Source organism: Psychrobacillus sp. INOP01, from assembly GCF_018140925.1.
Lineage (GTDB): Bacteria > Bacillota > Bacilli > Bacillales_A > Planococcaceae > Psychrobacillus.
The window spans coordinates 634,385-749,727 of record NZ_CP073315.1 but is presented as its reverse complement, the minus strand read 5'-3'; the positions used below and the strand labels follow the sequence as shown (position 1 = coordinate 749,727).

Annotated in this window: 106 protein-coding genes, 1 pseudogene, 1 riboswitch and 1 other annotated feature (2 of these 109 running past the window's edge); of the genes and pseudogenes, 85 read left to right on the top strand and 22 right to left on the bottom strand. The window is 35.9% G+C overall.

From position 1 onward, the window contains the following. The 5 genes from thpR to KD050_RS03730 all read left to right on the top strand — a co-directional run. Positions 1-551, top strand: the 3' portion of a protein-coding gene (gene thpR / locus KD050_RS03750) for an RNA 2',3'-cyclic phosphodiesterase (protein ID WP_211894920.1). It extends 13 nt beyond the left edge of the window; the window shows 551 of its 564 coding nt (coding positions 14-564); the start codon falls outside the window, past its left edge; it ends in the stop codon at positions 549-551. Beyond that, on the top strand, positions 535-1,518 hold the full coding sequence (locus tag KD050_RS03745; RefSeq protein ID WP_211894919.1) for a nuclease-related domain-containing protein: 984 nt from the start codon (positions 535-537) through the stop codon (positions 1,516-1,518). Before thpR ends, KD050_RS03745 begins: the two co-directional genes overlap by 17 nt. Next, entirely contained in the window at positions 1,511-2,428 is a 918-nt protein-coding gene (locus KD050_RS03740) for a diacylglycerol/lipid kinase family protein (protein ID WP_211894918.1), read from the top strand. Before KD050_RS03745 ends, KD050_RS03740 begins: the two co-directional genes overlap by 8 nt. 19 nt (positions 2,429-2,447) lie before the next feature. Then, positions 2,448-3,089, top strand: a complete 642-nt coding sequence (trmB, locus tag KD050_RS03735) for a tRNA (guanosine(46)-N7)-methyltransferase TrmB (RefSeq protein WP_211894917.1) — start codon at positions 2,448-2,450, stop codon at positions 3,087-3,089. Positions 3,090-3,341: 252 nt separating this feature from the next. Next, complete coding sequence (locus KD050_RS03730) at positions 3,342-4,187, top strand: YtnP family quorum-quenching lactonase (RefSeq protein WP_211894916.1); 846 nt, start codon at positions 3,342-3,344, stop codon at positions 4,185-4,187. 214 nt (positions 4,188-4,401) lie between these two features. Here KD050_RS03730 and KD050_RS03725 read toward each other — a convergent pair whose 3' ends face one another. Beyond that, positions 4,402-4,716 carry a hypothetical protein gene (locus tag KD050_RS03725; RefSeq protein WP_211894915.1) on the bottom strand — a complete coding sequence of 105 codons (315 nt, stop codon included), beginning with the start codon at positions 4,714-4,716 and terminating at the stop codon, positions 4,402-4,404. A 158-nt stretch (positions 4,717-4,874) separates the two neighbouring features. On the opposite strand from KD050_RS03725, the gene KD050_RS03720 reads away from it, so the two are divergent. From KD050_RS03720 to KD050_RS03645, 16 genes are all read left to right on the top strand, one after another. After that, positions 4,875-5,948, top strand: a complete 1,074-nt coding sequence (locus KD050_RS03720; RefSeq protein WP_211894914.1) for a M42 family metallopeptidase — start codon at positions 4,875-4,877, stop codon at positions 5,946-5,948. Positions 5,949-6,042: 94 nt separating this feature from the next. Beyond that, positions 6,043-6,561: a DUF84 family protein gene (locus tag KD050_RS03715; RefSeq protein ID WP_211894913.1), complete on the top strand. Its 519-nt coding sequence runs from the start codon at positions 6,043-6,045 to the stop codon at positions 6,559-6,561. A gap of 66 nt (positions 6,562-6,627) precedes the next feature. Next, a complete protein-coding gene (locus KD050_RS03710; RefSeq protein WP_211894912.1) occupies positions 6,628-7,140 on the top strand; it encodes a hypothetical protein in 513 nt (170 codons plus the stop codon). 13 nt (positions 7,141-7,153) lie between these two features. Next, positions 7,154-7,465 (top strand): thioredoxin family protein, encoded by a 312-nt coding sequence (locus KD050_RS03705; RefSeq protein ID WP_211894911.1) that lies wholly within the window; start codon positions 7,154-7,156, stop codon positions 7,463-7,465. A 57-nt stretch (positions 7,466-7,522) separates the two neighbouring features. Next, positions 7,523-8,338: a DUF1444 family protein gene (locus tag KD050_RS03700; RefSeq protein WP_211894910.1), complete on the top strand. Its 816-nt coding sequence runs from the start codon at positions 7,523-7,525 to the stop codon at positions 8,336-8,338. Beyond that, positions 8,335-8,940, top strand: coding sequence for a YtpR family tRNA-binding protein (ytpR, locus tag KD050_RS03695; RefSeq protein WP_211894909.1), 606 nt, complete (start codon positions 8,335-8,337; stop codon positions 8,938-8,940). Before KD050_RS03700 ends, ytpR begins: the two co-directional genes overlap by 4 nt. 300 nt (positions 8,941-9,240) lie before the next feature. Next, positions 9,241-11,802 carry a DNA translocase FtsK gene (locus KD050_RS03690; RefSeq protein ID WP_211894908.1) on the top strand — a complete coding sequence of 854 codons (2,562 nt, stop codon included), beginning with the start codon at positions 9,241-9,243 and terminating at the stop codon, positions 11,800-11,802. A gap of 388 nt (positions 11,803-12,190) precedes the next feature. Next, positions 12,191-13,492 carry a UDP-N-acetylmuramate--L-alanine ligase gene (gene murC, locus KD050_RS03685; protein ID WP_211894907.1) on the top strand — a complete coding sequence of 434 codons (1,302 nt, stop codon included), beginning with the start codon at positions 12,191-12,193 and terminating at the stop codon, positions 13,490-13,492. A gap of 141 nt (positions 13,493-13,633) precedes the next feature. Beyond that, positions 13,634-14,098: a DUF948 domain-containing protein gene (locus KD050_RS03680; protein ID WP_211894906.1), complete on the top strand. Its 465-nt coding sequence runs from the start codon at positions 13,634-13,636 to the stop codon at positions 14,096-14,098. Between the two features lie 14 nt (positions 14,099-14,112). Beyond that, positions 14,113-14,688, top strand: coding sequence for a YtxH domain-containing protein (locus tag KD050_RS03675; protein ID WP_211894905.1), 576 nt, complete (start codon positions 14,113-14,115; stop codon positions 14,686-14,688). 349 nt (positions 14,689-15,037) lie between these two features. Then, entirely contained in the window at positions 15,038-15,175 is a 138-nt protein-coding gene (locus tag KD050_RS21480; protein WP_370627171.1) for an NUDIX hydrolase, read from the top strand. A gap of 222 nt (positions 15,176-15,397) precedes the next feature. Next, the gene (locus tag KD050_RS03665; protein WP_211894904.1) at positions 15,398-15,670 is read left to right on the top strand and encodes a hypothetical protein; all 273 of its coding nucleotides are present in this window, start codon (positions 15,398-15,400) and stop codon (positions 15,668-15,670) included. 102 nt (positions 15,671-15,772) lie between these two features. Further along, the gene (locus tag KD050_RS03660; RefSeq protein ID WP_211894903.1) at positions 15,773-16,414 is read left to right on the top strand and encodes an HAD family hydrolase; all 642 of its coding nucleotides are present in this window, start codon (positions 15,773-15,775) and stop codon (positions 16,412-16,414) included. After that, positions 16,414-17,031, top strand: coding sequence for an NUDIX hydrolase (locus KD050_RS03655; RefSeq protein WP_211894902.1), 618 nt, complete (start codon positions 16,414-16,416; stop codon positions 17,029-17,031). The genes KD050_RS03660 and KD050_RS03655 overlap by 1 nt, the downstream gene beginning before the upstream one ends. Before the next feature lie 38 nt (positions 17,032-17,069). Then, entirely contained in the window at positions 17,070-17,345 is a 276-nt protein-coding gene (locus KD050_RS03650) for a histidine kinase (protein ID WP_211894901.1), read from the top strand. An 84-nt stretch (positions 17,346-17,429) separates the two neighbouring features. Next, the gene (locus tag KD050_RS03645) at positions 17,430-18,095 is read left to right on the top strand and encodes a uridine kinase family protein (protein ID WP_211894900.1); all 666 of its coding nucleotides are present in this window, start codon (positions 17,430-17,432) and stop codon (positions 18,093-18,095) included. Positions 18,096-18,288: 193 nt separating this feature from the next. Here KD050_RS03645 and KD050_RS03640 read toward each other — a convergent pair whose 3' ends face one another. After that, entirely contained in the window at positions 18,289-20,424 is a 2,136-nt protein-coding gene (locus KD050_RS03640; protein ID WP_211894899.1) for a cell division protein FtsA, read from the bottom strand. Positions 20,425-20,589: 165 nt separating this feature from the next. Between KD050_RS03640 and KD050_RS03635 the strand changes: the two genes are divergently transcribed. Further along, entirely contained in the window at positions 20,590-21,675 is a 1,086-nt protein-coding gene (locus KD050_RS03635; protein ID WP_093496219.1) for a bifunctional 3-deoxy-7-phosphoheptulonate synthase/chorismate mutase, read from the top strand. 135 nt (positions 21,676-21,810) lie between these two features. Continuing rightward, positions 21,811-22,809, top strand: coding sequence for a catabolite control protein A (gene ccpA / locus KD050_RS03630; RefSeq protein WP_211894898.1), 999 nt, complete (start codon positions 21,811-21,813; stop codon positions 22,807-22,809). A gap of 748 nt (positions 22,810-23,557) precedes the next feature. Here ccpA and KD050_RS03625 read toward each other — a convergent pair. From KD050_RS03625 to KD050_RS03615, 3 genes are read right to left on the bottom strand one after another with little or no spacing between them, the layout of a single operon-like run. Continuing rightward, complete coding sequence (locus tag KD050_RS03625; RefSeq protein WP_211896197.1) at positions 23,558-24,730, bottom strand: acetoin utilization protein AcuC; 1,173 nt, start codon at positions 24,728-24,730, stop codon at positions 23,558-23,560. Then, positions 24,727-25,374, bottom strand: a complete 648-nt coding sequence (locus tag KD050_RS03620; RefSeq protein WP_211894897.1) for an acetoin utilization AcuB family protein — start codon at positions 25,372-25,374, stop codon at positions 24,727-24,729. Before KD050_RS03620 ends, KD050_RS03625 begins: the two co-directional genes overlap by 4 nt. A gap of 37 nt (positions 25,375-25,411) precedes the next feature. Then, a complete protein-coding gene (locus tag KD050_RS03615) occupies positions 25,412-26,044 on the bottom strand; it encodes a GNAT family N-acetyltransferase (RefSeq protein ID WP_211894896.1) in 633 nt (210 codons plus the stop codon). Between the two features lie 173 nt (positions 26,045-26,217). Here KD050_RS03615 and acsA point away from each other — a divergent pair, with 173 nt between their 5' ends. The 6 genes and pseudogenes from acsA to KD050_RS21225 all read left to right on the top strand — a co-directional run. After that, positions 26,218-27,936: an acetate--CoA ligase gene (acsA, locus tag KD050_RS03610; RefSeq protein WP_211894895.1), complete on the top strand. Its 1,719-nt coding sequence runs from the start codon at positions 26,218-26,220 to the stop codon at positions 27,934-27,936. A gap of 394 nt (positions 27,937-28,330) precedes the next feature. Further along, positions 28,331-28,747 carry a flavoprotein gene (locus KD050_RS03605; protein WP_211894894.1) on the top strand — a complete coding sequence of 139 codons (417 nt, stop codon included), beginning with the start codon at positions 28,331-28,333 and terminating at the stop codon, positions 28,745-28,747. Between the two features lie 55 nt (positions 28,748-28,802). Continuing rightward, complete coding sequence (locus KD050_RS21475; RefSeq protein WP_370627169.1) at positions 28,803-28,970, top strand: hypothetical protein; 168 nt, start codon at positions 28,803-28,805, stop codon at positions 28,968-28,970. Then, positions 28,960-29,682, top strand: coding sequence for a phosphotransferase family protein (locus tag KD050_RS03600; protein WP_370627168.1), 723 nt, complete (start codon positions 28,960-28,962; stop codon positions 29,680-29,682). Before KD050_RS21475 ends, KD050_RS03600 begins: the two co-directional genes overlap by 11 nt. Before the next feature lie 451 nt (positions 29,683-30,133). Continuing rightward, complete coding sequence (locus KD050_RS03595; protein ID WP_211894893.1) at positions 30,134-31,315, top strand: amidohydrolase; 1,182 nt, start codon at positions 30,134-30,136, stop codon at positions 31,313-31,315. Between the two features lie 99 nt (positions 31,316-31,414). Next, a pseudogene (locus KD050_RS21225) lies at positions 31,415-31,633 on the top strand (trimeric intracellular cation channel family protein); the annotation flags it as partial. A gap of 159 nt (positions 31,634-31,792) precedes the next feature. On the opposite strand, the gene KD050_RS03585 reads toward KD050_RS21225, so the two are convergent. Both KD050_RS03585 and KD050_RS03580 read right to left on the bottom strand, forming a co-directional pair. After that, on the bottom strand, positions 31,793-32,170 hold the full coding sequence (locus KD050_RS03585; protein WP_211894892.1) for an SET domain-containing protein: 378 nt from the start codon (positions 32,168-32,170) through the stop codon (positions 31,793-31,795). A gap of 177 nt (positions 32,171-32,347) precedes the next feature. After that, positions 32,348-35,278 (bottom strand): transglycosylase domain-containing protein, encoded by a 2,931-nt coding sequence (locus KD050_RS03580; RefSeq protein WP_211894891.1) that lies wholly within the window; start codon positions 35,276-35,278, stop codon positions 32,348-32,350. Positions 35,279-35,378: 100 nt separating this feature from the next. Further along, positions 35,379-35,576: a binding site (T-box leader), on the top strand. 48 nt (positions 35,577-35,624) lie between these two features. Between KD050_RS03580 and tyrS the strand changes: the two genes are divergently transcribed. Beyond that, positions 35,625-36,887, top strand: coding sequence for a tyrosine--tRNA ligase (gene tyrS / locus KD050_RS03575; protein ID WP_211894890.1), 1,263 nt, complete (start codon positions 35,625-35,627; stop codon positions 36,885-36,887). Positions 36,888-36,937: 50 nt separating this feature from the next. Here the strand turns inward: tyrS and KD050_RS03570 are convergent, their stop codons facing one another. After that, positions 36,938-37,102, bottom strand: a complete 165-nt coding sequence (locus tag KD050_RS03570) for a hypothetical protein (protein ID WP_211894889.1) — start codon at positions 37,100-37,102, stop codon at positions 36,938-36,940. A gap of 197 nt (positions 37,103-37,299) precedes the next feature. On the opposite strand from KD050_RS03570, the gene KD050_RS03565 reads away from it, so the two are divergent. Then, the gene (locus KD050_RS03565) at positions 37,300-37,548 is read left to right on the top strand and encodes a hypothetical protein (protein ID WP_211894888.1); all 249 of its coding nucleotides are present in this window, start codon (positions 37,300-37,302) and stop codon (positions 37,546-37,548) included. A 672-nt stretch (positions 37,549-38,220) separates the two neighbouring features. On the opposite strand, the gene KD050_RS03560 is transcribed toward KD050_RS03565, so the two are convergent. From KD050_RS03560 to rpsD, 7 genes are all read right to left on the bottom strand, one after another. Next, the gene (locus KD050_RS03560) at positions 38,221-38,916 is read right to left on the bottom strand and encodes an ECF transporter S component (RefSeq protein ID WP_211894887.1); all 696 of its coding nucleotides are present in this window, start codon (positions 38,914-38,916) and stop codon (positions 38,221-38,223) included. After that, a complete protein-coding gene (locus KD050_RS03555) occupies positions 38,895-40,547 on the bottom strand; it encodes an ABC transporter ATP-binding protein (RefSeq protein ID WP_211894886.1) in 1,653 nt (550 codons plus the stop codon). Before KD050_RS03555 ends, KD050_RS03560 begins: the two co-directional genes overlap by 22 nt. After that, positions 40,520-41,401: an energy-coupling factor transporter transmembrane component T gene (locus tag KD050_RS03550; RefSeq protein WP_211894885.1), complete on the bottom strand. Its 882-nt coding sequence runs from the start codon at positions 41,399-41,401 to the stop codon at positions 40,520-40,522. Before KD050_RS03550 ends, KD050_RS03555 begins: the two co-directional genes overlap by 28 nt. Next, positions 41,401-42,276: a DUF4430 domain-containing protein gene (locus KD050_RS03545; RefSeq protein WP_211894884.1), complete on the bottom strand. Its 876-nt coding sequence runs from the start codon at positions 42,274-42,276 to the stop codon at positions 41,401-41,403. The genes KD050_RS03550 and KD050_RS03545 overlap by 1 nt, the downstream gene beginning before the upstream one ends. A 1-nt stretch (position 42,277) precedes the next feature. Then, positions 42,278-43,795 carry an S-layer homology domain-containing protein gene (locus KD050_RS03540; RefSeq protein ID WP_211894883.1) on the bottom strand — a complete coding sequence of 506 codons (1,518 nt, stop codon included), beginning with the start codon at positions 43,793-43,795 and terminating at the stop codon, positions 42,278-42,280. 69 nt (positions 43,796-43,864) lie between these two features. Beyond that, entirely contained in the window at positions 43,865-49,678 is a 5,814-nt protein-coding gene (locus KD050_RS03535; RefSeq protein WP_211894882.1) for an S-layer homology domain-containing protein, read from the bottom strand. Between the two features lie 175 nt (positions 49,679-49,853). Then, positions 49,854-50,051, bottom strand: a riboswitch (cobalamin riboswitch). Positions 50,052-50,621: 570 nt separating this feature from the next. Next, positions 50,622-51,224 (bottom strand): 30S ribosomal protein S4, encoded by a 603-nt coding sequence (gene rpsD / locus KD050_RS03530; protein ID WP_211894881.1) that lies wholly within the window; start codon positions 51,222-51,224, stop codon positions 50,622-50,624. Between the two features lie 363 nt (positions 51,225-51,587). Between rpsD and KD050_RS03525 the strand changes: the two genes are divergently transcribed. From KD050_RS03525 to KD050_RS03485, 9 genes are all read left to right on the top strand, one after another. Next, positions 51,588-53,450: a sensor domain-containing diguanylate cyclase gene (locus tag KD050_RS03525; protein WP_211894880.1), complete on the top strand. Its 1,863-nt coding sequence runs from the start codon at positions 51,588-51,590 to the stop codon at positions 53,448-53,450. A gap of 71 nt (positions 53,451-53,521) precedes the next feature. Continuing rightward, entirely contained in the window at positions 53,522-54,709 is a 1,188-nt protein-coding gene (gene megL, locus KD050_RS03520; protein WP_211894879.1) for a methionine gamma-lyase, read from the top strand. A gap of 181 nt (positions 54,710-54,890) precedes the next feature. Next, on the top strand, positions 54,891-55,337 hold the full coding sequence (locus KD050_RS03515) for a GNAT family N-acetyltransferase (protein ID WP_370627166.1): 447 nt from the start codon (positions 54,891-54,893) through the stop codon (positions 55,335-55,337). Positions 55,338-55,433: 96 nt separating this feature from the next. Then, positions 55,434-56,009 carry an SMI1/KNR4 family protein gene (locus KD050_RS03510; protein ID WP_211894878.1) on the top strand — a complete coding sequence of 192 codons (576 nt, stop codon included), beginning with the start codon at positions 55,434-55,436 and terminating at the stop codon, positions 56,007-56,009. Between the two features lie 125 nt (positions 56,010-56,134). Beyond that, positions 56,135-57,130: a zinc-dependent alcohol dehydrogenase family protein gene (locus tag KD050_RS03505; protein WP_370627218.1), complete on the top strand. Its 996-nt coding sequence runs from the start codon at positions 56,135-56,137 to the stop codon at positions 57,128-57,130. Between the two features lie 110 nt (positions 57,131-57,240). Further along, positions 57,241-57,522 (top strand): hypothetical protein, encoded by a 282-nt coding sequence (locus KD050_RS03500; RefSeq protein WP_211894876.1) that lies wholly within the window; start codon positions 57,241-57,243, stop codon positions 57,520-57,522. Between the two features lie 120 nt (positions 57,523-57,642). Further along, positions 57,643-58,203 (top strand): AAA family ATPase, encoded by a 561-nt coding sequence (locus KD050_RS03495; RefSeq protein WP_211894875.1) that lies wholly within the window; start codon positions 57,643-57,645, stop codon positions 58,201-58,203. 71 nt (positions 58,204-58,274) lie between these two features. Further along, positions 58,275-58,814 carry a cysteine hydrolase family protein gene (locus KD050_RS03490; RefSeq protein ID WP_211894874.1) on the top strand — a complete coding sequence of 180 codons (540 nt, stop codon included), beginning with the start codon at positions 58,275-58,277 and terminating at the stop codon, positions 58,812-58,814. 114 nt (positions 58,815-58,928) lie between these two features. Beyond that, complete coding sequence (locus tag KD050_RS03485) at positions 58,929-59,582, top strand: HAD hydrolase-like protein (protein WP_211894873.1); 654 nt, start codon at positions 58,929-58,931, stop codon at positions 59,580-59,582. Positions 59,583-59,949: 367 nt separating this feature from the next. Here the strand turns inward: KD050_RS03485 and KD050_RS03480 are convergent, their stop codons facing one another. Continuing rightward, positions 59,950-60,429 (bottom strand): GAF domain-containing protein, encoded by a 480-nt coding sequence (locus KD050_RS03480; RefSeq protein WP_211894872.1) that lies wholly within the window; start codon positions 60,427-60,429, stop codon positions 59,950-59,952. Between the two features lie 16 nt (positions 60,430-60,445). Then, a complete protein-coding gene (gene hisJ, locus KD050_RS03475; protein WP_211894871.1) occupies positions 60,446-61,243 on the bottom strand; it encodes a histidinol-phosphatase HisJ in 798 nt (265 codons plus the stop codon). A 151-nt stretch (positions 61,244-61,394) separates the two neighbouring features. On the opposite strand from hisJ, the gene ezrA reads away from it, so the two are divergent. The 6 genes from ezrA to rarD all read left to right on the top strand — a co-directional run bounded on the left by ezrA (position 61,395) and on the right by rarD (position 68,845). Further along, positions 61,395-63,095: a septation ring formation regulator EzrA gene (gene ezrA / locus KD050_RS03470; protein ID WP_211894870.1), complete on the top strand. Its 1,701-nt coding sequence runs from the start codon at positions 61,395-61,397 to the stop codon at positions 63,093-63,095. A 118-nt stretch (positions 63,096-63,213) separates the two neighbouring features. Next, positions 63,214-64,347: a cysteine desulfurase family protein gene (locus KD050_RS03465; RefSeq protein WP_211894869.1), complete on the top strand. Its 1,134-nt coding sequence runs from the start codon at positions 63,214-63,216 to the stop codon at positions 64,345-64,347. A 6-nt stretch (positions 64,348-64,353) separates the two neighbouring features. Continuing rightward, complete coding sequence (gene thiI, locus KD050_RS03460; RefSeq protein ID WP_211894868.1) at positions 64,354-65,556, top strand: tRNA uracil 4-sulfurtransferase ThiI; 1,203 nt, start codon at positions 64,354-64,356, stop codon at positions 65,554-65,556. An 82-nt stretch (positions 65,557-65,638) separates the two neighbouring features. After that, positions 65,639-65,842 carry an alpha/beta-type small acid-soluble spore protein gene (locus KD050_RS03455; RefSeq protein WP_211894867.1) on the top strand — a complete coding sequence of 68 codons (204 nt, stop codon included), beginning with the start codon at positions 65,639-65,641 and terminating at the stop codon, positions 65,840-65,842. Between the two features lie 386 nt (positions 65,843-66,228). After that, a complete protein-coding gene (gene mbcS, locus KD050_RS03450; protein ID WP_211894866.1) occupies positions 66,229-67,806 on the top strand; it encodes an acyl-CoA synthetase MbcS in 1,578 nt (525 codons plus the stop codon). A gap of 130 nt (positions 67,807-67,936) precedes the next feature. Further along, complete coding sequence (gene rarD / locus KD050_RS03445) at positions 67,937-68,845, top strand: EamA family transporter RarD (RefSeq protein WP_211894865.1); 909 nt, start codon at positions 67,937-67,939, stop codon at positions 68,843-68,845. 210 nt (positions 68,846-69,055) lie between these two features. Here the strand turns inward: rarD and KD050_RS03440 are convergent, their stop codons facing one another. Next, positions 69,056-69,856, bottom strand: coding sequence for an NAD kinase (locus KD050_RS03440; protein WP_211894864.1), 801 nt, complete (start codon positions 69,854-69,856; stop codon positions 69,056-69,058). Between the two features lie 104 nt (positions 69,857-69,960). Between KD050_RS03440 and sppA the strand changes: the two genes are divergently transcribed. The 7 genes from sppA (at position 69,961) to KD050_RS03405 (ending at position 75,503) form a co-directional block, all read left to right on the top strand. Further along, a complete protein-coding gene (gene sppA / locus KD050_RS03435) occupies positions 69,961-70,974 on the top strand; it encodes a signal peptide peptidase SppA (protein WP_211894863.1) in 1,014 nt (337 codons plus the stop codon). Between the two features lie 12 nt (positions 70,975-70,986). Beyond that, positions 70,987-71,565 (top strand): RDD family protein, encoded by a 579-nt coding sequence (locus KD050_RS03430; RefSeq protein WP_211894862.1) that lies wholly within the window; start codon positions 70,987-70,989, stop codon positions 71,563-71,565. Between the two features lie 34 nt (positions 71,566-71,599). Beyond that, on the top strand, positions 71,600-72,106 hold the full coding sequence (tpx, locus tag KD050_RS03425; RefSeq protein WP_211894861.1) for a thiol peroxidase: 507 nt from the start codon (positions 71,600-71,602) through the stop codon (positions 72,104-72,106). 48 nt (positions 72,107-72,154) lie between these two features. Continuing rightward, the gene (locus tag KD050_RS03420) at positions 72,155-73,096 is read left to right on the top strand and encodes a class I SAM-dependent methyltransferase (protein WP_235753911.1); all 942 of its coding nucleotides are present in this window, start codon (positions 72,155-72,157) and stop codon (positions 73,094-73,096) included. Between the two features lie 62 nt (positions 73,097-73,158). Beyond that, positions 73,159-74,349 (top strand): acetate/propionate family kinase, encoded by a 1,191-nt coding sequence (locus KD050_RS03415; protein WP_211894860.1) that lies wholly within the window; start codon positions 73,159-73,161, stop codon positions 74,347-74,349. 126 nt (positions 74,350-74,475) lie between these two features. Next, a complete protein-coding gene (locus KD050_RS03410) occupies positions 74,476-74,934 on the top strand; it encodes an SAM-dependent methyltransferase (protein ID WP_211894859.1) in 459 nt (152 codons plus the stop codon). A 242-nt stretch (positions 74,935-75,176) separates the two neighbouring features. Then, complete coding sequence (locus tag KD050_RS03405; RefSeq protein ID WP_235753910.1) at positions 75,177-75,503, top strand: hypothetical protein; 327 nt, start codon at positions 75,177-75,179, stop codon at positions 75,501-75,503. 140 nt (positions 75,504-75,643) lie between these two features. Here KD050_RS03405 and KD050_RS03400 read toward each other — a convergent pair whose 3' ends face one another. Further along, positions 75,644-76,099: a universal stress protein gene (locus tag KD050_RS03400; protein ID WP_211894858.1), complete on the bottom strand. Its 456-nt coding sequence runs from the start codon at positions 76,097-76,099 to the stop codon at positions 75,644-75,646. Between the two features lie 227 nt (positions 76,100-76,326). Between KD050_RS03400 and ald the strand changes: the two genes are divergently transcribed. The 4 genes from ald to KD050_RS03380 all read left to right on the top strand — a co-directional run bounded on the left by ald (position 76,327) and on the right by KD050_RS03380 (position 79,036). After that, positions 76,327-77,442 carry an alanine dehydrogenase gene (gene ald, locus KD050_RS03395; protein WP_211894857.1) on the top strand — a complete coding sequence of 372 codons (1,116 nt, stop codon included), beginning with the start codon at positions 76,327-76,329 and terminating at the stop codon, positions 77,440-77,442. 66 nt (positions 77,443-77,508) lie between these two features. Next, positions 77,509-77,865, top strand: a complete 357-nt coding sequence (gene crcB / locus KD050_RS03390; RefSeq protein WP_211894856.1) for a fluoride efflux transporter CrcB — start codon at positions 77,509-77,511, stop codon at positions 77,863-77,865. Then, on the top strand, positions 77,862-78,203 hold the full coding sequence (locus KD050_RS03385) for a fluoride efflux transporter FluC (protein WP_211894855.1): 342 nt from the start codon (positions 77,862-77,864) through the stop codon (positions 78,201-78,203). Before crcB ends, KD050_RS03385 begins: the two co-directional genes overlap by 4 nt. Positions 78,204-78,274: 71 nt before the next feature. After that, entirely contained in the window at positions 78,275-79,036 is a 762-nt protein-coding gene (locus tag KD050_RS03380; RefSeq protein WP_211894854.1) for a YqjF family protein, read from the top strand. A gap of 40 nt (positions 79,037-79,076) precedes the next feature. Here KD050_RS03380 and KD050_RS03375 read toward each other — a convergent pair whose 3' ends face one another. Next, entirely contained in the window at positions 79,077-80,168 is a 1,092-nt protein-coding gene (locus KD050_RS03375; protein WP_211894853.1) for a M24 family metallopeptidase, read from the bottom strand. 123 nt (positions 80,169-80,291) lie between these two features. Here KD050_RS03375 and KD050_RS03370 point away from each other — a divergent pair, with 123 nt between their 5' ends. Next, a complete protein-coding gene (locus KD050_RS03370) occupies positions 80,292-80,981 on the top strand; it encodes a metal-dependent hydrolase (RefSeq protein ID WP_211894852.1) in 690 nt (229 codons plus the stop codon). Positions 80,982-81,036: 55 nt separating this feature from the next. Continuing rightward, positions 81,037-82,344, top strand: a complete 1,308-nt coding sequence (locus KD050_RS03365; protein ID WP_211894851.1) for a DRTGG domain-containing protein — start codon at positions 81,037-81,039, stop codon at positions 82,342-82,344. A 232-nt stretch (positions 82,345-82,576) separates the two neighbouring features. Here the strand turns inward: KD050_RS03365 and KD050_RS03360 are convergent, their stop codons facing one another. Next, positions 82,577-82,882, bottom strand: a complete 306-nt coding sequence (locus tag KD050_RS03360; protein WP_211894850.1) for a YtpI family protein — start codon at positions 82,880-82,882, stop codon at positions 82,577-82,579. Between the two features lie 95 nt (positions 82,883-82,977). On the opposite strand from KD050_RS03360, the gene KD050_RS03355 reads away from it, so the two are divergent. The 8 genes from KD050_RS03355 (at position 82,978) to KD050_RS03320 (ending at position 93,493) form a co-directional block, all read left to right on the top strand. Then, positions 82,978-83,907 carry a DHH family phosphoesterase gene (locus tag KD050_RS03355; RefSeq protein WP_211894849.1) on the top strand — a complete coding sequence of 310 codons (930 nt, stop codon included), beginning with the start codon at positions 82,978-82,980 and terminating at the stop codon, positions 83,905-83,907. A gap of 14 nt (positions 83,908-83,921) precedes the next feature. Further along, on the top strand, positions 83,922-86,981 hold the full coding sequence (gene dnaE, locus KD050_RS03350) for a DNA polymerase III subunit alpha (RefSeq protein ID WP_211894848.1): 3,060 nt from the start codon (positions 83,922-83,924) through the stop codon (positions 86,979-86,981). Between the two features lie 108 nt (positions 86,982-87,089). Then, positions 87,090-87,734, top strand: coding sequence for a FadR/GntR family transcriptional regulator (locus KD050_RS03345; protein WP_211894847.1), 645 nt, complete (start codon positions 87,090-87,092; stop codon positions 87,732-87,734). After that, a complete protein-coding gene (gene accD / locus KD050_RS03340; RefSeq protein WP_211894846.1) occupies positions 87,735-88,607 on the top strand; it encodes an acetyl-CoA carboxylase, carboxyltransferase subunit beta in 873 nt (290 codons plus the stop codon). Then, the gene (locus tag KD050_RS03335) at positions 88,601-89,554 is read left to right on the top strand and encodes an acetyl-CoA carboxylase carboxyltransferase subunit alpha (RefSeq protein WP_211894845.1); all 954 of its coding nucleotides are present in this window, start codon (positions 88,601-88,603) and stop codon (positions 89,552-89,554) included. The genes accD and KD050_RS03335 overlap by 7 nt, the downstream gene beginning before the upstream one ends. An 84-nt stretch (positions 89,555-89,638) precedes the next feature. Beyond that, positions 89,639-90,598, top strand: coding sequence for a 6-phosphofructokinase (gene pfkA / locus KD050_RS03330; RefSeq protein WP_211894844.1), 960 nt, complete (start codon positions 89,639-89,641; stop codon positions 90,596-90,598). Positions 90,599-90,635: 37 nt separating this feature from the next. Continuing rightward, positions 90,636-92,396 carry a pyruvate kinase gene (gene pyk, locus KD050_RS03325; RefSeq protein WP_211894843.1) on the top strand — a complete coding sequence of 587 codons (1,761 nt, stop codon included), beginning with the start codon at positions 90,636-90,638 and terminating at the stop codon, positions 92,394-92,396. A 701-nt stretch (positions 92,397-93,097) separates the two neighbouring features. Then, the gene (locus tag KD050_RS03320) at positions 93,098-93,493 is read left to right on the top strand and encodes an FxsA family protein (RefSeq protein WP_235753909.1); all 396 of its coding nucleotides are present in this window, start codon (positions 93,098-93,100) and stop codon (positions 93,491-93,493) included. Here the strand turns inward: KD050_RS03320 and KD050_RS03315 are convergent. Continuing rightward, entirely contained in the window at positions 93,471-94,445 is a 975-nt protein-coding gene (locus KD050_RS03315) for an AI-2E family transporter (RefSeq protein ID WP_211894842.1), read from the bottom strand. The genes KD050_RS03320 and KD050_RS03315 overlap by 23 nt on opposite strands. A 192-nt stretch (positions 94,446-94,637) precedes the next feature. Between KD050_RS03315 and citZ the strand changes: the two genes are divergently transcribed. The 18 genes from citZ to thrS all read left to right on the top strand — a co-directional run. Next, on the top strand, positions 94,638-95,753 hold the full coding sequence (gene citZ / locus KD050_RS03310; protein WP_211894841.1) for a citrate synthase: 1,116 nt from the start codon (positions 94,638-94,640) through the stop codon (positions 95,751-95,753). An 83-nt stretch (positions 95,754-95,836) separates the two neighbouring features. Beyond that, positions 95,837-97,102 carry an NADP-dependent isocitrate dehydrogenase gene (gene icd, locus KD050_RS03305; RefSeq protein WP_211894840.1) on the top strand — a complete coding sequence of 422 codons (1,266 nt, stop codon included), beginning with the start codon at positions 95,837-95,839 and terminating at the stop codon, positions 97,100-97,102. 77 nt (positions 97,103-97,179) lie between these two features. Further along, positions 97,180-98,118, top strand: a complete 939-nt coding sequence (gene mdh / locus KD050_RS03300; protein ID WP_211894839.1) for a malate dehydrogenase — start codon at positions 97,180-97,182, stop codon at positions 98,116-98,118. A gap of 741 nt (positions 98,119-98,859) precedes the next feature. Further along, complete coding sequence (locus KD050_RS03295; protein ID WP_211894838.1) at positions 98,860-99,306, top strand: MaoC/PaaZ C-terminal domain-containing protein; 447 nt, start codon at positions 98,860-98,862, stop codon at positions 99,304-99,306. 62 nt (positions 99,307-99,368) lie between these two features. After that, entirely contained in the window at positions 99,369-100,076 is a 708-nt protein-coding gene (locus KD050_RS03290; RefSeq protein WP_211894837.1) for a response regulator transcription factor, read from the top strand. After that, positions 100,076-101,608: a two-component system histidine kinase PnpS gene (gene pnpS, locus KD050_RS03285; RefSeq protein ID WP_211894836.1), complete on the top strand. Its 1,533-nt coding sequence runs from the start codon at positions 100,076-100,078 to the stop codon at positions 101,606-101,608. The genes KD050_RS03290 and pnpS overlap by 1 nt, the downstream gene beginning before the upstream one ends. Positions 101,609-101,619: 11 nt before the next feature. Continuing rightward, complete coding sequence (locus tag KD050_RS03280) at positions 101,620-102,834, top strand: carboxylate--amine ligase (RefSeq protein WP_211894835.1); 1,215 nt, start codon at positions 101,620-101,622, stop codon at positions 102,832-102,834. 454 nt (positions 102,835-103,288) lie between these two features. Continuing rightward, on the top strand, positions 103,289-104,275 hold the full coding sequence (gene hflK / locus KD050_RS03275) for an FtsH protease activity modulator HflK (RefSeq protein ID WP_211894834.1): 987 nt from the start codon (positions 103,289-103,291) through the stop codon (positions 104,273-104,275). Beyond that, positions 104,275-105,255 (top strand): protease modulator HflC, encoded by a 981-nt coding sequence (gene hflC, locus KD050_RS03270; protein ID WP_211894833.1) that lies wholly within the window; start codon positions 104,275-104,277, stop codon positions 105,253-105,255. Before hflK ends, hflC begins: the two co-directional genes overlap by 1 nt. A gap of 77 nt (positions 105,256-105,332) precedes the next feature. Then, positions 105,333-107,960 carry a DNA polymerase I gene (gene polA / locus KD050_RS03265; protein ID WP_211894832.1) on the top strand — a complete coding sequence of 876 codons (2,628 nt, stop codon included), beginning with the start codon at positions 105,333-105,335 and terminating at the stop codon, positions 107,958-107,960. A gap of 12 nt (positions 107,961-107,972) precedes the next feature. Continuing rightward, positions 107,973-108,845, top strand: coding sequence for a bifunctional DNA-formamidopyrimidine glycosylase/DNA-(apurinic or apyrimidinic site) lyase (gene mutM, locus KD050_RS03260; protein ID WP_211894831.1), 873 nt, complete (start codon positions 107,973-107,975; stop codon positions 108,843-108,845). A 12-nt stretch (positions 108,846-108,857) separates the two neighbouring features. After that, entirely contained in the window at positions 108,858-109,454 is a 597-nt protein-coding gene (coaE, locus tag KD050_RS03255) for a dephospho-CoA kinase (RefSeq protein WP_211894830.1), read from the top strand. A 616-nt stretch (positions 109,455-110,070) separates the two neighbouring features. Continuing rightward, a complete protein-coding gene (locus KD050_RS03250) occupies positions 110,071-111,075 on the top strand; it encodes a glyceraldehyde-3-phosphate dehydrogenase (RefSeq protein WP_211894829.1) in 1,005 nt (334 codons plus the stop codon). Positions 111,076-111,274: 199 nt separating this feature from the next. Beyond that, complete coding sequence (gene speD, locus KD050_RS03245; RefSeq protein ID WP_093060429.1) at positions 111,275-111,658, top strand: adenosylmethionine decarboxylase; 384 nt, start codon at positions 111,275-111,277, stop codon at positions 111,656-111,658. 118 nt (positions 111,659-111,776) lie between these two features. Next, complete coding sequence (gene nrdR / locus KD050_RS03240) at positions 111,777-112,241, top strand: transcriptional regulator NrdR (protein WP_090564205.1); 465 nt, start codon at positions 111,777-111,779, stop codon at positions 112,239-112,241. A gap of 51 nt (positions 112,242-112,292) precedes the next feature. Beyond that, entirely contained in the window at positions 112,293-113,645 is a 1,353-nt protein-coding gene (locus KD050_RS03235; protein WP_235753967.1) for a replication initiation and membrane attachment family protein, read from the top strand. 9 nt (positions 113,646-113,654) lie between these two features. Next, positions 113,655-114,593 (top strand): primosomal protein DnaI, encoded by a 939-nt coding sequence (gene dnaI, locus KD050_RS03230; protein ID WP_211894827.1) that lies wholly within the window; start codon positions 113,655-113,657, stop codon positions 114,591-114,593. A gap of 500 nt (positions 114,594-115,093) precedes the next feature. Beyond that, positions 115,094-115,343: the 5' portion of a threonine--tRNA ligase gene (gene thrS / locus KD050_RS03225; RefSeq protein ID WP_211894826.1), read on the top strand. 1,676 nt of this gene lie beyond the right edge of the window; only the first 250 of its 1,926 coding nucleotides appear in the window; the start codon lies at positions 115,094-115,096; the stop codon falls past the right edge of the window.

Sequence of the window (115,343 nt, the reverse complement as noted above, 5' to 3'; positions counted from 1 at the left end):
ATTTTATCGCTATAAAGATTCCGGAGCAGGTAGCATCTGCAATTATTCAGGAACGTGATAAAACAAATTTACACGCGACACATAAAACATTACCAGTAGCAGAGGATCTTCATATAACACTCTATTATCTAGGGCATGTAGAAGAAAGTACATTAGAACAAATAATTCATTCTCTTCACCTGTTAGAGTGGGATTCATTTGAACTGAAAACACGAGGAGTGGCCCATTTTGGAAATGAAACTACTCCTCGAGTTGTGTATACTGCCTTGGAAAAAAGTAATCCTTTGCAATTATTACAGCAAAAAATTGTGCGGCAGTTGGAGGATTTTATCGAAGTACAGAAAAAAAACGAATTTACTGCCCATATTACAATCGCAAAAAAATGGGCTACTAAAGAATCGTTAAATTTAATTGAGTTTACGCTACCTGATTTGGTATTTAATGTTTTAAGCTTTTCTATTTATACGATTAATCCGAATCGTTCTCCGCGTTATGAAGAAATAAGTACAGTTCAGTGGAGGAGGGGAGAAAAGAATGGCCCAACTAGTTAAACTACAAGATTATGTTTCGCGTTATCAAATTGATTTAAAAAGATACCCAACTCAGTTTGTGAGATTAAAGAAACAACAATGGGATCGAACAAAGGAAGAGTGGGAACGAGGTTCTTTTAATGCGGATTGGATCGAGAAAGAAGAGGAAGTTGTTGTAGAATACGAGAAAAAGTCAATTTTCTCTATTCTTTTTCCAAAGCATAAAAAAGAAATAGCAGAAGATATAGATTGGCAAAATGATGAACTGACCGAAGAGGTACCGATCCCAGAAGAATCTAGTACTTTACTTTTTGAACCCAAACTAGTATATAAGCCTCAAACAATAGAAGAGTTAAAGCGAATGTATTTAGATCAGTTATTTCATTTTCAATTAAAATGGGCAAGCTCCACTTTACGTGAAAAGTCTTATGTAGATCCAAAATATATGCGTGATTCACTGCTGAGAGATTTTACTCAGAAACTACCGGATAATTATTTTTTATTTTATTATCCTATTTTAAAGCTTAAAAAAGCACCAATTGAGTTAGATATTATACTAATACTTCCTACTGAAGTTGTGTGTATTGTAGTTCTTGAGGACAAAACTTCCGATGCGTTTATAGGAAGTGGGGAACGATTTTGGCTAAAGAAAAGTGGAAAAGAAGAAAAGAAAATATTAAATCCTACAATTAATCTAAATCGAATGGAATCTATTTTGGGGCAGATTTTCGAAAAACAAGAAATAGAGTTACCGATAAAAAAAGTAATTCTTTCAAGGAATGGTTATATTGATTATCCAGGAAACTCGTTTCATACTGAATTTATCGATACTAGAAAATTTCCAGAATGGTTTTTATCTTTGAAATCATCCCATTCTCCGATGAAGCATATGCAATTTAAAGCAGCGCAAGCCATTTTGGACCTAGTACAAACCACTTCGTATTCAAGATCTAGTTGGGATATAGGTAGTGAGGAATCCAATGAGTAATGTAGTCTTTATCGTAAATGAGTATGCAGGTAATGGGTTAGGTAAGAAGGTGTGGAAAAGATGGAAAGAAGCTATCGATTTTCCTCACTCGGTTTATATAACAGAACGAAAAGACCATGCCACGGAAATAGCAAAAAAATGCGCGGAATCTACAGATGATTTGCTAATAGTCGGTGTTGGTGGTGATGGTACTATTCATGAAATAATCGTCGGTGTAGTTGGTTTTGAGCATGTTCGAATTGGTATTATTGCTGCAGGAAGTGGAAATGACTTTGGCCGAACATTTTCTGTTTTCCGTACCTTGGAGGAGCTACAGGCGTTTGCTGTTAGCAATTTTCACACAAAAATGGATATTGGGACCGTACAAACTCCAAGTTCAGCATACCAATTTGTTAATAATGCAGGATTTGGATTTGATGCAAAAGTTGCTTATCTGGCGAATTATTCTGCGTGGAAAAGTAGGTTAAACCTATTAAAACTAGGTAAACTTGCATACATATTATATCTTATTAAAGAGTTATTTACATTTAAAAAATTCTCTTACACCCTACATATTCAAGATGAAGTTATCCGATTTGATGATGTGTGGTTTTTTGTTATTTGCAATCAGCCATTTTTTGGAGGGGGAATGAAAATTTCACCAACGTCTATCCCTAATGATCAATTACTAGAAATAACGGTCGTAAACAAATTATCAAGATGGAAATTATTATTTATTTTTGGTACAGTATACTTTGGAAAACATACTAAATTTAAAGAAGTTACACAGTTTCAAGCATCTGATTTTAATATAGTTATCCATGATGAAGTATTTGGCCATGTAGATGGTGAGTTTTCTTGCGTAACCGATAAAGATACAACTTATACATGTTCTGTAGTAGCAAATGCGTGGAATATAGCAAACCGTTAAAGAAAAGGGAGTTTAAAGAATGAGGTTAAGAAATAAACCATGGGCAGAGGAATTTATCAATGCTCATCCAGAAATAGTTATCCCGAATCCAGAAGAGATTAAAGGGAAATGGGATGTCGAATTTAAGAATGATCATCCATTACACATCGAAGTAGGTTCAGGAAAAGGGCAGTTTGTAACAGGAATGGCCAAGCAAAATCCTGAAATCAATTATATCGGCATCGAGCTGTATGACAGTGTGATTGTGTCTGCATTGGAAAATGCTATTGCAGCTCAGCCATTACCAAATTTACGATTATTGAAAGTTAACGGAGCAGATCTAGCGAAGTATTTTGAAAAAAATGACGTAGATCGTGTGTATCTAAATTTCTCTGATCCTTGGCCGAAAACTAGACATGCTAAACGACGTTTAACACACGAAGAGTTTTTAGAGCTTTACAAATCAATCTTAGTGGACAATGCTGAAATTCATTTCAAAACAGATAATCGTGGACTATTTGAATATTCCTTAACGAGCATGTCAGCTTTTGGTATGCTTATCAAAGATGTATCACTCGATTTACATGTTAATATGCCTGAGGATAATATAATGACGGAATATGAAGAGAAGTTTTCCGCAAAAGGACAACCGATATACCGAGTAGAAGCAAAATACGTTTAACTTCTTCATCAATGTTTATTGCGACGAGCTTGCGCAGGAGCAGGTTGTTTATTGCGACGAGCTTGCGCAGGAGCAGAAGTCTCCCATTTCTATAAGTGATGAGATGAATGCAAAGTATTTATCCAAATCAGGGGGGCACAACTCCTGCTGATTAAAGTGAAAGCCTCCGGCGGATGCCACAGATTTTTATCGAGCTCGATAAAAATCTAGGCTTAAATATGTCGAGGCATATTTGATAAGGGGCGTGGGAGAATGGACACATTTAAATTTCATGAAATGTCATTCACATGGTTAAAGGGAGGAACAACTTTTATGGACGGGGGTGCCATGTTTGGAGTTGTCCCAAAACCATTATGGGAAAAGAAATATCCTGTCAATGAGAAAAACCAAATTGAATTACCATCAGATCCATTACTGATCCAATATAAGGGGCAAAATATTTTATTGGAATCAGGCCTGGGTTATCGAAAAATGACCGAGAAACAATTACGAAACTATGGTGTTTCCGATCAATCACAAGTAGAAGATAATCTTGTAGAACTAGGATTATTACCAGAGGACATCCATATTGTCATGATGACTCATCTCCATTTCGATCACGCCTGTGGTCTGACAAAATGGGAAGGAAACCAAATTGTTTCCACTTTTCCAAATGCTAAAATATATGTATCCGATATTGAATGGCATGAGATGAAAAATCCCAATATTCGCTCCAAAAATACATACTGGAAAGAAAATTGGGAAACAATTGAGAACCAGGTAATTCCGTTCACTAATTCTTTCGAGGTAATAGAAGGAATCGAAATGATTCATACTGGAGGTCATAGTGACGGTCATAGTATTGTTCTATTCAAGCAGGCGGAGGATACTGTAATACATATGGCAGATCTTATGCCTACCCATGCACACCAAAATCCACTTTGGGTGCTTGCGTATGATGATTATCCAATGACATCTGTGTATGCGAAAGAAAAATGGGTTAAACAAGCACTTCAACACAATTACTGGTTCAGTTTCTACCACGATGCCTTCTATCGAATGATTAAATGGTCCGAAGATGGAAAAGAAATAATGGATTTAGTTGAAAGAAGTCGGTAAATAGAAGCGAGTGGTGACATTGTCATCGCTCGTTTTTTATTATATTTGAATGTTATAAATCCAGCGTTCCTGATGCCTTAAGAATTAAGCAATACAGCTGATTTCCGTTTCATTTGGACGCTTTCTGCGTCCGCCTGGAGCGGAAATCAACTTTGTTCGGATTTCACAAATCAATACTCCTCTATGAAATATGAAATTGATTCTTTTCCAAAACTTAGATCTTCACCAAGTCCACCACGGATCCTGTTTTTGCATCTGCGGCAAACTCATATTGCTCGAGTTCACCGTTCTTTACCCGGGAAATGCCACCTTTGTAAACTTTCATGTTAATAGCTGCTTTTTGAAATTTTTCAGGTGTCATATATATCCATGATCCGTCAATAGGACCCTCTTTTTTGAAAGAATTTTTAATTTCATTTAATACTAACTCTGCTGAACGATTGAAATCCATCTTATTTGTAGCTTGACTGGCAATAACCCCAATAACAATTCCAGTTCCAAGTCCCATCATATAATCCTTTATTTTCATTAGTATTCCTCCCTATCCCATTTTTTTTAGTGTATCATACATCCACGTTACGATTAAATTTTTCGGTTCACGAAGTTTTAATGTAGTAAACGAACCGATCTTTTATTACAATAGAAGGTGAAGATAATTTTCTACATAGCTTTAGGAGGCTTTTTTATATGAATGAAGAGACGCGCTCACTATTTAAAACGTTGACAGAACTACCAGGAGCTCCTGGTAATGAGTATGCTGTTCGTGCCTTTATGCGCAACGAACTGACTAAATATTCAGATGAAATTGTTCAGGATAATTTAGGTGGCATATTTGGGCTTAAAAAAGGAGACGAAAATGGTCCGAAAATTTTAGTTGCAGGTCATATGGATGAAGTTGGGTTTATGGTTTCTGGAATCACGGATAATGGAATGGTTCGTTTTCAACCCTTAGGTGGTTGGTGGAGCCAGGTTCTTCTTGCGCAACGAGTAGAAATTGTCACTAAAGATCAAACAATTCCTGGAGTAATCGGTTCTATTCCTCCACACTTGTTAAGCGATGAACTTCGAAACAAACCGATGGATATAAAAAATATGTTAATTGATGTTGGAGCAGATGATAAAGAGGATGCTCTACGAATGGGTATTAAACCAGGAGATCAAATCTTACCGGTTTGTTCATTTACACCAATGGCAAATGATAAAAAAATTATGGCAAAGGCTTGGGACAATCGTTATGGTTGTGGATTAGCAATTGAGCTTTTAAAAGAAGTACAAAACGAGCAATTACCGAATATGCTTTATTCTGGTGCAAACGTAATGGAAGAAGTTGGCCTTAGAGGAGCACAGGCATCTGCGAACATGATTAATCCTGACTTATTCTTTGCCCTAGATGCAAGTCCTGCAAATGATGCTTCAGGTAACAAAAATGAATTTGGACAACTAGGAAAAGGGGCACTTCTACGAATTTTCGACCGTACAATGGTGACGCACCGTGGAATGCGTGAATTCGTTTTAGATACTGCAGAAACACATAAAATTCCATATCAGTATTTCATTTCACAGGGCGGAACAGACGCTGGGCGTGTTCATACATCGAATGAAGGTATCCCAAGTGCAGTAATTGGGATTTGCTCGCGATATATTCATACATCAGCTTCTATTATTCATACAGATGATTACACCGCAGCGAAAGAGCTTATTGTAAAACTAGTTAAAGCATGCGATCGTACAACTTTGGAGACGATTAAAGCGAACGTTTAATGAACAAATTTTCAATGGAAAATATAATTTAACTTCGACAATTTTGAAAGATGCCTCTCAAGGCATCTTTTTATCTAGAAGGGAGGATTAATGTATGAAAATATTAATAGGTACACATAATAGAGCTAAAACAAAAGCCGTTCAAACGATTTCAAGCATTTATTATCCAAATGCTAAATTTGAGAATAGAGAAGTTCCTTCCCTAGTTTCCGATCAACCTATGAGTCAGGAAGAGACAAGGCAAGGTGCTATTAACCGTGCCAAGCATCTTATGGAAGATACAGATGCATTGTTTGGAATAGGTTTAGAAGGTGGAGTTCAAGAAATAGAAGGTCAGATGTACATTTGTAATTGGGGTGCACTGGTAACACAAAAGGGAGATGTGTTTACGGCTACTGGAGCTGGAGTTCCGCTGCCTATGGAAGTAGCTGAACAATTACTAGCAGGTGCGGAACTTGGACCTGTAATGGACGTCTATACTAATAAGAACGATATTCGACATGATGAAGGTGCAATTGGTGTATTTTCAAATGGACTTGTTAATAGAAGTACTATGTTTGAGCATATAATGCTTTTACTGATAGGGCAATTTGAATTTTCCAATAAGCCCTAGTAGTTGCAACTGTAGATAATCATCGTTAAAATATATAGCAGTTATGCGCTGAATGGAGGAAAGGGAATGGCTCGAAAATGGATGCGATTATTGATCGCGTCACTAGCTGTCATTTTATTAGCTGGATGTTCTTCATTAGAAGAACAGACTATAGATGGGCTTGAAAATGCAAAAGTAGCGTTTCAAGACGATGCAGAAAAACCAAATGAAAAAGTGAATGATATGAACATATTTTTACCTAGTGGTTTTTCAATAGAGGAAGAATCGGATGAGACGAATATTATTCTATCAAAAGGAAAAGATTCATTTATTCTCTTTATTAATCCTAATGAATTACCGAGCAGTCAACTATACTATGATTTGATGACTTCAGATAGTAATCTAGAAGTATTAGATGAAAAAACATTTGAGCAAAATGGTCGTTTTGGATTTGCTGCAATTATTGAAAACAGCGAAGAAAAGTATGAGCTTATAACGAGTATTGGTGGTATTAAACTAACAACTATTTCAGAGCAACAAGATATTGCCAATAACTTAGAGAACATGATGCTAATTGTGCGGTCAATTTCAACAAACTAGAGGAGTGGTACATATGGAAAACCTAGTTTCAATAGAACAATTCGAACAGTTAAAGCAGCGAGAAAAAGTTGTGTTTAAATTCACGGCCGATTGGTGTCCAGATTGTCATTTCATCGATCCATTCATGGGAGAGATAGAAGAAAAATTTACGAGTATCACTTTTATTTCTGTAGACCGTGATCAGTTTATCGATTTATGTATTGAGCTTGATATATTTGGTATTCCTAGTTTCCTAGCATTTGAAAATGGCGAAGAAAAAGGTCGATTTGTTAGTAAGGACCGTAAAACTAGGGAAGAAATTGAATCATTTCTTCAATCGATTTAGTCCATCAAAACGGTTCACCTAGTGGACCGTTTTGCTTATGAAAGGAAAAGATAACATATGAAAGCACTTGAACTAGTAAGACTCTTAAAAACAAAGCTTTCCGAAGATATATATACGTATGATTATAATAGAGAAACAAATAAGCTTCGATTGACTCATAAAGCAACAGGAAAAGGAATTGAAATTTCGGTTCCTCCAATTTTAGCTAAATATGAAACGAAAAAAGATGTGGCAATTAATGAGGTAGTGTATACGATACACGAAACATTTAAAGCAATGGAAAAAGAGATGGCCGGTGAAATAGATCCATCATTCTCGGTATACCCAGTTATCCGTTCCACTTCTTTTCCACTTAAGTCTAATGAAGGTAATCGTTTTATCACGAAGGATCATACAGCAGAAACCCGTATTTATTATGCTGTTGATCTAGGTAGCACTTACCGTTTACTAGATGAAAAAATGTTGGCGGATTGGAAAGTGAGAGAGACAGAAGTACGTGAACGAGCACTCTTCCAAGTAAGAAATTTAGAAAATCACTTTAAAACGGATGAGGTAGCAGGCAATATTTTTTATTTCTTTAATAATAAAGATGGATATGATGCAAGTCGTATACTCAACGAATCGCTATTAAAAGATATGAAAAAGAAAATTACTGGAGATATGACTATTTCTGTACCCCATCAAGATGTTATGATAATTGGTGATATAAGAAATGAAACAGGTTACGACGTACTTGCGCAAATGACAATGCATTTCTTCACCGTAGGAACCGTACCTATTACTTCATTATCTTTCATCTATGACAATGGAGATTTAGAACCAATATTTATCATGGCGAAAAATCGCGTATCAAAGGAGAACGAAGACAAATGAATATTTTTTACAACAAACCTGGAGTTGGAGATGTATTATTAATCCAATTAACACCTGAAAAAACACAAAACGTTATTACGGAAACAAATGGCGATGTTACACAAGTAAAAGATGCACAAACAAATAAAGTTTTGGCTATCAACATTTTTGAATTTAGTAAATATAAAGAACTGGAAGTACAAGGTAATGTTCCTTTAACTGCTGAAATAGTAGAATCTGTACAACAAATCTTAGTGAATAATGACGTTTCTTTTACCCTAGAAGTGGATCTATCACCTAAATTTGTAGTCGGTCACGTGGACTCATTAGAACAGCATCCAAATGCCGATAAATTAAAAGTATGCCAAGTAAACGTTGGGGAATCGACTTTACAAATCGTATGTGGTGCTCCCAATGTAGAAGCAGGACAAAAAGTAGTAGTAGCTAAAGTAGGTGCAGTAATGCCTTCAGGAATGGTTATTAAAGACGCTGAACTTAGAGGTGTTGCATCAAGTGGGATGCTATGCTCCGCAAGAGAATTGGCGATTCCAAACGCACCAGAAGTAAAAGGAATACTTATTATAGATGAGCAAAAAGAAGTTGGAAGTGAATTTTTAGTTTAATGAGTAAAAAGCATGCCTTATAGGTGTGCTTTTTTCGTAAATAGGAATCGTTAATAATTCCGAATATAACTATATAATCCGTTACTTGCTTTTCCATGTAGGTTACTTACGTTCGAATGTAATTTACTTGCGGACCGGAATATTTATCCATAAATTTCGGCATCCCAATACATAAGTGGCATTTTCGAGATAGGCAAAGTTCTAAAACACATGATTTTTTTCCCATTCTACTTCATATATACAGACGAAACCTATTATTATTGGTAGAATAAGAGGTATCTTTTAGAAAGAGTGATGAATTTGAATTGGTTAAAAAAATTATTTGCATCAGAAGAAAAAGAATATGAAGAGGAATTCAATGAGCAACAACAAATAGTACATTCTGCAACGAAGAAAACTCCTTTTCGTTTCCCATTAATATCAGATGAAGAAAAAAATGAAGCAGTATATGGATATCCAAAGGAAGAAAAAATAGTTGAAACATATAAACAAGAACCATATTTCAAGGAACCAGAATATAAACCATTACATACACAAAACATATGGCAGCAACGTGCACAACCTACTGTCATACACAGGGCAGCAGAGAAGAAAATTGTAGAGGGAAAAAAAGTAGTGGATACTCCCGGTATAAATCGAAAGAAAAGAGCATTTACACCAACAGAAGTGCCATCTCCGATTTATGGATTTTCCAAAACAGTAGTAGATAATAAAGTAAAAGAAAAAGAGATATTAGTAGATAGAGAACAAAAAACGAAAACGGTAAGTTCAGAGGTTCTATTTAATCCGGAGCCAATTATTCCGGTACAAGAAATGGTTGAAGAAGTAAATCATGTAATAGAAGTGAGTGAAGTAGTGCAGGATGATGTACAAGTAACTGAGTTAGTAGAAGTTGTACAAGCAGAGGTAGCTGTAACGAAAGCGCAAGAAACAATTGAACCAGTTCCTAATGAAGTAGAAGAAGTTCGAGAGTTTGAAGTAGTGCAGGATGATGTACAAGTAACTGAGTTAGTAGAAGTTGTACAAGCAGAGGTAGCTGTAACGAAAGCGCAAGAAACAATTGAACCAGTTCCTAATGAAGTAGAAGAAGTTCGAGAGTTTGAAGTAGTGCAGGATGATTTACAAGTAACTGAGTTAGTGGAAGTTGTACAAGCAGAGGTAGCTGAAACGAAAGTACAAGAAACAATTGAACCAATTCATAATACGGAGATCTTAGAAACAGAAAAACCTGTGAAAGAAAACATTAGACCTTTTAATGTACTAATGTTGAAATCAGATAAAAGTAAAATGAATAGAATAGATATTATGAACAAAATATCCCCTGTAGCAAAGAAGGCGGTCACTATAACAACGCCCTCAACTCAACAGGAACAAAAAGAAATGACTGAGCGGGTTCAAGTTAGTGAGCAGGAAATAGAGCAAATTTTAGTGGAAGAGCAAGAAGAGATCCAAACTAATTATGTAAGACCATCATTTAGTCATTTACTTCCGCCGGAAATGAATGTGGAGGATAGAGAATGGATGGAGGAGCAGGCATTCACGTTAGTAGATGCGCTGTCTCATTTTCAAGTAACTGGTGAAATTGTTCAAATGGTACAGGGACCAGCAGTCACCCAATTTGAAATAACGGTTGGTCAGGGGACTAAAGTAAGTAAAATACGCAACCTAGCGGATGACCTCAAACTTGCATTAGCAGCAAAGGATATTCGTATTCAAGCACCTATTCCGGGAAAGAGATCAATAGGAATTGAGATACCAAACAGAACGTCTCGCGCAGTACGCTTATCTGAAGTAATAAATACAGATACATTTTTACACTCAGAATCCCCACTAGAGGCGGCTTTAGGATTAGATCTTACAGGCAAACCAGTGACATTAGATTTGCGTAAAATGCCGCACGGACTCATAGCGGGAGCAACTGGATCTGGGAAATCTGTATTTATTAACTCATTATTAGTAAGTCTCTTGTATAAAGCGACGCCTGATGAAGTAAAATTATTACTAATCGATCCAAAAATGGTTGAGCTTGCGCCGTTCAATCATATTCCACATCTTGTCAGTCCAGTTATTACGGATGTAAAAGCTGCAACTGCTGCATTGAAATGGGCAGTGGAGGAAATGGAACGACGCTATCAACTATTTGCTCATATTGGGGTACGAGATATTACTAGATATAATACGCTTGCTACAGAGAAGCGACAGTTTGCTCAAAAGCTTCCTTATATTGTCATTGTTATTGATGAGCTTGCAGACTTGATGATGATGGCTCCTACGGAAGTAGAGGATGCTATTTGCCGAATCGCACAAAAAGCAAGAGCATGTGGCATACATTTAGTATTAGCTACACAGCGTCCTTCTGTAGATGTAATTACTGGCCTGATCAAAGCTAATATTCCTACACGTATTGCATTTTCTGTATCCTCACAAATTGATTCGCGTACCATTTTAGATCAGCAAGGTGCGGAACGTTTGCTAGGAAAAGGAGATATGCTTTATCAAGGAAATGGTATGTCCAGTCCTGTACGTATCCAAGGTACTTATGTCTCAGATGATGAAATTGAAAGTGTTATTGAATATGCTAGAGGTCAAGGTAATCCAGATTATATGTTTGTGCAAGAGGAACTACTCCAAAAAGAAATCACTTCTGAGCAGGATGATTTATTTGAAGAGGCTTGCCGTTTTATCGTAGAACAAGGCACTGCCTCCACTTCGTTATTACAACGTAAATTCCATCTAGGATATAACCGAGCAGCTCGTTTAATAGATGCTATGTATGAAAATGGATATATTACGGAACAAAAGGGAAGTAAGGCAAGAGATGTACTATTAACAAGCGATACGCTAGATGAAATATTTAGTTAAAATTGTTTATCTCGCTTTAACGGGCAGTAAGATTCCCACTTTAAGGAAAGTCCCAATTAACAAAGTGAAAGTGGGAGATCAACTGCCCGTAAAAGCCCGACATAGAACATAGACGAAAAAACGCAACATCGTGTGGCTTCGTCTATATAACTCACATCCTGCGAGCCACGGGTCAACAGAACGTTGATCACTCAGGCATTGCCGCAGGACGCGTTTTTTTTGCCAGAGTTCCATTTTCAATCAGTGGGGATAAAGAAAAACCCCACTGATTGAAGTTTCACTTTATTAATGTTTTACAAAAAAAGTGATATAATTATAAATACGTCAAAATAGGCGCATGAAATATTTAATGTATATAAGTGGGGCGAATCCCAGGAGGTTTATACGTATGACAAAGTACCATTTTACAGGCATTAAAGGGTCTGGAATGAGTCCATTAGCGCAAATTTTGCATGATACTGGCTATGAAGTACAAGGCTCTGATATTGAAAAATATTTTTTTACTGAAAAACCATTACATGAGCGAAATATAAACATATTACTATTTGGTGAATCGAATATTAAAGAGGGTTGGACTATTATTGCAGGAAATGCGTTTCCAGATAGTCATCCTGAGTTAGTCAAAGCTAAAGAACTTGGCTTAGAAGTAATTAGGTATCATGACTTCTTAGGGAATTATATGAGTCAGTTTACTTCTATAGCAGTTACAGGTGCTCATGGAAAAACATCGACTACTGGTTTGTTATCTCATGTATTAAGTGGATACCAACCCACATCCTATTTAATAGGGGATGGTACCGGAAAAGGTATGCAAAATGCTGCTAATTTTGTGTTTGAGGCTTGCGAATATCGCCGTCATTTTCTAGCGTACAATCCGGATTATGCCATTATGACAAATGTTGATTTTGATCATCCAGATTATTTCCAAGATATTGATGATGTATTCCAAGCATTTCAGTCAATGGCAATGCAAGTGAAAAAAGGCATCTTCGCTTGTGGAGATGATAAATACTTGCAACAGATTAAATCGGAAGTTCCTGTCGTATACTACGGTTTTGGGGAACATAATGATTTTGCTGCACGCAATATTGAAATTACTCCAAAAGGTACATCTTTTGATGTATTTGTACGCAACGAATTTTATGATCGCTTCTCTATTCCATTGTTTGGTGACCATACTATTCTAAATGCTCTTGCAGTTATTTCTCTATGCCATTATGAAGGTGTCCCAGCAGATACTATTCAAAAAGGATTAGAGACATTTGAAGGAGTTAAAAGAAGGTTTACGGAGACTATAGTAGGTAATGATATTATCATTGATGATTATGCTCATCATCCGACAGAAATAAAAGCAACTATTCAATCAGCTAGACAAAAGTATCCGACTCATCAAATTATTGCGATTTTCCAACCACATACTTTTACAAGAACTCAAAAGTTTTTACAAGAATTCAGTGAGGCTTTGAGTTTGGCAGATAGAGTCTATTTATGTGATATTTTTGGATCTGCAAGAGAGAATGCAGGGAATTTAACAATTGCAAACCTTGGAGATATTATCGAAGGTAGCCATATTTTAACAGAAGAAAATGTAGCGGAATTGCAGACAAAAGAACATTCTGTTTTCTTATTTATGGGAGCAGGGGACGTTCAAAAGTATCAGCAAGCTTTCGAAGCAAAACTTAATAACTAATAAAAAAGCTTAATCTATCTGGATTAAGCTTTTTTTTGAAGGATATTTAAAAGAAACGTAGTATAGTATAAGTAGGAAGTTTAATTTGATTTGATTAGGGTAAAATTGTATTAAGACATATACGCTTTAGGAGGATGTAAAATGGAAAATCTTTTATACATAGCCGCTATTATAGCCGCTGTTGCATTTCTAATACTTTGTATTAGTTTAGCAATGACATTATTTTCAGTTAAGAAGACGCTTAATAATGTAGCAGACACATTAGATGGGTTAGAAACAAATTTACAAAACATGACAAAAGAAACAGCTGAACTACTTCATAAAACAAACGATTTAGCAGAAGATATTCAAGCTAAATCTGAGAAGTTAAATACAGTAGTCGATGCAGTTAAAAATGTGGGGACTTCAGTAAATGGATTTAATCATTCTATCCAACGCTTAACAACTTCTGTAACCACTGAAGTGGAGAAGAATGAAGAAAAAATTGCCCAGGTTGTGCAATGGAGTAACGTTTTCCTCGGTGTTCGCGACAAATGGAAAGAACGTAAAGCGTTAGAACGTGCTGGGTATTATACTTACGATAACGACAACCATAAACCACTATAATCGGAGGGATTTACATGACAAATCAAAAACAAACTAAACCTAACTATAGCGAAGCAACATACAATCATGAATATTATGCAAACCAACCATCTTATAATCAGCAAGGAAATTCGAATTATCCACCAGTTCCATATTACAACAATGATTCAAGAGATGATATTTATCGTGACGAAGAAGTAAATGGTAAGGATTTTATCATCGGCGTTTTAATCGGTGGAATTATTGGGGCAACAACCGCATTATTATTAGCACCAAAAACTGGTACAGAGCTTCGTGGAAATCTTTCTACACAGGCAGGTCAGCTTAAAGAAAAAACAATGGACTTTTCATCTACTGCAAAAGAAAAAACAACGCAACTTTCTAAGCAAATCCAAGAGCAATCTGGACAATTAGTTGATAAAGTAAAAGCCATTAAACCAACTGCCTCTTCGCCACTTGATGACGGTACAGCATCATCTGAGGGAGAAGAACCAATGGAATTTATGGAAACTATCTCTCATACAACAGAAGAATTAACGGAACAAGAAGAAAACGCAACAGCAATAGCAGAGGCTATTAAAGAAGCAGTTGTAGGAGAAGAAAAAAAGTAAACTTTAAAAAATTCAAATAACTAAATACAAAGGAGCATTGCTTTATGCAGTGCTTTTTTTTATTGGTTGTGTCAATTACTAATTACTTATATCAATAACAACGTTAACGTTTACGCGATTATACATTCAGTTGTTTGCATATATAAAGTGGGCATCGTTGATTGTAGAGGTGCCTGCGGACAGCATCGCCCTGTTTCTGCATCGCTACGCTATCTTCAAGTGTGCTAGAGAGTAAATTCCATTGTTCAGATAACACTACTCTATTGTGAAATTAATTTAGTTAAATAAAAAGAAGGTAATTTCTACAAAATGTAGAAATGTGTATGGAAAGAAACATTAGGAGGTAGTTATGGGCTATATTGAGGATATACGTAGAGTTGTTGGCAATCAACCTTTAATCTTAGTTGGAGTTGCAGTTGCAGTAATTAATGAGAGAGGGGAATTGCTGTTACAAAAACGTTCTATCCCGTTACAATCGCTTATGTAACAAAAGAGATTACACAAGGAATTCTTAAGGCTGATGGTAAAGAGACAATAGAAGCTAAATTCTATAAATTGAATGAGCTACCAGAAGGACTTAATCCACTTATTAAAAATCTTATTAGGCAATACATTTCTTTCTAGAATATGTGAAGGAGGCTATACTGAGAATTATTTGTTCAATGATTAGATCTTTATTATTCGGGCACGCTATTTTAGAGGTGACGATATGAATTTTCCAATAATACATACAAACTTTTGGGATGCCCTGATAGCTATTCCAGTAATAATGATTCTAACTCAATTAATAAAAATCTATTTTAAAATACCTAACAGATTTATTCCTCCAATTGCATTAATAATAGGTCTATTAATTTCTATCTTTATTAGCCATCGACATAATCTAGTCGCAGGCATTTTTATGGGTTGGTTTTATGGCTATGCTGCTATAGGCAATTACGCTGCTTTAAAAACATCATTAATTGCATATAGAAATAAGTAACGAACTATTTTAATAAGAGAGAATTTATAAATAATATGGTAATATTAGTTTATAGAATTAAGGGAAATCACGGGTTCTCTTACATATTATAGGGGGAAACTAATGAGAGCGATAATATTTGATTTTGATGGGACGTTGGCTAATACTTTGCCCATTTGCTTTTATGCTTTTCAAAATGTGTTTAAAAAATTCGATAATAAGGATCTTAGTTCAGAAGAAATAAAGGATATGTTTGGTCCTTCTGAAACAGGTATTATTAGAAATAACCTGTCTAATCCTAATAAGGAGGAGGCTATCGAATATTATTACGAAAAATATTCTGAACATCATAAAAGTTTAGTAGTAAGTAATCTTGAAATACTAGAATTGTTGAAGTCCTTGAAAGAGTTAGATATAAAAATAGGAATTTTTACTGGAAAGGCAAAAAGAAGCTTAGATATCTCTTTAAAAGCATTAGATATGGATGGATTGTTTGACGTAATAATAACTGGTGATGATGTTATAAATCCTAAGCCTGATTCAGAGGGGCTGCTAAAAGCTTTGTCTATTTTAGAAGTAATCAATTCGGACACAATTTATATTGGTGATAGTGATGCAGACGTAATTGCAGGAATGCGAGCTAATGTCTTTACAATTGGTGTACAGTGGTTACCGGAGTACCAAACATCTACATTCAGCGAACAACCAAATTTAATAGTAAAAAGTGTAAAAGAATTTAAAAGCTCCCTCAAAGTAGGTGTCTAATGACTAAACAATGGTTAGAGTGGGCAAAAAGAATTCAGGCTTTGTCCCAGTCTGGACTGGCATTTTCTAAAGATATTTATGATATCGAACGTTATGAAGAATTACGTAATATCAGTATAGAAATTATGGCAGAACATACAGCACTAGAAATGGATAAAGTTAGGGATTTATTTGCGAATGAAACCGGTTACCAAACTCCAAAAGTTGATGTTCGTGGTGTGGTTTTTAAAAATAATCAGATCTTAATGGTTAAAGAAAATATAGATGATAAATGGGCTCTACCAGGTGGATTTTGTGATATAGGGCTATCACCTTCTGAAAATGTTGTTAAGGAAATAAAAGAGGAGTCTGGTTTTGAAGTTGTACCAATCAGATTAATTGCATTATTGGATAAAAACAAACATCCACATCCGCCAGAAGCTTATCATTATTATAAGATATTTATATTGTGTGAAATTATTGGTGGGAAGCCTACTACAGGCACTGAAACGAGTAACATAAACTTTTTTTCGGAACATAATTTACCGGAGCTTTCTTCTAATAGGAATACAGAGTCACAGATTAAAATGCTCTTCGAGTTTTTGAGGAATCCACTAAAAGAAACGATATTTGATTAATATAAAGAGCAAGTTTAAATGAAAATGAGGATGATTTGATGAGGAGATATTTGGGTTGGATTTCATTGGTACTGATCATAATATTTATCGTTTTAGCTTTTATTATCCCGCAAGTATTGAATCCTTTACCTGATTCCTTGGACTTAATATTATTACTGCTATTGCTATTGGGTTCATTTTTCACTGCTCTTTTTAGTTTAAAAGGTCGTTTACAAACAATTACTTTACTTATTTCTTCTCTTGGTATGCTAGCTTTGTTACTCATAACTATTTTCGCTGTTGGTATGATTTTGTTTGGAAACTTTGGTACATAGGAAAAGAATTCTATTTAATAATTAGTAGAAATGGATTTTATGGTAAGACATAAACATCAATATAATAGAGCAAAAGAGGGAAATATGGACAACATAATACATGAAATAGCCAATTTGACTACCGCGAAGGATAAAAGAATCACCATAGGAATTTCGGGTCATGGTGCATCTGGAAAGACAAAGTTTGCCAATAATCTTTTGAAGATTCTGGGATGTGACTTTGTAAATTATATCAATACAGACCCATATATTATTGGCTCTCAACTTAGGAAGTACACTCTGATCGATTATGAATATAAAAAACAACATCATCATGAAAAAATGACAGCCTGTCATCCAGCTGCTCATAATATATTTGCTTTAGAGAGAGACATTCATATGATGAGAGATGGTTTAGACTTTTATACAATAGGAACGGATTATACAAAGAGCACACTAATTTCTTCGCAAAACAAAATAAATATCGTAGAAGGCATGAGCGTTGCATTTACAGATCCCGATTTGTATGATCTTAAAGTTTACTTGTATACGGATGGAGAAACCGAGTTGATGAGAAGAAGTATAAGGGATATTTCTGAAAGAGGAATAGATATAAATTATTTAAGAAAATCTCATGAAATGCGGAGAATTCAATATGAATTATTCATGCATCCTTATCATGGAAATTTTGATATCGTTTTAAAAAATTCCAACGAAGAGTATATCCTTGAAAAAGGTAATTTTAATGAATTTGCAGAAAGAATTTTTTAAAGAATGTTAGCAAAAGAAGATTTGTTAGGAAATTACATTTGACTCAGAAATTGATGATTCGAACAGGTTTTAATATTTTCTATGTAAAACAAATGTAGCTAATAATCGATAAAAGAGCCCGATTCATATATGAATTTGGGCTCTTTTTGTGTCATTAATTTCAATCTGGCACCTTATTACCGTTCATATTAATTCATCCAAATACAATTTCCAATTGATCTCCACCGAATATTTCTTCATCGAAACGTGAAGGTTCTCCGTTTTTTAAAATTTCGAAGGAACCAGCATGTTCAGGCATATTCCATTCCGTAAAACGAAAAACATCTTGAAAGATCCAAGGAGAATTATTAACATCTTGCCACTGAATGTTCGATTCATTAGGAATAATATCAGTGGGAGACAACTGGACGCTGCCTTTATTAACTATTGCACATTCTTTCGAAAGCTCCACTGATTTATTTTGGAACTTAACTATTATTTTATCTACTAATTTCTTTTCTAGTTGAATTGCAATTTGTTCCAATGTTGGTGAACTAACAGTTTCCAGTTGTATAATATCATTCTCTTGAACAGAATAGGACTGTTTTACTGGACTCTCATTTAGTAATAACCTAGATGAATATGTCGGGATAAAATGGTTTTTATTATTTATCGTCACTGTATAAGGTTGAAGCTGCGTCAAGTAATTTTCTTTATGAATAGCATACAAAACTTGTTCAACTGTTTGTGGTGTCTCTACGGTAATGTTGTCATTCTCTTGTAACACAGTATCTAAAGATACCTTTTGGCCATTTATTTTAACTATCGGTTCTACTATATACATAACCCTTTGGAATGTAATAGATTTAATAGTTGCATCATCCAGAAGATCTCGTGCTGTGGCAAATCCTTCTTTACCGTCAATACCCTCTAAAAGTTCAATTTTATCCTTGTTTTGAATAGATGTTTTTGTATTGGCCTCTATACCATTCAGCTGGATAACAGCTGGCTTTCCATGCTCTCCTGGGATATGGATGATTTGCCCATTTACTTGTACAGTCAAAGCAGCTCCGGGTTTCCCATAGAGTTTACGAGCAGAAATGTTAGCAGCTAAAAAGGCATCTGCAATAGTCATTTCCTTTAGCTCAAACAAACGAACAATTTGATTGTTTACTTGCACAGACATGTATTGAATTGGTGCACGTTTTGCGGCAATAGCAATACCGATAGGGGTTACCAATTCAGGAGTAATTGGGATATGCTCTGCTTTTGTTAAATGCTGAATTGCATCTATACCGCGAACGGCTACGCGGTTGGCAGGTAAATTTAGTTTTTCAGCTAAAATACTAGGCAGGTTTGGTGTCAAACTTCCACCGCCAACTAGCATAACCGCCTTCGTAGGTTTGTTATTATTCAGTCGAAGAATCTCGCTTGAGATGGAATTAGCTAAAACCTCTATTGCAGGCTTAAGCGATTTGATAACTTCTTCTTTTGGGATATCTTGCTGGAAGCCTAAAATGTCTTCTATCTGGATAGAATCCTCGGTATTAATCATTCTTTTTGCTTCTTCAGCTAATGGGAAGTCCAATAAGTAATGATCACTCAAAGCCTCTGTAATTTCATCACCAGCTGTTGCGACCATACCGTAGGCGACCACGGTTCCTAAATCTGTGATGGCAATATCGGAAGTTCCAGCCCCAATATCCACTAATGCTACATTTAATCTTCGCATCGAAGGGGGGATCAACACATTAATCGCAGCTATTGGTTCTAGCGTCAATGCTTCCATTTCCAGGTTAGCCCGCTTAAGAGCAGAAAGAAGAGATTCTACTACGACGCGTGGTAGAAAAGTAGCGATCACCTCTATAGACGCTTCGTTTCCTTGCTGATCAACTAAACTTCCAATTTCTTCCCCATCTAATCGATAATAGACAACACTATATCCAACACAATAATAATGATTGGTATGTTTGTCTGTATCATTTTGAATTAGATTACTTTGTGCTTTTTGAACTGCTGATAACTCAAGTCTATTCATATCATCTTCTGTAAAAATAGGCCTATTCTTAATGTCCATTTTTACTTCGGCCTGCTCTGTTTTTAAAGCTCTTCCAGCGGCGGCCACGCTTACTTTTTCAAGAGTCCCATACTTTACCTCTAGTTTTTCTTTAACGGACTGAATTATCTCTGCCACTTTTAGTACATTATGTATTTGTCCGTCGACCATAGCTCGTTCTTTATGTTCTTCTACTAATATATCAACTACATGAAAAGAATCGCCATGTTCTTCTAAAATGATACCAACTACAGATCTTGTACCAATATCTAATGCAAATAATTTAGATGTCAATTTCCCACGTCCTTTTTTAGACAAATACTTTAGCGAGTTGAATCGCTAAAATAAAATGCGTGACATTTTCTCATGCATTGATTATAATATGTCTTATATCTAAAAATGTATCATAATTTTCTGTCGTTATAAAGTACCGATGGAGAGAAGAGAGGAGAATTATCTATGAGTCATGTAGATTTAGACGCTTTACGCGCGCGTGTTGATGAGATTAACGTAGAGATTTTACAGTTAATCAACGAAAGAACTGGTGTTATTCAAGAGATTGGTAAAGTAAAAGAAAAGCAAGGTGTTAATAGATATGATCCTCTTCGCGAAAGACATATGTTAGACCACTTGAAAGAAAATAACGCTGGACCACTTCCACAATCAACGGTTGAGCATATTTTTAAAGAAATTTTTAAAACTGCTTTGGAATTACAGGTGGACGATCAAAAGAAAGCACTTCTTGTTTCTCGTAAAAGAAAACCAGAAGACACAATTGTCAATATTAACGGGGAACAAATTGGAACAGGAACACCATCATTTGTATTTGGTCCTTGTTCAGTTGAATCCTATACTCAAGTAGCAGAAGTAGCAGCAGCTATCCAGTCTAAAGGGTTAAAGCTAATCCGTGGTGGAGCATATAAACCACGTACTTCTCCTTATGATTTCCAAGGACTAGGGTTAGAAGGTTTAAAAATATTAAAGAAAATTTCTAAAGAATTTGGATTGTCTACAGTCTCTGAGATTGTTACGCCAAGTCATTTGGATGAAGCACTTGATTATATTGATGTAGTACAAATTGGTGCTCGTAATATGCAAAACTTTGAATTATTAAAAGCTGTAGGATCTATCAATAAACCAGTCCTTTTAAAAAGAGGAATGGCTGCTACATTAGATGAATTCATTCATGCGGCTGAATATATTATGTCTCAAGGTAATGACCAAATTATCCTATGTGAACGCGGTATTCGTACTTATGAGCGTGCAACTCGAAACACATTAGACATTTCGGCTGTGCCAATTTTAAAACAAGAAACACATTTACCGGTATTTGTGGATGTAACGCATTCAACTGGTCGTCGTGATATTCTTCTACCTGCTGCAAAAGCTGCAATTGCAATTGGAGCAGACGGAGTAATGGCGGAGGTACATCCAGATCCAGCGGTAGCGTTATCGGATGCTGCACAACAAATGAACTTACAACAATTTGATGAGTTTTATGATTCCGTTCAAAAATTCTTGAAAAATCATGAGATTCATGCCTAGTTAGTGAAAAAATTCACAAAACCGACTCTTATTTTAGAGTCGGTTTTACTATTTGATTGAAACTTAGGACAGTTATCAAGTATTATTTATATATATGTATTTTTTGTATGTAAAAAGATGAAGGAGGGATATATGTTGACTATTACAATTTACGATGTTGCAAGAGAGGCAAACGTATCAATGGCAACTGTTTCACGTGTTGTAAATGGAAACCAGAATGTGAAGCCAGCTACACGTCAAAAAGTTTTGGCGGTAATTGAACGACTGGATTATCGACCGAATGCTGTTGCACGAGGATTAGCAAGTAAAAAGACAAAAACGGTCGGCGTTATCATTCCAGATATTTCGAATGTATTTTATGCAGAGCTTGTTCGTGGTATAGAAGATATTGCAACAATGTATCGTTACAACATCATTTTAACAAACTCCGATCAGCAAGAAGATAAAGAAGTACAATTACTGTCCACTTTATTAAGTAAGCAAGTAGATGGGGTAGTTATGATGAGCGATGAAATATCGCCTGAAATGTTGCATGAAATGAAAAGAGCAAGCGTTCCGATTGTTTTAGCAGGAACAGTGGAAACATCTAACTCGTTTCCTTCCGTAAATATTGAATATCATGAAGCAGCAGTGGATGCAGTTAATCGTCTTATCAAAAATGGTCATACTCGGATTGCATTTGTATCTGGATCTATTGATAGCACAATTACTAGATTATACAACTTATCAGGTTATGAAAAAGCGTTAAATGAGGCAGGTGTCGAAATTGACACAGATCTAATTGTTGGAGTCAATAATACATACGACGATGGTCTTGTTGCATGGGAGCAGTTACGAGAACTAAAGGATCCTCCAACAGCTTTTTTTGCCGGTAATGATGAAATTGCTATTGGCTTGATCCATGGAGCACAAGATAACGGTTTAAGTGTACCAGAGGATATCGAAGTAATAAGCTTTGAAAACTCAAAATTAACAAGAATGGTTAGACCTCAACTAACGAGTGTCGTATTACCTTTGTATGATATTGGTGCAGTTTCTATGAGGCTGTTGACGAAGCATATGAACAAAGAGAATATCGAAGAAGATACGGTTATTCTTCCGCATTGGATTGAGGAAAGAAAATCAGTGAAGTAAGTGAGCGCAGTATTTAAATACTTAAGGTAGGGTCGTGACAGCAGTCACGACCCTATATTTTAAAAAAAGTATATAAAATGTCCCGTGAACATTGGGTTCAAGAAACTTTATAGTATGAAAACTACCGCTGATTTCCGTTTCAGGTGGACGCGTTCCGCGGGGGGAGCGATGAGCTATCACCGTCGCTACGCGTCGCTGTGATATCTCATCTGTCTCACTCATCCCGCCGGAGTCGCCACCTTTCACTCCAATCAATTAAGTGAGTAATACCCAACAAGAAGATATAGCATAGCCTAGCGCTTAGATGAAAATAGTAGTCAAAGTTAAAATAGTGAAAAAACCGTCTGTTGAATAAGGGATACTATTCTGTAATGAAGGATGTAGGATGTAGATTTTTTTGTCAGTGGAAATAAAGAGAAATAGTAAGTGTTTACTAAATATAGAAGTGAAATAGCGAACGAAATTGCATCTTCGTGAGTTTCCTATAAAAATAGGGAAGTATTTTTTCTCTAGTTATCAAAAAGCGCATTAACCTGTTTCTAGAAGTTGTAGGAGGGCGACGGACAGACAAACGCCATAAGATTATCGAAAAAAGTGAGGCTGGTTGTGACGACTGTCACAACCAGCCTCACTAAAAAAATTACTCGATAATAATATAGCAAAGTTTCTGTTCAAAGCCCTTCGAAAACGATAGAAACAGGTTTTTCCCTAAATAGCACTGGCGCTTCTCATATTCAGTGCCCTTTGGTTACTGGTTTTTCTTAAATGATTGCTGATTCCGCAACTGATAAAGTGCTTTATCAAGCATTTGTTTATTCTTTTCCGTAATTTCTATCTTACGTGGAATAGCTTCGTAAAGAGGATCCGGATCTAACCAAGTAGGGATGAGTGGGATAGGCGACTCTTTAGACCATTTATCTAACCAGTTCTTTGGTAACTCGCCTACTGGAAGTTGAAAGTCATTCATCTCCATCCATACGTAGGACCATGCACGAGGTACTACTCTCCATATATCGTAGCCACCACCACCAACTGCAATCCATTTACCATCGCAAAATTCATGGGCAAGCTCATGAGCGAGCTTCGGAATCTCTTGATAGATTTTCATCGTCCCATATAGATGGGTAAGTGGATCAAAATAATGAGCATCAGCACCATTTTGGCTAAGAATAACATCTGGCTTAAATGCTTCCACAATTTCTCGAAAACTTGTCCGATAAATATCTAAAAAGGACTCATCCTCTGTAAAAGCATCAATAGGGAAATTAAAGGAGGTACCATAACCTTCTCCGGAGCCTCTTTCCGTGATATTCCCAGTCCCTGGGAATAGATATCTTCCTGTTTCATGAATCGAAATGGTACACACATTTGGATCATCATAAAAACTCCATTGAACTCCGTCTCCGTGATGCGCATCTGTATCTATGTAAAGAACACGTGCATTATACTTTTCTTGCATATACTTAATAGCAACAGAACTATCATTATATACACAAAAACCAGATGCACGTCCTCTGAAACCGTGATGAAGACCGCCACCTAAATTCACCGCATGGGAAGATTTCCCTTCCATCACATAGTCAACTGCGGTCAAAGTGCCTCCGACTAGAATTGCACTTGCTTCATGCATATCCGGAAAGATAGGGGTATCCTCAGTGCCAATACCATAGCTTTCATATTTAGTACTATCTGCGTTTTCCTTGCTTGCTTCCTTTACTATCTCAATATAGTTTGCATCATGGACGAGAAGTAGTTCCTCGTCTGTAGCCATTCTAGGAGGGACTATTTCTGATAAAGATAAAGCATTTATTTCTTTTAGTAGATCAACGGTTAATGTGAGTCTTTTTTGATTGAATGGATGAGTATCCGAAAACTTGTAGCCTAACTGGTCCTCGGAAAAAACAAATACAGCATTTTTCATAGCCCTAGTCCCGGATGATTTGGCCATAATACCTCGTAGCCCTCTGCTCGAATAGCTTCAATAAGTACAAGTGGGTTTATAGTCTTTACACGGAGCACTAAGATTTTATAATCACTTTTATCTTTATCAGGATAAACTAATACACTTAACACATTTACTTTTTGATCGTGAAAAACTTTAGAAACGCCGAACAGAACACCAGGCTTGTTAGGAACTCGGATTTCAATTTGGGATCCTGGCTGATGAACACCTGTTAGTTCGATAAATTTGTATAGTAAATCGGACTCGGTGATCATTCCTACAAGTTTTCCATGTGATACGATTGGTAAACAACCAATTCGATTATCATAAAAGATACTAGCTGTTTCCTCCACGAAGTCTAAAGGATGACCCGTTATCGGGTTTTTGGTCATAATTTCTTCTAATGTACGATTATATATTTCTGGGTCCGATACATTTTGTAGTGTAGAAGGAGTTGCTTCTTTTAAGTCTCGATCGGTCACGACGCCAAGTACTTGTCGTTTGTCATTAATGATTGGTAAATGACGTATTTTCTTCTCTTTGAGTAATTGTAATGCATCATTTATCGTATGTCCCGGTGTTAAACTCGGTACGGAAATATTCATGATTTGTTCAACTAGCATGTGCATGAACTCCTTTTGTAAGAAAGTTAGTCATTGATTAATACATAAAACGATTCATAAAACGTAATTGGTCAAATTGCTGGATGGATTCAGTATCAACTCTGCTACCAATTTTAGCCATTAAACAATTGGCAGGATGGGAGCTAATCTCAGGATCGTCTGTTGCAAAATACTCAAGTCCACCTGCTTGCATCATTTTCTCCATGACTTTTCTGTATTCCCAAACATTTAAACCAGTGCCTTTTAAATCCCAGTGCCAGTAATACTCTGTCGTAATCGTAATATAATCTTCCATTGCATCATCCATCATCGATACACGGAGGAGTGTTTTTCCAACTCCAGTGCCACGGAATTTTGGTATTACCTCGATAGCCCCTAACTCTATCAAATTTTCCATATTCCCTTGCGACCATCTTTCTAAAGGATCTGGATGCAAGTATGTACAATACCCTACAATAGTCTCTTGATCTCGCACAATAATTATTCTTCCCTCAGGCAACTTGGCAATTTCAATAATTGCTTGATGCTGCTGAGAGGGTGCACGAAAAGCTACTAAATCCTCATGGAATTGTAACCTGGCAATTTCCTCGGAAGGAATAGGACCTTCAATAACGACAGTGCCATGTATCGTTTCTTTCTGCACTGCATTATACGTTTTAGAATGAATCACGGATGCACCACCTTATAACATAATTGTAATTGTATTTATTATACATGATTTTAAATAGAGAAAGCGATTACCTCTATCATTTTAGTTAAACATTCTAAAAAGTAAAAAGATTAGCAAAAGTACAAAAAAGTATTGTAGAATGAAATAGTATAGTTATAGAAAGGGTGAATAGGATGAAAATTGAAACATTACAAGTTGTTCAAGGGGATTTCCAGTTAAGTAATTATGAGGAAACTGCAAAAAACTTTAAATGGGAAGATGCAGAGAAAGAGTTCTCATGGTATAAAACTGGAAAAGTGAATATGGCGTATGAAGCAATTGATCGTCATGCAGAGACTGATAAGAAGGATAAAGTCGCACTTCATTATCAAGATGCAGAACGTAAAGAGTCTTATACATTCGGCGATATGAAAAAATGGACGGATAAAGCCGCTAACGTATATGTAAACCATTCGAATTTGTCAAAAGGGGATCGGCTGTTTATATTCATGCCAAGATCACCCGAGCTGTATTTTGCGCTTCTTGGCGCTACAAAATTGGGCTTAATAGTTGGTCCACTTTTTGAAGCGTTCATGGAAGGTGCTGTTTACGATCGTTTACTGGATAGTGAAGCAAAAGCAATTGTCACAACGCCAGAATTATTAAATAGAATTCCATTGGATAAATTACCTAATTTAGAGACTGTGTTTATAGTAGGTGAAAATGTAGAGGAATCCGATAAGTTTATTGATTTCAAAACAGCATTACATAATGCCTCAGAATCTTTCGAAATCAGGTGGGTTGATAAAGAGGATGGACTAATTTTACATTATACTTCTGGTTCTACAGGGAAACCGAAAGGAATTTTGCACGCTCACTATGCAATGGTACAGCATTACCAATCGATGAAATGGGTAATGGATATTAGAGAAGACGATATCTATTGGTGTACAGCAGATCCAGGCTGGGTGACTGGAACATCTTATGGAATATTTGGTCCTTGGCTAACAGGAACTACATCACTTATTCTTGGGGGCAGATTCTCACCAGATGCTTGGTATAATGCCATAGATGAATACGGTGTTACTGTTTGGTATAGTGCTCCAACTGCATTCCGTATGCTGATGGGAGCAGGAGATGCCATTGTGCAACAGCATGATCTATCGTCACTTCGTCATGTGCTATCAGTTGGAGAACCCTTAAACCCAGAGGTTATCAAATGGGGGATGCAGGTGTTCAATAAACGTATCCATGATACTTGGTGGATGACGGAAACTGGTGCTCAGATGATCTGTAACTATGGCTGCTTACCAATTAAACCAGGGTCAATGGGTAAACCACTACCTGGAATTGAAGCAGCTATTATAGATAACCAAGGTAATGTAGTACCGCCTTATACAATGGGAAATCTAGCACTCAAAAAGGGCTGGCCATCTATGATGCGTCAAGTATGGAACAACAAAGAGAAGTTCGATTCCTATTTTATAAACGATGAATGGTACTTCTCAGGAGATTCAGCATACATGGATGAGGAAGGATATTATTGGTTCCAAGGTCGAGTGGATGATGTAATCATGACATCTGGCGAACGCGTCGGACCATTTGAAGTGGAAAGCAAATTACTAGAGCATCCAGCTATTTTAGAAGCTGGAGTTATAGGAAAACCAGATCCTGTTCGTGGTGAAATCATTAAAGCCTTTGTTGCGTTAAACGAAGGATATGAACCATCTGACGAACTTATAACAGATATTCAACAATTTGTGAAAAAAGGCCTTGCAGCACATGCGGCACCTAGAGAAATCGAATTCAAAGATAAGCTTCCAAAAACAAGAAGTGGTAAAATCATGCGCCGTGTATTAAAAGCTTGGGAGTTAAAGCTGCCAACAGGCGATTTATCTACCATGGAAGACTAATAGTATAAGTGAACTATAAAGATCACAACAATATAAAAATACAAAAAGCATTGCATTTAGCAGTGCTTTTTGTTTTTGAAATGCAATTTGAAAGATTGGGTAGTTTAGTAATAAATAATTCCTTTCTGAAATAGCACAATGTGGTTAGGGAAATAAGAAGGTGTAAATTGTTAGGTGTCGAATAAAATATGATACAAAGCAATTGAAATGCTAATGAAAAATTCACTCTCGCTTATGCTTTTAGCCAAATTCAGAATAATTCACAGGTCGAACAATGTGCTTCAACTAACGGCCCCGTTTTCTTTGGAATAAGTTCCTCATAAATCCCACTATCTATTTCTAAAAACAAAGTCACTTATATAAACAAGGTAAATTATTTTCAGGAGGTTCTTTAATGGATAAAACATTTTCACTATTTTTAAATAATTATTTAGATGTTTGGAAAGCTTCATCTTTATCGGAATTGAAAGAATTAATATCAATAAATTACGAAGCTAGAGAAATAACAGGTGGAGATATAGTTGACTTTGGTTATGAAGAATCAGTAAAAGGGTGGGAACATGGTTTTAGTTTTGCTAAGGAAAATAATGCGCAATGGAATATAAATGTAATTTCCATTCTTCCTTTAAGAGAATCTGAAATTATTGTTGTTTTATCAGCTACTATGGTTATTCAGAGTAAGAGTCTTGATACAGCAAATTTATTCTTTCAAACGTTTCGAAAAAATAGTGTGAATGATTGGAAATTAGTAAGAAGTTATATAGAAGCAGGAATTCCTTATGTTAGTACAAACAGTGTGCTATTCAAATAAGGAATAGTAGATACTTTTAAAAGTACATATTCTAAAAAGATATGGGGGTAATTAAATGGAACAATTAAATCAAATCATAGAAAAATTAAAATTAAACGTTCTCTCCGTAGAAGACGTTCCTGATTCATTTAGTTCGACTGTATATAGAATACAGCAAATTAATCAGCAAATAGTATATCTAAAAATACCTTATTCTAAAGTGAAATTAGTACGTGAAGTATGAAGCAATAGAAATATTAAGTGATGCGTTACCAGTACCTGAGTTATTAGGATATTGGGAAGGGAACGATGAAATACAGGGTGCTCTTGTCCTTTCAGAGATCAAAGGGCAGCCTGTTTCTGGAAATGTTGATGAAATATTAGCCTATGATATTGGAATTCACCATGCAAAGTTGCACAGTGTGCTTCCGCAAGAAAACAATTCATATAAAGGGATTTCAAATGTCTATGAACAATGGTCAGCTTTTAGTGAAACACATTTTTATGGTTTTGCAGAAGATGTAAAAGAAGTGATACCAGAGAATTTGTTATTACAATCAATAGAACTATTCGAAGAACAACGTAAATGTCTTCCTAAACCAGACGGACCGAGCTTTATACATATGGATTTTCGACCGGCTAATATTATTGTCCATGAAAATGAAGTATCAGGAATTATTGATTTTGAAAGTGCTCGTTTTGGTTCAACGGAAATGGATTTCACAAAAATAAACCGTGATATTTTTGTGAAAAATCCAGGGACATTAGAAGCTTACAAAAAAGGTTATCAATCTATTCGTCCATTAATAGATTTAGAAGTCGTATTACCATTCTATCGCTTTACAGATGCATTTAATTCATTAGGTTGGTGTAAACGACGCGGAATCGAGAAGCATCAGCGATTTTTTAATGAGAATTATATTATTTTAAAATCTATTCTATTGAACCAAAGTTAGTTGATAAATAGGAAAGTATGAATGGTTTGGTGAAATGCTCAAAAGGGGAGTATTGGATGAAGGTCCTTTCTTTTCATTAGAAAAAACTATAATCTTTTTCAAAAATATATAAATGCAACAAGTGTCCATACATCAAAAACTCCCTGATTAATGTTGGTTATAACCAATTTGGTTTCCCAAATTTATATCGATACATAACCTGGATTGCAAAATATTCAATTATAGGAGATATAATAAGGGAGATATCAAATATAGAAATCATAGAAACCAAGACGCATGAAATGAATTAGTAATAATGCCAATTTCTTGTGTAGTAATTAGATAACAAAAGGAAAGTTAGGTGGTGATTTTTTGGATGAACGACAAAAGTACTTCCATCTTCAAATTCAATTAACTTCATGGTTCCGAATAATGCTGGTAAAAGTGAAGTTAAATAAGGAGAGTTTTAGATATGAAAGATAAACTAATGAAAATGTTGGATGAACGTAAAGATGAAATGATTCAAATTCGCCGTTATTTACATGAACATCCTGAATTATCATTTAAGGAAGAAAAAACGGCTCAATATATTGCTGAATTTTATAAAGGAAAAAACGTCGATGTACAAACAAACGTAGGAAATGGATACGGAATTATTGTAACAATAATAGGGGGAAAACCAGGAAAAACAATTGGATTGCGGGCAGATTTTGACGCCCTTCCAATTTTAGAAGAAACGTCAGTACCATTCAAATCGAGAAATGAGGGTGTCATGCATGCATGCGGACATGATGGTCATACAGCGTACTTGTTGGTTCTTGCAGATTGTTTAATTCAGCTGAAATCAGAACTATCTGGAACTATTAAAATAATTCATCAGCATGCTGAAGAGGTTCCACCAGGTGGAGCAAAAAGTATTGTAGATTCTGGTTTGTTGGATGATTTAGATGAAGTGTATGGGATTCACTTACTGCCAATTGCTCCTGTTGGTATGGTTGGTTACAATAAAGGCTACGCGTTCAATGGTCGAGCATATATGAAATTGAAAATACAAGGTAGAGGTGGGCATGGTTCATCGCCACACTTAGCAAATGATGCAATTGTTGCGGGTGCTCATTTTGTAACCGCAGTTCAAACGATTATTAGTCGCCGATTAAGTCCTTTTGACATTGGAGTAATTACAATTGGTTCGTTTGATGGAGCTGGTACTTTTAATGTGATAAAAGATAGCGTTGTACTTGAAGGTGATATTCGGTACATGACTGTTCAAACAAAAGAAACAATTGAACGAGAAGTAAAACGTCTTGTCAAAGGGCTTGAAGAAGAGTTCGATGTAAGTTGTGAGCTTACATATACACCAGACTATCCGCCATTGTACAATAATCCTGAACTTACAGAAAAAGTGGCAGATGCACTACTAAATGCGAATGTGAAAGAAATTACAGAAGTTATAGAAGTCCCACCAATGGCACCATCGGAAGATTTTGCTTACTATGCAGAAAAGTTCCCTGCCTGTTTCTTTTATATCGGATGTACACCAAAAGGCGTTGAAAAACCATATTTCAATCATAATCCAAAATTTGATATCGATGAAGATTCACTATTAGTTGCAGCAAAAGCCGTCGGACAAATTGTTTGTAGTATGCAGGAATAAAACAGTGGAGTCGTTCAAAATTTACTATTTGAACGACTCTTTTACAATTAAAAAAATGAATCCAATAGTGAAAGGAGTGATAGCTTTTTGACATAGGACATTCTTAACATCATTGGTACCATTGCTTTTGCAATAAGTGGTGTGCTTGTAGCAGAAGAAGAGGATTATGATATATTCGGTATTTACTTTTTAGGATTTACGGCAGCATTCGGAGGCGGCCTTATTCGTAATCTATTGATCGGTATACCAATTGAAAACTTTTGGTTGCAAAATTATTTATTTGAAATAGCGTTTTTGGCTATTACCATTGTTTTTGTTTTATTTTGTTCCATTAACACAATAACCATCTATCAGTTTGATCTGATAGATGGTTATAAAGGGTATATAAAAGAGTTTTTCTTCAATACAACATTTTTTAGGGATAATATAGTTGCTGCATTTAGGAAGGTGAATCGTTAAAAATGTCCTATGTCTTCTTTATTCCTCATCAAACCACAGTTTATCTTTGTTATCAATGTCACCATTGTAATTGATTAAAATTTCATCTCCTGCTTTTATATTTGTATAAGCATAGAAGTCAAATGTGTGATTATTAAAGTTAATCTCGTACATTGCATTAGGTTCATAAGAATGGTTAAACAACATTCCATAACCAAGAAGGATAGCAGAATGATTTATCCCATATTCAAAAGCGTAATCACCAAGTATGGTTTGCTCAATGTATTGATGCTGGTCGTTTGGATACGAAATGACAGGTGCTTCATGGAAAAGCACTCCTTTTTTGATATCACATTTAGCAAATACCCCTCTATTAAATTCTCCATCACTTAATGGAGATGTTTTTACCTCAATCATATTTGTCCGCCTACTCACTTTTAAAATATTCTTTCTAACTGTAACATTAATTTGAACATTATGCTCTTTTTTATTTGATACTAGGTTAGTGAACGGTAAGTATTGTCCATTTAATGGAAAAAAGAGCCCAATTCTAAATAGAATCTGGGCTCTTGCTATATTTTCAATTAGTTCTAATTACACTCCGCCATCACCCGGAGAAGATGGTTCTTCCTCTACCGGAGGAGTGACAGGATTTTCTTCAACAGGTGGATCAATTGGATCTATAACAGGAGGTGTCACAGGATTCTCTTCATTATCTCCTGGAACTGTTGGTGGCACTACTGGTTCTGGTGGTTCTGCAGCCTCTATGGATACAATATTAGATGAACCAGATTCTAATCCAGTGATATCGACAGCAACAGCGATAAATTGACCTGCTCGATTAATAGGTAAACTATTTCCGGCAGCAACTTTGGTTGAAGAAAGAAGTGTTCTTTGTCCATTTCCAACCTCATACACTCGGTACCCGACAACATCCCCAGAAGTGGACTTAGACCAAGTAATTGTTCCATTAGTCATTGTTGCTGTTACTGTAGCTGGTGGACTTCCGTCAGCATTAAATACTTCCTCAGAAACTACATTTCCTCCAAATGCAGATTTTGTAGGGAATAGCTTAGAAGCGTTGCCTCCAAATTTGCCAAGCATACGTTTAATAAAGTCTTCGTTTACTCCATAACCACCACTTACAACAAATTCACCAGGTGTAGTATCGAGCGCACGATATCTGTTTCCGTTTATCTCTACGTATGAGGAAGAGATTAAACTATCATCTTTTGCGGTTGGTAATAATACAGCAGCGTTAAATAAATCTGACTTCACTAGGCCAGCTTGAGAACATGCATCTGAAACTGCTAATCCTGAAATTCCACAGAAGGATCTAGTAACCACTCCTTCAGGTGCTGTAAAGTTAGTAGAAGCATCTACTAGTTCAGGATTCACATCATACATAGCGTTCATCATATTAGACCAGAACATATTGATACGTACACTAGGGTGATTGTAACGATTATTCATATAATATAATGTTTGTGTATCATCTCCATAACCCAACCAAACTCCTAAAGAAACATTTGGATTATAGCCAACTAGCCATGAATCATTATGATTTTGTGTCGTACCAGTTTTTGCAGCAAAATCAGATTGGAACTTCAATCTAGAGTTTGCTAATTTTGCAGTCCCTTCAGAAAGTACATCTCTTAACATATCAGTAATAATATAGGAAGTAGCGGCGCTAAATACGGGTACAGCTTCCACTTCATGCTGATAGATTACATTGCCGTCTACATCTTCAATTTTTTCAATCATATAGGCATCGATAAACTGACCATTATTTGCAAATGTTCCAAATGCATTAGTATTTTCCTCGATTGTTGCACCTTTGGTCATCCCACCAATGGAAAGTGCGTGATTAACGTACTCAGCTTCTCCAATATGCTCAAATCCCATTTTTGTTAAGAAATCGGTAGGCTTACGATCCATGATTAAATCGTATAACCGAATAGTAGACAAATTTTGAGACGTTGTTAAAGCATCTCGAGCAGAAATAATACCTAACTCTTGTTCTGTTGTATAGTTAGATGGAGATTTTGCCCATGTGGTACTACTTAAATTATCCAACTTCACATCAACTACTGGACTTCCTGCACCTATTACCCCGTATTCTATCGCAGGTGCATATACTAATAGTGGCTTAATCGTAGAACCTATTGGTCTGATACCTTGTGTAGAGTAGTTTACTTTATCAAGTTTATGATCTCTTCCTCCCAGGAAGGAAAGAATTTTACCTGTGCCATTTTCTATTAGCATCCCACCGACTTGAACAGGGAAGTCTTTTAAAACTATTTCTCCTGAATCCTCATCTTTTACTTCCTTCTGGAAGGTATGACCATAATATTCGAATTCATCTCTTACTTTTAACATAGCTTCGTACATGTCTTTATTGATCGTAGTATGAATACGGTATCCATCCGTACTAATAGAGCGCTGTGCTAAAATATCATATTTATCATAAAGTTTTTTTTCTTTATCTAACCTAGCAGGATCGATTGAGTCTGCCTCAGCAAACTTATCTCTCAAAATATCTTTGACTCTATTTTCAATTTCGTATGTCAGCCAAGGGTATTTATCTTCAGCTACAGTTTCCGGCTCTCTAAAATCTTTAGTAATATCATAGCTAACCGCATTATTGTATTCTTCATCTGTAATATAACCAGTTTCATTCATCCGGAATAGAACGGTTTTCATCCGTTCAATGCCAAGCTGTAGAGCTTTTCCTTCTTTAATCTCTCCACCTTGTCGAAATGGCGTGTAAGCAAATGGAGCTTGTGGAATACCCGCAATGTAGGCTGCTTGTGGTAAAGAAAGATCTTTTGCTTTTATATTAAATATTCCATTTGCCGCAGTTTCTATCCCTGCAATATTTCTCCCATTAGAATTTCTCCCATAAGGGATAATATTTAAATATGATTCTAGTATTTCATCTTTGTTCATAAAGTGCTCTAAGCGCATTGCTAATAATATCTCTTTAGCCTTACGTTCGTAAGAAACTTCGTTTGTTAATATTTGGTTTTTGATCAATTGTTGTGTTAATGTTGATCCACCTGTTTGTGTATCAGAATTGGATACATCTTGAAGTAATCCGCGGAATATCGCTTTTGGAACAATTCCATTATGCACTTCAAAATACTCATCCTCTGTCGCAAGTACTGCATCAATTACATAAGGGGAAACCTCTGATAATTTTGTTTCTGTTCTTTCTAAATCAGTACGTAATTTACCTAAATACACATTCCCGTCAAAATAGACTTCAGATGTCTCTTCATAGTTAAATACAGCACTTCGCATTTCATCCTTATCACGTAGTGGTTCTTCTTTTACTAATGAAGCAAAATATCCTGCGCCGACAGATAGACCGAATACTCCCATTGTTAGGAGCCCGACAATGAAAAGTAGACATAAATTCCATATAACTCCGGAGGATATTCTTAATCCCTTAGCCCATTTTGTGGATTCCCACGCATCCAATTTATCTTTATAGATCTGTATTTTTTTTTGCCATTTCTTCATTCAATTCTCGCCCCCTAAATCTTGAACTATTATACCATAAGCACATATTGTTAGACGATAGTTATTGACATACAACGTAGATTAGGTAAAATAGGTATATATTTTAACAAAGAAAAGTCCGAAGTAGTGCTTATGCATACTGTGAAGAGAGCTAGCGGTTGGTGAGAGCTAGTCAGTGTATAAAAACGAATTACAGGCTTGGAGTTAAACGTACTCACAACGATACGGTGATTGAAGCGGAGGGAGTAAATCCTTCAAGCTGGGTGGTACCGCGCTAATTGATTTCAGCGTCCCTGCATGATTATTTATCATGTAGGGACTTTTTTATTTTAAGGAGGTAATATTAATGACGAATTTATTAGATGATTTAGCTTGGAGAGGTCTTTTATACCAACAAACAGATGCTGAAGGTATGGAGCAGCTTCTAGGTAAGGAAAAAATCTCATTGTACTGTGGAGTGGATCCGACGGCAGATAGTATGCATATTGGACATATCGTCCCATTGTTAACTCTAAGACGTTTCCAAATGCACGGACATAGACCGATTCTTCTAGTTGGTGGTGCAACAGGAATGATTGGGGATCCTTCTGGCCGTTCAGAGGAACGTCAATTACAAACAACCGAACAGATTGATATGAATGTCCAGGGGATAAAAAAACAAATGGAGCAAATTTTTGATTTTCATTCTGAAAACGGTGCACAAATGGTTAATAACCGAGATTGGATTGGCTCCATGAATGTGATTGAATTCCTACGTGATTTTGGAAAACTGATTAACATCAACTATATGCTTGGGAAAGATTCTATTGCTTCTCGATTAGATACAGGGCTTTCTTTCACTGAGTTTGCTTATACGCTTATTCAGGGAATTGATTTTAATCATTTATATGATCATTTTGGATGTCGAGTTCAAGTAGGTGGATCTGATCAGTGGGGGAATATTACTACTGGTTTAGAGGTGATTCGTAAAACCCATGATGATAATACGAAGGCATACGGTATTACCATTCCATTAGTTACGAAAGCAGATGGAACTAAATTTGGTAAGTCTGCATCAGGTTCGGTATGGCTAGATGCAAAGAAGACATCTCCATACGAGTTTTATCAGTTTTGGATTAATACAGCAGACACAGATGTTATTAAATACATGAAAATCTTTACTTTCTTAGAGCGAGCAGAAATTGAGGCTTTAGAAGTAACGGTTGAAAATGAACCTCATTTAAGAAAAGCACAAATTACTTTAGCAGAAGAAATGACTCGTCTCATCCATGGACAGGATGCATTAGACCAAGCAATACGAATTTCTCAGGCGTTGTTTAGTGGTAATTTGAAAGCTTTGACTGCAGAAGAAATGAAAGATGCTTTTAAAGATGTACCTTCTATTGAGATGACTAAAGAAGAAAAAACTATTGTAGACTTCATAGTAGAGGCTACAGTGTCACCATCTAAAAGGCAGGCGCGTGAGGATGTAACCAATGGTGCCATTTCTATTAATGGAGAAAAAATTACAGATGTTGCATATGTAGTAAGTGGAGCAGATCGACTAGAAGATGAGTTTATGATTATTCGCCGCGGTAAGAAAAACTATAAAATGATTAAATTTGTATAAGATAAAAGCTACTTCCCAATACTACAAGGGGAAGTAGCTTTTTAAGCTTTTTAAAAACCGCCACGCTCATCTATGTGATGATTATTCTGACCATCTTTTACTTGAAGCTGTTTCTTCTGCTGTTCATCTAGCTTTGGATACTCTAGATAATTTTCACTTGTAACATTGTTTTTTTTCTTCTTATTAGGTGAATTAAACGATTTATCCCTTTTCATATAAAACCCTCCCATTTCTTAAAAGTTCCTCGTTAGTATTGACCAGTTTTGTTGAAATAGTCACAATTTTAACAAGGAAATGAAAAAAGAAAACAGTATTAGTTAAAAAAGAACATGAAATAGGGTAAAATGATACTTGGGACAAAAGTTTGGATTTAAACATAATTTTTTATTATTGGATTGAGAGGACGTTCGCAGTGAGTGCAAAGAGATATGTATTACATCATTTTGATGATTTTTTTGTTGTACTATTCGAAAAGGATAATAAAGCAAATAAGCTAGTCATCTTAAAAAATAAATTTACGGTAAATGCAAAAGAGGGAGACTTATTAGAGGTAGAAGTTAACCAAGATAAATCAGGCTATAATTTTAAAATGCTTGAAGAAGAAGCCGATAGTACGAAACAAAGATTGTTGGATTTAATAGAGAATATGAAAAAAAGTTAATTAGTGAACATATATTAAAGTCAATTGTGGAAGCGTGAACATTCGGCGTAATAGAATAGTCAGTCAAACATCTTGAAATTGGAAAAGAGGTTAAAAAGCCTCTCAGCAATTTTAAGGTGTTTTTTCTATTGTTATGTCAGAATATAATTACTAGATAAAAACAATTGATTAGTTATGTGGTTATGTGGTCCTTTTAATACTTGTTGAAATTTAGTCTTCAGGAGTGCAGATACCCAGTAAGGTAGAAAGGAGAAAAGTGATTGTGAGAAAAGAAAAAAAGAAATATACGCTATTAGTTGAGTCAATTTCATAATTACTTGTTTTAATAATAAATACGAATAAATACGTCAAATTACATTTTTATATTCGTTTTTAAAAAATCGATTCCGTTGATTGGAGCGGCAGGCGGTGACTTTCTCTTTCTCTATAACAATTATAGTTTTGAAATAAAGTTTCATTAAAAAATGAGTCCAATGTAATACTGAACTCATTTTTAGCAAGCTGCCTGTTGAAATAATCGTCTCTAACAATAAGTACCTATTTCACATAGTGGGCTTTTATCTGCACTTCATCATATTCGATTATGTTTTCACAATAACAGATTTACAAAGATTTTAACTATTTTTTGTGACTAGGTTGACTAAGAAATAGTCAACTTTTAACCACAATGGCTTATTGTAAAATTCCATATTTATTTTTTATTCGATCTAGTTTTTCTCTAATCGGTTTAGCTAGCAATAATAGAAAAATTACATTAGATATTGCGTAGATTATCATAAAAGGTACTGCGGAAGTCAGTGCCAGTGCGTAAGCTTTCCAGCTGAAAACACCGTACATTGAAATTGTTCCCCAAATATCCATACCAAATGAAAAGAATATACCAGCAAAAATACCAAATAATATAAGGTAGATTTTTTTATGCATCATACCAGTTTTACCTAACAAGCCAGCAATAAAACCAATCATTCCCCACATAAACATTTGGAATGGTGTCCAAGGACCTTGCCCAAAAAACATATTCGATACTAATGCAGAAATTGCCCCAGTTAAAAAGCCAGCTTCCGCACCAAGTGAAAACCCTGTGATAGCTGTGATAGCTGCCACAGGCTTAAAGGCAGGTGTAACAACAAATAAGGCACGACCTGCCACTGATATAGCAGACATCACTGCTATGATTAAAATTTCGCGTGGCTGAGGCTTTCTACGCTCAAAAGATAAGAAAAAAGGGACGCACGCTAAGATCATAATGACAATCGAAATGAAATAATATTTTCGGTCAGCCAATATTGTAATACCAGCATATAAAGTAAGTGGAATTAAAACAAGGATAACAATGAGTGAAATAATTAAACGAATGTTTTTCTGCATAAAGTTACTACATCCTCACATGTAATGGCATTGCTCAATATATCTCTTGATATTCGATGCGCAGCAGTTGTGTAAAAATTATTTCCACTATAAAATGCTCGTGGCTCACCCTCAGATACGATACTACCATCGAAAAACAAAGCGCATCTATTGCTGTGTTGTGCAGAAAATTCAATATCATGTGTCACCATAATGATTGTCATACCTTTAGCTTGTAAATCTCTTAATATATCTGCGAGTTCTTCCTTTGCATGTGCATCAAGCCCCTTTGTCGGCTCATCTAGTAGCAAAATTTTAGGTTCTATTAATAAAAGCTTTGCGAGCGCTAGTTTTTGCTGTTCACCACCGCTTAAATCATACGGATGTCGATTTAATAAATGCGTTAATTTGAACAATTGAATAGTTTCTTGAATTTTTGCATCTGTTACTTTATGTAAATGAGCCATGTCATCAAGCTCTTGACGCACCGTTTTTTGTACAAATAATGTTTTTGGATCCTGCGGTAATAAAGTTAAATACTGTTGGTACAATTGTTTATTACTGTAGCTTTTTAAAGCCTTACTGAACAAAAATATTTTACCATGATAAGGCTTTTGTAGCCCAGTTAAAATAGACAGAACTGTGGATTTACCAGTGCCGTTTCCACCTATTATCGTTAGAAATTCCTGTTCCTTCACCTGCAAATTAAAATGATGGACAATATCCATTCCGTTCTTTTCATAACGAAAAGCAATATCATTTGCCTCCAATACAATTTCTGTTTTATTTTGGATTATTGTAGGGAGTGTGTTCGAGGGAGAAAAGCTGTATTCCTGGTTACTAAGCCAGCGTTGTCCCTCACGAATGGTAAGAGGGATAGGTCCCGTACCGTTCAGTAGGTGGAAAATCTTTGTAGCTGTCGGTAGTGCTGTAATCATGGCGTGATTTGCGGGTAAAGCATTTAAAATTTCCTTAGGCTGACCGTCAAATAAAATCCTACCTTCCTCGATAATAAGTACGCGATCAGCGAGTGGTAACACTTCCTCGAGACGATGCTCAATTAAAATAATCGTAATACCTAGTTCTTTATTTAAACGATGCAATGTTTGAATAAACTCCAATGCAGCTATCGGATCTAATTGCGAAGTTGGCTCATCTAGCAGCAGCAATTTTGGCTGCATCACCATAATGGATGCTAAGTTTAATAACTGCTTTTGTCCACCAGAAAGCTCGGTGGTTTTATGATGAAACCATTTTTGAATGCCGAAGAAATTGGCCATTTCAGCTACTCTGCGGCGAATTGTTGGTGAATCTATTCCTAAGTTTTCTAGCCCAAAAGCAAGCTCATGCCATACTTTATCTGTAACAATTTGGTTATCTGGATTTTGAAATACATAGCCAATGTCCGCTGCAGCGACTTCAGTATTTAGCTGCTCCAAGTCACGGTCTTTATAGAAAATATTGCCCGTCATAGTTCCATGTGGGCGCAATTCTCGTTTGAAATGGCGCAGCAATGTACTTTTCCCACAGCCTGATTGTCCTATGAGCACGATAAACTCACCTTGCTGAATATCTAGATTAATATTTTTTAATATAGGATTTGCTTCATTAGGATAAGTAAAGCTTACATTGTCGATTTTAACGATCGCCACTTTAATGCCCCCCTGATTTCGATTGCTAATGGAATAGCGAGTAGAGTGAAATAGCTAATATAAAACATAATGCTTACGGCATCCCAATTAACTGCTCCGAAAGTTGGATAAAAATAAAATGTTGTTATGCCAATAAAGCTCGCAGCTAAATTGCTAAGAAAAAGCAATATAATCATTGCCAAAACGAAGCCGTCACGACGCTCGAAAATAAAAAGAGAAAAGGCAGTTCGTTTTTTGACACCATATCCACGAGCTTTCATAGAGTCAGCTGTATCAATGGCATTATCCAATGCCCAAGTAATTAATATAGATAAAATACGCACTGTACATTTGATACGATGCCATAGTGAGCCAGCTGTATAATCCATGCCGATTACTTTTTGTGCTTGTACAATTTGCGTTAGCTGATGTCTAAAGCGGGGAACTAATCGCAATGAAATCGACAATGTTAGTGATAATGCTGGCGACACTTTTCCAAACAAATAAATAAACTTATCTGATGTCATCATGACATTATAGCAGCTAAACCATAGCATAATAGCTACAATCATTGAGGCTATTGCGATACCATACATAATAGCTTCTACAGTAAGCGCGTTGCCATTTATATAAAGCAATACAATCTGACCATTATGGCTAATCATCGGATTAATAACCGCCATTAAGAAAAACAGAGGTACATATAGCTTCCAGTCCTTAAAAAAAAGTTGTCTGCGTAAAGCTATATTTAAGCTTATTGCTGAGAAAATTGTAATAGCTAAATAGATTGGGTGCATAAAAAACATGGAAAAGCCGATAGTAGCAACAAAAAAAGAAAAAAGTACGATAGGGTGGAATGTTTCAAATGCCTTCATTAGTTACCATCCCAATGATGTCCTAAGTCGCGCCCTAAATCGACAGTGTAGTGCCATTCAATAACATCGCCATCTTTTAATACGTATTGACTACAGCCGTAGTTCGGATAAACACCGTTAACTTTATACATCCAGCCACTTAATTCACCAGCACTAAATTCATATAAATGATTAATACCCTCTACATAGACACTGTTATAAATATTTTCGTTTGCTCCTTGATATTCAATTTGAATTTTATGCTCCTTTGTTGCACGCTGTAGCACATCCCAAACAGTATCCTTCTCTGATAGTAGCTCGTATGTTGTAGGCTTTAAAATGATGCCGTCCTTGGGTACGTAGTTTTCACTTTGTAGAGAGGGCTCTAACTTATCCCAATGCTTTAGTAATGTATCAACACGTATCGCAATTGTTACAGTCCGTTTTTGAATTGCTGGCTGTTGCTGCTTTTCTGTTGGTGGAGCAACTGTATTTGTTTTTTGTTTATCATCAGCTTGCTTAGTCGTAGACTGCTCAGTCTTTGTACTTGATGATTTTGTGACTTCTTGCTTTTTCTCAGCTTCTTGTTTTACTTCTTTTTTCGTTTTTTGCTGTGCACTTAGCTCTTCTACTTTTTGTTGAGGTTTTTTTTCCTTTTCCTCGAGTGGGGTATTCTCAACTACCTCAGGCTCTTTCACTTCCTGTTTTTCCTCAACAGTCTCATTGTCAACTGAGGGAGTTTGTTCTTCAACTTCAGGTTTTTCAGTAGTAGAATGGGGGTCAACGCTCCGCTCCTGTTCCTGCATTTGTTCGAATTTCTCAACTGTCTGAATATTACATGCTGTTAAAAATATAGCTAACAGCAATACTAGTAAGATGTGTAAATATTTTTTCATATTATTCCTCAACTACCTTTAAGAAATTGATATACATTTTAGCTGCATGTGCACGAGTAATAAAATTCGTAGGATTAAAGGAGCCGTTTGAGCCTTGTGCAATTTCAAAATCATGTAAGAATGTTATTGCTTGCTGAGATTCCTTTGATAACTTCCCAATATCATTCAAAGGTGCGATATTTTTTGGTATATAAGGATTGCCTGTATTGTGTGTATACGCATTTGCTAGTATTACTGCTAATTCCTCACGAGAAATAGGGGAGGAGGGCGAAAATTTATTTGACTTTACTATTAATAAATTTGCCTCGTATGCAGCAGCAATTTCTTGTAATGTTTCATCTTTAAATGAGCTAATGTCCGTGAAAGGTGCATTTCCGGAACTCGTTAAATTAAGAGCACGAACTAAAATTGATACTGCCTGTACACGAGTTAAATTGTTATTTGGTCTAAATGTATTATCCTCATACCCCTTTAATAATCCTTTAGCTACTGCAGCTTCGATATCAGACTTTGCCCAATGAGATTGAATGTCCTTAAAGCTCACTTTAGTAGGGGGAGCTGGCGTTGATGGTTTATTGGGCTTTTTATCAGACATATCATATAACTTTGTTTTGCCTGCAATCAGCCGGTTATACGCTGCTAATGTATAAGAAGCCTGCTCTGTTGCCATGCCATTAGCCACTGGCTCAGTTAAAACATGCTTAAAGCCACCATCTTTTGCATTATAGAAGGTAAAAAAGCTCACCAATACCTTATTAAAGCGTTGATCTTTGTTGGCATCAATATTTAAGCTAGCAAGTGCTGTAATAACTTGCGCTACACTTTCTAAGTTTGTTGTTCCCCAGCTTTGGTAACTACCGTTAGCTCCTTGTAAGTTTTTTAATGTGTCAAGTGCTTTATTAATAGCTGCATTAACATCAGCTCTATCTTTATAAGTTGAAAGAGCTTGAATAGCCATTGCTGTCATATCTGGATCGGCTTTTACTCCTGATAAATCCCATCCACCGTCAGGCAATTGCTTGGATAATATATGTTGAATAAGTTTCTCACGTGTAGTTGTTGCTGTTTTAGGGAGCTCAAAGCCCCATGTATCTAAAGCGATTAATGCAAAATAAGCACCATTCGGACCTTGCCATACTACTTTGTCAAAGTCGCTTAATTTTTCGACTAAATTGTAGCCGCCTACATTCGTAGGGTCTTTTCCGATAGCGGTGAGTGCAATAATCAAACGTGAATATTCCGTATATTTACGTTTGTGTAAGTCACTTTTTACTGATTGTACATGCTTCACGACATTATCATAATATTTTTGGTAATAGTCTTTCGGAACATTATATTCACCACGTGCAAGTGCAATAATAAACCACTCATCACCAAAAGAAGGGTTTGGTGCTTTATCTACAATAAACTGAGCTGTTGTATTATAAGTATCTACTGTTGATACTTGCTGTGCAGAGACTGGAACTACAAAAAGCAACAAAGCAAGTACCATTATAAACATCGATAATCTTTTTTTCATTTGAACAACCTCCATTCGATAAAAGGGTACTAACCCAAATGCGTTGAGCGTTTGGGTTAGTAAGGGAAATTACATAATGCCAGGGATATTTAATGTGCGTTTTAAAATTTTCGCTGTTTGTCCACGCGTTAACGGAGCACCTGGATCAAATGAACCATCTTGCTTACCAGTCATAATCTCAAGGCTATTTAATAGCTTGATATAAGGTAAGTATTCAGCGCTAATATGGTTAGCGTCATTGAAGTTAATCTCTCCTTTAGGTTTCACATCAGTATTTAAATATTCTAAAATGCGTGCCATAAAAGCAGCTCCTTGCTGACGTGTAATTGGTGCTTCAGGATTAAATGTTGAAGCAGTCGACCCTTTTGTAATACCTGCCTCAAACAGAGCTTGAATATCTGTCGCATACCATTTGCCTTCTGTATCATTAAATGGATTTTCACCTGTTGCCTGTAAACCAAGTGCTCGGCTGATTAATGCCGCAAATTGCGCACGAGTAATTTGCTTATTTGGCTCAAATGTCTCTGGTGTAGTTCCTTGGATTATGAGACGGCTCGCTAAAAATTCAATTTCTTCTTTGTTTGCTAAATGGGCAATATCGTTAAATGTTACTGTACTTTCTGTTACAACGAATGTACCACTTGTTTTTGTGAATAGAACAATTTCACCGTTCACAATTCTATGTGGAACAGGCTTGTATTCACCACCAACAAGCTGTAAAACGACAGAATTAGGTTTTAATTTGTTGGCTAGCAGCGTAACTTTTAAATATTCTTTATCTATAGTAATTGACTTTGTTTTACCATTAGTAGACTCAATACCGAATGTGACAGTGAATTGTTTATTTTCAGCATTTTTCGTTACTGAGGCCCTTATTTGCTCATTTTTGGCAAGCTTAATACCAGTAAAGATAGAAGTAGGAACTTCTAATTTGAAATTATCTTTGCTTAGAATCACGAGCTTTTGAATGTTTTTTTCAATATATTTTTGAATATTTTCAGATGTAATATTTACTTTGTTACTACCGTCCTGAATAGTAATCTCAGCTACTGAGCTATCTTTATTTGTTTCTTCAGTACATTGTTCATCTTTGTCAGTACATTTCTTTTTGTCTTCTTCTTTGCTTCCTCCAGTTGGAGCGCCACCATTTTCGATTCCGTCAACATATCCACCGATATCTTTACCTAAATCGAGCGTATATAGCCATTCAACCGAATCACCAGGTGATAATGTGTAAAGTGCTGCAGAGTAAGAAGGGAAATGACCATTTACACGATACATCCAACCACTTAAAGGACCTCGGTCGAATTCATAAAGACCAGCAATGCCATCGATATAAGTACCATATTGTGTTTCACGATAGCTTAAAGCAATACCATTTTTAGTTGTCGCACGTTTTAATACGTCGAATACTGTTTCTCCAGGATATAGCTCAACAGATGTTTCTCTTAACGGAACCTCGGAAGAGGAGATTCTAATTAAGAGCGTCGAATGACCATTTGGAAGACTTCCACCTGGATTGTTGTTATCTCCGCCATTGCCTGGATTATTGTTATTTCCACCATCTCCAGGATTAGAAGGATTGCCACCGTCCCCAGGGTTAGAAGGATCATTAGACTTCGTATCTGACATATCGTATAGGGCTGTTTGACCGTTAAGCAAACGATAATAAGCAGCTAATGTATAGCCAACTTGCTCTGTAGCCATTCCGTTTGCTTTCTTTTCGCTTAAAATGTGTTTAAAGCCGCCGTCTTCTGGACTGTAATAAGTCATTAAATTTGCTACAACTTTATTAAAGCGAGGGTCTTTGTTCGCATCAATTCCTAAGCTAGAAAGTGCAGTGACAACTTGAGCAGCACTTTCGGAATTTTCTGTGCCCCATGATTTAAAGCCACCATTTTCTAATTGCATAGCAGCTAAAGTAGCTAATGCACTATCAATAGCTGTCTTAACTTTCGCATTGTTGTTATAGTATGGAGCCAGTGATTGAATAGCCATTGCTGTCATATCAGGGTCAGCTTTTGTTCCCGATAAAGCCCAGCCATCATCAGCTAATTGTTTGTTTAAAATATAATCAATAAGTTTTTCTCGTGTTGTAGTGGCAGTTTTAGATAACTCAAAGTCCCAAGTGTTAAGAGCAATTAAACCAAAATAGGCACCGTTTACACCTTGCCAAATAACTTTATCAAAATCAGATAGTTTTTCTACTAAGTTGTAACCACCAACATTTGTTGGATCCTTCTTGATGGCAGTCAGAGCAATAATTAATCGTGAATATTCTGTGTATTTCCGTTGATCGAGTACGCCATCTTTAGAAATAACATAGTCAACAACATTTTTATAATAAGTATCATAATAGCCAGTTGGCACTTCGTAGCCACCACGAGCTAATGCAATAATCCACCATTCATTACCGAATTTAGGATTAGGTAGTTTGTCTACCATGTATTGACCAACAGTATTGTAAGCCATTGAAGTTGTTGTATCAGCATTAGATTTTGTACCAGCTTTTTTCGCTTGATTAAATGCCGTTGTGGCCTGATTTAGTGCTAATACTTTCGCATCAATGTTTTCTTGAATCGCATTTTCCTCTGAAATTAGTTGTTGAGCAGATACAATTACATTTGTATAAGCATCTTGTTCAGCTTGAGTTACCCAGTAATCGGTAGGGTCTATATTTTTTCCATCAGCACTTACTTTTACTGTAGTTTTGTTTTGATTAGCCATATCAATTGCAGTTTGTAGTAAAGAGTTATCAATTCCTACATTCGATTCTGCAATAATTGTGATTTTGGGGAAGATGCTATAATAGCCTTCTCTTTCCGATGCATTAAAGTTAGGATTTGCTCCTATTTGTGGATCGATATTTCGATGATCTCCCATTGGGCTACCAAAGAAGCCTAGTTTAATATAACCTTCTTCTAAAATATACTCTCCCTTATGATTCTCAGGAATTGTAAATGTCACATCGTTAGCCTGTGTCGTTATATTATACTGTCTCTTAAGTCCAGCAATTAATTGTTGTTCTGGACCGCCTATAAAATTTAATTGCGCGTTGAAGTTGTAAATTCCTGCTAGTTTATTTGCTGGGAATGACAGACCTTTAAATGTAACCTTTACTTTATCTCCAGGAGTTATTTTCTCTTTGGGTTTTGTAAGGTTTTCAATCGTGATATCTAGCGGGCGCGCTGTCAACACGTGATACTCAACTTTTCCTTCTTTTTCAATCTTGACGATATTACGTCCTTCAGTTAATAAAACTGTAAAAGAGTCATTCTCGCTAGGTTGAACACCTACTGTTGAAAATGTACCATTCCCATAAGAGGCAGTGCCTTGTCCGTGATTAATTTCAGGACGTAAAAGGCTTACGGAGCTTCCAGCAGTTGGAGTAAACGTATAATATGCTCCTGGCTGATCTTGAACATAGTAAACACTATCAATGTCGGCATCAAAAACACCGTTTTGGAGGTTCATAAGTGTACTGCCTTTTTTACCTTCATTGGCTTTTTGATTACGTTCCTTATTACTTTCAATGCCTGTGGAAATACCTGTTTCACCCTGACCAACAGTAACAACGAACAGACCAACGTTTTCTGCCCATATGGCACTAAATGCATCGTTTGGATTAGTAATGTAAGAAGAACCATTAACTTTAAGTGCATCATACGTAACTTTTACTATTGCCGTACCATTTTTTAATGCTTTCACTGTCGAGTAGCTTCCAGGCTTTCCAGGTTCAATTGCAATTACATCATTACCCGTAATGATTTCATAATGGAAATCTGGCTCAAAGAAATAGTTATTAATTCCTTCAATTAATGCTTGCCAGCTACGTAGAGGGAGTAATTTAAAGCTGGCACCTTCATTTAGCTTTAAATGATTTTGTTCATTAATATTTAAATAAATATTACCTTCAAGGTATGTGTCTTTATTTAAAATTGCTTTAGGTGATTGAATGTCAAGCTGTTCTTTAGTAATTTCCAATGATGCATTTTGTGCATTTGCTTTAAATGTACCTGTATTAGTTAGCTTTCCCGCTTGGCTAACTCGGTAATTATATTCCCCATTATTCACCAATTTGAAAGGATATGTTTTTGTGCCATTTGGATTTATTGTCGCTTCACCTTCAGGCAGTATCTCTTCAAATGTAATGAAGTGTTTGATTTTTTTTCCAATAAATAATTCTGCATCTTGAGGAACTGTAAAAGTCATATTCCCTGAAAATGGGATTGCCGTACTTACAGCTTGAGCAGATGCTGCAATTGTTATAGTTATGCTATTGCTTAATGCAACGTATTGAGTGTGCTTAGCATCTGGTTCAAACTGATAGAAGAACGTTTTTCCTGTAAGAGCTAATACAGGAATCTGTCCTTGTGCAGTTACGTCACCTAGCTTCAATGACGTATCGCTTGATATATCTTGTCCAACTTTTACAGTGTAATCATTATCAACAACCCAGCCGGTATTACTAGCTTTAAAATTAAGCTGACGGAATTTGAATTCTTGGTTCGGCTCAGTTGTAACTGTTAACTTACCACCACCAACGCTTTTATTATTGCTATCAAAGCCTTCGTAGCGATAATTACCTATTGGTATAGTAGCTGTATAAACGTTATACGTACCTTCGGCACCAGCTCCTATGTTTATTTCTTGTTCGTTCGCATCGTAAAGATTTAATTTAACTGTTTTAGGTGCGACAGTGAACTTTACTTCGTTAGTAACAACAGCTTGTAAACCAACATTTTTCGCTTGATTAAATAACGCTGTTGCCTGATTTAGTGCTAATACTTTCGCATCAATGTCTTCTTGAATCGCATTTTCATCTGCGATTAGTTGTTGAGCAGATATGATTACATTTGTATACGCATCTTGTTCAGCTTGAGTTACCCAATAATCAGTGGGGGCTATATCTTTTCCATCGACACTTACTTTTACAGAAGCTTTAGTTGATTCAGCTTGTTGAATGTCAGCTTGTAATACTGTTTTTTCAGCTTTAACAACTTCTTCATCGTCTCCATTTAAAGCAGTATATAGTTGAGTTAGTGCAGTATCTACATCTGATTGACTGCTCTCCATATTAGTGAGCTGTAAGTATGCGGCATCATAAGCAGACTTTACATTTGTATTTGCTAAAATTTCGTTTTTATTTGGAGCACTATTAATCTCTGCTATTTTTGCTGTTAATACATCTTTATTTGCTGGATTAATATAATTATTTCCACCAAAACCTCCGCCTAAATCTGCTCCATAGCCCCAAACAGTAAACTGCCATCTAATGACATCGCCATCTTCAGGGAACCAATCTGAGGCACCACGAGAGATAAAATCATTTTTAACAGCTACCATCCAACCTGACATATCTGTATAGTCAAATTGACCTAACCAGTTAGATTCTGTTCGCTCATTAATTGGGCCAGATTTATCAAGAATGTATTGTGGAACTTTCACTTCTCTAGGACTTGGATCATAAATAGCTGCTAAATAAAAGCTGCTATCTACAGATCCCATATTTTCATAGTTTCCATCCCCTAATAGATTAACTAAAACTTGAGCTACGTTATCACCTTCATAAAAAGGTACTCTAACAGGTTCATTTATATAGCCTTGTCCAAGGGTGAACTTCTCAACGGAAACCGTCACATAGCCTTTTGGTTCAGAACTATGTATCGTCGCACTATCATTAGTAGTGTTCGAAGATAGTTCGTTCTCCGTTAGCTGGGATATATCAGCTTCCTCGTCATTAGATTGATTATTAATAATAGAGCTAGTTTCTAACTCACTATTTTCAGATAGCTGTGTCTCAGCTAGAGCAGCAGGTGAAAATAGCGAAAATGATAGGATAAAGACAATCGCTATATTCAACCATTTCTTATAAAAGTCCATTTCTTTTTCTTTCCTCCTCAAATTGTTATAAGTGAATATACTTGCAATTAACTCGAAAAGAAAAAAAGATGCTTCTCCAATTAAAGGAGAGCATCTAAGGAAAATAGAATAAGACTCAAAAATACAATTGCCTGTCCATCTATTTGCCGTAAATTCTCCTAGCTTCCGAAGAGAGTTAATACGATGGAATAGAGGTAGGTCTCCTGGCTCGTGTATCCTATTCAGAACCTTCCCATCTACTGGAGGCATTTTTCCTCGTTTGACAGTGGTATTTTCTGTAGTCATCTACACTTACAGTTGCGGAAACAGCTTCGGCTTTGCACCGAATTCCCTATTAAGCTCTTAAAAGAGCACCTTTATTCTGCAATTGTTATTCACTTAAGTTAAGTTTAGCATAAATTTTTTGTTTTCAAAATAGTTCGATAAGAAAAGAATAATTCTGTGGTTATCGCCCCGTCAAAAAAGCTATTAAATACAAAATCTTCCTGGAGGTTACTACTAATAAAAGAGAAATGGATATTTTTGCATCAAATACGTTAGTTGGAGTAAACTAATTGTTGGTTTCAAAACACTATTCCAGATGCATGGCGCAATTGGAAATGAGGAGAGAGGTAAAGAGTTCCTGAATAATGTTGAAAAAGGGAAGAGGAAAGTATACGAGTAAGTGATTATCTTGGAATATGATGGTGAAGTTATAAGCTCAATAACAGACACACGGTTTGTTGAGCATTCCAGCTTCCTGTTTATTGCTCAATTCCATCAACTAGGCTTAAATTTATACTTATCTATTCCAGTACATACGCCGCCAATAATTTTTACTAGCCCCAATAACCTGCTTTTTAATGCTTTATTCTGCATTGTTTAAAAAAGGAAAAAGCCCCCAAAACCTTGATAAACAAGGGTTTCGAAGGCTTTTAATATCACTCTTTGTAGAGCAATAAAATTAACGAGAGTAGAACTCAACGATTAAAGCTTCATTGATTTCAGCAGATAGTTCTCCGCGTTCTGGATTACGAACGAAAGTACCTACTTTGTTGTCTGCGTCAAAAGATAAGTATTCTGGTACGAAGTTATTAACTTCCATAGATTCGTTTACAACGTCAAGGTTTTGAGATTTTTCACGAAGAGAAATTTCTTGACCTGCTTTTAGACGGAATGAAGGAATATCAACGCGTTTACCATCAACCATAACGTGACCGTGGTTTACTAATTGACGTGCTCCACGACGTGTGCGAGCAAGACCTAAACGGTATACAACATTATCAAGGCGAGTTTCAAGAAGAATCATGAAGTTTTCACCATGTTTACCTGGCATTTTACCAGCTTTGTCAAATAGAGTACGGAATTGACGTTCGTTTACACCGTAAGTGTGACGAAGTTTTTGTTTTTCTTGTAATTGCATACCGTATTCTGTTAATTTTTTACGTTGGTTAGGACCGTGTTGTCCTGGTGCGTAAGGGCGTTTTTCTAATTCTTTACCAGTACCGCTTAGTGAAATACCAAGACGACGTGATAATTTCCATGATGGACCTGTATAACGAGACATGTATGTCTCCTCCTCTATGTTGGTTTTATTTTGTTGTAAAATAAGACCAGATGTATTCAGACTAGCAGACATTTTGTTTTCATGTATCATCGCCCTAGCAGCCGAGGGTTACGGGATACACCATCTATTAGTATAGAGGAACAAAATGAGCAATCTAGGCCATACAACTGCTGCATTTATTTTACACAAAGTCCATTGTAACTCTATATACAGTAATAGTCAAACAATATTATAATCCAAAAATAATTGCAAATATATTATAGACATAGAATGGATAAATAGGATAAAATATAGTTATATTGAATTATTCGGAACTATGATAAAAGTATCATAGTTGCTCTTGGAAAGCTGAGAGGTGAAGTAATGGAAAGCAAAGATAAGATTATCCATCTAAAAAGTGGTATTCTAGATATTTGGAATGAAAGCGTATTTACACACGAATCGAGTATTAAATGGTTTGAGGATTTGCAAAATATTTTATTTGAGTTTTTTGACATACAACAAGCAAAATACTTTATATATGATGCGGAAACCTTTTTACAGCTTTCATGGAATCATTCATTTACGAAAAAGCTCAATGCTATTAAATGGTCAGAGATCGAAACGTTTTTCTATGACAAAGACTTTATCGATGTGCACACACTTCAAATAAAACATTCTTCCAATAATGATGTAGCATTATTATTAAGAGATGTAGAACTACAGCCATTAGGATTAATCATAATGGAATCCACAGAAAAATGGAAAGAGTTTTCACAGACACCGCAACTAGATGAATTCATGCAAACAATTACCAAATTAGTAACAACCATTAAAAAGTCAGTATTCTTAACACAGCAGGAGAACCAGTATCGAAATTTGTTTAATGTAACGAAAATGTTTAATTCAACATTAGATATCGGTCAAATATTAGAAGGAACACTACACTCCATTCAAATAGCTTTTCCTAAATTCAAGTCCATACTTATCTTATCAAATGATCAGGATCGTAAAACGTCTGCTCCATATAAGTTATTCGATTATACAACAGAAAGAAATACTACGGTTGAGGCATATGTATCTGGTGAAATAACGACAGAGTTGGCTCAGGACTTAGGTGTTCGATTACTAAATATTCCGATCGTTGGAAAACAAGGAATCTACGGTATTTTACAAATTTCTGCCCCGCTAGATTACTTATTTTCGATCAGGCAAAAAGAATTTGCAATTTTACTCGCTGAAGCAGCGGGCAATGCCTTGGAAAATGCTAAGTTATATATTCAATCCCATCGATTGGTTTCCGATTTACAATTAATAAACGAAACGTCGCATAAGTTGAATATGAATTTGTCATTGGATGAGATGGTTATCTTTTTACGAAATCAGTTAATGAAGTTTTTCCAACCAGAGCACGTAGGTTTTGTATTTATAGAAAATGATGAATATAAAATTTCGCCAGCAAGTACCGAATTATTTCATACGATGGATGGACAACTATATATTCAATATATTACTAATCACTTTAAAACGGAGAAGGATTCTGTATTTATAGCAGATTTCAATCGTTTAACAGATTTAAAATATGAATACCGCTCTTTAGTGGCCATACCTTTAAAAGAACAAAGTAATATAACTGGATTTAGTATTATCATGCATAAGGAACCCTATTATTTCTCTTTTGACAATTACAAATTAATGCAGTCCTTGATACAACATTCGTCTCTAGCCATTAGCAATTCAAACTTAAGAAACAAGCTACAAAAAATGGTTGATCGAGATCATTTAACAAATCTTTTTGCAAGAAATTACTTGGATAGGTTTGTTGAAAAGGCGATGAAAACTGATGACCAAGGTGTCTTTGTACTTATTGATATTGATAATTTTAAACGAGTAAATGATACTCATGGCCATCAGATTGGTGATGAAATTTTAAAACAAATAGCGCGGGTTATACAAGGAATGATAAAAAATAAGGGAATAAGTGCAAGATGGGGTGGGGAAGAACTAGCCTTATACTTCTCTCATATGTCATTAGAACAAGGTATAGAAATGTGCGAACAGTTATTAATGACCATTCCTCAAAAGACCAACCCATCTGTTACAGTTTCTATTGGTGTATCCAACTGGCAACAAAGTGATGATTTAAGTTTTAATAATCTCTTCCATTATGCGGATACTGTATTGTATAAAGCAAAAAATAATGGTAAAAATCAACTTTGCGTTTATAAGGCATCTCACTCTTCTTGAGGGGGTGTCTTTTCTTTTTATAAAATTCCATGTACACTATATGTAAGCGTTTACAAAAAGGGGAGTATTCTATGAGTAATTCAAAGTTTTCTAAAGAAACATTGTATATCCATAAGGGGTTTAAAACAGCCGAGCACCACGATAGCCTTTCTGTTCCACTTTATCAGACGTCGACATTCGCATTTGACACAGCAGAGCAGGGGGAAAGACGTTTTGCTGGAGAAGAGTCAGGTGGAATTTATTCCCGATTAGGGAACCCTACCGTACAGGTATTGGAAGAACGAATTGCTGCGATGGAGTTAGGGGAAGGTGCACTAGCATTTGGCTCCGGTATGGCTGCGGTAAGTACTATTTTAGTCCACCTTACTAAATCAGGTGACCATATTCTTTGTACGAGGGGAATTTATGGTTGTACATTCGGACTGCTAAAAATATTGAAGGACAAATACAATATTTCACATGACTTTAAAGCTTTATTGACTGAAGAAGAGATAGAAAATGCAATTAAACCAAATACTACTTGTATATATATAGAAACACCGATTAATCCAACGATGGAAATTGTAGATATTGAGCTAATCACAAAAGTTGCTAAGAAACATGAAATTGCGGTCGTTGTTGACAATACATTCTCCTCACCATACTTACAAAACCCGATTGAGCTTGGAGCAGATTTTGTTCTTCACAGTGCCACGAAATATATTAATGGACACGGTGATGTCATCGCAGGAATTCTAGTAGGAAGAGATAAAGTGGAAATGGAGACAATTCGGGGCACTGTCCAAAAAGACTTTGGCGGTATCATTTCACCTTTCGATGCATGGTTATTAATACGAGGTTTAAAAACGTTGCATATCCGTATGGACAGACATTCGGAAAATGCTAGTAAAGTATTCGACTTTTTAAAGGCACATCCATCGGTTGAAAACATTTATTATCCATTTGATGTAGATAATCCTCAATATCATGTGGCGAAGAGACAGATGAAAGCTGCCGGTGGTCTCATTTCCTTCACTATAAAAGGGGGAGTGAAACAGGCGCAAAAGCTTATGAATGAACTAAGGTTGATAAAAATTGCCGTTAGTTTAGGAGATGCTGAAACACTGATCCAACATCCTTACACGATGACTCATTCGGTTGTACCTGAAAAAGAAAGATTAGAGATGGGTATAACAGGAGGCTTATTGAGGCTTTCAGTTGGGCTGGAGAACTCTAGTGATATCATAGAAGATTTACAGCAAGCCTTATCTAATGTGTAAAAAATGGAAGGAGAAGCCTCCTTCCATTTTTTAGTTAATCTTTTTCAAGTGATTTATATAAAAATGGAACCTTTTGAATATTCTAGCGTAATTCTAATAGAAGCTATTTTCATATTATGAATTTGAAACAGTTCACTTAATAGCAATCTATTTAGTAAGTGGAATGAAAGGGGAAGTATAATTGAAGATTAATTACCTTATTTTTAATTCGTTACCTGATGCTCTTTTATTAGATAGTGTTGTAGAATTACATACAAATATTTTTGGCACTTCCGATGATTTAATTAACAAAATGGGAAAAAAACATCGGTTATTAGTTATTACTGCTATGAGTGGTACAAAAGTTATTGGATATAAGATTGGATATGCATTAGACGATACTAAATTTTATAGTTGGCTAGGTGGGGTAGATACTAATTTTAGGGAATTTGGCATTGGCACTACCTTAATGGAAAAACAACACCAGTATTTAAGAGAAAAAGGTTATAGTGTTGTTCAAACAAAAACAATGAATAAATGGCGTAGCATGCTAATTTTGAACATAAAAAATGGATATGATGTTATAGATACATATACGGATACAAAGGGATTACATAAAATTATACTTGAAAAAAATTTGCGAAATTAGCATATGCATTAGCTAGGTGGCAGATTGGCAGAATTTATTACTTTCTCGTCGTAGTAATGTAATTTCTTTTAACAGCTAATTAGAAAGGGTGCTAATTTGAGAATAGATGAATTTATCGAACAATTTAATGAAAAATATCCTGATGTTGATCGTTTCGATACTGCTTCAGATGAAATGATTGCAACATATGAAGAAACACTTGGATATCGTTTGCCTGTATCATTTGTAAAGTTTCTGAAGGAATTCTCCAATGGTATTTTTTTATTGGATTGTGAACCCATTGGAGGTGTTAGTAAAGACTCTCCTTCTGGTGATATTTGCAAAGCCGATAGGATTACTCCAGACATTCCTAATGAGATTTTAGTAGTAGAAACTAAAGAGTGGATAGAATCTAAACGGCTTATATCCTTCACAATGTTCGATGCTGGTGACCATTCGAATAATCATTGGGTATTCATATATGAAGATAATGTTCCTGATCAAGAATACAGGGTTTGGTTTGTAAGCCAAATAGAACCGCGAATTGTAAAGGTTTTAGACAGTTTTGAAGAATGGTTAACATTATTATGGGAACACGATGATGAAGAGGATGAGAGAACCTATCCTGTATTCTACATACTTTTCCCATCGTATGATGAACGCTTAGAAATACTCTATGACTGGTTTGACTGAACAGCAGCATCGGGGTGTAAGTTGAGAATGGGATATGATATAGGAATGTAGACAAGTGGTTTTGGTACTCGTATTAAAGAAAATATAATTATGTAAATCTGGATTTATGTTAAGGAGACTATAAAATTTTGTATGCGAAATGTATTAAGTTCTATGAATTCGGTAGTCCTAAAAATGTTTTGAAAGTTGAGGATAAAAGAATTGAACGGCCTAAAGAAAATGAAGTAATTGTTCGAGTGTTAGCGCGACCTATAAACCCTTCAGACTTAATCTCAATAAGAGGGGCTTATTCCCATCGGATTTCTTTACCGAATACTCCAGGTTATGAAGGTGTAGGGATAGTAGAGGAAGTTGGTCCTTTAGTTTCTAAAAGTCTTATTGGGAAACGTGTTTTACCCTTACGCGGGGAAGGTACTTGGCAAGAACTTGTTAAGACCTCAGCAGAACTGGCCGTTCCTATACCCGACTCTATTGATGACTTTACGGCATCACAAATGTATATCAATCCAATTACAGCATGGGTGACTTGTACGGAAATTTTAAACTTAAGACCGAATGACATTTTGTTAGTTAATGCGTGTGGTTCTTCTATTGGGCAGGTTTTTGCTCAATTATCGAGGATAATAGGTTTTCGATTAATTGCAGTAACTAGAAACAATAAATATACAGAAGATTTACTTCGTCTTGGTGCGTCTTATGTAATAGATACTTCTAAGGTCCCTCTCTATGAAACAGTTATGGAATTAACAAATGGAGTTGGTGCAGATGCTGCTGTTGACTCTATTGGAGGTTTATCTGGAAACGAACTTGCTTTTTGTGTGCACCCTAATGGCAATTTTATAACCATCGGCCTTTTATCAGGGATACAAGTTAACTGGGCAGACATTGTAAATAATGCAAAGGTTAATGCTAATATATTTCATTTGCGAAATTGGAATAAAATTGTAACGGTAGATAAATGGCAGGAAACGTTTAGAAGCTTGATAAGGTTAATAGATGAGCAAAAATTAGGCTTGATGAGGGTAGATTCTAAATATGACTTGCTGAATATACAAGCGGCTATTGATGATGTTGAGTCTTCTAAAGAGAATAAGGGAAAAGTACTTCTAACAAGCTACTGAATAATGCGAAAGAAGGAGACTTATATATAGTTTATGTGATATCAGAAATAATCAGCAGTGTGACTTTTTATGATAATACATAGAGTCATATATAGAAACAGGGGTGTATTATGAAACCATTCAGTATACTTTCAATGGTATTTATCATTTTAGGACTTTTTTTCATTGCATTGAACTGGATAATCGAGGATTTTTCTGAACCTATCCTAATTATAGGAGCTATTTCTTTATTGATAGGTTGTGTGCTTAGTTATATAGCTATCTCTAAAAAGGAAAAAGGAAGTTTAAAGTTTATATCAATTGCTTCTTTTTTTATAATTCTATTTTTAGTTACTTGGTATGAACCTTTTCAGGTTCTTCGAATTATTACTTGGCTTAAAAATATCGCTTAGTAAGTGTGTGCGTTGATCCAAGAAGGATTAACGCTTTTTTGTAGAACATATTGAAATCGAGAAGTAGTATTCTATAAATAAATTTATAATAGGCTGATCTTTTCCAAGGAGGAAGGTAATATGAAAAAATTTGTTTTTATATTTGGACCACAAGCAGTTGGAAAAATGACTGTCGGCCAGGAGCTAGCAAAGGTAACTGGCTTAAAGTTATTTCATAACCATATGACAATTGATCTGCTAGAGCCACTGTTCGGATTTAGTCCGGAAATGTGGAGGTTAACACATCTATTTCGGCAGGAAATATTTAATTCATTTTCGAAAAGTATTAATAATGGGATGATTTTTACTAAGGTATGGTATTTTGATCGGAAAGAAGATTGGGATGATATAGACAATATGTGTCAAATCATGGCTTCTCAGGGGGCAGATATTTTTTTTGTAGAATTAGAAGCTAACGTTGAGGAAAGGTTAATACGAAATAAGACACCGCATAGACTTGAACATAAACCGACTAAAAGAAACATAGAGCAATCTGAACAACATTTACTAAGTACTCTAGAAAGTAGCAGGTTGAATTCTAAGAAAGGTGAAATTGACAAGGAAAATTATTTAAGAATAGATAACACTTATTTTAGTGCAGAAGAAGTCGCCCAAATAATAAAAAAAGAGTTTCAATTATAGTATTTTAAATAAACAAATAAGATGTATTATTGAAATGGTTTTTGTAAAAGAGAACAAAAGGGGAGAGTATTTTGACAAAGGAAGCACTATTAGTAATTGATGTTCAAAATGGAATGTTCCAAGAAGGAGATGAAGTATTCAAAGGAGATAGGCTATTACAAAATATAAATGATTTATTAATCCGAGCTCGGTCTATGGAGATAGCGATTTTTTATGTGCAGCATAATGAGTCCGTTGGTAAACCACTAGAACGTGGAACAAGTGGTTGGGAAATTCATTCTAGTATTTCTCCAAATAATGAAGATACTGTCATTCAAAAAACAACCCCTGATTCATTTTTTAATACCTCTCTAGATGAGGAACTGAAAAAACAAGGGATTGAACATTTGATTATTGTAGGCATTCAAACAGAAGTGTGCGTTGACACAACATGTAGAAGAGCTTTTAGTATGGGATATAAGGTAACGTTAGTTTCAGACACGCATAGCACATGGGATTCCAATGAACTAACTGCAGAGCAGATCATCAATCATCACAATAGCGTGTTGCGGTGGTTTGCTGATGTTTATCCGAGTAAAGAGATTAAAAATAGTGTGAAGTCTTGTCCTTAAGGGTGGGCAAAGGGCATAAATGCCACCTATGACTTTAGGAATCAATAAATTTAAAAATAGAATGTTGTTGAACTTAAAAAGAAATATAACAATGGTAAAAAGGGGAAGAAAGCAATGTTACAATCACTGATTTTTGATATGGATGGAACTCTATTTCAAACAGATAAAATTTTAGAATTATCACTTGATGATACTTTTAACCATTTACGGTCACTAAATAAATGGGATACAGCAACCCCTATTGATAAATACCGAGAAATTATGGGTGTACCTTTATCAAAAGTATGGGAAACTTTGTTACCTAATCACTCCAATGAAGAAAGAGAACTAACTGATGCTTATTTTCTGGAAAGATTAGTTGAAAATATAAAAAGCGGGAAAGGTGCTTTATATCCTAATGTAAAGGAAGTTTTCAGTTATTTAAAAGAGAATAATTGTTCAATTTACATAGCGAGTAATGGTTTAACGGAATACTTAAACGCAATTGTGAGTTATTATCATTTAGAAAATTGGGTTACTGAAACATTTAGTATTCAACAAATACAGACGCTGGATAAAGCGGATTTAGTTAAGACTATTATAAGAAAATATGATATAAAAAAAGCAGCGGTAGTCGGAGACCGTCTATCAGATATAAATGCGGCTAAAGATAATGGTTTAATTGCAATTGGGTGTAATTTTGATTTTGCGCAAGAAGATGAACTCGCTCAGGCTGATCTGGTAATAGATGACTTAATTGAATTAACTACAATTCTTCCTAAAATGTAAAATAACTTCTTCAAGAAAAGAAACCCAGTTTTTTAGTGGTAAAAAAGAGGAGAGTGTACATTAATAAGTCTATGGATTTCGGTGGAGTACTTGTATTGACTCTCCAAATCATTATCATTCTCTGTGGTGCGGTGTCTTGTATGGATGACTAACGCGGGGGAGTGGGGAAATATATTTAGAACAGTTTTATTTTTAGTATTTTCTTCACGTTGGCTTTTGTAGTAATGATTGTTATAACATTAGTTATATAAAATGTGTGATAGCACAACAAGAGTAGTAGATTATTACACTTACGGATATGTAGCTAATCAAGAACAAAAAAAGGACCTTTAAGTGGTCCTTTTTATGATCAAATATTCTAGATTTATTAAATATGCTTGATCAATATTTGGATAAATTGTTCCAAACCTTCTGCATCCTGCTCTGAAAATCGATCTTTTATAGGACTATCGATATCTAGGACCCCTACAAGTTCGCCACTTTTAACGATAGGAACTACAATTTCAGATTGTGAAGCAGCGTCACATGCAATGTGACCCGGATAGGCGTGTACATCAGGGACAATAACTGTTTCTTGTTTTGCAGCGGCTGCTCCGCATACCCCTCTACTTAGCGGGATTCTTACACATGCCGGTAATCCTTGGAATGGACCCAATACTAGCTCTCCATCTTCCATTAAATAAAATCCAACCCAATTAATCTGGTCAAAAAATTGATTTAATAATGCAGAAGCATTACTTAAATTTGCAATTGCATTTGTCTCTCCAGTTAATAGAGCGTCTAGTTGTTTGGAAAGCATATTGTAATTAGCTGCTAAGTCTTCTGAGTATGCTGATTTTGTGAACATATTTATTGTCTCCATTCTAAAGTAAGATATTTATTTCATTGTAAAATTGATGTAGATCTTTTGCTTGATGTGCATCCGATCCAAATACAAGAGGAATCTTGAGTTCCTTTGCTAGCTTTATATAAGGAAGCGGAGGATAAGTTTCTAAACAATAAGGCTTAGCTAAACCAGCGCTATTTACATCAAGTTCTAGCTTCTGATGTTTGATTTCATTCAAAATAGCTACTATATCTTCATCGTCTTGGACTACTTCGGTAAAGGCGTGCTGGAATTTGTGTACTAAGGTTATATGACCAATTCGCTTCGGTTTATAATTTCCAAGATTACTCGTTATTGAATCCATCAGTGTTTTATAATACAATTTATACACAGACATTGGGTTTCCAAGTCGATCGATGAATTCTAAAAATGTAGATTTAGAGAAGTCAATGCAAGTATAATCATCTTCGTATTTTAGAAAATGAACTGATAAAATAGAGTCATCTAAGTATTTTCCATATGTATTTAAGAAAGAAGTAGTATTTTGTTCAAACCCGGTTATAAAATCAATTTCTAAGCCTGTAGAAATAACAATATCTTGGTTATATTCTTTTTTCAACTTTTGTAACTCGTAAATATAAGATTCTAATTGGTTCATGCTCATCCCACTGTCTTTATTTGGTGTTGGGTCTAAAAAACCAAAAGGTAAGGGTGCATGCTCCGTAAAGGTAATTTCCCCAAAGTCACTTTGAATCGCTTGTTCAATATACATATGAAAAGAATCTTCTGTCCCATGTGGACAATAGGGTGTGTGGATATGACCATCCTTTTTCAAAAGAAATCAGCCTCCAAATTATAGAAATATAAGATTTTTTACGAATTAATTGTTTTTCTCTTGTTTTATGAAACAATAACATAAAAAGCATGGTAAGATATAGAGTAACATTGGAAATAGAACTTTTTGAATTTGGAACAGGGGGCTTACGATGAAGTATATCATCCCAGCAGTCATTATACTTTTAGTAATTGCAATTTTTGCATTTATCATAAGACGAAAACATAACGCGGAAATAGAAAGACTAGAACATGAGAAACATCAAATTCAAAACAAACCAATTTTAGAAGAAATGACAAAAGTGAAACAACTGAATATGAATGGTCAAACAGAGGAAATGTTTGAAAGATGGAGAAATGCATGGACTGAGGTAATGGATGTCCATATGCCAAAAATCGACGTTCTTTTATTTGATGCGGAAGAAAGTATAGATAGATTTATCTTTCCAAAAGCGACGAAAATTGAAAAAGAAATTCAAATTTTAATATCCCTTTGTGATAAAAAAATGTCCGAAATTTTGAACGAACTCGAAGATCTAATCGGTAGTGAAGAAAAAAATCGTATCGAGATGGAGCAACTTAAAGAGCAGTATCGTACAGCTAGAAAAACACTTCTTGCTCATCAGCATTCCTTTGGGGCAGCAGTGAATGCGCTGGAGCAAAAGCTAGAATCCTTCATTCCGCAGTTTGAGGAATTTGATCGACTAACGGATACAGGAAATTATTTAAGTGCTCGAGAACTTGTTATTACAGTTCAAGGTGAAGGTCAAAAATTCTTCCCTAAATTACATGATATTCCTGCAGTGTTATCCGAAATTCAACATAAAATTCCAGCCATTATTCATGAATTACGTAATGGACAAAAGGAAATGGAAGAGAGTTCTTATTACTTGCAACACCTTGAAATGAATAAAAAATTAGATTCAATAGAGGCGGAACTTGTAGAGCTAAAACAAGCAATAATTGAACTGAATGTCGGTAAAACAATTAGTAGAGTAGAAGAATTAAAAGATGAATTAGACACTTTCTATGATTTGTTGGAAAAAGAAGTACTTGCAAAAAAATATGTAGATCAATACAAAGAACAAACCGGTACACGTTTAAGGGAAGTTACATCTGTTACACGTGCTGTTAGTGAAGAAGCTGCTTATGTACAGCAAAGCTATCGTCTACCCGAAAAAGAGGCGGAAATTCCACAAAGCTGCTTAAAAGAGCTAGAAGAATTAGAGAAAAAGTATGAGTTGCTTTCTAGCCGGGTAGAGGAAGAACAATCTGCATACTCAAGCCTACAAGAAGAGTTAAATGAAATTGCTGAAGAAATTGATCGACTATACGAAGAACAGGACCGATTTGCAAATCGCTTGAAAAACCTTCGTATTGATGAGAATAGTGCACGTGAAAAACTAGATGAGCTGAAAGGTATGTTACATGATACTGACCGAATGCTACAAAAAGCCAATATACCTGGAATTCCAGAGGATATGGACGTTCGTTTAGAAGAAGCAGAAGAGCATATTTATGTAGCAATGCAAAGCCTTCAGGAAGTGCCTCTAAATATGTCGTTAGTAGATAATTATTTGGAAAAAGCAGAGGCATGTATGGAGGAAGTACATAACAGAGCGAAAGAAATGCTAGAAAATGTGTTGCTAACAGAAAAAATTATTCAGTATGGTAACCGCTACCGTGCAAGTCATCCGCAAGTCCACGCAAGACTATTAGAAGCAGAAGAAGCATTTAGACAATTACGTTATTCTAAGGCTTTAGAGGATGCAGCGACAGCGGTGGAAGAGGTAGAGCCGGGTGCTTTAAAGAAAATTGATGCATTAGTGAAAGAAGAAGCTTTGCGTACATAATCATACGATTTAAAAACAGTATGAAATTGTAGATGTTTGAAAATCAAATTTTGTATACAAACGTGAACCACCTCACTATGTGACGGTGGTTTTTTTCCGAAAAGGAGTGTTCTTATAAATGATCTATTTTGATAATAGTGCGACGACAAAGGTACATCCAGAGGTACTGAGTACATTTGTTTCCGTAAACGAAAAGTTTTGGGCAAATCCAGCTTCCATTCATACGTTTGGACATCAGACAAATGAATTGTTACAATCTGCTAGAGAACAAATTGCAGACATACTGAAAACTTCGTGTGAAAAAATATATTTTACATCAGGTGGAACAGAGTCAAATAACCTAGCGATATTTGGTCTTGCTCATAAATATAAGCATCGAGGGAAGCATGTACTAATCTCTGAAATTGAGCATCCTTCTATTATAGAGGCAGCCAAAAAATTGAAAGAGCAAGGATTTGAGGTTGAATGGATCCCCGTAGACACAGAAGGAATCATTTTGTTGGAGTCAGTTAGAAAACACCTCCGAGATGATACTGTATTGGTAAGTGTCATGCATGTGAATAATGAAACAGGGGCAATTCAACCAATCGAAGAACTTTCTAAAATTGTAAGAGAACAAAGCAGAGCACTTATTCATATGGATGCAGTTCAAAGTTTTGGGAAAATACCGGTTAATTTTATGCATCTTAATGTTGATGCTATAACCATCTCTTCTCATAAAATACATGGATTAAAGGGTTCAGGATTACTTGCTTTAAAAAAATTCATCGAAATTGAACCGATATTATACGGTGGTGGACAGGAATCAGGTATTCGCAGTGGTACAACTTCTGTGCCTTTAGCGGTCTCTACAGCGAAAGCAATGAGACTTGCTATGGAAGATCTGGATAGTAAAGCTGCGAAATTACAAAGCATGTCAGATGATTTAATGGAATATTTACATTATTTCCCTTTTATTAAAGTGATAACTCCGGCTAAGAAAGCACCACATATAATTTCATTTTCGGTGAAAAAAATTAAAGGAGAGGTACTGATCAATGCGTTACAGCAACATGATGTCATTGTTTCCACTAGTAGTGCATGCTCTTCAAGACAAACGAAAACAAGTCATGTGCTTAAAGCTATGCACATTTCAGACGACTATATAAAAGGTGTATTGCGTATAAGTCTCAGCACTATTAATACCCAACAAGAAATAGACCAATTTAAAATTGTATTCAAGCATGTAATGAATGTAATTAAAGGAGATTAAAAAAGCATGAAATGGGAAAAAATATTAGTACGTTATGGTGAATTATCCACCAAAGGAAAAAATAGAAAGCAATTTATATCACATTTACGCAATAATATAAGGTTTTCTTTTGTGGATTTGCCTAATATTAAGATTCAGGCTGAAAGAGATCGCATGTTTTTAACATCATCCGATGATTCGGAAATTCATGCGTTAATAGAACGATTGCCTAAAATATTTGGTATTCAATCATTTAGTCCAGTAGCTTCCTGTTCAAAAGATTTAGATGATATTCAAGCAACAGCACTCAAAATAATGGACAGCTTAGAAAGCCAAGATAAAACATTTCGTGTTACCGTAAAACGTTCAGATAAGTTTTTCCCGCTTGATACATATGAGCTGCAAAGCGTGGTAGCGAGCAATGTATTAAGACAATTTACGACTTTAAAAGTTCAAATGAAAAAGCCAGAAATAGATTTGCGAATTGAAGTGTTAAATGATGCTGTATATATGATGGCGCAAGTAATTCCTGGTGCAGGTGGAATGCCTCTTGGTTCAAATGGTCGTTCCTTATTGATGTTATCAGGTGGAATTGACAGCCCTGTTGCTGGATATATGCTTTTAAAACGTGGTGTTCGCCTCGATGCAATTCATTTTCATAGTCCACCTTTTACAAGTGAACGGTCGAAAGAAAAAGTGATGGATCTTGCAAATCAGTTAAGCCACTTTGGGGCAACTGTAAGACTGCATGTTATACCTTTTACAGATATTCAACAAAGTATACAAGCTCAAATACCTGAAAACGTATCAATGACTACTACTAGACGCTTAATGATGAAAATTGCAGATCTCGTTCGTGAGGAAATAGGAGCTTTAGGAATTGTGACTGGCGAGAGCTTAGGTCAAGTTGCAAGTCAGACGTTGGAAAGTTTAACTGCGATTAATGCTGTTACATCTACACCAATCTTCAGACCACTAATCTCAATGGATAAGTTAGATATTATTGATATTGCCCGGGAAATTGGAACGTACGAAACTTCCATATTGCCTTACGAAGACTGTTGTACTATCTTTACACCATCCTGTCCAAAGACTAAACCGAAGCTTGAAAAAGTGGAATACTACGAGAGCTTTAAAGATTTTGAAGAATTAATAACAGAAGCTGTGCAAAATAGAGAAGTTCTTTCGTTCCCAATGAAAAAGTCGAATGATTTTTCGAATCTGCTTTAACAACTGACAAAAAATACCTTTTCTTCTCTGTGTATGAATTAGATGAAAATGAACAATCTAATTTCACAAGGAGGTGAGGAACATGCCAAACAATAATAGCTCAAACCAACTTCTAGTACCAGGTGTAAGACAAGCACTAGATCAAATGAAATATGAGATCGCTCAAGAGTTTGGAGTACAACTTGGTGGTGAAGCATCATCGCGTGCCAACGGATCCGTAGGCGGAGAAATTACAAAGCGATTAGTTGCCCAAGCCCAACAACAAATGAACGGATTTCAAAAATAAGTGAACACAAAAACCGGTAGCTTAGGCTACCGGTTTTTTTTATAATGTGGAGCATACATACATCCGAAAGTAACACGTAACCTAGAGACAGAATTCCGTAGTCTTAGGGAGATAAAGTAACTATAAAGTAACTTACAATCGGAGAGGGATTTTATGAGTGATAAGTTTGAAATATAGAATTTGTTTTTAGGATGATTGGTCACTAAAAGGGAGAAATGATCTCGCATGCATCACAACATCAAATTCATCTGTATTATTAAACCATTTTTGAATATAATTCCCTCCCGTAAAACTAAAGTAGAGAAATATCTGAAAGTTAAAACTTTTGTTTACTAAAACTTGTAGATTTCCTCTATAATTAAAAGAGTGAAAAGGAGGAAGTCAAAATGAATAAACAAGATTTAATAGCCCCAGAACATTATAACCTCGTAACAGAATTTGAAAAGTATGCTGTAGATGAAAAAAAATTAGCGCTAATATGGGAATCTGATGATGGACAGCAGAAAAAAAGTACATACAAAAATTTAATACAGAAAGCTAATAAAATTGCCAACCTGTTCACCCGTAAAGGCCTCCAAAAAGGTGACGTTGTATTAATAATGGTACCTCGTTTGATAGAAGCTTATGAAATATATATAGCTGCGCTAAAGGCTGGTCTAGTTGTAATACCAAGTTCTGAAATGCTTCGTGCAAAGGATATAGAATATCGATTGACACATAGTGAAGCAAAGGCAATTATTGCATATGAACCATTCCTTGATCAATTTGAAGAAGTACGCAACTTAGATGATCAACTATTATTTGTAATCGGCAATAAGAAAGATAATTGGATTTCGTTGACGGAAGAGATACAAGCTGAATCAGATGAATTTCAAACAATTGATACATTAAAGGATGACATGGCATTCCTTTCCTACACAAGTGGTACGACTGGAAATCCTAAAGGTGTTGTCCATACACATGGCTGGGCTTTTGCGCATTTACGCACCTCTGGACCAAACTGGTTGGCAATTCAAGAGGGAGATGTTGTGTGGGCAACAGCAAGTCCAGGCTGGCAAAAATGGATTTGGAGTCCTTTCTTAGCTACGTTAGGTAGTGGTGCAATCGGCTATGTTTATAACGGGAAGTTTGAACCTAAAACATACCTTAAAATTATACAAGAGAAGAAAGTTAATGTTCTTTGTTGTACGCCTACCGAGTATCGAATTATGGCTAAAGTAGATAATTTAAACGAGTATAATCTTACTTCACTTCATAGTGCTGTTTCTGCAGGGGAACCGTTGAATCGAGAGGTAATTGAAACTTTCGATAAAGTATTTGCTTTAGAGGTCCGAGATGGCTATGGCCAAACTGAAAATACGTTACTTGTAGGAACGATGAAGGGCATGGAGGCAAGACCTGGTTCAATGGGCAAACCAACGCCAGGAAATACAGTTGATATTATCAATGACTTAGGTCAAATTTGTGCCTCTGGAGAAGTTGGAGATATAGCTGTTCATCTAGAAACGCCAGCATTATTTAAAGAATACTTAAAAGATCCTGAAAGAACCTCTATGCAATTTAGAGGAGATTACTATATTACAGGTGACCGGGCGAAAAAGGATGAGGATGGTTACTTCTGGTTTGAAGGCCGTCGAGACGATATTATTATCAGTTCAGGATACACAATTGGACCATTTGAAGTAGAAGATGCATTGACGAAACATCCAGCAGTGCAAGAATGCGCTGTAGTCGGAACACCACACCCGGAAAGAGGAAGTATTGTTAAAGCATTTGTTGTATTACGTGATGCATCTATAGTAGGTTCTGAGGAGTTAATAAAAGAATTACAAAATCATGTGAAACAAATAACCGCTCCTTATAAATATCCAAGGGAAATCGAATTTATCGAGGAATTACCAAAAACAACATCTGGGAAAATTAGAAGATTAGATTTACGGCAGAAAGAACAAAGTAAAAAGTAAGTTTATGAGTTAAAACCTAATAAGAAAACACGAAGAGAAATTATCTCTCCGTGTTTTCTTATTTACTTTAACGATTTAAAGCAATATAATAGTTTAATATTTCGAGTCACAAAGTAAAGAGGTGTTCTAATTGAAAACGGAAGAAAAACAAGGAATCATATTTGTAGTACTGGCATATGTTTTATGGGGTTTTATGCCAATATATTGGAAGCTATTAGAGCATGTTTCAAGTGATGAAATACTCTCAGGTAGAGTAATTTGGTCATTTATATTTACACTGATGTTAGTAATAGTGGGAAGAAATTTTAAACAGCTGAAAGTAGATCTGAAGGACTTATGGGCAAACCAAAAATCTTTCTGGGGCCTTTTTGTAGCTTCTTATCTAATAACAGGAAATTGGTTTACATACATATATGCAGTGAATGCTGGTTTTATCGTACAGACAAGCTTAGGATATTACATAAATCCATTACTTTCCATATTACTAGGAATTGTATTTTTAAAAGAAAGATTATCTAGAGCGCAACAGCTTTCTGTGCTGCTTGCTGCTGTTGGTGTAATTATTTTAACTGTTTCTTATGGTGAAGTTCCTTGGATAGCGTTTACGCTTGCTATTACATTTGCCTTATATGGTCTGATAAAGAAAAGTATCAAAATTGATGCCCTTCGAGGATTAACAATTGAAACTTTTTTTGTTTTTCCTGTTGCGCTAGTCTATTTTGTCTATCTAGTAATATCAGATAAAGCGGTATTTTTTACATCAAATGCGCCTACAGTTATCCTACTTATATTCACAGGTGTTGCTACTGCTGTACCATTAATATTATTTGCTAAGGGAACAAAATCAATGCCGCTATATATGTCAGGATTTTTTCAGTACATAGCACCTACGATTATGCTACTAGTTGGGGTATTGTTATATGATGAGGCGTTTAGCAAAATAGAGTTTCTATCTTTTTCATGTATTTGGCTTGCGTTGATTTTGTTTACAATCTCTAAAATAATGGAAGTAAGAAAAGCGATGGAAGACCTGAAGTAAGATGCGCAATTTGCAGAGGGGAAGTCAGTCTAACTTCACAACATCTTGTCATAACGATTGATTGATTCGCATCTTGCGGTCCTACAATAAGTCTGATGTGGTAGAGCTGTTGGTTCTGAAGTTGGACAGATATAGAGTAAAAATTATATAATTTCTTGTTTATTGAAAAAACAGATAGCTCCGTTACAAAACGAAGCTATCTGTTTTAAATTATAAAAACGATCTTTTCACTTTTTCCCAATAACTATTATTCTTCATTTTAACAGTCTTGATGATTTTATCACTTAAACAGATAGATACATTTTCTACATGCTGAATACTAAGTGCTTCGTTGTCCGTGCTCATTGAAGGATAATCATTCCAGTCCTTATGTAAGCGAAGTTCTAGTGTTCTCTGACCACTTAATATAAAGGATGAACCGAGAGTTCTATATTCATTACTATTAACTGAAGCTATTTCTGCAACTTGAATACAGGGCAGTAGAGGGTCAACCACCGCACCGTTTAATGATTTATTATAACCCGAGCTACCTGTTGGAGTGGAAATTACCATTCCATCACCTCTAAAGGACTCAAAGTGCTTCTGATCAATAATTATATCTAAAACAAATGCTTTAATAATGTTCGATCGAATCGTAAACTCATTTAAACATAAAAATTTAGGGTGATTATTTACCGAAATTTCTAGCAATGGGTATTTGCGAACTTGAATGTTCTTCGTAAGAACTGCTTCAGCCATAGCTTCTATATCATCTGCTAAAAAATCACAGTACATGCTGAGGGTATCTGTTGTAGAAATACCGGCATACAAACAATCCTGTCTAAATCCAGTTTTACGGACTGCTTGTAAAAAAGAACCGTCCGTGCCGATGCTTACAATTATTGAAGCATGCTGTGAGTCTTCAACTACCGTAAAACCATGACTATGTATTGCTTCTGCGATTCTGTCTTTTCTTTGCAAAGATTTTGTGTCATTCTTAGTATATAAATATATTGCGTTTTTGGAGGCCATAAACATTCTCCTTTACTATTGTATATATTTATTTTACCATTTCGTGAAACATTTAGATATTTTTTACGTATGTAAAGAGAAGTATTAAAGGAGGAATTGTACATATGAATATGAAACGCTGGTTTGCTATTTTAGGAGCATCATTATTATTGCTTATTTCGATTTTCGTCAATACCGTCTCCACTGCGTTTACAACAGATTGGACATCGTATTTAGATGAATTTGCATCTGCTTCTAGCCAAGATTTTTTTGAAACGGTTTTAGAAGAAGGTAGTATGAACGAACGAATCGCATTACTTACGGTGGATGGGGTCATTCAAGATACGGGTAGTGCAACCTCACTTTTTGCAGCTGAAGGGTATAACCATCAATTTTTCCTACAGCAATTAGAGCAAGCGAAAGTGGATGACACGGTAAAAGCAATTGTATTACAAGTAAATTCACCTGGTGGTGGTGTTGTCGAATCAGCGCAAATTTATAAAGAAATCATAGAACTTCAAGAAGAAACTGAAAAACCAATATATGTTTCTATGGGAAGTATGGCAGCATCTGGTGGTTACTATATATCCGCACCTGCTGATAAAATATTTGTTAATAAAGAGACGATGACAGGGTCCATTGGTGTCATCATGCAAAGTGTTAACTATGGTAAATTAGCAGAAAAATACGGTGTCGAATTTGTAACGATTAAATCAGGACCATACAAAGATATTATGAGTCCTACAAGAGAAATGACAGAGGCAGAAAGAGCTATGCTTCAAGAAATGCTAAACGACTCTTATGAGGACTTCGTTGATATTATAGAAAAAGGTAGAAATATGACGGAAGCGGAAGTTAAGAAAGTTGCTGACGGACGAATTTTAAATGGTCGTCAAGCAATCGAAGCTGGATTAGCTGATAATTATGGATTTTTAGAGGATGCAGTTCAAGCTATAAAAACAGACTATAACTTAGAGAAAGCAGAAGTATTTGAATATGGTTACTCACAAAGCTTTGCTTCATTATTTGCTGTGAAAGCCCAATCTTTCTTAGGTTTAGATATGGAATCCAAACTCATTGCACAGTTAATCACGGAAAATAGCTCGCCAAAAATGATGTATTTATACGGGAATGAATAAGGAGGGTTTAAGATGAGTGAATTTGTACAACCAGAAGACCAAAATGTGCAAGCGAACACCTCTGCAACCCAGCAAGTAATTGTTCATCGAACTGCACAATATGGACAGAAGGCTGCGGGCTTTTGGATTCGTTTTTGGGCATATACAGTAGATCTTCTCGTTTTAGCTTCTATTGGTATGTTATTGATCAAACCTATATTTCGTTTGTTTTCATTCGAGTTAAATAATCCTGAATGGTATGCGCCATTTACTGTTATTACAGCAGTTATCTTCTATGCGTATTTTGTGTTGATGACTAAGCTATGTAGCCAAACTGTTGGAAAGATGATATTTGGCATTCGTGTAATATCGAAAGAAGGTGAAAAACTAAAATGGGGTACTGTTATATTTAGAGAATGGATTGGCCGATTAATATCTGTTATTCCGTTGAATATTCCCTATCTAGTCGTAGCTTTCACACCTAAAAAACAAGGTGTACATGATTTTATAGCTGATACATTAGTCGTTCATGAATCGGTATATGATTTAAAAGAGAAAGTCACATATGAAAATGCTATTGCAAAAGAGTTGCATGAGCCGAACGTATTCTAGTAAGATGAAGGTATGAAAAAGGAGGCTACATTTTATGGCACAAGTAACATTCAAAAATAATCCTGTAACATTAGTTGGTAAAGAAGTGGTAGTTGGAGAAAAGGCACCGGACTTTTCAGTGCTAGCAAATGATTTATCACCCGTAACCCTACAAGATTCAACTGGTAAAATTCGTTTAATCAGTGTAGTTCCTTCCCTAGATACTGGAGTTTGTTCTACACAAACTAACAAATTTAACTCAGAGGCTGCTAGTTTAGGTGACGATGTAGCAATTTTAACTGTTTCAATGGATTTACCTTTCGCGCAAAAACGTTGGTGTGGTGCTAATGCTGCTGATGCAATTCAAACTTTATCTGACCACCGTGATGCTTCATTCGGAGAAGCTTACGGAGTACTTATGCAAGAATTACGCTTATTAGCTCGTTCTGTATTTGTAGTAGATAAAAACGATGTTGTAACTTATGCTGAGTATGTTGGAGAAGGAACGGATCATCCAAATTATGAAAAAGCATTAGAAGCGGTAAAAGCATTAACAAACTAATTAACTAAAATAATGCAAGCCCACTCTGAAGAAGGAGTGGGTTTTACTATGAGGGATACTATGCACACACATGTTGAACAAATTTTTAAGTATATTGATCAAGAGAGCGGTTTTATCGAAAATGAGGCTTCTGCTACGTATTTAGAAGGCGTCGTATATGCTCTAGAACTTTGGCTATCTGATAAAAAGAGACCATCTATTCTAAATGCAGATAAAGAACAAATTCGCAAAGCCATTCAATTAGCTATTTTAAAAGGCATGAAGAAGTCTGCACAGGTTAATCATCAGATGACCCCAGACGCTATCGGACTATTGGTAAGTTATTTTGTAAAAGAAATGACAAAAAATAAAAAAGAACTGTCGATTTTGGACCCAGCACTTGGAACAGGAAATTTGTTGTATACAATTATGAATGCATTACCGACAGAAAACTATGCATTTGGTGTAGAAATTGATGAACTGTTAATCCAGCTGGCTGCACAAACTGGTGAACTTCTTACGCATGACATCCAATTATTTAGACAGGATGCTTTAAAGCCGCTTCTAATCGACCCTGTGGATATTGTCGTAAGCGACTTACCTGTTGGATATTATCCGGATACAGAAACAGCACAGGATTACTTCCTGCATAGTTTGGAGGAAATGTCCTATGCTCATCATTTATTTATCGAGCAATCGATGAAGCATGTAAAACCGGGCGGCTATCTATTCTTTTTAGTGCCAGATACTATATTTGAATCGAAACAGGCACCGAAACTTCATGAATTCATCAAGGAAAATGGTTGGATTCAAGCAGTCATTCAGTTTCCAAATTCTATTTTTAAAACAAAGGGACAAGAGAAAAGCCTTTTGATATTACAAAAGAAAAGTGATGATTTGAAAGCGCCGAGAGAGGTTCTATTAGCGAAGGTTCCAAACATGATGAACAAAGAAGCCATGGAACTATTTTTGAAAAAGATCGAAATTTGGCAAGAAGAGAATATGAAGTAAGTTGCTAGCTCCTTCCTTGAACGGTACAATTAAAGTACTAGTTCAACGAAGGAGCGTTTTTTATGCCAATAATATTAGCAGTAAATGCGGGAAGCTCTTCATTAAAATTCCAGGTTTTTGAAATGGTAGACGAACAGGTAATTGCAAAGGGATTAATAGAAAGAATTGGTCTAGGTAATCCTATTTTTACGATGACGACAAATGAAGAACGTATTAATATAATTGAACAGGTGGACAATCACGAACAAGCGGTAAAACTATTGATGAATATGCTGATTGAAAAAAATGTGATCGATTCGTTAGATGAAATCGAAGGTATTGGGCATCGTGTTGTTCATGGTGGTGAGGTTTACAGCGACTCCGTTTTAATAACAACCGAAGTATTAGATACTTTAGAAAAATTATCGGAGTTAGCACCACTTCATAATCCAGCAAACGTTACTGGTATAAATGTATTTAAAAAGGAGCTTCCAAATGTCCCAGCAGTAGCTGTTTTTGATACTGCATTCCATCAAACGATGCCAGAAAGTTCTTATCTATACTCAATTCCTTACGACTACTATGAAAAATACGGTATTAGAAAATATGGTTTTCACGGAACTTCACATAAGTACGTATCTCAGAGAGCTGCATTCCTATTAAATAGACCACTGGAAACAACTCGATTTATATCCTGTCACCTAGGCAATGGAGCAAGTATTGCAGCTATTCATCATGGTAAATCAATCGATACATCTATGGGATTTACACCACTTGCAGGTGTGACAATGGGAACAAGATCGGGTAATATTGATCCTGCTTTAATCCCATATTTGATGGAGAAAACAGGTAAAAATGCTGAAGGTGTTTTAGATATTTTAAATAAGAAGTCGGGGATGCTCGGAGTTTCTGGTTTTTCCAGTGATTTACGAGATATCGTTGGGGAAGCTGCCAAAGGAAATGAGCGTGCGCAGCTGGCACTAGATGTATTCGCCAATCGAATTCATAAATACATCGGCTCCTATGCGGCACGTATGAATGGTGTAGATGCCATTATTTTCACAGCGGGAATCGGAGAGAATAGTGAAGTAATACGTGAAAAAGTGTTAAAGGGACTTCAGTTCATGGGCGTTTATATGGATCCAGACTTAAACAAAATAAACGGAAAAGAAACATTCATCAATTATCCTCATTCTCCTGTGAAAGTAATCGTTATACCAACGAATGAAGAGATTATGATTGCTAGAGATACGGTGAGAATAGCGAACCTTTGAGGGCCAATTCCTTAATGTAGATTTACAATAAGGAATTCATATTACTCTTTATAAATAATCTGTAATCCCTAGATTTATGAAGTTCTGTTATTGTAATCCTATATAAGGATTGGGGGATTATGGTATATGTTTACTTTAGAATCAATAGGAGTAACTTTTAATGAGCGTAAAACACCAAAGGATGATTACTGGGGAGAAGTTGTTTCAGAAATAAAGTTGGATAAGAATTGGGACATTAGCTGTCTGGATGAAATTACGTCTTTTAGTCACTTGGAGATAATATATCTATTTCACTTAGTTCAAGAAAACGATATTCAATATACGTCGAGACATCCTAGAAACAACAAAGATTATCCGAAGGTTGGTATTTTTGCTCAAAGGGGAAAAAATCGACCGAATAGGATTGGAGTAACAGCGGTTGAACTAATTAGTAAAGACGGTAACTCTTTATTCGTCAAAGGATTAGATGCAATTGATGGTACGCCGATTTTAGATATAAAGCCTATTATGAATGAATTTTTACCAAAAGGTGAAATAAAGCAGCCTATATGGGCATCTGATTTAATGAGAAATTATTGGGAATAACATCCATATACTTGTTCCTGTTTAAATGTAACTGAACAAATATTTAAAGTGACATATAAAAGAGGGCATAGAGAAAATACTCTATGCCCTTTTCGTTTAAAGTAGAGGCAGGAGTTTTGGAAGAAATTATAGAATAGAGAGTTAGAAGGTAAATTTAGGGAATATGAAACACCCTCAGATACTTAAAAAGTAAGATTTAGAAAGTTTGAGTGCTTTGGCAGATTATCTAAGGAGGTTTTCTAATGCCACTAGAACAAGAAGTAAAAGGAATGCTAATCGTCGGTTACACTATTATTATGGGGATAGCCGTTTTAATTACATTTCTCTTCTGGGTAAAAAATAGAAATACTAGTACTGGCTACATTTGGGTATTGTTACATTTTGGATTATTTTCAGGTGCAGCATATTTTTTGTTTAAAGTTATATTCTTTGATATTAATCATCTAATGGCATCGGAAGAGATATCACTTCGAATAGGGTTTGCTGGAGTGGCATGGAGTTTAAGTATGTTCTGTTTGGTAATGGGGATTTTTAACTTTTCAAAAACCAAAAAGAATAATGATCTTTAAGTGGATTAAGGTCTTAGGAATAGTTAATATTGTAGCACTTGACTAGAATATGAGAAACTAGGCAATTCTATCTAATAACCGAAAAAATGGTTGGACGTGAGAGAAGAATCACGGCCAACCATTTAAATTATTCTATGATATTATACATCTAGTATTTCGTCAGTACGAACTACAAGAACATCACAGGAAGCAGAACGTACGATATATTCGGATACGCTACCGATTAAGAATCTTTCCATTGCATTTAGACCAGTAGCACCACAGATGATTAGATCTGCTTCTACTTTTTTAGCAATGTCCTTAGAAATCATTGTTTTTGGTGAACCGTAGTCTACTATGACATTGACATTTTTTACTCCAGCAGCAAGTGCTTCTTTTTTATATCCACCTAGTAGATCTTCTGCAAAAGTTTGAGCTCTTTCAGCGATAGAACGGTCATAAGCCTCAATTGCTGCAAATGAACGAGTATCGATAATGTTGATAAGATTTAATGTTGCGTTGTTACGTGCAGCAATAGAAGCTGATTTTTTAAATGCATATTCAGCTTCTTTTGAACCATCGACAGCAACTAAAATTTGATTATATTTTAATGTCATTATAAAAACCTCCTTGTTGGTTATATATATATTATTCGAGATTGTTAGACATATTCCTTCTTTTTATTCATTTTTATTTCGTCATATTTGTGAACGCTTGTAACAGAAAAATAAATTGTTGCAGTATTTTAAATATATAAATGATAAAATGGATTTGTATGAAATGATGCAGGAAAATAATGTGTCATTTTCACAACAACATGGTTTTACATAGGAGGATGCGAAATATGCGTATTGGGATTCCAAAAGAAACAAAAAACAATGAAAATCGCGTTGCAATGACACCGGCTGGGGTAGTAAGTTTAACGCATTATAAACATGAAGTTTTTATTGAAACTGGAGCTGGACTTGGATCAAGCTTTACTGATGAAGACTATATTGTTGCAGGAGCAAAAATTGTACCAACAGCAGAAGAAGCATGGAATCAAGAAATGGTAATGAAAGTAAAGGAACCTACTCATGCGGAATATGACTTAATTCGCAAAGAGTCGATTCTTTTCACGTATTTACATTTAGCACCTGAAGCAGATTTAACAAAAGTATTATTAGATAAAAAAGTTACAGCAATTGCTTATGAAACAGTTCAATTGCCTAATAATACATTACCGTTATTGTCTCCGATGAGTGAAGTTGCCGGTCGTATGGCAACTCAAATTGGTGCGCAGTATTTAGAACAAATTAACGGGGGTAAAGGAATATTACTTGGAGGAGTTCCTGGAGTTCCACGTGCGAAAGTAGCAATCATAGGCGGTGGAATCGCTGGTGCTAATGCCGCTCGTGTTGCAATTGGAATGGGAGCACAAGTTACGATCATCGATTTAAACCCAGATCGTCTTCGCCAATTAGAGGATATCTTTGGCTCAAGCATCCAAACATTGATTTCTAGTCCGTATAATATTGCAGAAGCAGTTAAAGAAGCGGATTTAGTTATTGGATGTGTTTTAATACCTGGTGCAAAAGCTCCGAAACTAGTAACAGAGGAAATGATTAAAACGATGTCTCCTGGTTCTGTTGTTATTGATATTGCAATCGACCAAGGTGGGATTTTCGAAACTTCTGATCGCATTACAACACATGATAACCCGACGTATGAAAAGCATGGAGTAGTACATTACGCTGTTGCCAATATGCCTGGAGCTGTACCAAGAACTTCTACAATGGCGCTAATAAATGCGACAATACCGTATGCGCTACAAATTGCCAACAAAGGCTATAGACAAGCATGTCTAGATAATCTTTCTCTTCAAAAGGGGCTGAATACTTTAGCTGGACATGTTACCTTTAAAGCAGTTGCAGAAGCACAGGACCTACCTTATGTGGATGTAACTTCGCTTTTAAATTAATATTTTTATATCAATCACTCGAGGCAATAATGCTTTGAGTGATTTCTAGTTAATGGGGTGATCTTCATGGTGTATATGTACATAGGATTCGCAGGTTCTTTAGGGGCAATTGCAAGATATTTGATAGGTGTTTTTATGATACCTGAATCAGGGTTTCCATTCGCTACTTTATTGGTCAATTTGGTTGGATGCTATGCATTGGCTTTTATAACCTCGAGATCACTACCCTTTTCTTATAAATTGAAGACTGCTATTGGAACAGGTTTTTTAGGATCTTTTACAACCTTTTCCGCATTTAGTGTGGAAACGATAACGATGATAGAGAATGGACAAATTGTTCTTGCAATAATTTATATTACGCTTAGCGTTGTAGGTGGAATAATTATGAGTAATGTTGGCTGGAAAAATGAGGTGACTAAATGAGTATCATCTTAGTAGGTATTGCAGGATTTATAGGTGCAAATATTCGATATATTATTTCCAAAAAGCTGAACAAAAGCACAAGTGGTGCATTTCCATATGGAACCCTTTTAGTGAACCTTGTTGGAGCCTTTTTACTTGGTATGTTGGTCGGTGGTCAGGCAGGAGAAATTTACATGGTTTTAATTGGAACAGGGCTCCTAGGTTCCATTACAACCTTTTCTACATTTAATAAAGAATTATATTCTTTACAAAAGTATCCTAAATCATGGCTGATGTATTTCCTTGCTACTTATTTGGGCGGATTTGTTTTTGCTTATGTTGGATACTTGATATTCTAATAAAGGTATCGGGGGCACAATAGGCATATATGAGTATGTATTAATATATTGGGAAAAGGAGCTAGAGAAATATGACAGATTACTATCAATCTAAAGAAATGAACTGGGATGCTGGTCACAGACTTTGGCCACTACCTAACCTGCCATGGGTAATGAAGCAAACTTGGAATGATTTGCTTTTTGCTCATTTTCCGGTTAGATTCGATGTCTTACGTAAACTAGTTCCTGAAGTATTTCCTCTAGATACTTATGATGGCATGTGTTGGATCGGTGTAGTACCGTTTCACATGACAAGTATTCGATTGCGTGGATTACCTCCTGTTCCAGGAACCGATAAATTTCCAGAGCTGAATGTTCGGACATATGTAACGATTGATGGAAAACCAGGAGTATACTTTTTTAGTCTAGATGCAAAGAATCTTCTTGCTGTAAAAGTAGCTAGAACATTTTATCACTTACCATATATCCATGCGCAAATGAAAGTCGAAAAACATGGCGATGTGATTGGATATGAGAGTAGAAGGAAGAGTGGGGATGCACAGTTCATAGCTGATTATCGTCCAGTCTCAGAGCCATATTTTGCTAAACAGGGATCATTTGATGAATGGTTGGTCGAACGATATTGTCTTTATACGTTAAATGGGAGAGGTATTCCTTTGCGTTGTGACATTTTGCATCATCCATGGCTGCTGCAAAATGCAGAGTCTGAAATAAAAGTGAACACAATGCTCTCTAGTCTGGGGTTTTCTATAGAAAATGATAAACCAATCTTACATTACTCGAAAAAGATCGAAGTACGTATGTGGCCACTTGTAAAGGTATTTGAAAACTAAAAAAGCACTGCAGATGATTCACAGTGCTTTCCAAAATCTATTATAAAATTTGTAATTCTTTTGGGAACTTTGTTAAAACTTCTACTCCATTTTCTGTTACAACTACATCATCTTCTATACGAACACCAGTAATATCCGGGTGATAAATACCTGGCTCGATTGTAAATACCATGCCTGTTTCAAGTTTCATATCGTTTACACCAGTAATCGATGGGAATTCATGAACTGAAATTCCAAGTCCATGTCCTAAACGATGTGTAAAATACTCACCGTAACCAGCTTCTGTAATAACATCTCTCGCAATTTTATCAAGTTCCATTGCAGTAATGCCAGGTTTTACTGCTTCAACCGCTGCCTCTTCTGCTCGGCGAACCGTTTCATATATTTCACGTTTGTCTGGAGTAGGTTCACCGAATGCTACTGTACGAGTAATGTCTGAGCAATAGCCTTTGTAAACTACGCCTAAGTCAAAAAGTACAAAGTCACCTTTTTGTATTTTACGGTCTCCAGGAGTTCCGTGAGGAGAAGCTGTTTTAGGCCCACTTAGCACCATTGTGTCGAATGACATCTGCGCAGCTCCTTTTTCCTTTACAGCTAATTCAATAGCATTCAATATTTCAAGCTCAGTTTTACCTTCTGCAATTTCCTTGCACCCTACTTCAATTGCATAGTCTGCAAGCTCTGCTGCCTTGCGCATGTTAACTAATTCTTCTTCTGACTTAATAACACGAAGGTCATTAATTTTTTCGTCGATTCTAGATACTTGAAGTGTAGCTATTCGTTCTTCGAGTGCCTCTAACCTTTCCACTGTCATATGTGATTTCTCAATGGCAAGGCTTTGGATATTACCTGCTGTTGCTGTGATTTTTTGTACGAGGATATCCCATGCATTTTCAGTATCCTGATGTCCGATTATTTCCCCGTCCCATCCTGCTGCTTTTGCATCTGGAATTTCCATTTTAGGACAAATGATAAATGGGGAAGCTTCCTTCAAAATTACTACACCTAATAGACGTTCATGTGGGTTACTTCTAAATCCTGTAAAGTAAAAAACATTGTCCGGAGTAGTGATAAATGCTGCATCAATTTGATGAGTTTGTAGATACGATTGTATTTTTTCTGTTTGATTCATAAGGGCACCTCTTTTTAAATTTAATACTATAAGCATATCAGAATAAAGGATATCTGGCATCTCCGTTGAATGAATAATAAGGAGTAATACTTTAAAAAAATTATCCAAAGGAGAGAATACATTATGCAAATTAGCTATCACGGACATTCAGTTGTGAAAATAAAAACAAATACACACACGATCATAATTGATCCTTTTATTACAGGAAATGGACAAACCGATTTAAACGCATGCGAAGAGAAAGTAGATGTTATTTTATTGACGCATGGTCATAATGATCATTTTGGGGATACAGTTGACCTTGCAAAAAGAAATAATGCCACGGTGATCGCGACTTTCGAACTTGCCAACTATATCGAATCATTCGGTATTAATGTGCATGCAATGGGTATAGGGGGGGCTTATGATTTTGAGTTTGGGAGAGTGAAATTCACACAAGCATTCCATAGCAATTCTTATACAACAGAGAATGGAGAAATTATATACGGTGGAATGCCAGCAGGAGTCCTTCTTACTTTACAAGATAAAACAATCTATCATGCAGGGGATACAGCTTTGTTTGGAGATATGAAACTAATAGGGGAACGCAATAATATTGATGTTGCGTTTCTTCCAATTGGAGATAATTTTACAATGGGTCCAGAGGATGCTGCGTATGCAGTGCAACTATTAAAACCTCAAATTGTAGTACCTGTGCACTTTAATACGTTTCCTCCGATAAAACAAGATCCGCAAATATTCAAAAGGCTTGTGGATACTGCAGAAGTTCAGGTGTTGAACGCAGGAGAGTTTGTTCGATTGACTCGTGACTAGGAGATGATGCTTATGTGGTACAATAAACGTATAATAATCGTTTGGATGTGACTACATGACAACAAAACATGAACAAATTTTAGCATACATTGAAAAACTTCCAGTTGGCGATAAAATATCTGTGAGACAAATAGCAAAAGATTTGACTGTCAGTGAGGGGACAGCCTATCGTGCGATTAAAGAGGCAGAAACTAGAAGGCTAGTTAGTACAATAGAACGAGTAGGGACGATTCGCATCGAGTTAAAGAAAAAAGAGCATTTCGAGCGTTTAACCTATGCAGAAGTAGTAAACATTGTGGATGGACAGGTTTTAGGTGGAAAAACCGGATTGCATAAAACATTAAACAAATTTGTCATTGGTGCAATGCAACTTGAAGATATGATGCGGTATGTAGAACCAAGTAATCTATTAATAGCAGGAAATCGACTAAAGGTTCATGAAACTGCGTTACAAGCAGGTGCAGCAGTATTGGTTACAGGTGGCTTTGATGTTACAGAGAATACAAAAAGGTTATCGGACGAGCTAGAGCTTCCTGTCATATCCACTAGTTTTGATACATTTACCGTAGCTACGATGATTAATCGTGCCATTGATGACCAACTTATTAAAAAAGATGTGTTATTAATCGAGGATATATATGTTCCACTCCAAGAGACGTCGTATTTGTACTCTACAGATAAAGTCAAACAGTACCGAGTACTGAATGATGTTACGACGCATGGTGTTTTCCCAGTAGTAGATGCATCGAAGAAACTAGTAGGAATTATTACTGCGAGAGATGTCATCGGTAAATCGAATAATGAACCAATTGAAAAAGTTATGACTAAGAATCCGATTTCTGTCACGATGAAAACAAGTGTATCTTCTGCGAGCCATCGAATGATCTGGGAGGGTGTAGACTTGTTGCCAGTGGTCCGCGATACAAATTATTTAGAGGGCGTCATTAGTAGACAAGATGTATTAAAGGCACTACAAGCTGCTGCTAGACAACCACAAAATGGTGAAACGATAGACGACATTGTAAAGCAACAAATAAAAATCATTTCTACAGAAGATTTTATATTTGAATTTGTTGTTACACCACAAATGACAGATCATTATGGCGCTATGTCCAATGGTGCTTTTACGATATTAGTAACCGAAACCGGGGCACAAACTTTGAAAATTCGTAAACGTGGAGAAAGTGTCGTGGAGAATTTGACCATTTACTATACGAAGCCAATTCAGCTAGAAAGTATCCTACGCATTCAAGCCAGAGTGTTAGAATTGAGCAGAAAAGTAGCGAAGATGGATATAGAAATCTTTAATGACAAACTATTAGTCGGAAAAGCTATGGTAACGTATCAGTTACTGGAAAGATAAGAATAGTGGAAGATTAACGAGTTTTTTATATTTTAGATTTCTACTCATTTAATTAATTGTAGTGGAAGTCGGCGACTCCAGCGGGATAAGCGAGAAAGTCGAGACCCCACAGGGAGCATAGCGACCGAGGAGGCTCGGCCTCGCCCGCGGAAAGCGTCCGACTGCAACGGAATTCCACAGTATTATTTATGTAAATCTAATGAAAAAAAATGATGCAGCTAGTTTAGCTGCATCATTGATTTATAGATAATTCTTCTACTACGAATTGCCCGTAATGCTTGGCCACTTTTACATTATGATAAGTAAAATAACCTCCTAGCAAGATAAACAGACCAGCAACAACATAGGTTATGGAAGACTGGTAAATGATTAAAAAGTTAATACCGAAAAATAACAAAAAAGTACCAAGGCATATAGAAGCTTTTGCACCATACCATTTTTTACGAATAGGTAATGTTGTGCGGAATTGTTTCGTTTTAAAATAAAAATACCAAACAAATGTAACTACTATTGCAGCTACTAATATAATATTAAGCATAATGAACCTCCAATAAAAAGTTAACCTTCTTTCTATTGTAAAGGGAAGTTTATAAAAATGCGAATAGTAAAACCAAACAAGCGAGGTAATTTCAGATGAAAAGACAAATCATAGACACAATCGAAAAGTATGACAAAATTATTTTGCATCGCCATGTTAGACCTGATCCAGATGCCTATGGTTCGCAAATCGGATTAAAAGAGCTCATTGCATTAAATTATCCAACAAAGAAAGTCTTAGCAACCGGCACTCATGATGATACATTAAATTTTCTTGCTCATCCTGACAATGTTTCCGACGAGGATTTTCAAGATGCTTTAATCATTGTTACAGATACAGCAAATACGGAAAGAATTGATGATGCTCGCTATAAACTAGGAAGTTTTCTTTTGAAAATAGATCATCATCCTAATGATGATGCCTATGGCGATTTGCTGTGGGTAAATCCAGAAGCTAGTTCTGTTAGTGAAATGATATGTGAGTTGTTCGTGGAAGCAAAAGAATATAAACAGTGGAAAATGGATACTTCCATCGCACGTTTATTATTTGCAGGAATTGTAGGAGATACAGGTAGATTTATGTTCCAAAGTACAACCAAGCAGACTATGGATTTTGCTGGAGAGTTGCTAACATATGATTTTGATAGTACTGCTTTATATAATGGAATGTATGAGGTTGAAAGAAATCTCCTTCAGCTAAAAGGCTATGTATATGCAAACTTTGAAATGGATGAAACTGGTGTAGGCCATGTTAAACTAACGAAAGAAATTCTTCAAAAGTATAAAGTAGATCAATCAGAAGCATCTCTGCTAGTAAGTGCGCTAGCTGATGTGAAGGGTATGAAATGTTGGGTATTCTTTATAGAAGACTCCTCAGAAATTCGAGTTCGACTTCGTTCAAAAGGTCCTGTTATTAATGGAATAGCCAAAAAATATGGTGGTGGAGGACATCCACTTGCTTCAGGAGCTGCAGTAAAGAATTGGGAAGAAGCTGCTTTAGTTATAGAAGATTTAAAAATGTTGTAAATTGAGGTGTTTAAATGAAAACAGTATATCCACAAATTGTGACATCGGCGGATATGCTGAAGAGCACAATACAATTGGAACCACTTACGCAAAAGCTAAAACAGAATAATGCGAGGGCAGCTGCCATAACAAATAGTAGATTGTATGGATTACTGCCTTTTTGGCATGCATTACATGCGCAAAAGATTAAACCTGTACTTGGACTCACCGTAAATGTTCAATTAGAGTCAAATATTGTAGGTCTGGTGTTATACGCTAAAGATCATAATGGTTATGAAAATTTGTTAAAAATATCAAGTAGTATCGAGACAAGAGATATTACAACGCTACCTAAGAGATGGTTAGAAGCATATAAAAGTGGATTGATCGCTGTTTACAAAGGAGAGTCTTCTACTTCGTTAGAGCAGCTTACTGAATTACAAAGGATATTTGGACATGTAAATTTCTACCTAGCAATGGACCGACCTAACGGTGAAAAACTAGACTACGAAGAAATAATCATCCAGTTGGGTGAACAGTTGTCTATACCAATTACTGCATTCCATATGAGTCGATACATAGAAAAAGAAGATGCTTTCGCATATGAAGTATTAAATGCGATGGATCAATCGCTTAAAATGAATGATCATGCTCGCTTAAAACCATCTTCCAATTCCCTTCATCTCCTTTCTGGTGAAGAATGGAGTGAATGGTTTTCAGATGTTCCAAACTGGATTGAAAACACAGAGCAGATGCTAAATAGCTGTAATGTTACTATAGAAAAAACAGCTTTGATTATGCCTAAATATCCATTGCCCGAAACGAAGAATTCTAAGGACTTCTTAAGAGAGCTTTGTGAGGATGGACTGAGTAAACGGATAAAGGAAATTACGAAACCATATTTAGAGCGTCTAAATTATGAATTGTCCATTATTAACCAAATGAACTATGAGGACTATTTTTTAATCGTTCAGGATTTTGTGAAGTTTTCTAAACAACAAAACATATTAACCGGTCCGGGTCGTGGATCTTCCGCCAGCTCACTTGTAGCATTTTCTTTGAATATTACCGACGTAGATCCCCTTCGGTATGGTTTACTTTTTGAGCGGTTTTTAAATCCAGAACGAATTACAATGCCGGATATTGATATTGATTTTGCGGATTCGAGAAGGATGGAAGTTATTCAATATGTCGTAGAGAAGTATGGAAAGAACTATGTCTCCCAAATTATTACGTTTGGTACATTGTCAGCAAAAGCTGCTGCTAGAGAAGTTGCTAGAGTGTTTGGATTTGAGTCCACCACCTTGGAAGCTATTTCTTCTTTTATACCTGCAAAGCCCGGAATCACGTTAAATGAAGCATATACTATGTCTGAGAAATTGCGTGAGTTTATACAAACAGAAGACATTCGAAAAAAATGGTTTCAAGTCGCACTTGCTTTAGAGGGGCTACCAAGGAATGCCTCTACACATGCAGCAGGTGTGGTATTATCACCAGTTTCTTTGGTGGATGTTATTCCTATTCAAGGTGGGCATGAGGATATCTATTTAACTCAATGGCCGATGAAAGAAGTAGAACAAGTTGGATTACTCAAAATGGACTTTTTAGGGCTACGAAATTTGACCATTATTGAAAGAATTTTGAAGATCATAAATTATAAGCAATCAAACCCATTTAAATTAACGGAAATTCCGCTACATGATGAATTGACCTTTCGGCTACTCCAGCAAGGAGATACTACAGGTGTATTTCAATTAGAATCTGCCGGAATGCGACAAGCCCTAAAACAAATCAATCCAACAAAGTTTGAGGATGTAGTTGCAGTAAACGCATTATTTCGCCCAGGTCCAATGGAAAGCATACCTCTATATGCAAAACGAAAAGCAGGGCAGGCTCCCGTATCCTACGAACATCCCATATTAGAGCCGATTTTAAAAGAAACCTATGGCATTATAGTTTACCAGGAGCAGATTATGCAAATTGCCTCTAAAATGGCTGGATTTACTTTCGGAGAAGCCGATTTGTTACGTAGAGCTGTGAGCAAAAAAAATCGAGAAGTTTTACAAAGTGAACGTGTACATTTTGTTCAAAAAGCTATTCTAGAGGGGCATTCGGAACAGTCAGCTTCAGCAGTTTATGATTTAATCGTCCGATTTGCTGACTATGGTTTTCCAAAAAGTCATGCTGTAGCCTATAGCGTTATTTCTTTTCAAATGGCTTATTTAAAAGCACATTTCCCAGTAGCTTTTTATAGTGCATTATTGAGCATAGCTACCGGAAACCAAGCGAAGATAAATGAGTTAATGATGGAAATGAAACAAAAAGACATGGCGATTCTTGCTCCCTCTATTTTTCGTAGTCAACGCTTCTTCACAGTTGAAAGAGGAGGAGTGCGGTTTGGTTTACAAGCCATAAAAGGGGTTTCCTATAATTTTATACAAAAATTATTACAGAAACGTATGGAACGAGAAACCAAATGGGAAGATATATTTGACTTAGCTTCTGATTTGTCAGCTGTTCATTTTACAAGAAAAAATGTAGAACCATTGATCAAAGCAGGCGCTCTAGATGAATTCGGTTTTGAGAGATCGACTCTGCTAGCTACTTTAGACGCCGCTGTTAAATATGCTGAATTGATAAGTCCCACAGAGGAATCAGATTTATTTGGTGGCGATGCTTCCCACTTTGGAAAGTCTAAGTATATAAAATCAGATCCACTTCCAATTATGGAGAAGCTACAATTTGAAAAAGAAGTTTTAGGTCAATACTTCTCAGAGCATCCTACAGTTTCTAAGAAGAAAATGTTAACAGATAAATTTATAAATATTTGGGATATATTGCAGACAACAAGAGATATGCCTGTAAAGATAGTTGGACTAATACAGGACATAAAACGAATTCGTACAAAAAAAGGAGAAGCAATGGCTTTTCTAACTGTACAGGACGATACTGGTAGCTTGTCAGTAACACTTTTTCCAGAGGAATATGCAAAATTCAATACGTTATTAAAAGAGCAGGAAATGCTTGTTATCACTGGAAAGTCAGAGCGTAGAAACGGTCGCTCTCAAATTATTACTAAATATATGGAGAAGTAAACTGCATATCTAATATGCAGTTTTTTCTTTACGTTTGTGCAAATCTTTTGTATGCTATTAACTATGAGTGGTCAGACCACTTTGTAATTTATGGAAGAGTGAGGCTAAATGAACCCAACTAATAATCCTAAAAAAATGTTTCTGGAAATAGTAAAGCAGTTGAGACAGCTAATTACAGAAGAAAATGTTGCTGTTGGTGGTAAATTGCCTTCTGAAAGGGAACTAGCAGAGCGACTTCAAGTAGGCAGATCAACAGTCAGGGAAGCACTTAGGAGTTTAGAATTACTCGGTTTAATAGAAACACGTCGAGGAGAAGGTACTTTTCTATCGGATTATCGCAAGCATCGACTAGTTGAGGTGCTATCTACATTTATCCTACAAGAGTCTAAATCGAAGGAAGATGTGCATACAACGAGACATGCGTTAGAAAAAGATGCAATCCATACAATTAGTAACTCTAAGAGACTTTATGAACTACATATATGGGACGCCTTTAAAGAAAAACTTATAGTAGAAGAAATAATTCGAGAAGATATAATTCGTGAAATTATAATCATCTCCAATAATCGATTAGGTTTAAAAATATGGTTTTTGTTAAAACAGTTTGCAGGAGAGCCTTACTTAGAGAATATGAGTCTAGAAGAGAAATCCCATTGGATTCAGCTTCTTACTGCTATGCAAAATGGAGAAGAACACCAAGCGATATCTCTATATAATGAATGGCTTTTGTTAATTAATAGGGGAGATGTATAAATGAGCATTCGAGATATATTTAGAAAAAATCAGAAGAAAAAATATGCTACAATACCTACTGAAAAAGCAAAAAATGATGTGCCAGAAGGTATTATGATGAAATGTCCTGAGTGTAGAAAAAATGTATTTACAAAAGACTTGATGAAGAATTTAAAGGTATGTCCTACATGTGATCACCATATGAAAATGACTGCCTGGGAGCGTGTAGAAATTTTTCTAGATGAAAATACATTTGAGTCGATGGATGATCATTTAGAAACAGTAAATCCTTTGAATTTCCCAAGTTATACGGAAAAGATAAAGGCAGATGCACAAAAGACGGGATTGAATGAAGCTGTTCTTACAGGAATTGGACAACTAGATGGACAACAAGTCGTTGTAGCAATTATGGATTCACATTTTAGAATGGGATCAATGGGTTCAGTAGTAGGCGAGAAAATTACGAGAGCTGTTGAGAAAGCAACAGAGCTTGGTATTCCTTTTATTATTTTCACTGCAAGTGGAGGAGCTAGAATGCAAGAAGGTGTCCTTTCCCTAATGCAAATGGCAAAAACGTCTGTAGCATTAAGAAGACATAGTGATCATGGACTATTGTATATTTCAATTCTTACGCATCCTACAACTGGTGGAGTTTCTGCAAGCTTTGCATCTGTAGGAGATATTAATATTGCCGAACCTAAAGCTTTAATTGGCTTCGCTGGTAGACGAGTGATTGAACAGACAGTGCGAGAAAAACTTCCAGAAGATTTTCAAACTGCTGAGTTTTTAATGAATCATGGACAGCTGGATGCCATAATTCATCGAAAAGAAATGCGGGAAAAAGTTGCTTCCATCGTTCATCTTCATACGACTAAGGAGGGCGCAAAATGGTAAAAGTACTACCTTTTGAAGAACCAATTGTACAATTAAAAACAAAAATAGAAGAATTGAAAGAGTATACAGAAAGTGCTGACGTAGATATGTCAGTAGAAATCGTCAATTTGGAAGCAAGACTAGAAAAATTAGAGCAAGAGATATATGAAAATATGGAACCTTGGGACCGGGTTCAGGTTGCTCGTCATCCTAGTCGTCCCACAACAAGAGATTATATTCAATTATTATGTACAGAATTTATTGAACTCCACGGAGATAGATTTTTCGGTGACGATGCAGCGATTATAGGTGGAATAGCGTTGTTTGAAGGGAAACCAATAACAATAATTGGACATCAAAGAGGATTAGATACAAAAGAGAATATTAAACGTAATTTTGGTATGCCTCATCCAGAGGGCTATCGAAAAGCCTTGCGATTAATGAAACAAGCGGAAAAGTTTAATCGTCCGATAATTTGTATGATTGATACAAAAGGTGCTTATCCAGGAAAAGCAGCGGAGGAACGTGGTCAAAGTGAAGCCATTGCTAGAAACTTAGTAGAAATGGCTGGACTTAAAGTGCCGGTAATAAGTGTTGTTATTGGAGAAGGTGGAAGTGGAGGAGCATTAGCATTAGGTGTTGCTAATCATATTCATATGTTAGAAAACTCTACGTACTCCGTTATTTCACCAGAAGGAGCTGCATCGATTCTTTGGAAGGATGCATCCTTGGCAAAACAAGCTGCAGAAGCGATGAAAATTACTGCTCCAGATTTAAAGAAAATGGGTATCATTGATACAGTCATCACTGAAGTTCATGGAGGAGCTCATAAAGATATAGCTACACAGGCTAAATATATGAAGGAAACCCTCCTTACTTCATTAAAACAATTAGAGAATTTAGCACCAGATGAGCTAATTGAAAATCGATATTCTAAATTTAAAAATATAGGGGAATTTAATGAATAAAATGCGTCAGGAGCGACGCATTTTTTTTTAATTCATTTCATGATAAGCTTGTATTATGAAATTCATTGTATGGAGGAGAAATAGATGAAGAGAATTGGTGTATTAACAAGTGGAGGAGACGCTCCCGGCATGAACGCAGCTGTTCGTGCTGTTGTGAGAAAGGCCATCTATGAGGGGCTTGAAGTAGTGGGTATTTTCCATGGCTACCAAGGACTAATCGATGGTAAAATGGAAGTTTTAGACCTTGGTTCCGTAGGGGACATTATTCAAAGAGGTGGAACAAAACTGTTTTCTGCAAGATGCCCTGAGTTCCGAACAGAGGAAGGTCAACAAAAAGCAATAGAGCAGCTGAAGGCTCATGGTATTGAGGGATTAGTAATTATCGGTGGGGATGGTTCTTATCGTGGTTCTATGAAATTAACGGAAAATGGCTTCCCTTGTGTAGGAATACCAGGAACAATCGATAATGATATTCCTGGTACAGACTATACACTAGGATTTGACACAGCTTTAAATACAGTCATTGAAAGTATTGATAAAATCAGAGATACTGCCACATCGCATGAACGTACATTTATTGTAGAAGTAATGGGGAGAGATGCTGGAGACCTTGCTTTATGGGCTGGTGTTGCCGGTGGGGCAGAAACTATCATAATTCCAGAAGTAGAGATAAATATGGATGAAATTGTCGAGCGTCTAAAAAGCGGTTCGGAACGTGGGAAAAAACATAGTATTATTATTGTTGCTGAGGGTGTGATGAGTGGTGCAGAATTTGCAAGTAAACTCAAGGACTTAGCGGATATTGAGACTAGAGTTTCGGTACTTGGACATATTCAACGTGGTGGTTCACCTACGGGTCGCGATCGTGTGCTAGCAAGTTTATTTGGAGCAAAAGCTGTAGAGGTTCTTCTAACCGGAAGTGGCGGACGTGCGATTGGCATACAGAATCATCAAGTGGTAGACTATGATATGAATAAAGCATTTGAAAATCATGAAGAATTTGATATATCTATGTATCAATTATCTAAAGAATTATCGATTTAATGAGGAAGCACCTTCCCATTATAGAAAGGACTGTACTATGAGAAAAACTAAAATAGTTTGTACAATTGGACCCGCAAGTGAATCAGAGGAAATGTTAGAGAAATTAATTAATGCTGGTATGAATGTTGCCAGATTGAATTTCTCACATGGAAATCACGAGGAACATTCTGCAAGAATTCAAACGATTCGTAAAGTATCTAAGAAAACAGGTAAAGTTGTTGGGATTTTATTGGATACAAAAGGACCGGAAATTCGCACACATAAAATGGAAAATGGTGCTATTGAGCTTCAAACTGGACAAACAATAGAAATTTCGATGACAGAGGTGTTAGGTACTTTAGAGCGCTTCTCTATTTCCTATGACAAATTAATCGAGGATGTTCACGAAGGTTCAGTCATTCTATTGGATGACGGACTAATTGAATTAATCGTGCAAAAAATTGATAAAGAGAGTGGAATTATTTCCACTTATATTCAAAATGCAGGAACATTAAAAAACAATAAAGGTGTCAATGTACCTGGTGTGTCGGTTCAATTACCTGGCATGACAGAAAAGGATGCCGGGGATATCCTTTTTGGTATTGAGCAGGATATAGACTTTGTTGCAGCTTCTTTCGTTCGTCGTGCAAAAGATGTGCTAGAAATCCGTAAACTACTAGAAGAAAATAATGGTGCTCATATTCAAATTATTCCTAAAATCGAAAACCAAGAAGGCGTAGATAATATTGATGAAATTATTCAAGTATCTGATGGCTTAATGGTTGCAAGGGGAGATTTAGGTGTAGAAATTCCGGCAGAAGAAGTTCCTTTGGTTCAAAAGAAACTAATTTCAAAATGTAACGAAGCTGGAAAACCTGTTATTACAGCTACACAAATGCTCGATTCTATGCAACGCAACCCTAGACCTACTCGCGCAGAAGCAAGTGATGTTGCAAATGCTATATTTGATGGAACAGATGCAATTATGCTTTCTGGGGAAACAGCGGCGGGACTTTATCCAGTAGAGGCTGTTCAAACGATGGATAAAATAGCTCGTCGTACAGAAAATGCAGTAGATTATCGTGAAAATGTAACGAAAATTAGTAAAGCGCGTGACGTAAACCTAACTGATGCTATTGGTCAAGCAGTTGCACACACAGCGATAAATCTAAAGGTAAAAGCAGTTATTGCACCAACTGAAAGTGGATATACTGCAAAAATGATTGCTAAATTTAGACCTGGTGTTCCGATAATTGCAGTGACTTCATCAGCTACTCCATCTAGAAAACTTACATTAGTTTGGGGAGTATATCCGATTGTTGGAAAAAAAGCTCACTCTACGGATGAGATTTTAGAGGATGCTGTGGAGGAAAGTATTCTTCATCATTATGTAACCCATGGCGATTTAGTTGTGATTACGGCTGGTGTACCTGTTGGAGAAGCCGGCACAACAAACTTGATGAAGGTTCATATTATTGGAGACTTAGTTGCAAGAGGACAAGGTATTGGTAAAAGTACTGCATTCGGAAAAGCAATAGTTGTGAATAATGCCGAAGAATTAGCCGGACAAGATACAACTGATAGTATTATTGTGACATTAGGATCAGACCGTGATATGGTCCCTAGTATTGAAAAATGCAGAGGTTTAATCACTGAAGAGGGTGGTTTAACTAGCCATGCCGCAGTTGTAGGACTTAGCTTAGGTGTGCCGGTTATTGTAGGCGTTAAAGATGCCACAACTCTGATAAAAAATGGTCAAGAATTAACGATAGATGCTGAAAGTGGATTTATCTATCATGGACATGCTAACATTATTTAAAAAAATGCCTCACCCTAAAAGGTGGGGCTTTTATTGAATGAGAAAGTATTAACATATTAGAATCTATCCAGTGATACTAATGATTTTCGTTACAGGCGGACGCTTTCCGCGGGCGAGGCCGAGCCTCCTCGTTCGCTACGCTCCCTGCGGGGTCTCGACTTTCTCGCTTATCCCGCTGGAGTCGCCACCTTTCACTACAATCAATTAAGCAAGTAGTATCCAACAAGAAGAGTTTGCATAGCCTATCGCATGGATGATAAGATTGATCAAATTTAGAAAGTGATAATAATATTTGTAATCATTTTTGAATGAGAAATGCTATTATCTAATGAAGATGAAAGTAGCTTTTCTTTTATACTAGTGGATTAAAGAAAAATAGTAAGTGTTCTCAAAATAAAGAGGCAAAGTAGCGACCGAAATTGTATCTTCGGGCGCTTACTCTATGAATAAGAAAGTATCTTTTCCTTAGTTATCTGAAAAGGCACTGGCCTGTTTCCCAAAGTTGTAGGTGGGCGACGGACAGACAAACGCCATAAGATTACCGAGAAAAGGGAGGCTGGTCGTGACGTCAGTCACGACCAGCCTCTCAAAAAAATATCCGATAATATTATAGCAACAAGTCTGTCCAAAGCCCGCCGGAAACGATTGAAATAGGTTTTGAGTTTAAAGGGTGCTTAAGCTATTTCTAAAAGGAAGGTGAAATGATGAAATGGATTATTGGTTTGTTTATCCTAATCCCTGCGCTCGAATTATATATTCTAATGCTATCAGGTAAAACTATTGGAGTAGGATACACATTTTTATTGATCATCGCAAGTGGAATAATTGGTGGCTATTTTGCAAAAAGACAAGGCTTAAAAGCTTTTCGTGAGGTATCCGATAGCGTTAAAAACTATCAAGCACCGGGAGAAGCAGCGATAAATGGTATTAGTATATTTGTCGGAGCTATATTAGTTGTACTCCCGGGGTTTATATCGGATATTATTGGCTTCATGCTTTTATTTGCCCCAACCCGCAACTTATTTAAACCACTTGTTTATAGATGGATTCGCAAGAAGATGAAAAACGGTCAAGTTATTGTGATGAAGTCTTCGTAAAGCTTTCCCATTTATGGGCGAATAGATAAATAAATGGACTAAACAATATTCCTATAAATCCAAAGATTAATATGGCTGCCGCGCTCAAATAAAAGACGTGGACAGCCTTTATTTGTGTGGTGGATGACCAGAGTACAGATTCGACAATATGTCTTGTTAACTGAACAAACAAGTATAAAAGTAAGATAATAGTACCTACCATATGCATTTCCATTAAAAAAAAGTAAATACATAAAGGAATCAGGATTAGGCCTGTACCTAAAAAAGGAACACTATCGACTAAAGAAATGAGAAATGCGTATTTAATCGGATTATGTAATCCTAATACCGAGAATCCAATAGAAATCAAAATAAACGTTAATATAAATAACTTAAATTCAACATGTATAAATTGATTTACGATGGTTGAGGATTTCAGTAATGCTCTATGGCAAAGACCTCGCACTTTTTTAGGAAAGTATACTAGAAACCATTCTCGGTCCTTAATAGATTCGATTAAGGAAAAAAATAATCCAATACTAAATAAGAATATCTCAAAAAAATAAGAAGGTAAATGCGTTACATTTAATAATAAATCATTCAATAGTTTATTTAGTAATGTTTGAAATTTGCCTTCAAACATCATAAATATTGGGTGATTTTGTATTTCCATTACAGGTAGTAAAACAACATGTTCGTGTATAAATGGAATTAGATCAATTAATGTTTGAATTAGAAAAAATAATATGATTAAAAAACTAGATAAAATTAAAATTACAGTGAGTAAAACACTTATAAATACTGGAATTTTAAATTTTTTATGTAATAAATTAGTTAATGGAAATAGAAAGTAACCTCCAATAATTGACAAAGTAAGCGGGTAAGCAATAAATGATATCAGTATAATTATTCCAATTGGCAGCCATTGTGACAACAATTCTTTTTTATTTAATTGTAGAGTAATCATTTTCATCCAATCTTTTCAATTAATTAGGAGATTTTAAGATATTTTTCAACAAACTTAAGCGTTTTCATTCACAAAAACGTCAATATTGATTATACTGTTTAAGTAAGCAATGCTAAGAACATTAATATATACATATAGTTCTTCTGATTTAATGAAGATTTGGTCAGAAGTCTTATGTTGTAAAGGGGAGACTTTGATATGACAACAACTAAAGGTTTAGAAGGAATTGTAGCGGCAGAAACGTCAATCAGTTCAATCATCGATGATACACTTACATACGTTGGATATGATATTGATGATTTAGCGAACAATGCGAGCTTTGAAGAAGTAGTTTACTTACTTTGGCATAAGCGTCTTCCAAATGCGACAGAATTAGCTGAATTGAAACAACAATTAGCTGACAACATGGCTGTACCACAAGAAGTTTTGAATTATTTCAAAACATTCCCAATCAATGATGTACATCCAATGACTGCTCTTAGAACAACAGTTTCTATGCTTGCATTATATGATGATGCTGCAGAAGATATGTCCGATGAGGCAAATTACTTAAAAGCAATTAAATTACAAGCAAAAATCCCAACATTAGTAACAGCTTTCTCTCGTGTTCGTAAAGGTCTAGAACCTGTAGCACCTAAAACAGACTTAGGTTATGCTGCTAACTTCTTGTACATGCTACACGGAGAATTACCACAAGACATAGAGATCGAAGCGTTTGATAAAGCACTTGTTTTACACGCGGATCATGAATTGAATGCTTCTACATTCACTGCTCGCGTATGTGTAGCAACCCTTTCAGACATTTATTCTGGTGTAGTTGCAGCTATTGGAGCCTTAAAAGGACCTCTACATGGTGGAGCAAACGAACAAGTTATGAAAATGTTAACAGAAATCGATACACTTGATAATGTTGACGCTTATATTAACGAAAAATTAGAAAACAAAGTAAAAATTATGGGATTCGGTCACCGTGTATATAGAAAAGGAGACCCACGTGCAAAACATTTACGTGAAATGTCTAAAAAATTGACTACACTTAATGGTGAATCCAAACTATATGATATGTCTATTCGTATCGAAGAAATAGTTACAGGGCAAAAGAATTTACCACCAAACGTAGACTTCTATTCTGCTTCTGTATATCATTCCTTGAAAATAGACCATGATTTATTTACACCAATCTTTGCAGTATCACGTGTATCTGGTTGGAGTGCTCATATTCTTGAGCAATATGCAAACAACCGTTTGATCCGTCCACGTGCAGAATATGTTGGACCTGGAATGCAAAAGTATATTCCAATTGAAGAAAGATAATAGTAGTATTATCTTAGTAGATAGGGCTTAAACACTTCCCGTGTTTACTGCCCTATGATTATGATGGTAGGAGGAAATAACAAATGACAACAGGTAAAATTACAGTAGAAAACGGTGTACTTAACGTACCAAACACAGCGGTAATTCCTTTCATTGAGGGAGACGGAACGGGTCCGGATATTTGGGCTGCAGCATCACGTGTATTAGAAGCTTCAGTAGAAAAAGCTTATAATGGTGAAAAGAAAATTGAATGGAAAGAAGTTCTTGCTGGTCAAAAAGCATTCGATAAAACTGGCGAATGGTTACCTCAAGAAACTTTAGATGTTATTAATGAGTACCTAATCGCTATTAAAGGACCTCTAACTACACCAATCGGTGGGGGAATTCGTTCATTAAACGTTGCATTACGTCAAGAGCTTGACCTATATACTTGCCTACGTCCAGTTCGTTACTTCACTGGTGTACCATCGCCAGTTAAACGTCCAGAAGATACTGACATGGTTATTTTCCGTGAAAACACAGAAGATATCTACGCTGGTATTGAGTATGCTAAAGGTACAGATAATGCGAAAAAACTAATCGACTTCTTAAAAACAGAATTCGGTGTGAAAAATATTCGTTTCCCAGAAACTTCAGGTATCGGTATTAAACCAATCTCTGAAGAAGGTACAAAACGTTTAGTTCGCGCTGCTATTAACTATATTATTAAAGAAGGTCGTACTTCTTTAACATTAGTTCATAAAGGGAATATCATGAAGTTCACAGAAGGTGCTTTCAAAACTTGGGGTTATGAAGTAGCAGAACAAGAATTTGGTGATAAAGTATTTACTTGGAACCAATATGATAAAATTAAAGAAGAACAAGGAACGGAAGCTGCTGACAAAGCACAAGCTGATGCACTTGCAGCTGGTAAAATCCTTGTAAAAGATTCGATTGCTGATATCTTCTTACAACAAATTTTAACTCGTCCAAAAGAGTTTGATGTAGTTGCTACTATGAACTTAAATGGAGATTATATTTCTGATGCACTTGCTGCGCAAGTTGGTGGTATCGGTATTGCTCCAGGGGCTAACATTAACTATGTAACTGGACATGCTATTTTCGAGGCTACTCATGGTACAGCTCCTAAATATGCTGGTCTAGACAAAGTTAACCCATCTTCTGTTATTCTTTCAGGAGTATTAATGCTAGAACATTTAGGTTGGAACGAAGCTGCTAAACTTATCATGGATTCAATGGAGAAATCTATTGCTTCTAAAGTGGTAACTTATGACTTCGCTCGTTTGATGGACGGTGCAACTGAAGTTAAGTGTTCTGAATTCGCTGATGAACTTATTAAAAACATGTAATACGAAAATGAAATTTGGTTTTTAAGGAAGGGAATTTTCCCTTCCTTTTCTTATAAAAACAAAAGGAGAGTTTTCTAATGACATTGAAAAGAAGTAAAATTTCAGTAATCGGTGGAGGATTTACAGGTGCAACAACTGCTTTTCTACTTGCTCAAAAAGAACTTGGTAATATTGTATTAGTAGACATTCCACAAGCAGAAAATGCTACTAAAGGTAAAGCTTTGGATATGGCACAAGCTGGACCAGTACAAGGTTTTGACGCTGATATCATTGGTACTTCTAACTATGAAGATACGAAAGACTCAGATCTAGTAATTATCACTGCTGGTATAGCACGTAAACCTGGTATGAGCCGTGACGATTTAGTTCAAACAAACCAAAAAGTCATGAAATCTGTTACATCTGAAATTGTAAAATATTCTCCAAATACAACAATATTAGTATTGACGAACCCTGTTGATGCGATGACTTATACAGTTTATAAAGAATCAGGATTACCAAAAGAACGTGTAATCGGACAATCAGGAGTACTTGATACTGCTCGTTTCCGTACGTTTGTTGCCAAAGAACTAAACCTATCTGTTAAAGATGTAACTGGTTTTGTACTTGGTGGACATGGTGACGATATGGTGCCATTAGTAAGATATTCTTACGCAGGTGGAATTCCATTAGAAACTTTAATCGACGCTGCTCGTTTAGAAGAAATCGTAGATCGTACTCGTAAAGGTGGAGCAGAAATCGTTAACCTTCTTGGCAATGGCTCTGCTTACTATGCTCCGGCTGCATCTTTAGTTGAAATGGCTGAAGCAATTCTGAAAGACCAAAAGCGAATATTGCCATCAATCGCTTATTTAGAAGGCGAATATGGTATGGATGGGATTTACCTTGGGGTTCCAACAGTACTAGGTGCTTCAGGTATCGAGAAAATTATCGAACTTGAGTTAACAGAAGATGAAAAAGCATTATTAAACAAATCTGCAGAGACCGTCAAAGCTGTTATGAAAGTTTTAGCATAAGTATATAGTGGTAGCTATCGAGTGGGGGAACCCACTCGATTTTTTTGAAAGCAAGTACATTAAAATGTCCCTTGAACACTGGGGCCTTGGGACTGAAGAAAATGAAGAAATAATACTACTGATTTCCGTTTCAGGTGGTAGCTTTCCGCGGGCACGACTACAATCTCCTCGTCACTACGTTCCTGCGAGGCTTTCAGCTCGTGCTGTTCCCACGGGAGTCGGCCACCTTTCACTACAATGAATATAGTGTGTAGTACTCATTTTAAGATTTAGCATAGCTTATCGCTGGGATAATAGAATTAGTTTTAGTTAATGTAGTAAGAAAATTTTTCTGACATTGCTTTTCAATTAGGGATGCCACTACAATGAAGGTTCTTTGATACTAGTGGAAATAAAGAGAAATAGTAAGTGTTTACCCCATAAAGAAGCGAAATAGGAACGAAATTGCATCTTCGAGAGCTTCCTCTATGTGTGGGAAGTATCTTTTCTCTAGTTATCCCAAAATGCACTAACCTGTTTCTAAAAATTCACTTGTTAATCATATAGCAAAACGTCTGTCCAAAGCCCTTCGAAAAAGATAGAAACAGGTTTTGAACTTAAAGGGCGACCTGTGCTTATATACTGGAAAAGTTCCATCAAATAGTACTATTGATTTCCCCGGGACAGGTCCTATCATCACCTTGCGCTTTGCGTAGGTTTATTGTTAATATAGAATTAGCTATTTGTAAGGGGGAGGAACTATTGTTATTAGGGAAAACTCGGAAAATAGGTAGACATATACAGGAAATAGAGATTGGTGAAAAATTAACGCTTACAGAAAAAATAGAGGACAAAGACTTGCTTCTATATCTGGGGCTAACCAATGATAACAACCCTTTATATATTCAACATGATTTTGCAGCTAAGACTCAATATGGAAAACCTATCGTACCGTCGATTATGTTAACGGGTATTATTACATCCGCAATCTCAAAATACTTGCCGGGTCCTGGTTCACATATAACGAAACAGTATATAAGCTTTCCAACACCTACTTATCATTACTCAATAGTAGAATTTGCATTTGAAATAAAGGAAATAATAGAACAATTAAATAATGTAATAATTACAGTAGTAGCTCAAAATGACCAAAATGAAATTGTTGTGGAGGGCGAACTTCATGTAACGCCGCCAATTATAGAAAAATAATAACAGTATAGCTAACATCGATTTGGAATGGGGGTTTCAAATCAACCTTGGAGGCAAAAAAAATGAGAAAAGTATTAGTTGTGGATGATGAAAGCTCAATTGTAACTTTATTAAAATATAATCTTGAAGAAGCTGGTTTTGAAGTCATAACAGCAAGTGATGGCTTAGAAGGTCTTAATAAAGCTTTAGATGAAAAACCAGAGGTTATCGTACTAGATTGGATGCTGCCACATATGGATGGCATGGAAGTCTGCAAAGAGCTTCGTTTAAAGAAAGTACAAATTCCTATTATAATGTTAACCGCAAAAGATGAAGAATTCGATAAAGTATTAGGTCTTGAACTAGGTGCTGATGATTATATGACGAAGCCTTTCAGTCCAAGAGAGGTAACCGCAAGGGTAAAAGCAATGATTCGTCGTTCTGGCATATCTACTGAGCATAAGAAAGAGAAAACCATAGAAGAAATGTATACTTTTGGCCCACTACAAGTATTCCCGGAACGTTTTGAAGTACTTTTAAACAATGAGGTCGTTGAGTTTACTCCAAAAGAATTTGAATTACTCGTGTATTTAATTGAAAACAAAAATCGAGTGTTAACACGTGATCAGCTATTAAGTGCAGTATGGAACTATGATTTTGCAGGCGATACTCGTATTGTGGATGTTCATATTAGTCATTTACGTGACAAAATTGAAGAAAATAGTAGAAAGCCTAATTTCATCAAAACAATTAGAGGACTAGGATACAAGTTTGAGGAGCCTAAGAGCTAATGAAATCATTTCATTCCAAACTTTTTAGAACTTATTCAATTATGATAGGGTTAATATTAGCTTGTCTAGGAATTATACTTGGACAGCTTTTTCCTATTTTTGCTAAAAGCTCTTCAGAAAAAGTCATAAACACAAAAATAGATGAAGTATCAAATTATATAGAATCCACAGGACTCGCAGTTGATGAACAGAGGCATATTAAGGAAATGTTGGATTCTACATTCTCTCAAACTGAATTGATAAATGCCCATTCCTTATGGTTGTTTTTAATCATCATTCTTAGTATTACTTTTCTTGTTGCACTGTTTTTAGGGACTAATATTTTCAAAAAGTTTGCCCAGCCGATAGAGCATTTGACAGAAACAGCCATGGAATTAGCAAGAGGAAATTATCGAATTCGTGCCTTTGAAGAAGAATTTTCAGGGATGTCGAAGCTAAGTAACTCTATTAATATACTCGCACGAAATTTACATGATATATCCGTCATGAGAGAAACTGAAAAAGAACGTTTAAAAACGTTGATCGAGAATATGGGTAGTGCCCTTATTATGATTGATCGAAACGGGTATATTACTATTGTGAATCGTTCGTTTCTTAAGCAGCTTGATATTTCGTTTAATGACGTTGATGGAAAGCTATTTAATAAAATTGGTCTTCCAAAAAAGATTGAGGCGTTCATTGACCAGTTATTTTTGACAGAGGCTTCTAATAGGGAACAAATATCGATAAAGAAAAACATACATACTTATTATATGGATGCTTACGGGGCGCCTGTTATCGGTGAGCACGGAAAATGGCTTGGTATAGTGGTAGTAATGCATGAAATTACGGAGCTTGTGAAACTGGAGCAAGTCAGAAAAGATTTTGTAGCAAATGTTTCTCACGAATTGAAGACACCTGTTACTAGTATTAAAGGATTTTCAGAAACATTATTGTATGGCGCATATAAAAATGAAGAAACATTGCTTTCTTTCCTTGAGATTATACACAAAGAAAGTAATAGACTTCAAATGCTTATCAATGACTTATTAGACCTTTCAAAAGTGGAGCAGGTAGGATATGAAGTGAATTTACAAAAGGTCAATTTATTGGATGTTGTAGAACGAAGTAAAGAGATGACTAGTCATATTCTAGAGGAAAAGAATATGCGTCTCGAGATAATATATAGCGAACCAGTCTATGTATTAGGTGATTTAAATCGCTTAATCCAAATAACGATGAATTTATTGATGAATGCACTGACCTACTCCCCTGAGGATAAAACGGTTACTATATCCATTGATCATAACGAAAAATGTGGAATATTCCGTATTCAAGATGAAGGGATAGGCATAGCGAAAGAAGAAATTAACCGGGTATTCGAGCGTTTTTACCGAGTGGATAGAGCAAGAAGTAGAAACTCAGGAGGAACCGGTCTTGGTTTAGCAATTGTAAAACATCTCGTGGAAGCACATCACGGATTACTAGAAGTAGAAAGTGAAGTAGGAAAAGGTACTGTCTTTACTGTATCAATTCCACTTGTTAAAAGTTAACGGAGGTCATTATGAATAAACAACCATTTATCCCCATTATAATTGGGACAGATATGAATGCTTATAATATGGCAATTTCTTTTCATGAGGAATACAATATTAAACCGATATTAGTAGGTAAAGAAGAAATGTCTTTTACAAAATGGAGCAGCGTAATCGAACATATAGAGATTCAACCAAATTTGTGGGATAAATCTTCCTTTGTTCAAGTTCTTTCCAAAGTAGCAGAAAAATATAAAACAAACGACAAACAATTGCTATTAATAGGGACAAATGATTTTTATGTACGATTAATAATTGAAAATGCGGATGCCTTAAAGAAAATGTATGTTTTTAACTATATGTCGGAAGAATTAATGAACAATCTTCTCGTCAAAACAAATTTCTATAAGCTTTGTGAAGAGCACGGGATCGATGCTCCGAAAACATATTATTATTCATGTGCAAAAAAAGCTGCATTTACAGAAGATGTGCTCTTCCCATTAATCATAAAACCGAGCAATGGTGTTATGTATTACAAAAATAAGTTTCCTGGTCAGCAAAAAGTTTACCGTGTAGAGACAAAGGCTGAACTAGATGATGTCTTAAACAAAGTGAATGCTAGTGGTTATACGGAAGACTTAATCATTCAGGATTATATTCCTGGAGACGACACGTATATGTGGGATTCAGTTTTTTATATGAGTTCTAAAGGTAAAGCCCAACTAAGTACACTTGCACAGGTGGTTCTTCAGGAGCACACAGTTACGGCTATTGGTAACTACACTGCACTCATTACTCGATATAATGAGGAACTGATGGAAAAGCTACAACACTTTTTAGAAGCAATAGGTTATGTTGGTTTTGCAAACTTTGACTTAAAATTAGATGAGCGTGATGGGAAATTTAAAGTATTTGAGGTAAATATTAGACAAGGTCGATCTAGTTATTATACAACTGCGCTTGGACATAATATGGCCCGTTATTTTGTAGATGATGTTATTTATCAAAAGGAAAAAGCTCTTACTTTGTTGAATGAACATTATTTATTTACCGTAGTGCCTAAAATCGTATTAAAGAAATTTGTTGAAAATGAAGAGATTCAACAAGAAGTGAATTTGCTTTTGAAGTCCGGTAAATGGGGAAATCCACTCTTTTATAAAAAGGACAAGCATTTTACTCGTAAACTATTTTTGATCGCTCGCCAGTTCAACTATTATAAAAAATATAAAAACAATAATTGGTAAGGAAATATTTACAAATCATTCACAATGCATTAACAATTATTTGATACATTTAAATAGACCCCTTTTCCAAAACGATTTACCTAAGAAAAGCTAGCATTTTGCTAGCTTTTTTTATTTTCATTGAATTAATTTCATAAAAGCATATTCAACAGCGAATTTCCGAGCAGCGTTGATTTCATACACCAGGGTGACGCTTTCCGCAGGAACGGCTCCAATCAACTAGATCGACTTTTAAGAAAAAGAATAATAATTGGGAAATCACGTAAAAATCCGTGTTATTAGTTGTAACAAGTATTATGAACTCATAAAAATATCCTATTCCAACTTAACCTCTTAAAAGCTAACAGAGCATTTTATTTATAGAAAATGCTTATGGAACAACTAACTCTATTATTTTGAAACCAATTACCAAGTTAAACCGTAAAAGGAAGTATACATAAAAGGAGGAAATTATATGAGTGCTAAAAGGTTACTAACTATTATCGCCATGAGTGTAATTGGCATTATATTAATATCTGCAGTTTTTACTTCATGGTATACAGTAGATGAATCGGAACAAGCAATCGTCATTACGTTTGGTGAAGCAAGTGAACCAGTAGTTGATTCGGGGTTGAAGTTTAAAATGCCTTGGCCAATTCAAAAAGTAGAAAAACTATCAAAAGAAACATTTAGTCTGAAGTTCGGTTACAGTCAAACCGCAGACGGAGATATCAAATCATTTGATAAGGATACTAAAATGATTACAGGGGACGACAATATTGTATTAACGGATCTAGTCGTTCAATGGAAAATTACAGATCCTAAATCATATTTATTTAATGCTGAAAATCCACAAGAACTACTTCATGATGCAACCTCTGCTTCTATTCGCTCTGTTATTGGGAACTCCAAAATAGATGATGCCTTAACATCAGGAAAAGCACAGATTGAGAGTGACACGAATGATCTATTACGCTCGTTAATAGAAAAGTATGATATTGGAGTTACTGTATTAACCGTGAAACTACAAGATGTGGAACTTCCAAATGCAGAAGTCAGATCTGCATTTACTGCAGTAACAGACGCGGAAGAAACTAAGAATACAAAAGTGAATCAAGCAGAAAAATACAAAAACCAAAAGTTAAGTGAAGCAATTGGTGAAAAGGATGCCATTATTTTAAATGCGACAGGTCATAAAACTGCAAGGATTGAACAGGCAAAAGGTGACGTAGCGTTGTTTGATAAACTTTATGCAGAATATCAAAACAATAAAGAAATCACTAAACAACGATTAGTAATGGAAACATTAGAAGCTGTTTTACCAAATACTAAAATGTATATTATGAATGATGAAGGTGGAACGATGAAGTATTTACCGCTTCAATCTTTAGATACGTCAAAACAAACAGCACCACCTGTAACGGAAACAGAAGCTAAAACAGAAGAAGGGAGCGCTAAATAATGGCGGACAACAAAAATCCATTCTCAAGTTTAGAAGCTAAATTTAAAACGGTTGAAAACAAACCAAGTAAAGCACCTAAGGAAAAAAAGCCTATGGACTATAAAAAATATACAAAGCCATTCATCGCAATCTTTTTAGTTTTTGTCCTTTTCATTATCGCATTAGCGAATATATATGTAGTCAAAGAAGGAGAGTTTAAAGTAATTCGCCAATTCGGTGAAATTAAAGGTATTAAAGATACTCCTGGCCTTCATATGAAAATACCATTTTTACAAAGTGTAACAACAATCCCTAAATACCAGATGAACTATAAATTATCAGAGGCGGAGATCAATACAAAAGATAAACGTCGAATCATTATAGATAATTATGCTGTTTGGAGAGTAGTGAATCCAAAAGAAATGATTTCAAGCGCAGGTACATTGGTTGGAGCTGGCTCTCGTATGGAGGAATTTATTTATTCGGTCGTTCGTTCAGAGCTAGGTCAATTAGAATATAGTGAGATTATTAACGATGAAAATTCCTCAAGAGGAAGCTTAAATGATCAAATAACTAGCCACGTAAATGAATTATTGAAAAAAGATAATTACGGAATTGAAGTAATAGATGTTCGTATTAAGCGTACAGATCTGCCTCAGGAAAATGAGCAATCTGTTTATAATGAAATGATTTCTGAAAGACAAAGTATTGCACAAAAATTCCTGTCCACTGGGGATGCAGATAAACGTCGGATAGAAGCGGACACGGATCGTGAAGTTCGGGAAATGCTAGCTACAGCTAATAAAGATGCAGCGATGATTAAAGCGGACGGAGAAGCAGAGGCAGCACAAATTTATAACGATAGTTTCTCGAAGGATCCTGAGTTCTATTCCTTATACCGAACATTAGAATCTTATAAGAAAACAATTGGGGAAGATACGATGATTATTATCCCATCTGATTCTCCATATGCGAAAATTTTATCTGGTTACTTAGAATAGTATTTGAATCGTCATTCCCCTTACTGTCATGGTAAGATATAGGGAATGACGTTTTTATTATGAAGGAGTGAATGTATATGTCATCCGAAAAAATTCTATTATTAGATGGCAACAGTTTGGCTTATCGAGCTTTTTTTGCCCTGCCCTTATTAACTAACGAACATGGCATACATACAAATGCAGTGTATGGCTTTACAATGATGCTTCAAAAAATTATGGAAGAAGAAAATCCAACCCATATGTTAGTGGCATTTGATGCTGGAAAAACAACTTTCCGTCATTCTACATTTGGCGAATATAAAGGTGGAAGACAAAAAACACCTCCTGAGCTTTCAGAACAATTTCCTTATATACGTAAGTTGATCGATGCTTATGGCATTAAGCGATACGAACTGGAAATGTATGAGGCGGACGATATTATTGGCACATTGAGTAAACAAGCGGATGTAAAGGGTCAAGAGGTTGTGGTAGTTTCTGGAGATAAAGATTTAACGCAGCTTGCGACAGATAAGACTACTGTATATATTACGCGAAAAGGCATCACTGATATTGAAAAATACACACCTGAACATGTGCAAGAAAAGTATGGTTTAACTCCTCTACAGATTATTGATATGAAAGGCTTAATGGGTGATGCTTCAGATAATATTCCTGGAGTGCCTGGTGTAGGAGAAAAGACAGCTATTAAGCTTTTAAAGGAACATGGTTCAGTAGAGGATCTGTACAAAGCACTTGATAAAGTGAGTGGTGCCAAGTTAAAGGAAAAACTTGTTGCCAATGAAGAACAGGCAATTATGAGTAAGGCATTAGCTACAATTGAAACAAATGCGCCAATAGAGGTTTCTATTGAGGATATTTTATATAATGGTCCGAATATGGAAGATGTAATTGAAGTTTGGAAGGAACTATCCTTTAAAACACTTCTGGAGAAATCAGAATATGTTTCAGAAGAGCCAGAAACGACAGAGGTAGAATTCCAGATTATAGACCAAATTGACTCCACAATTTTAGACGATGTAATGGCCGTACATTTAGAAATGTATAATGAGCAATATCATACAAGTGAACTGTTAGGCATTGCTTTGTCGAATGGTGAAAAATGTTATTTTGTAGCGGGTGAAGTAGCATTTCAATCCAATGAGTTTTGTTCATGGTTAGCGAATGATTCGAACAAAAAATATTTAGCAGATTCAAAGGCAACTCAAGCAGTGAGTAGAAAACATGATGTTACTATTCTTGGAGTTGAATTTGATCTACTATTAGCAGCGTATATAGTTAATCCAGCAATTTCGTCAGAGGACGTCGCAGCAATTGCGAAAGAATTTGGTTACTCTAACGTGTTGGCCAATGACAGTGTTTACGGAAAAGGCGCTAAAAAATCTGCGCCTGAAATAGAGAAAATTGCAGAACATGCCTCTAGAAAAGCAAAGGCAGTATGGGAGTTAAAAGCAAGATTAGAAGTAAAGCTAGAAGAAAATGAACAATACGCATTGTATAAAGAAATTGAATTACCTCTTGCTTCTATCCTTGGTACGATGGAATCGGACGGAGTATTGGTGGATAAAAAAATACTAGTAGAAATGGGTCATGAGCTAAATATTAAATTACAGGCGATTGAACAAGATATCTATACTCTAGCTGGGGAAACTTTTAATATTAATTCACCGAAACAATTAGGTGTAATATTATTTGAAAAAATAGGTCTTACACCTATTAAAAAAACGAAAACAGGCTATTCAACTGCAGCGGATGTTCTAGAAAAACTAGCAAGTGAACATGAAATAATCGAGCAAATTCTTCTATATCGACAATTAGGTAAGCTCAATTCAACGTATATTGAAGGATTGTTAAAAGAGATTCATGAAGATGATGGGAAAATTCATACACGTTATCAACAAGCGCTAACTTCAACTGGACGTTTGAGTTCGATAAATCCAAATCTGCAAAATATACCAGTACGTTTAGAAGAAGGTAGAAAAATACGTAAAGCCTTTGTTCCTTCTCAACCAGGTTGGGTAATGTTTGCAGCAGATTACTCTCAGATTGAATTACGTGTTCTTGCGCATATGTCTAAGGATGAAAATCTAGTAGATGCTTTTAATAATGATTTAGATATTCATACTAAAACAGCTATGGATGTCTTTCATGTGGAGCAGGAAGCTGTGACATCCGATATGCGTCGTGCCGCCAAGGCGGTAAACTTTGGTATCGTATATGGTATCAGCGATTATGGTTTATCACAAAATCTGGATATTACTAGAAAAGAAGCAGCGAAATTTATCGAGAATTATTTAAACAGCTTCCCAGGAGTAAAAGAATATATGGATGATATTGTTCATGAGGCAAAACAAACAGGCTACGTTACAACAATCCTAAATAGAAGAAGATATTTACCGGAAATAACAAGTTCTAACTTTAATTTACGCAGCTTTGCAGAACGTACAGCGATGAATACACCAATTCAAGGAAGCGCAGCAGATATTATCAAAAAAGCAATGATTGATATGGCAGCAAGATTGAAAACAGAAAATATGCAAACGAAAATGCTACTGCAAGTACATGATGAACTGATCTTCGAGGCACCTCCAGAGGAAATTCCATTACTTGAAAAAATAGTTCCGGAGGTAATGGAAAATGCTATTAAGCTGGTTGTACCTTTAAAAGTCGATTATGCCTTCGGGTCATCTTGGTATGACACGAAGTAGGGGGTTTTATAATTGCCTGAATTACCTGAAGTAGAAGGAGTACTGCGCTCTCTTCAACCAATTGTTACTGGAATGACCATTAAATCCGTAGACGTTTCTAAAACGATATATACTTCAAAGGCAAATGGTAAAGAAGCTATCATTAAAGGTCTAGATGTGGAACAGTTTCGTTTAGCTTTGCCTGGTGTGAAGATTGACCACTTAGAGAGGCGTTCTAAATATATTTATTTTCATCTTTTGAAAAATGGGTTTGCCCATATGCTTGTATCTCATTTAGGTATGTCAGGTGCTTGGTTTTATGTGAAAAATTTGCATGAGATTACAGAAGATAAGTTTAAAAGACACGCGCATGTTACCTTCCATTTTGAGGAGGGAGGCATGCTAGTCTATGCCGATATCCGACGATTTGGCGAATTACGATTATTAGAAAAGGAAGCGGATTATCCTCCTTTATTGCTAATGGCACCGGAGCCATTTGACCAATATGCATTAGATCATTTTTTGCATATGAGTGCATTGCCTAAATACGAAAATAAAGCGATAAAAGAATTTATCATGGATGGTCATATCGTATCTGGCTGTGGCAATATATATGCAACTGAAGTGTTATTTCGTATGAAAATACATCCAGCTCGAAAGGTAAAACGAATTAGTAGAGAACGAAAAATTCAATTGTTCCAAGAAATAGTAATTATTCTGCTTGATAGTATTGAAAATGGGGGTAGTACGATTTCCGATTATCGGTCTATCAACGGTGAATCAGGAAATATGCAAAATAGGCTTCAAATGTATGGCAAAAAGGAATGTTTAATCTGTGGTTCGAAAACGAAACAGAAGACAATCGGTGGTCGTACATCTACTTACTGCCCAGCATGTCAGAAATAAGGGAGCAAACAGATGATTATCGGATTAACGGGAAGCATCGCTAGTGGGAAAAGCACCGTTGCGAATATGTTAAAGGAAATGGGCTGTCCCATTATAGATGCAGATCTTGTCGCGCGTTTAGTAGTTGAAAAAGGAACTGCGACTCTTGAAACAATTAAAGAAACTTTTGGTACAGAGGTTATCCATGAGGATGGAGCCTTAAATAGGGAAGGCCTAGGAGAAATCATTTTTTCGAATCCTTCTAAACGTAAGCAATTAAATGATATTATGCATCCTGCTATCCGAGCAGAGATGTTAGCCCAAAAAGAGCAGCTTGTGCAGCAGGGACATCCAGTCATAATTATGGATATACCACTGCTTTTTGAAAGTAGGTTGCAATCCTTTGTGGATAAAATCCTTGTAGTGACAGTAACGGAACAGACGCAACTAGAAAGATTGATGTCTCGAAATGATTTTACTCAGGAGGAAGCTAAATTACGTATTCAATCCCAATTACCTTTGTCAGTAAAAGAAGAAGGTGCGGATGCGGTTATTTATAACAATGGGACCATAGAAGAAACTAAACAGCAATTGATAAAAATATTAGATATTTGGGGAAAATCAAACTAAAAATTAACTAAGTATTATTTTGTTCAATATTTGAAAGTATAGAATATGGTTTGTCCTGACTCGAGTGTCTCGGTATCTTGAGTAATTAATCTATACCGCTAATTTCTATCTCAAGTTGACTCTTCCTGACTATTATCGTTTATGAACTCGACTTAAATTTTCAACAGAGAATTAGTAAATATTTACCCAATAGAGAAGGAGAGAGGCGCCCGAAATTGTATCTTCGGGCGCCTCTTCTATGTGTGGGAAAGAATTTCTTCCCTTCTTCCTATAAATATTTTAAACCTGTTACCAATAGTTGTAGGAAGGCGATGGACAGGAAACGCCATGAGATTACCGAGAAAAGAGAGGATGATTGTGATGTCAGTCACGATCATCCTCTTTAAAAAAAACGGTAATAAAATAGCTGCAACAGTCTGTCCAAAGCCAACTGAAACGATAGAAACAGGTTTTGACCTAAAAGGGCTCTTGTGCCTTTCTCGACTAGCGTGAAGTTGTTTGAAAATATCGACTTTAGTATTATGTATATTTAGGGCTACACAATATCGAAAATGTGTTATACTAATTCAAGGTTATAAAACAATAAGTATCACATAGTTACAGGAGGACTTTTCACATGACAGTTTCAATAGCGATTAATGGTTTTGGACGTATCGGACGTATGGTTTTTCGTCAAGCAATAGCACAAGAGGACTTAAATGTGGTAGCGATCAATGCGAGATACCCATTAGAGACATTGGCACATCTTATTAAATATGATTCTACACACGGTACTTTCACTGGAGATATTACACTAGAAGAAAACGCACTAATCGTTAATGGTCAGCGTGTTCAAATTGTGGATGATAGAGATCCGGCAAAATTGCCTTGGGAAGAGTTAAATGTGGATATTGTAATTGAATCTACTGGTAAATTTAATGATGGTGAAAAAGCTAAAGCACATATCGAAGCTGGTGCAAAAAAGGTGATAATCACCGCTCCTGCAAAAAATGAAGATGCAACAATTGTTATGGGAGTAAACGATGATAAATTAGATTCATCAATTCATCATATTATTTCAAATGCTAGCTGTACTACAAATTGCTTAGCGCCTGTAGTTAAAGTATTGAACGACACGTTTGGTATTGAAAATGGGTTAATGACAACTGTTCATGCATATACAAACGATCAAAATAATTTAGATAATCCACATAAAGATTTACGTCGTGCGCGTGCCTGCGGTCAATCGATCATTCCAACCTCAACAGGAGCAGCAAAAGCACTTTCACTTGTACTGCCGGAGCTTCAAGGTAAAATTCATGGTATGGCATTGCGTGTACCGACTCCGAATGTCTCTTTAGTAGATTTAGTTGTGGACTTACAAAAAAATGTTACAGTCGAAGAAGTAAATGAAGCTTTTGTTAAAGCATCTGAAGGTTCAATGAAAGGCATTTTAGGTATTACAATGGAACCGTTAGTGTCAATAGACTTTAACACTACGACACTATCTACTACAGTAGATGGTTTAACAACCATGGTTATTGGGGACCGTAAAGTGAAAGTTCTTGCCTGGTACGATAATGAGTGGGGTTACTCTGCTAGAGTGGTTGACCTTACTAAAAAAGTAGCTTCATCTCTATAATTATCCAATCCTCTTTCTAGCAATTAGAAAGAGGATTTATTATCTCTTGCATTATTTAATAAAACAACATATAATGAGAATCGTGTTACTTTACTTGTACACCGACTACTTAAAGGGTTAGGACCTCTTTGGACTAACTTTCCCCCGTGGTAGTCAACTTTGAGGTTAAAAATAAACTTATCAAAGGGGGAAACGGACATTGGAAACAATGGGACGTCACATTATTGCAGAACTATGGGAGTGCGATTTCGACAAACTTAACGATATGCAATTTATCGAGCAAACATTTGTTGATGCTGCACTAAAATCTGGTGCAGAGGTCAGAGAAGTTGCATTCCACAAATTTGCACCACAAGGTGTAAGTGGAGTTGTTATTATTTCCGAATCGCATTTAACGATTCACAGCTTTCCAGAGCACGGTTATGCGAGCATTGATGTGTATACATGTGGTGATTTAGATCCATCAATCGCAGCTAACTATATTGCAGATGCTCTTAATGCTGGAACACGCGAAACGTTGGAAATGCCACGTGGTATGGGACCGGTCAAAAAGCCTGCATCACGAATGACAGTTCAAGCGTAATAAATTTATACCTGACTGAGTGAGCAGAGGAAGAGATTCCTCTGCTTTTTCGATTTTAATGAAGAATATTGTTATAATAGATACATAAAACTACCGTGAAGAATTAGGAGAGATCTATATGAGATGCCCAACTTGTCAATATAATGGCACAAAAGTTGTCGATTCTCGTCCTGTGGATGACAATAAGGCAATCAGAAGAAGGAGAGAATGCGAAGATTGTGGATTTCGTTTTACTACATTTGAAAAAGTAGAAGAGACACCACTAATCGTTGTAAAAAAAGATGGTTCTCGAGAAGAGTTTAGCCGTGAGAAAGTGCTGCGTGGGCTAATTCGTGCTTGTGAAAAGAGACCTGTTGCGTTAGAACAACTAGAAAATATTGTTTTCTCCATTGAAAAAGAATTACGAAGAATGGGTAATGCAGAAGTGAAGTCAGAGGACGTCGGAGAGATCGTTATGGACAAGCTAGCTGAAGTAGATGAAGTAGCTTACGTCCGCTTTGCTTCCGTTTACCGCCAATTTAAAGATATAAATGTATTTATCGATGAATTAAAGGAAATTTTAAAGAAAAATCCTTCATTATAAATAGAAGCATTTTAATATTTATCAAATCTAAAGGAGTAGATACAATTGTCGATGTTATATAAAGAGCTACAGCCAGCAGATTTGTATATGATTCGCTTACCATATTCTTTATCAGATTATGATCGGCAATTGTTAACTTTGTTTTATCAGCCGTTAGTTGGAGCAGAAAGCATAAGTTTATATTTAACACTTTGGGCAGATGGGGAACAAAATAACAGTGAGCGCTGGTCGCATTATCAACTGATGAATGTCCTCGGGATGCCAATAGGTAAAATTTTTCATGCCCGTCTTGCGCTAGAGGCGATCGGTCTTCTACGTACATGGAAAAAAACAATGGAAGACGGGAGTGTTTTCCATTATGAGCTTGCAGCACCTTTAGATGCTGAATCATTTTTAAAGGATCCATTACTATCCATGTTTTTGCTCAATAAAGTAGGAGAAAATGCTTTTAAACAATTACGTAATCGTTTTATCCAAAGTTCCAATTGGAATGAGGGTTTCACAGACGTCTCTAGAACTTTTGTTGATGTATTTAAACCGTCTACTAAAATGAATACTGTATCTTTCGATGAAAATTTCGAATCGAAGGAAAGAAAATCTTCTGTCCCTTTTTATTATGACGAATTTGATTTTTCGTTACTTCAAGAGGGTCTTTCCGAGCAATTAGTACCTAAATCAGCGATGACAATAGAAGCAAGAGAAGTAATTGCCAAACTTGCTTTTTTATATAAATTAAGTCCGGTGGAAATGCAAAAAGTAGTTATTCTTGCGTTAGATGATGAACTACATTTATCAGAAGCGAGATTAAAAAAAGCGTGCGCGGATTATTATAAGCTGACTGTTTCTAAAGTTGCGCCTGTAATTGAAAAAATTGAAAAGAAAGTCGAACCTATGGAACCTACCGGGCCTTTAACAAAGGAAGGTGAGTTAATCCATTATTTAGAAACAACGCCACCCGTATCGGTATTGAAGGATATCGCGAACGGAAAAGAGCCGATTCTCGCAGATGTTCAGTTAGCTAACCATTTTGTAACACACTTTAAAATGCCAATCGGAGTCGTCAATGTTTTGTTACAATATGTATTACTACGTACAGACATGAAACTCACAAAAAACTATGCTGAGAAAATCGCTTCCCATTGGATGCGGAAGGATGTCAAAACAGCCAAAGAAGCAATGGAGCTTGCTAGAAACGAACATGAACAATATGTAAAATGGAAAAACGAAGGATCTCCACAAAAAACATATACGAAAAAGCCGACACGCGAGGAAAAAGTGCCTGATTGGTTTTATAAGAAAGATGGAGAAACGAAGAAATCATCAGGTAAGACTACAAATGGTATTCAAAATATAGATGAAGAACGTCAAAAACTATTAGCAGAGCTAGGTACTTTGAAAAGGTAGGTGAAAAGAGTGGAACGTATTAATGAAACCTTAAAAAGAGTAGTATCACCTGAATTTGCTACACGACTAAACGATATGAAAAAAGAAGTTTTGGAAAACCCTAGAGTTCAGAAGTTCTTAGAGGAAAACTCCGCAGATATTAATAAAGAGATAGTAGATCGAAGTTCGAGTAAACTATATGAATTTATCTCTCAATCTCATGATTGTGGATCTTGCCCAACGTTAGATGAATGTAAGAATTACATGAAAGGGTATGAGCCTAAGCTGGTCCTTGATCGAAACTTAATAGATATAGAGTATGTTCGTTGTAATCGAGGCGTTATAGAGGATGAGCGTAAGAAAGTTATTTCTATGATTGACAGTATTCATATGCCTAAAGAGGTTATGGAAGCTACTCTTGCTGGGGTAGACTTAGAGGATGGTAGTAGGGTTGTTGCGGTCCGTGCAGCTAAAGACTTTCTTAATGAATGGGAGCGTACAAATGAACTTCCAACTAAAGGCTTATATATCTACGGTAAGTTTGGTGTAGGAAAATCTTATTTACTTGGTGCTCTTGCAAATGAGTTAGCTGCTAGACATATTCATTCGGTAGTTGTATATGTACCCGAATTTTTAAGAGAAATGAAACAAGCAATCCAAGATCATTCACTTGCTGAGAAGATTGAGTTTGTGAAACGTGCTCCGGTTTTAATGTTAGATGACATAGGAGCAGAGATTATGTCTAGTTGGACCCGAGATGAAATCTTAGGGACAATTTTGCATTATAGAATGTCCGAACAACTACCAACTTTTATGTCTTCTAATTTCAACTATGATGAGTTACAGCATCATTTGTCTTTCACGCAGCGTGGGGAAAAGGAAGTAGTAAAAGCTGGTCGAATCATGGAACGAATTCGAGCACTTACGACACCAATCTCGCTTCAGGGTAAAAACTGGAGAGAAAGTTGAAGGATAAGAGCGAGAAAGCATGAAAAAATTGTATTTAATCTTGCAATTGATTTTTCCGTGGCGTATAATCATTTTCATAAGAATAAGTAAATGCAAGGAAGAGGACAACAATCAGTTTGTACGACTTTGAAGAGAGAGAAGCCTTGGCTGTAAGCTTCTTAAGTATCGGCAATCGATTTACCACCTCTGAGCAGTAATTGTGAATTTAAATAGCAATTACCGGTCACCGGCCCGTTAGCCGATGCAGAGCTTCGTCTATTTCATTTATGATTACTTCAAGTAATGGATAGACAGAAGAAGGGTGGAACCACGACTTGAACCTCGTCCCTTTTTAGGGATGGGGTTTTTTTGTGCTTTAGGAAATTGTTAAATCCTGGATTTGTGAATAACTTTCTACAAATGATTCACCTTCCAGACTCCAGCGCCTGTCCCCTTTGGGGCAATTATAGGCGCTTGCGCTTTTGTTCGTGTTTTCACTTATTATAAAAGGAGTGTTGAAAATGGCAGAAATTATTAAATTGAAATTTCCAGATGGAGCAGTAAAGGAATTCCCTGTATCGATAACTACAGAAGAAATTGCTCAATCGATCAGTCCTGGATTACGTAAAAAAGCACTTGCTGGAAAACTGAGTGGAGTATTAATCGACCTTAAAACACCAATTATGGAGGATGGAGATATCGCAATCATTACTCCGGAATCTGATGAAGCACTAGAAATTTTACGCCATAGCTCGGCACATTTACTTGCAC

What these genes read in the sequence shown, in the direction of transcription:
- KD050_RS03745 (WP_211894919.1), top strand. Translation starts at nt 535, where the DNA reads ATGGCCCAACTAGTTAAACTACAAGATTATGTTTCGCGTTATCAAATT.
- icd (WP_211894840.1), top strand. Translation starts at nt 95,837, where the DNA reads ATGACAACAGGTAAAATTACAGTAGAAAACGGTGTACTTAACGTACCA.
- KD050_RS03345 (WP_211894847.1), top strand. Translation starts at nt 87,090, where the DNA reads ATGAACCCAACTAATAATCCTAAAAAAATGTTTCTGGAAATAGTAAAG.
- KD050_RS03290 (WP_211894837.1), top strand. Translation starts at nt 99,369, where the DNA reads ATGAGAAAAGTATTAGTTGTGGATGATGAAAGCTCAATTGTAACTTTA.
- KD050_RS03380 (WP_211894854.1), top strand. Translation starts at nt 78,275, where the DNA reads ATGACAGATTACTATCAATCTAAAGAAATGAACTGGGATGCTGGTCAC.
- KD050_RS03365 (WP_211894851.1), top strand. Translation starts at nt 81,037, where the DNA reads ATGACAACAAAACATGAACAAATTTTAGCATACATTGAAAAACTTCCA.
- KD050_RS03595 (WP_211894893.1), top strand. Translation starts at nt 30,134, where the DNA reads ATGAAAGATAAACTAATGAAAATGTTGGATGAACGTAAAGATGAAATG.
- KD050_RS03360 (WP_211894850.1), bottom strand. Translation starts at nt 82,882, where the DNA reads ATGCTTAATATTATATTAGTAGCTGCAATAGTAGTTACATTTGTTTGG.
- polA (WP_211894832.1), top strand. Translation starts at nt 105,333, where the DNA reads ATGTCATCCGAAAAAATTCTATTATTAGATGGCAACAGTTTGGCTTAT.
- KD050_RS03485 (WP_211894873.1), top strand. Translation starts at nt 58,929, where the DNA reads ATGTTACAATCACTGATTTTTGATATGGATGGAACTCTATTTCAAACA.
- ezrA (WP_211894870.1), top strand. Translation starts at nt 61,395, where the DNA reads ATGAAGTATATCATCCCAGCAGTCATTATACTTTTAGTAATTGCAATT.
- KD050_RS03375 (WP_211894853.1), bottom strand. Translation starts at nt 80,168, where the DNA reads ATGAATCAAACAGAAAAAATACAATCGTATCTACAAACTCATCAAATT.
- KD050_RS03720 (WP_211894914.1), top strand. Translation starts at nt 4,875, where the DNA reads ATGAATGAAGAGACGCGCTCACTATTTAAAACGTTGACAGAACTACCA.
- KD050_RS03525 (WP_211894880.1), top strand. Translation starts at nt 51,588, where the DNA reads ATGGAAAGCAAAGATAAGATTATCCATCTAAAAAGTGGTATTCTAGAT.
- KD050_RS03280 (WP_211894835.1), top strand. Translation starts at nt 101,620, where the DNA reads ATGAATAAACAACCATTTATCCCCATTATAATTGGGACAGATATGAAT.
- KD050_RS03495 (WP_211894875.1), top strand. Translation starts at nt 57,643, where the DNA reads ATGAAAAAATTTGTTTTTATATTTGGACCACAAGCAGTTGGAAAAATG.
- KD050_RS03405 (WP_235753910.1), top strand. Translation starts at nt 75,177, where the DNA reads ATGCCACTAGAACAAGAAGTAAAAGGAATGCTAATCGTCGGTTACACT.
- KD050_RS03585 (WP_211894892.1), bottom strand. Translation starts at nt 32,170, where the DNA reads ATGATTGAGGTAAAAACATCTCCATTAAGTGATGGAGAATTTAATAGA.
- KD050_RS21475 (WP_370627169.1), top strand. Translation starts at nt 28,803, where the DNA reads ATGGAACAATTAAATCAAATCATAGAAAAATTAAAATTAAACGTTCTC.
- KD050_RS03540 (WP_211894883.1), bottom strand. Translation starts at nt 43,795, where the DNA reads ATGAAAAAAAGATTATCGATGTTTATAATGGTACTTGCTTTGTTGCTT.
- tyrS (WP_211894890.1), top strand. Translation starts at nt 35,625, where the DNA reads ATGACGAATTTATTAGATGATTTAGCTTGGAGAGGTCTTTTATACCAA.
- KD050_RS03675 (WP_211894905.1), top strand. Translation starts at nt 14,113, where the DNA reads ATGACAAATCAAAAACAAACTAAACCTAACTATAGCGAAGCAACATAC.
- KD050_RS03250 (WP_211894829.1), top strand. Translation starts at nt 110,071, where the DNA reads ATGACAGTTTCAATAGCGATTAATGGTTTTGGACGTATCGGACGTATG.
- dnaE (WP_211894848.1), top strand. Translation starts at nt 83,922, where the DNA reads ATGAAAACAGTATATCCACAAATTGTGACATCGGCGGATATGCTGAAG.
- pnpS (WP_211894836.1), top strand. Translation starts at nt 100,076, where the DNA reads ATGAAATCATTTCATTCCAAACTTTTTAGAACTTATTCAATTATGATA.
- mbcS (WP_211894866.1), top strand. Translation starts at nt 66,229, where the DNA reads ATGAATAAACAAGATTTAATAGCCCCAGAACATTATAACCTCGTAACA.
- KD050_RS03335 (WP_211894845.1), top strand. Translation starts at nt 88,601, where the DNA reads ATGGTAAAAGTACTACCTTTTGAAGAACCAATTGTACAATTAAAAACA.
- trmB (WP_211894917.1), top strand. Translation starts at nt 2,448, where the DNA reads ATGAGGTTAAGAAATAAACCATGGGCAGAGGAATTTATCAATGCTCAT.
- thiI (WP_211894868.1), top strand. Translation starts at nt 64,354, where the DNA reads ATGAAATGGGAAAAAATATTAGTACGTTATGGTGAATTATCCACCAAA.
- KD050_RS03580 (WP_211894891.1), bottom strand. Translation starts at nt 35,278, where the DNA reads ATGAAGAAATGGCAAAAAAAAATACAGATCTATAAAGATAAATTGGAT.
- KD050_RS03455 (WP_211894867.1), top strand. Translation starts at nt 65,639, where the DNA reads ATGCCAAACAATAATAGCTCAAACCAACTTCTAGTACCAGGTGTAAGA.
- KD050_RS03660 (WP_211894903.1), top strand. Translation starts at nt 15,773, where the DNA reads ATGAGAGCGATAATATTTGATTTTGATGGGACGTTGGCTAATACTTTG.
- tpx (WP_211894861.1), top strand. Translation starts at nt 71,600, where the DNA reads ATGGCACAAGTAACATTCAAAAATAATCCTGTAACATTAGTTGGTAAA.
- KD050_RS03545 (WP_211894884.1), bottom strand. Translation starts at nt 42,276, where the DNA reads ATGAAAAAATATTTACACATCTTACTAGTATTGCTGTTAGCTATATTT.
- pfkA (WP_211894844.1), top strand. Translation starts at nt 89,639, where the DNA reads ATGAAGAGAATTGGTGTATTAACAAGTGGAGGAGACGCTCCCGGCATG.
- KD050_RS03400 (WP_211894858.1), bottom strand. Translation starts at nt 76,099, where the DNA reads ATGACATTAAAATATAATCAAATTTTAGTTGCTGTCGATGGTTCAAAA.
- KD050_RS03620 (WP_211894897.1), bottom strand. Translation starts at nt 25,374, where the DNA reads ATGCTAGTTGAACAAATCATGAATATTTCCGTACCGAGTTTAACACCG.
- crcB (WP_211894856.1), top strand. Translation starts at nt 77,509, where the DNA reads ATGGTGTATATGTACATAGGATTCGCAGGTTCTTTAGGGGCAATTGCA.
- coaE (WP_211894830.1), top strand. Translation starts at nt 108,858, where the DNA reads ATGATTATCGGATTAACGGGAAGCATCGCTAGTGGGAAAAGCACCGTT.
- KD050_RS03500 (WP_211894876.1), top strand. Translation starts at nt 57,241, where the DNA reads ATGAAACCATTCAGTATACTTTCAATGGTATTTATCATTTTAGGACTT.
- KD050_RS03415 (WP_211894860.1), top strand. Translation starts at nt 73,159, where the DNA reads ATGCCAATAATATTAGCAGTAAATGCGGGAAGCTCTTCATTAAAATTC.
- megL (WP_211894879.1), top strand. Translation starts at nt 53,522, where the DNA reads ATGAGTAATTCAAAGTTTTCTAAAGAAACATTGTATATCCATAAGGGG.
- KD050_RS03370 (WP_211894852.1), top strand. Translation starts at nt 80,292, where the DNA reads ATGCAAATTAGCTATCACGGACATTCAGTTGTGAAAATAAAAACAAAT.
- KD050_RS03440 (WP_211894864.1), bottom strand. Translation starts at nt 69,856, where the DNA reads ATGGCCTCCAAAAACGCAATATATTTATATACTAAGAATGACACAAAA.
- KD050_RS03320 (WP_235753909.1), top strand. Translation starts at nt 93,098, where the DNA reads ATGATGAAATGGATTATTGGTTTGTTTATCCTAATCCCTGCGCTCGAA.
- KD050_RS03570 (WP_211894889.1), bottom strand. Translation starts at nt 37,102, where the DNA reads ATGAAAAGGGATAAATCGTTTAATTCACCTAATAAGAAGAAAAAAAAC.
- KD050_RS03725 (WP_211894915.1), bottom strand. Translation starts at nt 4,716, where the DNA reads ATGAAAATAAAGGATTATATGATGGGACTTGGAACTGGAATTGTTATT.
- pyk (WP_211894843.1), top strand. Translation starts at nt 90,636, where the DNA reads ATGAGAAAAACTAAAATAGTTTGTACAATTGGACCCGCAAGTGAATCA.
- mdh (WP_211894839.1), top strand. Translation starts at nt 97,180, where the DNA reads ATGACATTGAAAAGAAGTAAAATTTCAGTAATCGGTGGAGGATTTACA.
- KD050_RS03355 (WP_211894849.1), top strand. Translation starts at nt 82,978, where the DNA reads ATGAAAAGACAAATCATAGACACAATCGAAAAGTATGACAAAATTATT.
- KD050_RS03560 (WP_211894887.1), bottom strand. Translation starts at nt 38,916, where the DNA reads ATGCAGAAAAACATTCGTTTAATTATTTCACTCATTGTTATCCTTGTT.
- KD050_RS03480 (WP_211894872.1), bottom strand. Translation starts at nt 60,429, where the DNA reads ATGTTCACAAAATCAGCATACTCAGAAGACTTAGCAGCTAATTACAAT.
- KD050_RS03430 (WP_211894862.1), top strand. Translation starts at nt 70,987, where the DNA reads ATGAGTGAATTTGTACAACCAGAAGACCAAAATGTGCAAGCGAACACC.
- KD050_RS03235 (WP_235753967.1), top strand. Translation starts at nt 112,293, where the DNA reads ATGTTATATAAAGAGCTACAGCCAGCAGATTTGTATATGATTCGCTTA.
- KD050_RS03635 (WP_093496219.1), top strand. Translation starts at nt 20,590, where the DNA reads ATGAGTCATGTAGATTTAGACGCTTTACGCGCGCGTGTTGATGAGATT.
- KD050_RS03385 (WP_211894855.1), top strand. Translation starts at nt 77,862, where the DNA reads ATGAGTATCATCTTAGTAGGTATTGCAGGATTTATAGGTGCAAATATT.
- KD050_RS03710 (WP_211894912.1), top strand. Translation starts at nt 6,628, where the DNA reads ATGGCTCGAAAATGGATGCGATTATTGATCGCGTCACTAGCTGTCATT.
- KD050_RS03645 (WP_211894900.1), top strand. Translation starts at nt 17,430, where the DNA reads ATGGACAACATAATACATGAAATAGCCAATTTGACTACCGCGAAGGAT.
- hflC (WP_211894833.1), top strand. Translation starts at nt 104,275, where the DNA reads ATGGCGGACAACAAAAATCCATTCTCAAGTTTAGAAGCTAAATTTAAA.
- hflK (WP_211894834.1), top strand. Translation starts at nt 103,289, where the DNA reads ATGAGTGCTAAAAGGTTACTAACTATTATCGCCATGAGTGTAATTGGC.
- ytpR (WP_211894909.1), top strand. Translation starts at nt 8,335, where the DNA reads ATGAATATTTTTTACAACAAACCTGGAGTTGGAGATGTATTATTAATC.
- KD050_RS03680 (WP_211894906.1), top strand. Translation starts at nt 13,634, where the DNA reads ATGGAAAATCTTTTATACATAGCCGCTATTATAGCCGCTGTTGCATTT.
- rpsD (WP_211894881.1), bottom strand. Translation starts at nt 51,224, where the DNA reads ATGTCTCGTTATACAGGTCCATCATGGAAATTATCACGTCGTCTTGGT.
- KD050_RS21480 (WP_370627171.1), top strand. Translation starts at nt 15,038, where the DNA reads ATGGGCTATATTGAGGATATACGTAGAGTTGTTGGCAATCAACCTTTA.
- KD050_RS03715 (WP_211894913.1), top strand. Translation starts at nt 6,043, where the DNA reads ATGAAAATATTAATAGGTACACATAATAGAGCTAAAACAAAAGCCGTT.
- ald (WP_211894857.1), top strand. Translation starts at nt 76,327, where the DNA reads ATGCGTATTGGGATTCCAAAAGAAACAAAAAACAATGAAAATCGCGTT.
- KD050_RS03410 (WP_211894859.1), top strand. Translation starts at nt 74,476, where the DNA reads ATGTTTACTTTAGAATCAATAGGAGTAACTTTTAATGAGCGTAAAACA.
- KD050_RS03465 (WP_211894869.1), top strand. Translation starts at nt 63,214, where the DNA reads ATGATCTATTTTGATAATAGTGCGACGACAAAGGTACATCCAGAGGTA.
- acsA (WP_211894895.1), top strand. Translation starts at nt 26,218, where the DNA reads ATGAAAATTGAAACATTACAAGTTGTTCAAGGGGATTTCCAGTTAAGT.
- KD050_RS03705 (WP_211894911.1), top strand. Translation starts at nt 7,154, where the DNA reads ATGGAAAACCTAGTTTCAATAGAACAATTCGAACAGTTAAAGCAGCGA.
- KD050_RS03655 (WP_211894902.1), top strand. Translation starts at nt 16,414, where the DNA reads ATGACTAAACAATGGTTAGAGTGGGCAAAAAGAATTCAGGCTTTGTCC.
- sppA (WP_211894863.1), top strand. Translation starts at nt 69,961, where the DNA reads ATGAATATGAAACGCTGGTTTGCTATTTTAGGAGCATCATTATTATTG.
- nrdR (WP_090564205.1), top strand. Translation starts at nt 111,777, where the DNA reads ATGAGATGCCCAACTTGTCAATATAATGGCACAAAAGTTGTCGATTCT.
- KD050_RS03315 (WP_211894842.1), bottom strand. Translation starts at nt 94,445, where the DNA reads ATGAAAATGATTACTCTACAATTAAATAAAAAAGAATTGTTGTCACAA.
- accD (WP_211894846.1), top strand. Translation starts at nt 87,735, where the DNA reads ATGAGCATTCGAGATATATTTAGAAAAAATCAGAAGAAAAAATATGCT.
- KD050_RS03625 (WP_211896197.1), bottom strand. Translation starts at nt 24,730, where the DNA reads ATGAAAAATGCTGTATTTGTTTTTTCCGAGGACCAGTTAGGCTACAAG.
- KD050_RS03700 (WP_211894910.1), top strand. Translation starts at nt 7,523, where the DNA reads ATGAAAGCACTTGAACTAGTAAGACTCTTAAAAACAAAGCTTTCCGAA.
- KD050_RS03535 (WP_211894882.1), bottom strand. Translation starts at nt 49,678, where the DNA reads ATGGACTTTTATAAGAAATGGTTGAATATAGCGATTGTCTTTATCCTA.
- KD050_RS03605 (WP_211894894.1), top strand. Translation starts at nt 28,331, where the DNA reads ATGGATAAAACATTTTCACTATTTTTAAATAATTATTTAGATGTTTGG.
- murC (WP_211894907.1), top strand. Translation starts at nt 12,191, where the DNA reads ATGACAAAGTACCATTTTACAGGCATTAAAGGGTCTGGAATGAGTCCA.
- KD050_RS03650 (WP_211894901.1), top strand. Translation starts at nt 17,070, where the DNA reads ATGAGGAGATATTTGGGTTGGATTTCATTGGTACTGATCATAATATTT.
- KD050_RS03730 (WP_211894916.1), top strand. Translation starts at nt 3,342, where the DNA reads ATGGACACATTTAAATTTCATGAAATGTCATTCACATGGTTAAAGGGA.
- KD050_RS03740 (WP_211894918.1), top strand. Translation starts at nt 1,511, where the DNA reads ATGAGTAATGTAGTCTTTATCGTAAATGAGTATGCAGGTAATGGGTTA.
- KD050_RS03665 (WP_211894904.1), top strand. Translation starts at nt 15,398, where the DNA reads ATGAATTTTCCAATAATACATACAAACTTTTGGGATGCCCTGATAGCT.
- KD050_RS03420 (WP_235753911.1), top strand. Translation starts at nt 72,155, where the DNA reads ATGAGGGATACTATGCACACACATGTTGAACAAATTTTTAAGTATATT.
- citZ (WP_211894841.1), top strand. Translation starts at nt 94,638, where the DNA reads ATGACAACAACTAAAGGTTTAGAAGGAATTGTAGCGGCAGAAACGTCA.
- KD050_RS03550 (WP_211894885.1), bottom strand. Translation starts at nt 41,401, where the DNA reads ATGAAGGCATTTGAAACATTCCACCCTATCGTACTTTTTTCTTTTTTT.